Origin of the sequence: Microbacterium paludicola, assembly GCF_039529675.1 — a bacterium.
In the GTDB taxonomy this organism is placed as follows: domain Bacteria; phylum Actinomycetota; class Actinomycetes; order Actinomycetales; family Microbacteriaceae; genus Microbacterium; species Microbacterium paludicola.
Genome location: NZ_BAAANG010000003.1, coordinates 1 through 112162, shown reverse-complemented (window position 1 = coordinate 112162; position 112162 = coordinate 1). Strand labels below are relative to the sequence as shown.

Sequence of the window (112162 nt, the reverse complement as noted above, 5' to 3'; positions counted from 1 at the left end):
GGCGATCTCGCGGCGGAGCCCGAGGGCATCGAACGCTGCGTCTGACTGGGCTCGACCCGGTGTCGCGGCCGGGAAGTCGACGAAGGTCTCCTCCGCCAGCTCCTCGAGCCGCAGCCGCCGGCGCTCCGCGAGCGGATGGCCGCCGGGAACGACGACGATGTGACGGGCGCGCGCCAGCACCCGGGTCCGCACCCCCGTGTGCGACACCTCCTGCCGCAGGCCGAGAACGGCCACGTCGAGGGCGCCCGCGGCGATCTCGGCGATGAACGTGTCGCTCGAGCCCGCGTGCATCCGGATCCGGACCGCGGGATGGGTGCGATGGAACACTCCGAGGGCGGCCGGGATGTCGATCGCCGTGACGGTGGGGATGAGCCCGAGGGTCAGCTCACCGCGGATCTCACCCGTCGCGGCCGCAGCGTCGGTGACGGCGCGCGCTGCCGCATCCAGGCTCGCTCGCGCGGCCGCGACGAACGCCTCGCCGGCCGCCGTCACCTCGACCCTGCGGCTGTTGCGAGCGAACAGCGCGACGCCCAGCTCGCGCTCCAGGGCCTTGATCTGATGGCTGAGCGCCGACTGCACCACGTGGCATCGCTCGGCCGCCCGGGTGAAGCTGCGCTCCTCCGCCACCGCGACCGCGTACCTCATCTGCTGCAGCTCCATCCGTTCATGATGCCGCCTCATGGATGCGATGCCAACAATGCGTTGGACTCATGGTCGTCCCGCTCGACGATTGCTGCATGGCCACCACCGTCGCGAGTCCCATCCACACGTCGCCTTCGGGCGTCTCCGGTCGCACGGCGCTCACCGCGGTCGCTCCGATCGTCTGGGGCTCGACCTACATCGTCACCACGCACCTGCTGCCCGAGGGGCATCCGCTGTTCGCGGCACTGATGCGCTCACTGCCGGCCGGGATCGTCGCGATCCTGCTGGCTCGGCGGCTTCCCCGGGGAGCGTGGTGGTGGAAGAGCCTCGTACTCGGCACGCTCAACATCGGTGCGTTCTTCCCGCTGCTGTTCCTGGCCGCGCAGCACCTTCCCGGTGGGGTCGCCGCGACCCTCGGTGCCGCGCAGCCGCTCGTCGTGGCGTTCCTCGCGGTGGCGATCCTGCACGAGCGCCTGTCCCGGTGGCGCCTCGGCTGGGGCGTGGTCGGGATGACCGGGGTCGCGCTGGTCGTGCTCGGGCCCGACGCCGCGCTCGACCCGATCGGCCTGCTCGCAGGCATCGGCGGAGCGGTGTCCATGGGCGTCGGCGTCGCGCTCACCAAGAAGTGGGGGCGACCCGAGGGCGTCGGTGCGGTCGGGCTCGCCGGATGGCAGCTGACCGCGGGCGGGCTCGTCCTCCTCCTTCCCGCCCTGCTGATCGACGGCGTCCCGCCCGGGATCGACGGCCCCGCCGTGATCGGATACCTCTGGCTCGGCATCGTCGGCGCGCTCGTCGCCTACACGGTGTGGTTCGCCGGGATCGGGCGGCTCCCGGTGACGGCGACCGCGCTGTTGGGTCTGCTCTCGCCGCTCGTCGCGGCCCTCCTCGGGGCGACGATCGCGGGCGAGGCGCTCAGCGCCGTCCAGCTCCTCGGGTTCGCGCTCGCGCTGTGCGCGATGCTCGCCGGCCAGCTGTCCCCCGCGGCTCGCGGCGCGCGCCCGTCCCCCGCGGCGTCCGGGCCTGGTCAGGCGTAGGGCGCGACGTAATGCGCGTAGAGGGTGCTGCCGAGCTGGCGCTGCTCGACGAGACGGAGGTCGAGCCGCACATCGGCCGGCAGCGCCCGCAATCCGCCGCCGATCACCTTCGGGACGACGAAGAACCGGTAGTTGTGCACCATGCCGGCGCGGATCGCCGGCTCCGCGGTCGTGGGACCGAAGATCTCGACCTCGCCCGGCGCGTCGCGGACGATCCGCTCGAGCTCGTCCAGCCCCAGATCCGGCACGAGCCGCGCCCTCTCGGAGGCGACATCCGCCGGCGCGAGGGTCGAGGAGGCCACCACGAGGCCGATCCCTCGCCAGCGCCGGGCGAACTCGTGCTCATCGGCACCCCGGGAGTCGTCCTTGGGATCGATGTCCCAGTACTGCATAAGTCGGTACGTGCGTCGCCCCAGCACCTCCGTTGAGACCAGACCCATGCGCTCGACGTGGAACCGGAAGACGTCATCGCCCGGGCCCGACCAGTTGAAGTCCCCGTCGGCGTCCGCGACGTATCCGTCCAGCGAGACGGTGGCGGTGAAGCTCAGACTGCCCATGGCACATGGTCGTCCCGGCCGGTGGCCGCGCGCAACGGGTCGCGCGGAGAACCGGATCAGCGGGGCGCTCCGATCCGGACGTTCAGACCTGGGCGGGCCGGCTGTGCGCGAGGCGGAGGACGACGAGCTTCGGCAGCACGCTCATGAGCCGCCGGATGAAGCGATTGCGCCCGCCCGAGACGACGCTGATCGGCGGGTCCCTCCGCTGCAACGCGCGCAGCGTCACGGCGACGACCTCCTGCGGGGTCTGGAACCGCACGCCGCTGCCCTCGGTACCGGATCAGCGAGCTCGCGGAGCGGACAGCCACGATGTGGGCGCAGGGCGTGCTGGCGGATGTCGCGCGCGATACATCCTCCTGACGGCGTCGCTGCCAGGACGGGCGGGATCTGCCGCCCAACATGGCGCGGCGGGGTGCGTCGGCGGAAGATCACGGCATCCTACGCATTTCGCTCATCCGCACACGGCCGCGACGCTCCCGACTGCGCAGATCGCACGGCCTGAGGCACCGATCTGATACTCATGAAGGATGAGCACCACCCAAGCCGCCCCGGATATCGCCGCCCCCTCCGCCGATCGTGCCGCCCGCCTCGCCGTCACGGTCTTCCCGATCCTCGTGATCGTCGCGGGGGTCATCGGCTTCGTGCTGCCCGACGTGGTCGCGCCTCTCGGGCAGGCGGTGCCGTGGCTGCTCGGCGTGGTGATGTTCGGGATGGGCCTGACGCTCACGCTCCCCGACTTCACGCGCATCCTGAAGCGTCCGTGGATGGTGGCGATCGGCGTGGTGCTGCAGTACCTGATCATGCCGCTCACCGCGTGGCTGATCGCGCTCGCCCTCCAGCTGCCGGCCGAGCTCGCCGCGGGTGTGATCCTCGTCGGCTGCGCGCCGGGCGGCACTGCGTCGAACGTCGTGACGTACCTCTCACGCGGCGACACTGCGCTGTCGGTGACGGTGACGACGTGCTCGACGCTGCTCGCGCCCGTGCTCACGCCGCTGCTGACCCTGTGGCTCGCCGGCCAGTTCCTGGAGGTGCCGTTCGCATCGATGATGATGTCGATCCTGCAGACCGTGCTGCTGCCGGTCGTCGCGGGTCTGATCGTGCGGCTGCTGCTTCGCAGGTGGGTCGAGCGGGTGCAGCCGGCGCTGCCCTGGCTGTCGACCGTGGCGATCGCCCTGATCGTGGCCGCCGTGGTGGCGGGCAGCGCCGACAAGATCGTCGAGGCGGGCCTGCTCGTCTTCCTCGCGGTGTTCCTGCACAACGGCTTCGGCCTGCTGCTCGGCTACCTCGCCGCGTCGGGGATGCGGATGACGCAGCGCGAGCGCCGCGCCATCAGCATCGAGGTCGGCATGCAGAACTCAGGCCTCGCGGCATCGCTCGCCGCCGCCCACTTCTCGCCGCTCGCGGCCCTGCCCGCCGCGGTGTTCTCGGTCTGGCACAACCTGTCCGGGGCGATCTTCGCCCTCATCATGGGACGCCGCCCCGTCACGGACGAGTGACGGGAGGCGCTCCCGCGGTTCGACGCCGGTGAGCGGCCGATGCTGGCGCAGGACGTGTCAGCACGAGCGATAGACGTAGTCCGCGCTGCTCGGACCGAGGAGGTCCCTGTCTCGCAGGATCGTCAGCGGCGCGCGATCCGGCAGCCGGCAGACGTCCCCGAACGTCGCGGATCCTTCGTCGAGCGAATCCGGATACTCGATCTGCAGGACGTGATTGCCATACACGTCGGTGTACGCGCCGCACTCATCCCAGACACCGCACTCCTCGGTGACCGCGAAGTCGAACCCGAGCTCGTCGTGAGCGATCCGCGTGATCTCGGCGGCATTCTTCTGGGCGATGGCGAGCCCCGCGGCGTGCGCACGTTCCACATACGCCGTCGCGAGCGCATGCGCCCCGACCCGGTCGACGCGGTCGAAGCGCGTCCACGTGTCGAGGTTGTCGATCTCGACGGCGTCGAAGCCGTCCGCCGCGCAGCCATCGATCACGGGGCCGAGCACGTCGACGATGCCGTCCCGCTGGGCCGCGGTCGAGGGATCGAGGATGTACTCGTCGGGCCACTCGGGATCCACCAGGAGCCCGCCGGTCGCATCCCGCAGCAGCAGGTCGTCGCGTTCGAGCCAGAACGCGGCGTCACCGGGCTGCGTCTGGAAGCCGTTCACGTAGCAGACGTTGTAGGCGCCCTCGAGTGGCTCCGCCGTCGAGTCGCGTACGACCACGTCGATGTCCACGGGGCCGGCGCCGCGATCCACGCGTTCGTAGACCTCTCCGAGCTGATAGTCGAAGACGCCGTCGGTCGGCGGCAGCGTCGCCGCGCCGCTCGCGCCGGGCGGCTCAGTCGCGCCCGCCGCGCATGCGGCGAGCGCCGCCGCCGTCACCATGATCGCCGCGACGGACGCCGACTTCCTCACCGCGTCCTCGGGCAGCATCTCGACACCGACCCAGTCTCTCGCAGGCACCCGCGAGGGGCGCGCTGATCGCCGCGCGCCTACCCGGAGGTCCCGCGCTGCGCGGCGCGGTAGCTCGGCTCCCGCAGTCGGCGCACCCAGGGGTAGGTCGTGGATCCGGGGAGCGGATGCCGCACCGGATCGAAACGCAGCTCGGCCGAGTCCGCCTCGGCAGCGGGCCGGAGCAGGACGTCCGCAAAGGGGTGCCACTTCTCGGTCGGCGACGCGTGATAGAGCCGGATCCGCCACGGCTGCTCCTGGAGCGAGCGCCGCAGGCGCTCCAGGTCCGCGGGGAGCACCCGCGAGGGGACGCTCCGGCCGCAGATCAGCACGGGCCCCCGCGGCGAGCGGTACGGCAGGAGACTCCCGAACGTCGCGCCCGTCGCCGCGCGCCGCGGCACGAGTACGAACCGGGAGGGGAACCCGATGCCGGTCGACGCGAGCAGGACATCCGCGGTCCGCCCTTCGTCGGTGTGGAATCGCAAGGCGAGGCCGAGCACGTCCGGCAGTTTGTCGGGCAGCCCGACTCCCCGCGACAGCCGTGCGGTCACCTCGAGCGGCTCTGCCCGGGCCTCGTCGATCCAGGCGATGCCCGACGGCGACGCACCGGGCAGCCAGGTCGCCTGCCCCGTCAGCACCAGCCCGCGCGAATGGATGGGGCGCGGATGACGGACGCGCCGCAGCAGGGAGAAGAAGCCGCGCAGTACGGCTCCGACCACGTCCGCGAGTCCCGTGAGCATGCGGCCATTATCCCGGCCGAGCGATGCCGAGATAAGCCCGGGACCGGACACCAGACCGCGCGGTACGTGCCGGACGGCGCGGCACGGCACGAGACCGCAATCGCAGCACGAGACCTAGATCGTCGGATGCTGTCCCGCGCCGGAAATGCGGTCTCGCGGTCCCGGCGCGTTAGAGGGGACCTACGACCCCGTGGCCGCCCCTACTCCCTGCCCTCTTCGAGCGGGATGAGCATGGTTCGGAAGGGCCCTCCATCGGTGTGCAGCTCCCAGATCCGGTCGGCCACGTCATCGATGCCGTTGGGCAGCTGGAGACGGGGAATCGCTCCCGGGATCACGAGCTGCGTGACCCGGACACCCTCGTCCTCGAGGGCGTCGTGGAGCATCTCGCCGTACGCGCTCTCCGCCGGGAAGGCGACGGAGGTCCCGGCGAAGCCGGCCCGCGCCTTCACCGAGGTCCCGCCGTTGATCAGGATGATGCTGCCATCTCCCGCCTCCCGCATCGCCGGCAGCACCGCGCGGACGGAGTGGATCAGGCCGAGCGCGGAGAACTGCAGAGCCTCCAGTGCGAGTTCAGGGGTCAGCTCGAGGACAGGCTTCAGGTAGTCGCGAGACGGAAGCGGGCTGTACTGGAGGACCGAGATGGCGCCGAGGTCTGCTGCGGCACGACCGAGCGCGTCTTCGAGCTCGGCGGGCACACGCACGTCCGCTGAGTAGCCCTTGGCCGTCACGCCCGCCGAGGCCAGCTCCGCCGCCATGGCGTCGAGCTTCGATCGGTCGCGCGAGATCAGTGCGACCGAGAAGCCTTCGCGGCCGAAGCGACGCGCGACGGCCGCGCCGAGTCCCGGTCCGGCTCCGATGATGGCGATGACGGGCATGGCGAGCTCCTTCGGGCTGTGACGTTGCGGCGCTTCTACGGGCTTCACCCGGGGTGACGCGTTCAAGCGGAACTCCACCACGTTATGGCACCGAACAACCTCTGGATGCGGGTCTCGCTATCCGAGCGCCTCGATCGCGTCAGCCAGCTCCTCGACACCGCAACGCCCGTCGAGTTCGATGCTCGCGCCGCGACGGAGCCGTGGTTCCACCTCCGCCACATATCGGCGGATCTCCGTCTGCTGCTCAGCGGTGCGGCCATAGGGATTGTTCGTCCGCGTCGCCACGCGTTCGATGAGCACATTCACCGGCGCGCTGAGCAGCACCACATGATCGAAACGGTCATAGAACCGCCCCTGGTTCTCGACCGTTCCTGATACGACGAGGTCGTGATGTCGTTCTAGGAGTTCGCTCATACGGCGCTCGTCCCACAGTCCACCCGGCAGTTGCCAGCCGTCAAAGTCGGTGTCCACCGTGAGCAGTCCTCGACGTGCCAGCTCGGCGAGCAACGTCGACTTGCCGGCGCCCGACATGCCAGTGACAAGGATGCGCGTCATGCGCGCCAGCATAGGGATCGTCGCCACCGGCGACCGGCCGGCTACACGTTGAAGCGGAACTCCACCACGTCGCCGTCGGCCATGACGTAGTCCTTGCCCTCGATACGGACGCGACCGCGGGCCTTCGCCTCGGCCATCGAGCCGGCCTCATCCAGATCCGTGAACGCCACGACCTCGGCCTTGATGAAGCCGCGCTCGAAGTCCGAGTGGATGACGCCCGCGGCCTGCGGGGCGGTCCAGCCCTTGCGGATCGTCCAGGCGCGCGACTCCTTGGGGCCCGCCGTCAGGTAGGTCTGCAGGCCGAGGGTCTCGAAGCCGACGCGGGCGAGCTGATCCAGCCCCGACTCCTCCTGGCCGAGCGACTGCAGCAGCTCGAGGGCCTCTTCGGGGTCGAGGTCGATGAGCTCCGACTCGACCTTCGCGTCGAGGAACACGGCCTTGGCGGGGGCGACCAGCGCCGCAAGCTCGTCCATGCGCTCGGGCGAGGTCAGCACTCCCTCGTCGACGTTGAAGACGAACAGGGTGGGCTTGGCCGTCAGCAGACCGAGCTCGCGGATCGGCGACACGTCGAAGCCTGCCTGGAACAGCGTCTTGCCCGAGTCGAGCACGGCCTTCGCGTCCTGCGCGGCGGCGAGAACGGACGGATCCGCCTTCTTGCCCTTGACCTCCTTCTCGAGGCGCGGGACCGCCTTCTCAAGGGTCTGCAGATCGGCGAGGATCAGCTCGGTGTTGATCGTCTCCATGTCGGACGCCGGGTCGACCTTGCCGTCGACGTGCACCACGTCCGAGTCGGCGAAGCCGCGCACCACCTGCGCGATCGCGTCGGCCTCGCGGATGTTCGCGAGGAACTGGTTGCCCAGGCCCTCACCCTCGCTCGCGCCACGCACGATGCCGGCGATGTCGACGAACGACACGGGAGCCGGCAGGATCCGCGCCGACCCGAAGATCTCGGCGAGGCGGTTCAGCCGCGGGTCGGGCAGCTCCACCACGCCCACGTTCGGCTCGATCGTCGCGAACGGGTAGTTCGCCGCGAGAACCGTGTTCTTGGTCAGGGCGTTGAAGAGGGTCGACTTGCCGACGTTGGGAAGGCCGACGATTCCGATGGTAAGAGCCACGGGAGACCAGTCTACGCGGGCACCGTCCGCGGCCCGGACGGGCATCTTGAGGTTCCGTGGAGGTGCCTGGTGCGAACCTGGAGGGATGACCTCCCTCACCGAGAAGACCGCGTCTCCGTCCGCAGATCGGCGGTTCTTCGGTCACCCTCTCGGCCTGCTGACGCTCTTCACGACCGAGATGTGGGAGCGCTTCAGCTTCTACGGCATGCGCGCGATCCTGCTGCTGTTTCTCACGGCGGAGCTGTCGGAGGGCGGCCTGGCTCTCGACGAGACCACCGGCCAGGCTCTCGTCGCGATCTACGGCACGGGCGTGTATTTGCTCACGATCGTCGGCGGCTGGCTCGCCGACCGGATCATCGGCTCCCGCCGCGCAACGCTCTACGGCGGCATCGTGATCGCCGCCGGCCACGTGAGCCTCGCACTGCCGGGAGGCGCGTTCACGTACCTCGGCATGGTCCTCGTCGCCGTCGGCACCGGTCTGCTGAAGTCGAACGTGTCGACGATGGTCGGCGACCTCTACTCGCGTGAGGACCCGCGCAGGCAGTCGGCCTTCTCGATCTTCTACATGGGCATCAACCTCGGCTCGTTCTTCTCGCCGCTGATCATCGCCCCCGTCCGCATGGCCTTCGGCTTCCACGCCGGATTCCTCGTCGCCGCGATCGGCATGGCGCTCGCCGTCGCCTTCTTCATCGGCGGTCGCCGTCTGCTCTCCGCCGAGGGCGACGTGGTGCCGAACCCGATCCCCCGCGCCGAGGTGCCGAAGGTGATCCGGATGATCGCCCTGGTGCTCGCCGGCGTCGCGGTGCTCGCGGTGGTCGCCTCGCTGCTGCAGGGCGGCTGGGGAATGAACGCCATGATCGACACGCTCAGCTACGTCGGCCTGCTCGCGCCGGTCGTCGCGTTCGTGCTGATGTACCGCTCCCCCAAGGTCACCGCGCCCGAGCGCAGCCGCCTGCTCGCCTACATCCCGCTGTTCGTCGCGGCGATGCTGTTCTGGATGATCCTGGATCAGGCGGCCACCACGCTCACGACGTTCGCGGCCGACAAGACGGATCTGAGCATCCTCGGGGTGCAGATCGGCCCGGAGATGTTCCAGTCGATCAACCCGTTCGTGATCTTCGTGTTCGCGCCCGTGTTCGCGTGGATCTGGGTGAAGACGCACGATCGCCCCGCCGTCCCGTACAAGTTCGCGATCGGCCTTTCACTCGCCGCCGTGTCGTTCGTGGTCCTCGCGGGCGGCGCGTGGCTCGCGGGCGACGGCAAGGCGCCGGCCATCCTGCTCATCTGTGTCTACGTGATCCAGACTCTCGGCGAGCTGTTCCTCTCCCCCGTCGGCCTCGCGGCGACGACGCTGCTCGCGCCGAAGGCCTTCCGCGGCCAGGCGATGGGCCTCTGGTTCCTCGCCCCGGCGGCGGGGTCCGCCATCACTGCGCAGGTCGTGCAGGCGACGGAGGGCGTCTCGGATGTCGCGTACTTCGGCTGGACCGGCGTGATCGCGGCCGTCTTCGCGGTGGCACTGTTCGCCGTGAGCCCGTGGGTGCGCAAGCTCATCCACGAGGCCGACGAGGCGGAGGGCGTCCACACCTCCGGCGACTGACGCCCCTCGATCGGAGCCCCGGCGGCGCGCCTGCCGGGGCTCCGTCGTGTCGCCGCTCAGACTCGATCCGTGGCCCTGGACTTCACAGCGATCGACTTCGAGACGGCGAACGGATCCAGGGCGAGCGCCTGCCAGGTCGGGCTCACCAAGGTGCGCGACGGCAAGGTCGTCGAGACGGCCGGATGGCTCATCCGCCCGCCCGCCGGCCACGACGAGTTCCACGAGTGGAACACCCGGATCCACGGCATCCGCGAAGAGGATGTCGTCGACGCCCTCGGCTGGGATGAGCAGATCGAGGATCTGATCGGCTTCGCCGGCGACGACGTGCTCGTCGCCCACAACGCGAGCTTCGACATGGGCGTGCTGCGCACCGCCTGCGAGGTCACCCGCTACGACCTGCCCGCCTACCGCTACGCCTGCACGCTGCAGGTGGCGCGCAAGGTCTATCAGCTTCCCTCCTACCGCCTTCCCGTGGCCGCGGAGGCCGCCGGGTTCTCGGGCTTCGCCCATCACGACGCGGTGGCGGATGCCCTCGCGTGCGCGCACATCCTGATCGACGCGGCGCGCCGCTCGGGCGCCGAGGACGTGGACGGCCTCGCCGCGCTGATCGGCACCAGGATCGGACAGATCCAGCCCGCCGTGCTCGCGGCCTGAGGGCTGCGCGCGCGGCCTCCGGCCGGATGTCGGTGGCCCCGGTCATGCTGGAGCCATGGACGCACTCGCCCTTCTGCTCGTGATCGTCGCCCTCGCAGCGGGCGCGGCGATCGGCTGGTTCGCGCACGCGAGCCGCACGGGCCGCGACGCGGCCGAGGGTCGCGCGGCCCTCGCGGCGCGCGACGCCGAGGTGGCGGCGCTGCGCGAGTCGCTCGAGCGCGAGCAGGATCTGCGCCACGACGCCGTCGCGCACGCACAGCGGGAGCGCGCGGAGGCGGAGGAGCGCGCACGCCGCGAGAGCGCCGTGCTCACCGCCCTCTCCCCTGTGCGCGAGAGCCTTCAGCGCATGCAGCAGCGCGTCGACGAGATGGAGCGCGAGCGTCACAGCCAGTTCGGCACGATCGCCGAGCAGCTGCGGCGCGCGCAGGCCTCCGACGAGGCGCTGCGCACAACGACCGAGTCGCTCGCCGGCGCGCTGCGATCGACCACGGCACGCGGGGTGTGGGGCGAGGCGCAGCTGCGCCGCGTCGTCGAGTCGGCCGGCCTCGTCCGCCACGTCGACTTCGACACGCAGACCGTGCTGACCGGCGACGACGTCTCGGGGCGCCCCGACATGGTGGTGCGCCTGCCGGGCGACAAGGCGATCGCCATCGACGCGAAGGCGCCGCTCGACGCGTTCCTCGACGCGGCGGCGATTCCGGACTCCGCCGTGGGGGAAGACGCGCGCCGCCGCCGGCAGCTGCTCAAGCAGCATGTCAAGGCCGTGCGGGGGCACGTGGACGCCCTCGCCCGCAAGGCGTACTGGGCGGGCCTCACGTCGAGCCCCGAGTTCGTCGTGTGCTTCCTGCCGAGCGAGTCGATCCTGGCCGTCGCGCTCGACGAGGACCCGACGCTGCTCGAGTACGCGTTCTCCAAGCGGGTGGCCCTCGCCTCGCCCGTGAACCTCTGGGCGGTGCTCAAGACCGTCGCCTACGCCTGGACGCAGCAGGAGGTCTCCGACGAGGCCCGCACCCTGTTCACGCTCGGCAACCAGCTCTACGAGCGGCTCGGCACCCTCGCCCAGCACGCCGACGGTCTGCGCCGCGCGATCGAACGCACGGTCGACAGCTACAACAAGTTCGCCGGCTCACTCGAGTCGCGCGTGCTCGTCACGGCGCGGCAGTTCCCCGGCATCGACGAGACCAAGCTCGCCGCGATGCCCGAGCCCCGCCCGCTGCACGCATCGACGCGCCGGATGGCGGCACCCGAGCTCCTGGAAGCGCTGGGCAATGCGCCGCTGGACGAGCCCGCGCTGGACGAGCCCGTGACCGAATCGATCGCCCTGCGACTCGATCAGTCGCGGCTCGCGCCCGCGGAACCGCGGGCCACCGAGGAGAGCGAGCCGATCAGCCGGGGATGAAGCTCAGCAGCGCGGTGACCGCGCCCGAGAAGCCGACGAAGGCGCCGATGAACCACCAGACGCTGGGCTCCTGCCCGGGCGCGCGACGCACGCGCAGGAGAACATCGGGACGGCGAGCGGGGTCAGTGAACACCGGCTGCGCTGCGCCCTGATCGGCCACATGCTGAACCGGCGCGTGCTGAACTGACATACCTTCGCTCCCCCTGCTGTGTCCGAGATCCGCCGGGCCTATTCTCCCACTCCGAACCTCCGAAGTCGGTCACAGCTGAGTCACGCGTGGCGCGACACCCACCAGGCGGGAATCAGAGCCACTTCGACACGAGGTGATCGGACGAGATCCGGCGCATCGTCCCCGAGTGGCTGCGCAGCACGACGCTCTCCGTGTACACGTAGTCGCCCTGGCGGCGCACGCCCGCCACGAGCTGCCCGTCCGTGACACCCGTCGCGACGAAGAGCGTGTTGTTGCCGGCGACGAGGTCGTCGGCCTCGTAGACGTGGTCCATCTTCAGCCCCGCGTCGATGCCCTTCTGACGCTCCTCGTCGTCCCGGGGCCAGAGCCGGCCCTGGATGTGCCCACCGAGGGCCTTGATCGCGCACGCGGTCACGATCCCCTCGGGGCTGCCCCCCACGCCCACGCACATGTCGGTGCGCGCGTCGTGGCGCGCGGCGTTGATCCCGCCCGCGACGTCGCCGTCGCTCATCAGGCGGGTGCCGGCCCCGGCCTCGCGGATCTCCTGGATGAGCTTCTCGTGGCGCGGACGGTTCAGCACCGAGACGACCATCTCGTCGACCGGCTTTCCGAGCGCGTTGGCGAGCAGGCGGATGTTCTCGCCGATGGGCAGGCGGATGTCGACGACCCCGACGCCGGCGGGCCCGGTCACGAGCTTGTCCATGTAGAAGACGCTCGACGCATCGAGCATCGTGCCGCGATCCGACATCGCGATGACCGATAGGGCGTTCTGGCGCCCCGCCGCGGTGAGCGACGTGCCGTCGATCGGATCGACCGCGATGTCGTATGAGCGTCCGCGACCGGTGCCGACGTGCTCGCCGTTGTAGAGCATGGGCGCGTTGTCCTTCTCGCCCTCGCCGATCACGACCACGCCGTCGAAATCGACGGTGGACAGGAAGGCCCGCATGCCGTCGACGGCGGCGCCGTCCGCCGCCTCCTTCGCCCCACGGCCGATGAACGGCACGGCGCGGATCGCCGCCGCCTCCGTGGCGCGCACCAGCTCCAGCGCGATGTTCCGGTCGGGGTGGAGCGGGGCCATGTCCGTCGTCTGCATGCCCCGAGCGTATTGCGATCCGCGCCCGGATTTCCGGGACCGCGCACGGCAGGAATCCGCATTCTTGCCGATACCGCAAAGGGGCGCCCTCCGCGACCCCCGGCGACGGCATGAACGGCCGACTTTCCCTAGACTGGGCGGCGAATCATCGCCCACTTCCAAGGAGCACACATGGCCTTCGCCACCCCGGATCAGTACGCAGAGATGCTCGACCGCGCGAAGGCCGGCGGCTTCGCGTACCCCGCGTTCAACGTCTCGAGCTCGCAGACGATCAACGCGGTCCTGCAGGGTCTGCAGGAAGCCGGCAGCGACGGCATCCTCCAGGTCACGACCGGCGGCGCCGACTACTTCGCCGGCCACACGGTCAAGAACCGCGCCGTCGGTGCGATCGCGATGGCCGAGTACGTCAAGCGCGTCGCGGCCTCCTACGACATCACCGTCGCCGTGCACACCGACCACTGCCCGAAGGACGCGCTCGACAGCTTCCTGCTGCCGATCCTGGCGGCCTCCGAGGAGCAGGTGAAGGCCGGCGGCGCCCCGATCTTCCACTCGCACATGTGGGACGGCTCGGCCGTGCCGCTCGCCGAGAACATCGACATCGCCAAGGAGCTGCTCCCCCGCACCAAGAACATCGGCGCGATCCTCGAGATCGAGGTCGGCGTGGTCGGCGGCGAGGAGGACGGCGTCGTGCACGAGGGCTCGAACGAGGCCCTGTACACGACGGTCGGCGACGTCACCCAGGCCGTCGAGGCGCTCGGCCTCGGCGAGAACGGCCGCTACATCTCGGCCCTCACCTTCGGCAACGTCCACGGCGTCTACAAGCCGGGCGGCGTCAAGCTCCGCCCCGAGCTGCTCGGCGAGATCCAGGAGGGCATCGCCGCCAAGTTCGGCACCGGCGCGAAGCCGCTCGACCTCGTCTTCCACGGCGGCAGCGGTTCGACCGACGCGGAGATCGCGACCGCGGTGTCCAACGGCGTCATCAAGATGAACATCGACACCGACACGCAGTACGCCTTCACCCGTGCGGTCGCCGGGTACATGCTCTCGAACTACGAGGGCGTGCTGAAGGTCGACGGCGAGGTCGGCAACAAGAAGCAGTACGACCCGCGCGCCTGGGGCAAGGTCGCCGAGACGGCGATGGCCGCTCGCGTCGTCGAGGCAACCAAGCAGCTCGGCTCGGCGGGTCAGTCGCAGCGCTGACCCCCTCGCACGAACGCCCCGGAGCCTCGCGGCCCCGGGGCGTTCGTCGTCTGAGCGCGCGGATCAGCGCAGGGCGCCGATGCGGATCTCCGCTCCCGCGAGCCGCTCCAGCTGCGCCCAGACGGCATCCGCGACCCCGGGTGCCGGATCCGCGGTGCGCGCGAGCGGCGTTATCCGCGCGGGAAGGCCGCGCATCCCTTCGGCGGGACCGAAGTACTCACCCCCGGAGGCCCCGGGGTCGGTCAGAGCGCGCACACCCGACCACGCCGCCGCATCCTTTCCCTGCGCCCACGGCGTGAACGGGTTGCGCTGAGAGGGCGTCGTCGCGTCGCGGATCCCCGGTCGCTGCGGAGTGCGCGCGTCCACGCCCACGCCCGGATGCGCCACGAGCGACGCCACGGGCAGTCCGTTCGCGCGCAGCCGTCGGTCGAGCTCGTACGCGAAGATCTCGGTCGCCTTCTTCGCCTGCGTGTAGGCGAGCACGCCGACGCGCGACGGACGCGTCAGATCGTCGACCGAGACGTTCCAGCGGCGCACGAAGCCGGTCGAGGCGTGAACGATGCGGGAGTGCATGCCGCTCTCGCCGCCCGTCGCGACGAGACAATCCAGGATCCCCTCCACCAGCGCGACATTCGCGACCGCGTGCGTGCCCACGAGCAGTGGACGGCCGTCGGCGGTGAGCGCGCGACCGAACGCCATCGCGCCGCCGTTCAGGAAGACGCCATGCAGCGCGGGAAGCGCCGCGAGCGCCGAGGCGGCCGTCCGCACGGAATCGAGCGAGGCGAGGTCGATCACGACCGAGTCGAGCGCCGCGCTCGGCACGCGGCCGCGGATCGCCGCCTCGGCGACGGCCAGCTTGGCGGCGGAGCGCGATGCGAGCACGACGTGCGCGCCGGCCGCGGCCAGCTGCTCGGCCGCGAAGTAGCCGATGCCGGCGGTCGCGCCGGTCACGGCGAAGGTGCGCCCGGTCAGGTCGGGCAGGTGCTGAGGGTCCCAGGTCATCGTCTCTCCTCCGAGACCGAGCCCGACCCCGCTGCCGCCCTCGAGCGGCTGCTGTCGGCGGCGCTGGAGCTGCAGCTGGAGGAGGGCGGCCTGCAGAGCGTGCTGCTGTCGAACCAGGACGAAACCGATGAGGTGCGCGAGGCGAAGCGCGAGATCCTGACCACCTGGCAGGGCGTTCTCGCCCGCGCACGCGAGACCGGCGTCGTGCGGGCCGACATCGACGCGCCGCGCCTGCAGCGCCTCGTCTGCGGGGTCGAGCACGCAGCGCGGCTCGGACCCCGCGACGACCGCGACGTCCTGCTTGCCGTGCTGCTGCGGGGCATCCGCGCCTGACGCCCGCCGTTCCGCGGATGTTCCCCCGCCCTCGCCTGAGCGCGGTCAGCCGGCGGCGAGCTCCGCCTCGACAGCGGCGTAGAGCGCGCGGGACTCGACGAACCGGGCCTCGTCGTCCGCCTGGGACAGCACGACGGTGTAGACCCGCACCGTGCGGTCGCCGACGGCGACGTCCTTCGCCGACAGCAGGTTGCTGCCGTCGAGCGTTCCGGTCTTGATCCCGACGACGCCCGGATCCGCCAGCAGGTCGTTCGTGTTCTCCACGAGCCCCGCGCCCGGCAGCTCGACCTGCGCGGTCGCGACGATCTCGGCGATGACAGGATCGGCGAGCGCGAGCCGGCCCAGATCGATCAGGGCCGAGGGCGACGCGGTGTTCGCCGGATCGATGCCGGTCGGCTCGGTAACGGTGATCCCGGCGAGGTCGTGCGCGGCGAGGAACTCGGCGGCGGCGGCCGCGAACGCCGCATCATCGCCCCAGATGTCCTCGACGAGGATGTCGGCGTAGTTGCATGCAGATCCGAGCAGCATCCCCTGCAGCAGCTGGTGCTGCGTGAGCGTGCCGCCCGCGGGAACCGGCAGCGCCGACTCGTCGCGGGCGAGGTACTCCTCGTACGAGTTGTTCCACTTCTCGACGAAGAAGAACTCCGGGCCCGACTCGCCGACCGCGAGCGGCCGCGCATCCTGCACCATCAGCGCCGTGATCAGCTTGGTGATGCTCGCCATCGGCCGCGGGGCATCGGAGGGCGTCAGCACGTCCCCGTCCCCGTCCCCGATCGCGACCGCGGCGGCTCCCTCTCTCGGCCACGGGAGGTCGGCCGCCTCGAGTTCGGGAAGCGGCGCCTCCGAGGCCGCGGGCTCCTCGGCGACCGCCCTGGGCCCGTCGGGCGGACCGACGGCGGAGTTCGCGAAGGTCGTGATCCCGGCCCCGAGCCCGACGGCGAGCGCGACGAACAGCCCGAACCGCGCAAGGCGGAGACGACGGCGGCGACTCAAGGGACTCATCACCCTCAGTCTCACCCGTCCGGGCGCGTCTTCGGCGCCGACCCGCCCCGGATTCGTCCCTCAGCCGACCCTGATCCGCCCCCGATCGGGGCGGGACCCGTCAGCCGCCGATCTGATTCAGGATGGCGTCGCGCACCGCGGGATCCGCCAGCAGGGGCGTCGAGACCAGGATCGCCGCGAGCGTGTTGAACACGAATCCGCCGACGATGGGGATCCAGAACACGATCCAGCCGCGCTTGTGCGCGGCCCACGTCGCCCAGGCGGTGAGCGCCCAGCCGAGGCCGAGCGAGATCGCCGCGACGACCCCCCACACCCCGGTCGTGGTCATGGCGAAGTCATCGGGATCCAGACCGAGCGCCGGAAGCAGCGCCGCCGGATCCAGGATCGCGGGGATCGCGCTGAGGAGGCTCAGCAGGCCGTAGGCGAGCATGGCGATCGCGACGGCGCGGTCGACGATCCGGCCCGGCGTGCTCGGCGCCCGCTTGGCCGGCGCCGCGTCGGGCCAGCCTGACGGAGAAGCGGGTGCGGCTGCAGGCGCGGGCTCTGCGGGCGCCGGCGCGGGAAGCGGCTGGCGGATGCGCGCCGCCTGCTCCTCGGGCGTCGCGTACTCGCCGTACTGCGGGCGAGGCCGGTCGCCGAAGGGAAGGCCGGAGGTCGAGTCAGACACGGGTTGCTCCTGCTCGGTGCGATCGCGGAGGACGACGCCTCACGCGCGGCTCCGGCCGCCGAGCGCGCGCTCATCGCGGCGGCCCGTCGGGTCCTGGCGCAGCTCCTTGGGCAGCGAGAACATCAGGTCCTCCTCCGCGGTGCGCACCTCCTCGACGTCGCGGTAGCCCGCGCCCGACAAGTCGGCGAGGACCTCCTGCACGAGCACCTCGGGCACCGAGGCGCCGCTGGTGACGCCCACGGTCTCGACGCCGTCGAGCCACTCCTGGCGCACCTCGTCGGCGTAGTCGACGCGGTAGGCGGCCTTGGCGCCGTGCTCCAGCGCGACCTCGACGAGACGCACGCTGTTCGACGAGTTCGCCGAGCCCACCACGATCACCAGGTCCGCCTCGCGCGCGATCTTCTTGATTGCGACCTGACGGTTCTGGGTGGCGTAGCAGATGTCATCCGACGGCGGATCCTGCAGCTGCGGGAAGCGCTCCCGCAGGCGCCGCACCGTCTCCATGGTCTCGTCGACCGACAGCGTTGTCTGCGACAGCCACACGACCTTGTTCGGGTCGGCGACCTCGACGGTGTCGGCCTCCTCGGGCGAGTTCACGATGGTGACGTGGTCGGGCGCCTCTCCGGCGGTCCCCTCGACCTCCTCGTGCCCCGTGTGGCCGATCAGCAGGATCTGGAAGTCGTCGCGCGCGAAGCGGACCGCCTCGCGGTGCACCTTCGTCACCAGCGGGCACGTGGCGTCGATCGCCTGCAGGCCGCGATCGGATGCCGCGTTCACCACGGCGGGCGAGACGCCGTGCGCGCTGAAGACGACATGCGCGCCGGAGGGGACCTCGTCGACCTCCTCGACGAAGATCGCCCCCTTCGCCTCGAGCTCGGTGACGACGTGGATGTTGTGGACGATCTGCTTGCGCACGTACACGGGCGCGCCGTAGCGCTCGAGCGCCTTCTCGACCGCGACGACGGCGCGATCGACGCCCGCACAGTATCCACGGGGGGCTGCGAGCAGCACCCGCTTGTGTCCGGGCACGGGGATATCCTGAAGGGGCTCGCGACGAACCTGTGCACGACGTGCCGGGATGGCGGGCACGGGCAGCGAGATGGCGGTGGCGCTCACATCTCGATTCTACGGTCGGCCCCCTGTACGGGGCCCGAGCGGGCCCGGGACGCACGCCACGCGCGGAAGCCGGGGCGTCATGCGCCCGTACCGAGCGACCGAAGGGACCCGAAGTGACGTCGTTCCAGCCTGTGGCGGTGCCCGGCGAGGCGCCGCCGCCCGACAGCGTCGCACCACGCGACTCCACCCCCGACGCGCCGACCTCGATCGGCCGGCTGAACCAGACGATCAAGGGCTTCATCGAGCGGTGGGGCTCGGTCTGGGTCGAGGGCGAGATCACCTCGTGGAACGTGCGCGCCGGAGCGGTGTACGCGCGGCTGAAGGACGCGCAGGGAGACGCACAGATCTCCATCCGGATCTGGTCGAGCGCACGCAACCGGATGCCCGCCGACCTCAAGATCGGCGACCACGTCGTCGCCTGCGTGAAGGCCGACTTCTACCCCCGCGGCGGCGACTTCTCGTTCCAGGTGTCCGCGATGCGGCACGTCGGCCTCGGCGAGCAGCTCGAGCGCCTCGAGAAGCTGCGCGCCCAGCTGCGGGCCGAGGGCCTGTTCGACGCCGCGCGCAAGAAGCCGCTCCCCTTCCTGCCGCACTGCATCGGCCTCATCACGGGCGAGCGCAGCGACGCCGAGAAGGACGTCCACCGCAACGCCGAGCTGCGCTGGCCGCAGGTGCGCTTCCGCACCGAGTACGCGGCCGTGCAGGGCGACCGGTGCGTCCCCGAGACGCTGGCGGCCCTCAAGCGCCTCGACGCGGACCCCGAGGTCGACGTGATCGTGATCGCGCGCGGCGGGGGCGATCCGCAGACCCTGCTCGGCTTCAGCGACGAGCGCCTGCTGCGCGCGGTCGCGGCCGCCACGAAGCCGGTGGTCAGCGCGATCGGGCACGAGAACGACCATCCCCTGCTCGACGACGTCGCCGACCTCCGCGCGTCCACTCCCACCGACGCGGCGAAGCGCGTCGTGCCCGACGTCGGCGAGCAGCGCGCGATCGTCGCGCAGCTGCGCTCGCGGATGACGATGCGGCTCACCCAGCGGATCTCGCACGACATCGCGCAGCTCGAGCAGCTGCGCTCGCGACCCGCCCTGCGCTCTCCCGACCACCTCATCCGCACCCGCACGCAGGACGTCTGGCAGCTGGTCAGCCGAGGCCGCGACCTCGCTCAGCGCCGCGTCGAGCAGGGGCTGCTGCGCACCGCCGAGCTTCGCGCGTCGCTGCGCGCCCTGTCCCCTGCCGCCACGCTCGCGCGCGGCTACGCGATCGCGCACACCGACGGCAGCGTCATCCTGCGCGACGCGCAGCAGGCGCCCGCCGGCACCCCGATCGTCGTGACGCTCGATCGCGGATCCGTCGGCGCCACGTCGACCGGAGAGCTCCCGGAGGGCCCGACCACCGCGACCGGGACGTCGGATGCCGGAAAGTAGGATGGAGTACGTGACCTCGGACACCTCCCTCCCGGACGTCGCCACGCTCTCGTTCGAGCAGGCGCGCGACGAGCTCGTGCGCGTCGTCGGCGAGCTCGAGCAGGGAGCGCCGACCCTCGAGCAGTCGCTCGCCCTGTGGGAGCGCGGCGAGGCTCTCGCCGCCCGCTGCGATGAGTGGCTGCGGGGCGCCAAGCGCCGCCTCGAGGCCGCGCAGGCCGCGGGCGAGGCCGGAGACGACGCCTGATGGCCCGCGAGCCGCGCGTCGTCGCCGAGCTCGGCCGTCCGGAGACGCCCGAGGAGACCGCAGTCCGCAAGGCCGCGAACTCCAAGGCCTACCGCGAGAGCCAGAACTTCCGGAACCTCATCTTCGCGCTGCTGGTGACGCTCGCGATCGTCGTCGTCATCGTCCTGGTCGTCCCCCGCGGCGGCCCCGGCGAGCACCGCAGCGTCGACCCCGCCCCGGCGGCCGACGCCGCGAGCACCGCCTACGAGCGCACGGTGATCCTGCCGGACCTGCCCGCCCCCACGAAGGAGAACGGCTGGTTCGTCAACGAGGCGAAGGTCGTCCCCGGTGACACGCCGCGCTGGGAGGTGCTCTACGTCCCCGGCGACGAGAGCTTCCTGCGCTTCGTGCAGGGGTTCGACGCGGACGCGACCTGGGCCGCACAGCAGCTCGGCGGCACGGCACCCGCCGGCGAGGTCGTCGCGGGAGGCATCACCTGGCAGACGTACGAGGTCGATCCGACGCGCAACAAGAACGTGACGTACGCGCTCGGCACCCAGGCAGGCACCGACCACATCCTGCTGTACGGCACCTCGACCCCGAAGAAGACGGCGGAGATCGCCGAGATGATCGCGCCGCAGGTGCGCGCCCTGACCGAGGAGAGTGAATGACGCACGTGACCCCCGACGAGGCCTGGGAGAGCATGCTGGCCGGGAACGCGCGCTTCGTCGCGGGCGCCCCGGAGCACCCCCACCAGGACGTCGAGCGCCGCCACACGATCGCCGCCGCGCAGACGCCCCGGGCGGCGCTGTTCGGCTGCTCGGACTCGCGCCTGTCGGCCGAGATCATCTTCGACATGGGCCTCGGCGACCTGTTCGTCGTGCGCAACGCCGGCCAGGTCGCCGGCGACTCGATCGTCGGCAGCCTCGAGTACGCGGTCGAGGTGCTGAAGGTGCCGCTGATCGTCGTCCTCGGGCATGACGCGTGCGGAGCCGTCCGCGCGGCGATCGAGAGCACCCACGCGGATGCGCCGGTGCTGCCGCCGTCGATCTGGCGCCTGATCGCGCCGATCGTCCCCGCCGTGCGCCGCGTGCTCCGCGCGGGCGCGGCCGACGGAGTGACCCCCGAGACCGTCGACGCCGACCTCGTCGGCCGCGAGCACCTGCGGGACACGGTCACGGCGCTGCTGCAGCGCTCCGAGCTGATCAGCACCGCGGTCGCCGAGCGCCGCCTTGCCATCGTCGGCGCGAACTACCGCCTCGCCGAGGGCACCGTCGTGCCCGACGTCATCCTTGGCACCCAGCACAGCGACGCCGCCTGACGCGCAGCCCGAACCCCGAGCCCGATCCAAACCGGAGGAACGACGAAGTGACCGAGATCGAGTACCGCATCGAACACGACACAATGGGCGAGGTGCGCGTACCCGCGTCCGCGCTCTACCGCGCGCAGACCCAGCGCGCCGTGGAGAACTTCCCGATCTCGGGCAAGGGCCTCGAGTCGACGCAGATCGCCGCCCTCGCGCGCATCAAGAAGGCCGCGGCGCTCGCCAACAAGGAGCTCGGCACCCTCGACGGCGCGATCGCCGATGCCATCGCGGCGGCCGCGGACGAGGTCGTCACCGGCCAGCACGACGCGCACTTCCCGGTCGACACGTACCAGACCGGATCCGGCACGTCCTCGAACATGAACATGAACGAGGTGCTCGCCACCCTCGCCACGCAGAAGCTCGGCGCCGACGTGCACCCGAACGACCACGTCAACGCGTCGCAGTCGTCCAACGACGTCTTCCCGACCTCGGTTCACGTGGCCGTGACGCAGGCGCTGATCGAGGACCTCGTCCCCGCGCTCGACCACCTCGCCACGGCCTTCGAGGAGAAGGCCGTGCTGTGGAAGGACGCCGTCAAGTCGGGCCGCACCCACCTGATGGACGCCACGCCCGTCACGCTCGGCCAGGAGTTCGGCGGCTACGCCCGCCAGATGCGCCTCGGCATCGAGCGCATCGAGGCGGCGCTCCCCCGCGTCGCCGAGGTGCCGCTCGGCGGCACCGCCGTCGGCACCGGCATCAACACGCCGCTCGGCTTCCCGCAGAAGGTCATCGAGCTGCTCGCGGCCGAGACCGGCCTGCCGATCACCGAGGCGAAGGACCACTTCGAAGCTCAGGCGAACCGCGACGGCCTCGTCGAGGCGTCGGGTGCCCTGCGCACCATCGCGGTGTCGCTCACCAAGATCAACAACGACCTGCGCTGGATGGGATCGGGCCCGAACACCGGCCTCGGCGAGCTTCACATCCCCGACCTGCAGCCCGGCTCCTCGATCATGCCGGGCAAGGTCAACCCCGTCGTCCCGGAGGCCGTCCTCATGGTCGCCGCCCGCGTCATCGGCAACGACGCCACGGTCGCGTGGGCGGGTGCGTCGGGCTCGTTCGAGCTCAACGTCGCGATCCCCGTGATGGGCACGGCGCTGCTCGAGTCCATCCGCCTGCTCGCGAACGCCTCGCGCGTGCTCGCGGACAAGACCGTGACGGGCCTCGAGGCGAACCTCGAGCGCGCCGCGGCCTTCGCCGGCATGAGCCCGTCGATCGTGACGCCGCTGAACAAGCTGATCGGCTACGAGGCCGCCGCCAAGATCGCCAAGCACGCGGTCGCGAAGGGCATCACGGTGCGCGAGGCGGTCATCGACCTCGGCTACGTCGAGCGCGGCGAGCTCACCGAGGCGCAGCTCGACGAGAAGCTCGACCTGCTCTCGATGACGCACGCGGGCTGATCCGGTCCGGTCCTCGGAGGGGCGGCGGGCTTCGGCTCGCCGCCCCTCGTCGTCTCGGGCGATGGTCGAGCGGCTCAGCGCGACGGCCAGCCGAGCGCCGCGGCCAGCTGCTCCAGCGCCGGCAGCCCCACGGCGTCGTCGACGAGCGGGACCCGTGTGACCCGAGCGCCGAGGTCGAGGTCCGACAGCAGCTGCTCCTCGCGCGCGCGCCGGGAGGGCATGAGGTCGCCCGGTGACAGCCGGTTCGCCACGACGCCGATCAGGCCGATGCCCAGCTGCGTCAGCTGAACGGCCACCTCCCGGCTCTCCGCCACCGGCAGGGGCTCCGGCACGAGCACCAGCACGAACCCCGCACGCGCGGGGTCGGCCAGAAGATCCCGCATGAGCGCGAAGCGCTCCCGGCGACGCCGCAGCACGCGCCGCAGCTCCGCGTCGCGATCCGACGTGTCACGGATGCCGCCCAGCGCGCCGTACGCCACCGCGTAGCGCTCCGAGCGGTCGCGATTCGCGAGCAGCTGCTCGGTCCACACCGTCATCCGCTCGGGCATCGCGAGCAGGTGCAGCGTGTGGCCCGACGGAGCCGTGTCGAACAGCACCAGGTCGTACCGCTCCAGCCCCGTCTCCAGCGCCTCGGCGACCCGGTCGAGCACGGCCGATTCGTGGGTGCCCGGCGCGTGCCGAGCCGACTCGAGGTGGGCGCGCGCCGGCCGGTGCAGGCGCTCGGGCAGCAGCCGCGTCATGGACTCAGACACAGCCGCGAGGTGCGCGTCGACCGTGCGGGCTGGATCGATCTCGACGCCGTGCACCGCGCCCGCCCCCTGCGGGGACGACCACAGCGCGGTGATCTCGTCGCCCACCTCGCTCTGCCACAGGTGCCCGAGGTTGTGCGCCGGATCGGTCGACACCACAAGCACGCGCGCCCCCTCGCGCGCCCTCGCGAGCGCGATCGCCGAGGTGAGGGATGTCTTCCCCACGCCGCCCTTGCCGCCGACGAACACCGCCCGGCGCGCGGCGATGTCGTTCAGCAGCATGCGATGTGGTCCAGCGGACTGCGCGGGATCCCCGCGCGCTGATGCCACGCGTGGAAGTCCTCGTACACCGCGGGCAGCAACTCGGCCGAGTAGTACGCGGCGGGATCCGGCACGCCGAGCGACTCCGCGAGCACCACGAGCATAAAGTGGTCGTCCTCGTCGCGCCGGGCCCGGGCGAAGGTGCTGCGGTACGGGCCCTGGTAGTACTCCCTCAGCCCTTCCGCGAACGCGGCCCAGCGCGACGACACGGCGTCACCTCGCCACGGGAACGGGCTCGGTCAGGTGGTCGGTGAGATCGGCGTCATCGGCCTCCGGAGGCTCGGCCGCGGCGCGGCGCATGGCCATGATGCCTTCGACCGCGACCCAGACCGCCGCGACGATGATGATCACGTCGAGCACCAGCAGCAGCCAGTTGGTCTCGACACCGTCGTTCCAGAAGGCGCCGAGCTGCACGATCGCGGCCCAGAACGCGGCCACGAACACGATCGCGAGCGGGACCAGCGTGACGACCACGTTGCGACGCTTCCGGATCAGCATGATCGACACGATGATCAGCGTCAGCGACGCCAGCAGCTGGTTGGTTGTGCCGAACAGCGGCCAGATCGCGAGCCCGCCCGAGCCGCCCACACCCTGGCTGAACACGAGCCCGACGCTCACGACCAGCACCAGCAGCGTGCCCACGACGGTGTTCATGCGGACGCCGACGATCTCGCCCGCTTCCTGGAAGACGAACCGCAGCAGGCGCACGCCGGTGTCCATGGTCGTCGCGGCGAACAGCACGGCCATGGTGGCGAGCACGGTGGCCGACAGCGACGCCGGCAGGCCCAGGCCCAGCTCGATGATGTTGCCGCCGCCCTCGACGAACGCGTTCACGCCGCCCTCGTTGAACGCGCTGTAGATCTCGTTCCAGCGGGCGACGCTCTGGATGCCGGCTGTGGTGGCGATGATCGACCCGAGCGCGAGCATTCCCTCGCCCACGGCGCCGAAGTAGCCGACGAACCGCGCGTCGGGTTCCTTGTCCAGCTGCTTCGACGTGGTGCCGCTCGCGACGGCGCCGTGGAACCCGCTGATCGCGCCGCACGCGATCGTGACGAACAGCAGCGGCCAGATGTCGGGCGTGCCCTCGGGCACCGCGGTGTTGAAGGCGGGAGCGACGAAGTCGTTGCCGAAGAACAGACCGGCCGAGATGGTTCCCACGAACAGGATGGCCAGGCCGACGAACAGCTGAACGCCGTTGATGTAGTCGCGCGGCTGCAGAAGCAGCCACACGGGCAGCAGCGACGCGATGCCGGCGTAGACGAAGAGAGCGATGATCCAGAAGGTGGCGGGGCTCATCCCGAGGATCGGGTCGGGAAGCACGATCGGGAACGCGTCGCCCACGGCGATCAGCGCGTACAGCACGACGACGCCGACGATCGTCACGACCGTGAGGTTCCAGCGCAGCTTGTACACGGCAAGTCCGATGAGCACGGCGACGGGGATCGCGCCCCACGCCGGGATCACGGCGGACGGGCTGCCGATCAGGAGGTTCGTGATGACCACCGCGAACGCCGCGATCACCATAAGCAGCAGCAGCGCGATCACCAACAGGAAGACGTACGAGCCGCGTCGGCCGATGTAGCGCGCGGCGAGCGCTCCGATGGAGCGGCCCTTGTTGCGCTCGGAGGCCCACAGGGCGCCGAGGTCGTGCATGCCCGCGAAGAACACGGTGCCGATCGTGACCCACAGGAACGCGGGCAGCCAGCCCCAGATCACGGCGACGGCCGGACCGACGATGGGCGCGGCGCCCGCGACCGACGTGAAGTGGTGTCCCCACAGCACGAACTTGTTCGTGGGGACGTGGTCGACGCCGTCGTTCTTCTCGTGCGCGGGCGTGCGGAAGCCCGCGTCGAGGCGCAGCACGCTCCTGCCGAGGTACTTCGAGTAGATGAGGTAGCCGGCCGCGAAGATCGCGAGGCCGACCAGCAGCAGGATCACGGAACCCATGAGATGCCTTCCTGTCGTCATTGACAGCGCGGCGACAGCCGCAGCGTCGCGCCCGTGCCGTGGGCCGGCTCCCGGGTGCGACACACACATTACCGTGCACGCGGTGCGGCGAGCGCCACCGACGCGACCGGCGGATCGGACGGCCGCCGCGCGAGGGAGCGCCCGGGCCGCGTGGCCCGGGCGCTCCCTTCGAGGGTGGATCAGGCCAGCTCGCCGAACTCCAGCAGGTCGGTGACGAGCGCCGCGATCGCCGAGCGCTCCGACCGCGTCAGGGTGACGTGGCCGAACAGCCCGTGGCCCTTGAGGCTCTCGATCACGCTCGCGATGCCGTCGTGGCGGCCGACGCGCAGGTTGTCGCGCTGGGCGACGTCGTGCGTGAGGACGACCCGAGAGTTCTGCCCCATGCGGCTCAGCACCGTGAGCAGGACGTTGCGCTCGAGCGACTGCGCCTCGTCGACGATCACGAACGCGTCGTGCAGCGAGCGCCCGCGGATGTGCGTGAGCGGCAGCACCTCGAGGATGCCGCGCTGCACGACCTCGTCGAGCACGTTCGTCGAGACGACCGAGCCGAGCGTGTCGTACACCGCCTGGCCCCACGGGTTCATCTTCTCGGCCTGGTCGCCGGGAAGATAGCCGAGCTCCTGACCGCCGACGGCGAACAGCGGGCGGAAGACGATGATCTTCTTCTGCTGCTGCCGCTCGAGCACCGCCTCGAGGCCCGCGCACAGGGCGAGCGCCGACTTGCCGGTTCCCGCGCGTCCGCCGAGCGAGACGATGCCGACCTCCGGGTCGAGGAGAAGGTCGATGGCGATGCGCTGCTCGGCCGATCGGCCGTGAAGTCCGAACACGTCGCGGTCGCCGCGCACGAGACGCACCTCTGAGTCCCCCGACACCCGGCCCAGGGCGGAACCGCGCTCCGACTGGATGACGAGCCCGGTGTTGATGGGAAGCCCGCGGACGTCCTCGTGAGAGGCGACCTCGCTCTCATAGAGGTCGGCCATGTCGTCGCCCGAGAGATGCAGCGTCGCGATGCCCGTCCATCCGGAGTCGACTGCCTGCTCGGCGAGGTACTCCTCCGCGGCGATGCCGAGGGATGCGGCCTTCACGCGCATCGGCATGTCCTTGGAGATCACGGTGACCTCTTGGCCGTCCTGCGCCAGGTGCATCGCGACCGCCAGGATGCGGCTGTCGTTGTCGCCGAGCCGGATGCCGCTCGGCAGCACGGTCGCGTCGGTGTTGTTGAGCTCGACGCGCAGCGTGCCGCCGTCGCCGACCGGAACCGGGAAGTCGAGACGGCCGTGCTCCACGCGGAGCTCGTCGAGGTGGCGGAGCGCCTGCCTGGCGAAGTAGCCGAGTTCGGGATCGTGGCGCTTGCCCTCGAGCTCCGAGATCACCACGACCGGGATGACGACGGAGTGCTCGGCGAAGCGGAAGAACGCCCGCGGATCGCTCAGCAGCACCGACGTGTCGAGCACGTAGGTGCGCAGGCTCTGCGCGGATTCGTGTGAAGCGGCCTTGCGCCGTGCGGTGGTGCTGCGGCTGCTGGCCTGCTGAGACATCGTGTTGGTCACGCCCCACTCCCGACCCGGGAACCTTGCCCGGCTTCAACGAGTCGACCTGGGGGCCACGAGTCGCGATCCTTGATGGCCGACTCGAACGGGCGCCTTACCCGTTGCCCACACGGTACGTCCGCAACCGACCGAATTACAAGGGTGTCATTCGTTACGAACAGATGAACCGGATGCGCGACCGCGGCCGGCGCGTCAGGAACGCTGCTGGGCGAACGCCGCGCAGGCCTCTTCGAACAGGCCGAGCGTCTCGTCGTCGGTGCCGACGTGGGGCGCGACGCGCACGGTCCCCGCCCGTGCGGTCACCGCCACGCCACGGTTGGCGAGCTCGGCTCCGAGCGCCGCGGCGTTCTCGGGCTCGAGCGCGACGATGCCGGCGCGGCGGGTCGGGTCGAGCGGCGTCACCACGGGGATGTCGTGCCGCTGGGCGATCTCGATCACGCGCTCCGTGCGCTCGCTGAGCGCCGCTTCGACGGCGACGACGCCGACGGCCTCGATCTCGGCGAGCGCGACGGCCAGGGCTCCCGCACCGACCAGCGCGTCGGCACCGCTGACCGTGTAGGCCTGGGCGGAGGACGCCGGCATCGGCACCGCGTCCACGGTCATCCCGCCCTCGGCACCCCGGAAGCCGGACAGTACGGGCGCGATGCGCGCCCGGGCGCGGGCGCCGAACCAGGCGAAGCCGGTGCCCCGCCCCGCGCGCAGCCACTTATAGCCGTGGCCGCACACGACGTCGGCGGCCTGCCAGTCGGCGTCGACCACCCCGAAGCTCTGCACCGCGTCGACGATGAGCAGCCGGTCGGGCCCGATCGCCTCGCGCAGCGCGGGCAGATCGGCGCGGTAGCCGGTGCGGAAGTCGACGTGACTGACCACCAGCGCGACCGTCTCGTCGTCGACCGCCTCGGCGACGGCATCCGGGGTCACGAACCCGTGGGGCGCGCTCAGCCACTGCGGATGAACCAGCCCGAAGGCGTCGGCGGCGCGCGTGATGGCAGTGGGGATGCTCGGGAACTCGGCAGGCGAGGCGAGGATGCCGCCCGCGAGGCCGTACACCGCGTGCATGAGGCCATAGGTGGACGACGGCTGCAGGGTGACCTCGTCGTCCGCCGCGCCGAGCAGCCGCGCGAGCACCGCCCTCGCCTCACCCTCACGTTCGGCGACGTGCGCGATGCTGCTCGTGCGCCCCGTGCCGAGCAGCTCGAGGTCGGCGAGCGCGTCGTCGCGCACGGCGGGGCTGAGCGGGCCGAACGCCGCCCAGTTCAGGTAGCCGGGTTCGACAGCGAACGTGGCCCGGAAGTCGTCAATGGTACCGATCACACCGACATTCTGGCAGGCCCGCCTGACCGACCGCCGACGAGGCCCCGGTCAGCCGCCGAAACGGCGGTCGCGGGTCGCGTAGTCGCGGATCGCCCGCAGGAAGTCGACCTCGCGCAGGTCGGGACCGAGCGCCTCCACGAAGTAGAACTCGCTGTGCGCGCTCTGCCAGACGAGGAAATCGCTCAGCCGCTGCTCGCCGCTCGTGCGGATGACGAGATCCGGGTCCGGCTGCCCGCCCGTGTACAGGTGCTCGCCGATCGACTCGGGCGTCAGGTTCTCGGCGAGCTCCTCGAGGGTGCCGCCGCTCTCGCTGTGGCGCGCGATGATCCTTCGCACCGCGTCGACGATCTCGTGCCGCCCGCCGTACCCCACCGCGAGGTTGACGTGAAGGCCGGTGTGGGCGCGCGTGCGATCCTCGGCGTCGCGCAGCGCCGTCGCGAGGTTGTCGGGCAGCAGCTCGGCGCGCCCAGCATGCTGGACGCGCCAGTCGCCGCTGTCGGCGAGGTCTCCGGCGAGCCCCGCGATGATGTCGATGAGGTCCGCGAGCTCGGCCGAATCGCGCTTTCGCAGGTTGTCGTTCGAGAGCAGGTAGAGGGTCACGACCTTGACGCCGAGCTCGTCGCACCAGCCGAGGAACTCGATGATCTTCGCCGCGCCGGCGCGATAGCCGTGCGCGACCGAGTCGTACCCGAGCTGCCGCGCCCAGCGCCGGTTGCCGTCGATCACCATCGCGACGTGGTGCGGCACGTTCTCGGGAGAGATCTGGTGCCGCAGCCGCGAGCTGTACAGCCGGTACAGCGGCCCGCGGCCTTCGGCCTGCCTCATGGTTCGCACGTCAATACGCTACTCCGCGCCCAGCGCTCTCCCCTGCGGGCGGGGCCGGGCATGCCCGTGCCGCTCGCGGCATGCATCTCGCCGTACGCTCGGAGCATGACGCACGCGCCCGACGACGACCCGACCTCCGCAGACGGCGTGCCCCAGCTGCCCCTGTTCGACGCGGCCGAGCGCGACGCCCCGGTCGAGATCAAGCCGACGTGGCGCGGCTGGATCCACGCGGCCACCTTCCCCGTCGCGATCATCGCCGGAATCGTGCTGATCGTCCTCGCCGAGGGTGGCCCCGCGAAGTGGGCGTCCTCGGTGTTCATGGCGTCGTCGCTGCTGCTGTTCGGCAACTCGGCCGTCTATCACCGGTTCGACTGGAGCCCGCGCACGAAGCTCGTCCTCAAGCGGATCGACCACGCGAACATCCTGCTGCTGATCGCGGGGACCTACACGCCCATCGCCGTGCTCGCGCTGCCGCCGGAGAAGGGGATGCTGCTGCTCGTCCTCGTCTGGTTGGGCGCGGTGCTGGGGATCCTGTTCCGCGTGTTCTGGATCGGTGCGCCGCGCTGGCTGTACGTGGCGCTGTACCTGCTTCTCGGCTGGGCGGCGGTCATGTACCTGGGCGACCTGTTCGAGGCGAATCCGCCGATGATGGTCCTCGTGATCGTCGGCGGCCTGCTGTATTCGGGCGGCGCAGTCGTCTACGCCCTCAAGCGCCCGAACCCCTGGCCCGGGCATTTCGGCTTCCACGAGATCTTCCACGTGTGCACCGTCCTGGCGTTCCTGTGTCACTGGGCGGGCGCCCTGCTGATCGCCCTGGAACCGGCCTTCAACGGTCCCGCCTGATACCGCCGTTGCGGAATCTCCGGACGGATCAGAACGGCTGCAGCGGCTGCCGTCGCGGTGCCTCTGCCGTGGCCTTCCGCGCTTCGCCACCCGCAGCGTGGGTGCCATGATGCCCAGGCCTGCGAATCTCTGCAGACGCGTGTTCATCGCACCGCCCTGCCTGTCTGCCCGTACGCTGCTCCGCTATGCGCGGGGATCGGCGTCGTCGTCGACTTCCGCTGCGGAGTCCTCCTCGGCGTCTGCGGAACCGTCGCGACGGGCAGCCTCCTCCTCCGCATCCAGCGCCTCGTTCGCCTCCGCGCGGTAGCGCGTGCGGCGCACCCGGCGCAGCATGTCGGCGACAAGCAGGGCGACCAGCACGACGAGGATCGCGATCACCGTGAAGCCCCCGGGTCCGGGCGTCACCAGCTGCGGATCGACCGTCGGCGTGGGCGTCGGAAGGGGGGTCGCCGCGAGAGCGTACATGGGTGGCTCCTGTTCTAGCCTGGAACCACTAAGCCTACTTTCGCGCCGATGTGCTGCCTGACAGTGCCCGGGCCCTCACCGATGGAGATCCATGACCACCCAGGCGGAGCTCGACGACCGCTACGGCCGCACGGCGCGCCCGGTGCGCCGACGCCTGCTGTGGGGCGCCCTCATCGCCGTCGCGGCGCTCGGGATCGGCTGGCTCGGCTGGACCGCCGTGTCGACCTCGGTCGAGGCGGTCTCGGTCGACGGCCTCGGCTACGACGTGCGCGACGAGCACACCGTCGAGGTGTCGTTCCAGCTCACCGCCCCGGAGGGTCGCTCGGTCGCCTGCGCCGTGCAGGCGCTCGACAAGGAGTTCGGCGTCGTCGGCTGGAAGATCGTCCAGTACGAGGGCGACGGAGACCACCGGATGCGTCAGACCGAGACGGTCCCGACCGTCGCGGAGGCGACGACCGGTTTGGTCGAATCCTGCTGGGTCACGTAGTCTGAGCCACAGATCTCACTGACGCCCCGGCAATACGCCGGGGCGTCTTGCACTATCTCCGTCCATCGAAGGGAGCACATCGTGTCCAACGATGCCCAGGTCACTTTCCTCACGCAGGAGGCCTACGACCGTCTCGCCGCCGAGCTCGAGGAGCTCTCGACCACCGGCCGCGAGGAGATCGCCAAGCGCATCGAGATCGCCCGCGAGGAGGGCGACCTCAAGGAGAACGGCGGCTACCACGCCGCGAAGGACGAGCAGGGCAAGATCGAGATGCGCATCCGCAATCTCCAGGCCCTGCTGAAGGAAGCAGTCGTCGGCGAGGCGCCGGAATCGAACGGCACCGTCCAGCCCGGCACGGTCGTCACCGCGCTCGTCCTCGGCGACGAGGAGCGGTTCCTGCTCGGCAGCCGCGAGATCGCCGGCGGCACCGACCTCGACGTCTACAGCGAGCAGTCGCCGCTGGGCGCCGCGATCCTCGGCCTCAAGGAGGGCGACAAGACCTCCTACCAGGCGCCCAACGGCAAGGAGATCGCCGTGGAGATCGTCAAGGTCGAGACCTTCACGGGCTAGTTTTTCGGTCGTGCAGTGAGCGTGCGCGATGGCCCCGTTCCCCGAGGAGCGGGGCTTTCGCGTTTGCCCGGGGCGCTGCCCCCCTGCGAACGAAGTGAACGTGCAGCGAACGTTGTTTTCTTTTCGGTAGTGCAGTGAGCGTGCGCGACGCCCCTGCTCCCCGAGGAGCGGGGTTTCGCGTCGCCGCGGGCTCGACCCCTTGCGAACGAAGTGAGCGTGGAGCGAAGCGACTGCCGACCAACTCGTCAACGCGACCCCGTCAAGGGATGGAGCGCAAGCGACAGCCCGCGAACGAGAGCGCCCGCGCGGAGCGTGGGCGCGAGCGTTCGCGCACGCTCATTGCACTACCCCGCGAAGCGGAGAAAGAACACGGCACAGCCCCTCGAGCACTCGCCCTGACGAGACCTGCTAGTCGGGCAGCACCTCGGGGCGGAAGCCCGCGTCGCGGAGGATCTGGAGCGTGAGCTCGCGGTGCTCCTTGCCGCGGGTCTCGACCGAGATCTGCAGCACCACCTCGCTGATCTGCAGGCCCTGACCGTGACGCGTGTGAAGCACCTCGATGACGTTCGCACCGGCCTCGGCGAGCAGCTCCGACACGCGCGCGAGCTGTCCCGGGCGGTCGGGAAGCGGGATCCGGATGGACATGTAGCGTCCTGACGCCGACAGGCCGTGCGCCACGACGCGCTGCAGCAGCAGAGGGTCGATGTTGCCGCCCGACAGCACGGCGACGGTCGGACCGTCCGCGCGCACCTTGCCCGCGAGGATCGCCGCGACGCCCACCGCGCCGGCCGGCTCCACGACGACCTTCGCGCGCTCGAGCAGCACGAGCAGCGCCCGGGCGATGTCGTCATCCGTGACCGTCACGACCTCGTCCACCAGCTCGCGGATGACCGCGAACGGCACGTCGCCGGGACGGTCCACAAGGATGCCGTCCGCGATCGTCGGCTGGGTGGTGATCCGGACGGGCTCGCCGGCCTCGAGCGACGCCGGGTAGGGCGCGGCGTTCTCGGCCTGCACCCCGACGATGCGCACCTGGCGTCCCTCGGCCGCGGCGCGGGCCTTGGCCGCCGCCGCGATGCCGGCGATCAGTCCGCCGCCGCCGATCCCGACCAGGATGGTCGTCACATCCGGAGCGTCGTCCATGATCTCCAGGCCCAGCGTCCCCTGGCCGATCACGACGTCGCGGTGGTCGAAGGGGTGGATCAGCACGGCGCCCGTGCGCTCGGCGTGCTCCGCGGCGCGCTGCAGCGAGACCGCCACCGTCGCGCCCTCGAGCACGACCTCGGCACCGTAGCCGCGCGTGGCGAGCAGCTTCGGCACGGGAACGCCCAGCGGCATGTAGATCGTCGCGGGGATGCCCAGCTGCTGCGCGCCGAGCGCGACGCCCTGCGCGTGGTTTCCGGCCGAGGCGGCGACGACGCCGCGCGAGCGCTCCTCCTCGGTCAGCTGGGCGAGGCGGTACGTGGCGCCGCGCACCTTGAACGATCCCGTGCGCTGCAGGTTCTCGAGCTTGAGGTGCACCGGCGCACCGAGCACCTCGCTGAGGTGCAGCGAGTACTCCATCGGCGTGTGGTTGATGACGCCCTCGAGGCTGCGCGCGGCGGCCTCGATCTCGGCGAGGGTCGGCACGACGGGCAGCGCCTCGGTGGGCTTCGGTGTGGGATCGAGGGTGGTCACGACGCGGTTCCGTTCTTCTCGTCCGGCCTGCCGGCGGCCCCGCCGCCGTGCCTGACCGGTCCGATGGTCTTCGGGACGGTGTCCCAGATCAGGTTCTCTCCGTGGACGGGCGCGCCGGTGCGCCAGGACCCGCTGGACAGGGTCACCGCCACCACGTTGACGAACGCGGCGAGCGGCACGGCGAACAGCGCGCCGGGGATGCCGGCGATCATGGATCCGCCCGCGACCACCATCACGACCGCGAGCGGATGCACCTTCACGGCCGACCCCATGAGGATCGGCTGGAGGACGTGGCTCTCGATCTGCTGGACGGCGAGGACCACGATCAGCATCGCCAGGGCGATGAGGGGACCGTTGTAGACGAGCGCGATGAACACCGCGACGGCGCCGGTCACGATGGCGCCGACGAGCGGCACGAAGGAGCCGAGGAACACCATCACGGCGATCGGGATCGCGAGGGGAAGCTGAAGGAAGAAGGCGCCGAGTCCGATGCCGACCGCGTCGATCGTCGCGACGAGCAGCTGCGTGCGCGCGTAGTTGATCACCGTCTGCCAGCCGTTGCGGGCCGCCTGGTCGACCGCCATGCGGGCCTGGGCCGGGAAGAGGCGGACCGTCCAGCGCCAGATGCCTCCCGCATCGGCGAGGATGCAGATCAGCGCGAAGAAGGTCAGCAGCGCGCCGGCCGCGAAGTGCCCCACCGTGGAGCCGATGGCGAGCGCCCCGCTCCACAGCGTCGACGCCTGCTCCTCCAGAAGGGCGAAGCCCTGGTCGAGGTAGCCGTCGATCTCGGCCTCGGAGACGCCGACGCCGACGAGGAAGTCGCGCAGCCCCGCGATCGCCTCGACCACGCGGTCGCGGACATCGCCGAACTCGCGCGAGATCTGCCAGGCGACGAGCCACACGAGCGCCGCGACGATGGCGATCGTGCCGATCAGCGTGATCACGATGGCGGCCCAGCGCGGCACCCGGTGCCGCAGCAGCCACGACATCGCCGGCCAGACGAGCGCGGTGATCAGGATGGCGACGAGCAGCGGGATGACGAGGAGCTTGAACTGGATGACGAGCCAGACGAGCACGCCGATGGCCGCGGCGACCACCAGGAGCCGCCACGCGTAGGCGGTCGCGATCCGGAGGCCCGCCGGCACGGCGTCGGCCGGCCGCGCCGCCGAGGGAACGGCGGGTCGCGGGCGGAACACGTCCCAGATCCCGGCGCGGGGCTTCTCGTCGCTCATCTGGGTCAGTCTAGATCCGCCCTCCATGCCGGTCCGGAATATGTCCGACCCCCTCGGTAGCGTGAGCCGGGTGAAGCAGCACCTGTCCCTCGCCGAGGCCCGCCGCGTCGCTCTCGCGGCCCAGGGGTTCGCCCGCCCGCGACCCGAGGTCGTCGGCACCCGCCAGCTGAACGCGGCCATCGCGCGGATGGGCGTGCTGCAGATCGATTCCGTGAACGTGTTCGCCCGCTCGCACTATGTGCCGCCGTTCTCACGCCTCGGGGCGTACGACACGGCAGACCTCGATCGCCTCGTGCTGCGCCACGGCGCCGGCGGACGGCCGCGCAGCACCGGCTCCTACGTCGAGTACCTGGCGCACGAGGCGACGTTCCTGCCGGTCGAGGATTGGCCGCTCTGGCGGTTCCGGATGGACGACATGCGCGCGAGGTACGGCGGGCCCGGCAGCTGGTACGCCGAGAACGCCGCGACCGTCGAGTGGGTGCGCGCGGACCTGGCCGCGCGCGGGCCGCTGCGCCCCGCGCAGATCGAGTCGGATGCGCACCGCGGCAGGCGCGGCCCCTGGTGGGACTGGGATGTCGTCAAGCGCGCGCTCGAGCTGATGTGGCGCTTCGGCGAGGTCGCGATCGCCGGGAGGCGGGGTTTCGAGCGCCGCTACGGGCTCGCCGAGCAGGTCGTGCCAGGTCACCTCCTCGACGCCGAGGTGACACGCGAGGAGGCGATCCGGGAGCTCGTCCACCGCGCCGCCCGCGCCTCCGGGGTGGCGGCGGCCTCCGATCTCGCCGACTACCACCGCATTCGCGACCGTAAGGCGGTGCTCGGCGCGGTGCAGGACCTCGTCGACCAGGGCGAGCTCGCCCCCATCTCGGTCGAGGGCTGGAAGCGGGGTGATGCGGCGCTGCCGGCGTGGGCGCACCGCGAGGCGGCGCTCCCCCGCCGCATCGATGTGGCCACGGTCCTCACGCCGTTCGATCCGGTGGTGTGGTTCCGCGAGCGGGCGGAGCGACTGTTCGATTTCGACTATCGCATCGAGATCTACACGCCCGCGCACAAGCGGCGGTTCGGCTACTACTCCCTGCCTGTGCTCGTCGACGACCTCATCGTCGGCCGCGTCGATCTGAAGGCAGATCGCGCCGCCTCGACCCTCCGCGTGCAGTCGGCGTGGTGGGAGGCGGGTGTGCCCTCGACGGCGGCGGAACGCGTCGCCACCGCGCTCCGCGACGCGGCGGCGTGGCAGGGCCTCGACCGCATCACGATCTCCACCTGGGGCGACGCGACCGACGACCTGGCATTCGTGATGCCCGACGCGGGCCGGCACGAGCGCCCGACCCTCGATCCGGAGCCCGCGCCGGCGGCCGACGAGGCGCTCGACGTCGCCTGAGCCGCTCCGGTCTCACCGATCCGCCACGGGCGGAAAGGGGCTGACGGCCGCGGATCCGCGCGGCAGACTGCAGGCATGCGACTCCTCGTCCTCGGCGGCACCGTCTTCCTCTCGCGCTGTGTGGCCGACGAGGCGCTCTCGCGCGGACACGAGGTCACCGTCGTCAGCCGCGGGGCGAGCGGATCCCCTCCCGACGGCGCGCGGCACATCGTCGCGGACCGCGATGTGCCCCTTCCGGTGGCGCTGGCGGGGATGGACGTCGATGTCGCGGTGGACGTCTCGTCCCGCCCCTCGCGTGTACGGTCCGCGCTCGCGCAGCTGCGGGCGGCGCACTGGGTCTACGTGTCGTCGATCAGCGTCTACGCCGACGAGCGGACGCGCGGCGGCGGCCCGGGTTCCCTGCCGCTGCAGGAAGCGCTCGACGACGACAGCGAGGACCCTGCCGACTACGGACGCATGAAGGCAGGCTGCGAGCGACTGATCGCCGAGGGCGCCGCATCCCACGCCATCGTCCGCCCCGGGCTGATCGTCGGGCCGGGCGACCGCTCGGGACGCTTGACCTACTGGGTCGACCGGATGCGACGCGTCCGGGACGGTGACGTTGTGCTGGCACCGGGCGACGCTGCGGATCCGGTTCAGGTCATCGATGTGCGCGACCTCGCGGAGTGGATCGTCCTGCTCGCCGAGCGGAGGACGCGCGGGGTCTTCGACGCGATCGGAGACCCCCGCCCGATTACCGACCTGCTCGACGACGTCGCCGCGGGCTGCGGGGCGAGGCCCCGCTGGCGCTGGGCGACGGACGAGCAGCTCGAGGGCGTCGGCGTGACCCCCTGGATGGGGCCGCGTTCCCTGCCCCTCTGGGTGCCGCGTCCCGACTACGACGGGATGATGACCCACCTCGCCGCGCCGGCTCGGGAAGCCGGCCTGCTCACCCGGCCCATCGCCGACAGCGCCCGCGACACGCTCGCCTGGCTCGAAGTGACCCCGGATGCGGCGCGCACCGGCCTCACCCCCGATGAGGAGCGCGAGGTGCTCGACCGCCTCGGGTGAGAGGGCCTCGGCCCGAAGCAGGCGGAAACGCGAGACGGCCGCCCGCAGAATGCGGACGGCCGTCTCGGTGACGCCTGCGTCAGAACTGCACGCGCGGCGGCTCGGCGATGGCGGCGCCGTCGACGACCTCGAAGAACTCGCGCTCCGAGAAGCCCAGGTTGCGGGCGAAGAGGTTGTTGGGGAACACCTTGATCTTGGTGTTCAGCTCGCGAACGCCGCCGTTGTAGAACCGGCGCGACGCCTGGATCTTGTCCTCCGTGTCCACCAGCGAGTGCTGCAGCTGCAGGTAGTTCTGGCTCGCCTGGAGCTGGGGGTAGGACTCGGCCACCGCGAAGAGGTTCTTCAGCGCCTGCTGGATGTGCCCCTCCGCCACGCCCGCCTCGGCGGGACCGCGCGCCGTGAGCGTCTCGGCACGCGCGCGCGTGACGTTCTCGAAGACGGCCTTCTCGTGCGCCGCGTAGCCCTTGACGGCCTCGATGAGGTTCGGAATGAGGTCGGCCCGGCGCTTCAGCTGCACCGTGATGTCGCTCCACGCCTCGTCGACACGGACGTTCAGCTGGACGAGCGAGTTGTACGTGGCCCACAGGTAGATGCCCGCGATGACGATGATCGCCACCACGATGCCGATAGGAATCAGCCATTCCATTGAGGAACCCCCCTAGATGATGCCCCCATCCTAAACGCGACACCCGACACGCCGCGTCGCCCATGTGGTGGACGCGAAGGCCCCGCCGATGTCGCCGTTTACTCAGTTACCTGACGTAATAATGAAGTACGGTAACAGTATGACGCCGACGATCCTCGACCACCTGCTGCTTGTGAGCGAGCTGTTCCAGCGCGACATGGCGCGCGCCTTCGCGGGCACGACGCTGACCGCTTCGCGCGTCCGCGTGCTGTGGCTGCTGCAGCACCGCGGCCCCTCGACCCAGCGCGAGCTCGCTCAGGAGCTCGACGTGAGCGCAAGAAATGTGTCGGGCCTCGTCGACGCACTGGAGGCGAGCGGGCACGTTCTCCGCAGTCCGCACCCGACGGATCGGCGCGCGACCGTCGTCACCCTCACCGATGCGGCCGCCGAGCAGATGGCGGCGATGCAGAGCGACCACGCGCAGCTCTCGGTCACCCTGCTCGACGCGGTCGCGCCGCAGGATCGCGAACCGCTCGAGCGCGGCATCGTCGCGATCGCCGCGCGGCTTGCCGAGCTTGTCGAGGCCGCCGAGCGCGCGGGCGCCGAGGCCGCGCGATGACGACGGCGATCACCGCGGCCCGTCCTTCGTTCTGGGCGCGGGCCGGATCCTGGGCCCTTCGCGCGCTGCGGCTCGAGCTCGGGATCTACGCCGGCATCGGGCGGGCGATCGTGCGTCGACCGGCGATCCCGGCAGGGGCCGCCGGGTTCTCGTACCACCGGCCGATCCTGACCATCCTGGTCATCTTCATCGTGCTGTCCGCCGTGGAGATCCCGATCTTCGACCTGATCGTCCATCGTTGGCCGGTCGTGCGGATCGTGGTGCTCATCCTCGGGATCTGGGGGCTGACCTGGATGGTCGGCTACCTGTGCGCGATGCTTGTGCGCCCGCACGTCGTCGGCCCCGACGGCATCCGGGCGCGCAGCGGCATCGAGATCGACATCCCGCTGTCCTGGGCCGACATCGCCTCGGTGGAGATCGCCCGCCGGGTGGACGAGGAGAAGGCGCCGCGGATCACCGATGAGGACGGCAGGGCGACGCTCGCATTGCGCATCGGCAACGAGACGAACATCCTGATCCTCCTCGAACGCCCCACGACCGTGAGGCTGCCCGGCCTCGCACCGAAGGGCGGCGAGCACGCCGTCGAAGGAGTGCGCCTCTGGGCCGACGACCCGAAGGCCTTCCTGCGGGCCGTCGGCACGCACATCTGACTACGCGAGCAGTCGGACTCATCCGTCCCCCCGCTGGGATTCGAACCCAGACTGCGGCGAGTTTAAGTCGCCTGCCTCTGCCGGTTGGGCTACGGGGGGCCTGTCCACGCTACCGGCGCAGACGGCGAGAGCCGCCACTCCGAAGGGAGTGGCGGCTCTCGTGCACGCGGGGCTTACTTGGCAGCGGCCTCGACAGGGGCCTTCTCGGCCGGAGCCACAGGGGCCTCGGCGGCCGGCGGCTTCGGGCGCGAGGCGTAGGCCTCGAAGAATGCGCGCGGCTGCGTGACGGCCTTGAGCTGCACGGTGTCGCGGCCGAGCCAGAGGTTGTGCCACCAGCCCCACAGCACGCGCCACTTGCGCTCCCAGGTCGGCATGGCGAGGCCGTGGTAGCCGCGGTGCGCGACCCAGGCGAAGAAGCCCTTGATCGCGAACTTGCCCGACTGGAACACACCGTCGTACAGGCCGAGGCCGGCGACCGCGCCGAGGTTCTTGTGGAAGTAGTCCACCGGCTGCTCGCCGCGGAGCACGGCGACCAGGTTCTTCGCGAGGCGCTTCGCCTGGCGGACGGCGTGCTGCGCGTTCGGCACGCAGGTGCCGTCGGGAAGGCCACCGGTCTTGTCCGGGACGGCGGCGATGTCGCCGGCGGCCCAGGCGCCCTCGATCACGTTCTTGTCGGCGTCGACCACGCGCAGGTCGGCCTGCGTCGTGATGCGGCCACGGGGCTCGGTCGGCAGGTCGCCGCCGCGCGCCACGGTGGGGTTCGCCATGACACCGGCGGTCCAGACGATCAGGCCCGACGGGTACGACTCGCCGGTCGAGGTCTCGACGACGCCGTCCACCGCACTGGTGACCTGCGTCTCGAGGTGCACGTTCGCGCCGCGCTGGGCGAGGTCCTTCAGCACCCACTCGCTCGTCGGCAGCGACACCTCGGGCATGATGCGGCCCATCGCCTCGATGAGGTGGAACTGCGTCTCCTCGAAGGAGATCTCGGGGTACTTGCCGACGAGCGACGAGGCGAGCGAGCGCAGCTCGGCGAACGTCTCGATGCCGGCGAAGCCGCCGCCGACGACGACCGTCGTGAGCAGGCGCTGGCGCAGCGGGTCGCCGGCGGGCAGGGCCGACGCCTTCTCGAAGTTGGAGATGAGGGTGTCGCGGACGTAGACGGCCTCTTCGACCGACTTCAGGCCGACCGCGTTCTCGGCGATGCCGGGGATCGGGAACGTGCGCGAGACGGATCCGGCGGTCACGACGATGTGGTCGTACGTCATCTCGTACGGCTCGCCACCCTCGGGGCTGATCGTCGCGGTCTTGTTCGCGTGGTCGATCCCGGTCACCTTCGCCGTGATGAGCGTGGTGCGCTTCAGGTGACGGCGGTGGGAGACAACCGTGTGGCGGGCCTCGATCGAGCCCGCTGCGACCTCGGGAAGGAACGGCAGGTACGTCATGTACGGGAGCGGGTCGACCATGACGACCTCGGCCTCCCCACGACGCAGGTGCTTCTCGAGCTTCCACGCGGTGTAGAAGCCCGCGTATCCGCCGCCGACGATGAGAATCTTGGGCACGAGTGAAGAACTCCTTGAATCAGGGTTTGCCCGGCGACCGCCGCACACGGGCCGAGCGGACGCGTCGCACAGCCGCGATGACGCCCAGCACCACGAGGATACCAGCGCCGCTGAGCGCGGCGAGCGGCAGCGTCCCCGTGCGCAACTCCTCCTGCGAGGGCAGGAACGACGAGCCCGCCTCGGGGCGCCCCTCGGCCGGCGGAAGCGGCGGGATCTCGACCGGGGCCACCGTCGGCGTCGGCTGCTGCTCCGCGGGCTTGCGGCGGTTGACCTCGATCCACCGCTCGAGATCGCCCATCGGGTTGCGGGTGGCCGCGGGCACATCCGCGGTGACGGCGGCCTCCGCGTCGACAAGGCCGTACCCGTAGAGCGGATGCGGCACCTCGGTCACGCCTTTGGGCTTGCGCGCGGTCTGCACGATCCGGTTGATCACGTCGATCGCGCTGGCTTCGGGATGGGCGCTGCGCACGAGGGCAGCGACGCCGGTGACGATCGGCGCCGCGCCGCTGGTCCCCTTCCACTCCTTCAGCACACCGTCCGCGGAGATGCCCAGCAGCTTCTCACTCGGCGCCGAGACGCCGATCGTGATGCCCTGCGTGGAGGCCTCCACGCTCGGCTTGCCCTCGGGATCGACCCCGGCCACCGTCAGCACGCCGGGGATCGTGGCGGGGGCGCCGACCACGTTCGTGCCGCTGCCGCGGTTTCCCGCCGCGGCGACGATCACGACGTCGTGCTGCATCGCGTACAGGAACGCGTCGTCCCACGACTCGTCCCAGCTCTGGGCGTTGGTCGTCAGGGACAGATTGATGATGTCGGCGCCGTGGTCGACCGACCAGGTGATCGCCTCGGCGATCTGCTCCACGAACGGCACGGTCGCCGAGTCGCCGAAGCCGACCGACACTGACAGCAGCTTGGCCTTCGGCGCGACGCCGATCATCTTGTCGGCGTCTCCCCCGTTGCGCGCCGCCACCAGCGAGGCGACCCAGCTGCCGTGGTTCCGATTGACCACGTCGACGGGTGTTCGGCCATCCTGCGCGCCGACGCCCGACACGTCGGTGCCACCGGCGACGGCCCCCTTGAAGGCCTCGGGCCCGTCGACGATGCCGGTGTCGATCACGGCAACCGTGACACCCTCGCCCTGGCTCGTCTTCCAGGCGTCCTTGATGCCGTAGTCGTCGATCCAGTACTGCCGGTCGCGCTCCGACGGCTCCTTCGTGGGCGACGGCGACGGCGAGGGTGTCGCCGCGGACCGCGGCGTCGGCTCGGTGTCGGTCGGGGGAACACCGGCGGCCGCTCCCGTCAGCATCGCGCCCGCGAGGGCGAAGGCCGCGAGGGCGAAGGCCGCCAGTCGCGCGACGCGGATCATCCGGCCTTCCCCGGCTCGGCGCACTCGCAGCGCGCAGGCGCCCAGGCCGACCGCTCAAGCGCGGCGTCGCCGACGGGGTTGACTCCGGGGCCCGCCGCGAGGGCGTGGCCGGCGAGGGCGTGCAGGCACTTGACGCGGGTGGGCATCCCGCCCGCCGAGATGCCGGCGATCTCGGGCACGTCGCCGTACGCCGCGCGATCGGCGAGGTAGGCCTCGTGCGCGCGGACGTACTGCGCGGCGAACTCGGGCTCGTCGGCGAGGCGCGCGGCGAGCTCGGGCATCAGCTGCCCCGCCTCGAGCCGCGACATCTCCGCCGTCGCGGCGGGATGGGTCAGGTAGTAGAACGTCGGGAACGGCGTGCCGTCCGGCAGCCGCGGCGAGGTCGCGACGACCGTCGGATTGCCGCACACGCACCGGGCGGCGATGCCCACGACACCGCGTGCCTCGCGGCCGAGCTGCGCCGAGACGACCTCGATGTCGACCGGTCGGGCGGGTTCGAAGGCGTCAGTCGTCACCCGTCAAGGCTACCGGCGACCGCCGTGTGCTCCCTGAGCCGGATCAGCCCGCCGGCGTCTCCGCGGGCGCCGGATCCGGCACACCCACGGTGATCTCCACCGCGTTCCTGGCCGTCGCGGCGCCCATGACCGACCGCAGCAGCCCGCCGATCCAGTCCGACTTCCGCTCCTCGACCTCGGCGCTGACGGGTTCGGGATCCTGCGGGGTGTCGGTCTCCTCGAGGTCGTCGATCACGAGGAAGCGAACCTCTCCTGGCTTGACGTAGTACAGCCGCTCGCGCGCCCGGGTCGTGATGTACGCGGGGTCCTTCCAGCGGTCGCGCTCGCGTTCCAGCGCCGCGATCTCGTCCTTCGTGACCTGGACCGATTCCTGCAGCGCGGCGATCTTCTGCCGCTGCTCGACATACGTCGAGACGGTCGGCGCGAGCACGAGGACCGCCAGCACGACGAGGCCCAGCATGATCGCCGCGAAGCCGGAGAAGCGGATGCTCCCGAGCCACTCGCGCGCGTCGGTCCGGCGGCCGGCGGGCGTGGCCGCGCGCCGGGAGGAAGCCCCCCGAGACGCGGAAGAGGGAGCCGTCTTCCTGCTCACGGCTCCCCCTCTCGTCGAACGTCAGTGCATCACGCGGTCGCGCCCGTTCGTTCAGCTGACAGCTGTCAGCTGAACCGCGGGTAGGCGCTGCGGCCGGCGAAGACCGCGGCGGAGCCGAGCTCCTCCTCGATGCGCAGAAGCTGATTGTATTTCGCGACCCGGTCGCTGCGAGCAGGCGCGCCCGACTTGATCTGGCCCGCGTTCACGGCGACCGCGAGGTCGGCGATCGTGGTGTCCTCGGTCTCGCCCGAGCGGTGCGACATCATCACGGTGTAGCCCGAGTTCTGGGCCAGGGCAACGGCGTCGAGCGTCTCGGTGAGCGAGCCGATCTGGTTCACCTTGCACAGCAGCGAGTTCGCGACACCGCGCTGGATGCCATCGGCCAGACGCTGCGGGTTGGTGACGAACAGGTCGTCGCCGACGAGCTGCACCTTGGAGCCAACGCGGTCGGTGAGGGCCTTCCAGCCGTCCCAGTCGTCCTCGGCGAGGGCGTCCTCGATCGTGACGAGGGGGAAGTTGGCGAGCAGCTCCTCGTAGTACGAGGTGAGCTGGTCGCTCGACCACTCCTTGCCCTCGAAGCGGTAGACGCCGTTCTCGAAGAACTCGGTCGCCGCGACATCCAGGCCCACCGCGATGTCGGTGCCGGGCGTGTAGCCGGCCTTCTCGATCGCCTTGAGCAGGAAGTCGAGCGCCTCGCGGTTGCTCGGGAGGTCGGGGGCGAAGCCGCCCTCGTCGCCGAGGCCCGTGGCGTAGCCGCCGGCCTTCAGCTCGCTCTTGAGCACGTGGTACGTCTCGGTGCCCCAGCGCAGCGCCTCGCTGAACGACTCGGCGCCGAGCGGCACGAGGAAGAACTCCTGCATGTCCACACCGGTGTCGGCGTGGGCGCCGCCGTTGATGACGTTCAGGGCCGGAACGGGCAGGATGTGCGCGTTCGGGCCGCCGATGTAGCGGAACAGCGGCAGGTCGGCGCTGTCGGCGGCGGCCTTGGCGACCGCGAGGCTGACGCCGAGGATCGCGTTCGCGCCGGTGCGCTGCTTGTTGGGGGTGCCGTCGGCCTCGATCAGCGCGGCGTCGATCACGCGCTGGTCGCTGGCGTCCAGGCCCTCGATCGCCGGGCCGAGCTCGTCGATGACCGCGTCGACGGCCTTCTGGACGCCCTTGCCGGCGTAACGGCCCTTGTCGCCGTCGCGCAGCTCGTACGCCTCGAACGCGCCCGTGGACGCTCCCGACGGGACGGCGGCGCGCTGCACGATGCCGTCATCGAGGAGCACCTCCACCTCGACGGTCGGGTTGCCGCGCGAATCCAGGATCTCGCGCGCGCCTACAGCTTCGATCAGTGCCACGGAATGACTCCCTCTGAGTGGACGCTCTGTGTGCGGGGCCCGCACAGCCCCGCGGCCAGTCTATGACTCCGTCGCGACGCCCTCAGGACGGGGATACCGCCCCGGCCGCCTCAGCCGGTCACACCGCGCGGGTCACGCGGCCGCTCCAGCACGTCGCGGCGGAACTGCCCCGTCAGGGCGAGCACACCCACGACCACGGCGAGCACGAGCCACGACACCGCGCCGAGCGGTCCGACGAGCGCCGGATCGGGCCTTTCGCCCACCGCGACGAGCAGGGCGAGCAGCCCCGCCGCCGCGTTCAGCGCCCCGTGAGCCACGACCGCGGGCCAGACGCTGCCCGTGCGCAGCCGGCTCCAGCCCAGCAGCACGCCCCACGCCATGCAGCCGGCGACCATGAGCAGCACGCCGATCACATCGCCGCGCCCGAAGTTGTAGCCGAGCAGGATGATCGGCGCGTGCCACAGACCCCAGACCGCGCCGGTCACCAGCAGCGAAGGCCACACCCCCAGCGGTCGCAGCGCGGACAGCAGCCAGCCGCGCCAGCCGATCTCCTCGCCGAACGCGGGGATCGCGTTGATCAGCGCGCCCAGGGGGAGGGCGATCAGCTGCCCCACCACCACCGCCTGGATCGGCACGACCGACAGGTCGACGCCCGCCTGCTCGAGTGCGCCGGCGAAGCCCGAGAACCCGACCAGGTCGAGTCGCACGAGACCCAAGGCGGCCGACAGGAACACGGTCAGCGCGACGATCAGCGGCGGTACGAACACGGCTGCGACAAGGAAGCCGATCGTGCGCCCCGCGGGCCGCAGAGGCCACATGCCGAGGAAGCGCATCCCTCGACCCCGTCCTGGCACGCGGGCGATCAGGCATACGACCAGCGTCGCGATGCCCGGGGCGAACATCATCACCGGTAGAAGCACGCCGACAAGGGGCGAGGCGAGCCCGTCGCCGAGCCACAGCGGCAGCGCGACCAGCCAGGCAAGCGCCACCGCCGTGCCCACGAACAGCGCCACGGCCGGCCACGGCACGGCCCCCGCGCCATCGGCCCGCTGTGCGTGATCTGCGCGATCCACTACTCGTCCTTCCTCTCGTCGAATCCACGGAGCAGACCCGCGGCGGTGGCCGCGTCATCCACCGTGATGGTGAAGACCCTCCCGTCGCGGCGGGTGATGCGCAGCGCCTCGCCGCGGCGCGTGACGACGCCCGTGCCGGAGCCGAGCGCGACGCGCCAGCCCCACCCGCCGTACTCGGCGAACGGCTCGACGTGCACGACCTCGGCGCGCGCGATCTCACCGCGCGCTATGCGGACGCCCGGCCAGGCCATGGCAGAACGCACGTGGAGCCCTTCATCGTCCACCCGCACCCGGAACACGATGGTCGTGGCGACGGCGAGCATCACGAGCAGCGTGACGCCGACGGAGATGAGAGATCCTGCGCCCGGCGCCCCGATCCGTCCGGTCTCGGTGACGGCGGCGACGACCGCACTGCCGAGGGCGAAGACCAGAGCGAGGCCCAGCACCACGAGGCCGGCGCGCGACACGGTCGCGGTCTGCAGCCACACGGCCCGTTCTCCGGGCGCGACCGGCACCGCGGCGGGCGGCTCGGGCGTCTTGCCGGCTGCCGGCGCGTCTCGCACGATCAGCCATGCGGCGAGCGAGGCGACAACGGCGAGCAGCACGCTGATGCCGAGCAGTGGAAGGATCTCGGGGGAATCGCCCGCCCCCGCGAGACCCGCCTGCGCCGCGAGAGCGCCGGTCGACAGCGTGCCGAGGAACACAACGAGGAACCACACCATGGCGGCAGAGACGCGCAGGGGTCCGCGGCTCCCGTCAGGCCGCGCTCCGAGGGCGGCGGGAGCGGCGATCAGCAGCGGCAGGCCGGCTCCCAGCGCCATGCTCAGCGCGGGGAAGGTCCACGCGGGCCCGAACCCGTCGGGGCGGCCGTCCGCGCCCCAGTGGATCGCGACGACCTCCGGCACACCGGGGAGGATCGCCAGCTGCGCGATCGCGAAGATCGCCGACACGACGATGGGCGCCGCCAGCGCCACGATGCGGAACCGGCGGATGGCGCGGTCTCGCTCTTCGAGCACGGATGTCGCTGTCATTGTGTCCTCCTCTGCGAGGGCGGGCGGGGAGTCAGGTGGAGATGTCGCGCACCATCGCGACGAGGGCCTCGCGCGGCACGCCCTCGCGCTCGGCGCGCAGCACCAGCGCTTCGACCTGCGCCCGCAGCGCGGCAAGGGGTGACGCCGCGTCGGTGATGACCGCACCCCGTCCGCGACGCATGTCGATCAGACCCTCGTCGCGCAGCTGCTGGTACGCGTGCAGCACGGTGTGCAGGTTCACGCCGAGCGCGGCGGCGACCTCGCGGGCCGCCGGCAGGCGGTCACCCGGCCTCATCCGCCCCGCGGCGGCATCCGCCCGGATGGAGGACGCGAGCTGCGCGAACACCGGTTCATCGCGGGTCGGGTCGATCCGTGCGAGCATGCAGTTATTCTATCAGAACTGGAACACTTTGCGCCGTGGCCATCACGACATCGACGTGCCATCCTCGCCGCATATACTCCGGCGCATGAGTGCGCCGCCGACCCTCGCCCGCCGTCTCGGCCTCGCCGACGCCGTCGCCATCGGCCTGGGCGCCATGATCGGCGCGGGCGTGTTCTCCGCGTTCGCTCCCGCCGCGCAGGCTGCAGGCCCCTGGCTGCTGGCGGGCCTCGCGATCGCGGCCGTCGTGGCGTACTGCAACGCGACCGCCTCCGCGCAGCTCGCGGCGGTGCACACGATCGCGGGAGGCACCTACGCGTACGGGCGCGCCGAGCTCGGCGCCTGGTGGGGATTCTCCGCGGGCTGGTGCTTCGTCATCGGCAAGCTGGCAAGCTGCGCGGCGATGGCGATGACCTTCGCCGCCTATGCCGCACCGGCCGGATGGGAGCGCCCCGTGGCGATCGCGGCCGTGGCGGCGCTTGTGGGAGTGAACCTCCTCGGTGTGACCCGCACGGCCCTTGCCGCCAAGATCATCGTCGCGGTCTCCCTGCTGACGCTCGCCGTGGCGGTCGCCGCGGGGTTCACCGCTCCCGCAGCCGCCGGAGGGGCCTTCGCGGGCGAGCTGCCGAGCGGCGTGTGGGGGCTGCTGCAGTCGGCGGGGCTGCTGTTCTTCGCGTTCGCCGGGTACGCACGGATCGCCACGATGGGCGAGGAGGTGAGGGATCCGTCCCGCACGATCCCGCGGGCGATCACGATCGCCTTCCTGGTGGCCCTCGTCGTGTACGCCGCGGTCGGCGCGATGCTGCTGTGGACGCTCGGCGCCGCGGGCACCGCGGCGTCCACGGCTCCCCTGTCGGACGCGGTCGTCGCCGCGGGATGGGAGTGGGCCTCCCCCGTCGTGCGCGTGGGGGCCGCCGCCGCCTCACTCGGCGCCCTGCTGGCGCTGATCGCCGGCATCGGGCGGACGAGCCTCGCGATGGCGCGGGAGCATGACCTTCCGGCGTTCCTGTCGGCGATCCATCCGCGGTTCCACGTGCCGCACCGCGCCGAACTGGCGGTGGGCGTGGTCGTGATCGCCGTCGTCGCCTTCGCCGACCTGCGCGGCGCGATCGGGTTCTCGTCCTTCGGCGTGCTGCTGTACTACCTCGTCGCGAACCTCGCCGCCTACCGTCAGGGCGCGGCCGTCCGCCGCTACCCGCGCTGGCTGCAGGTCCTCGGCGCCGCCGGGTGCGTGCTGCTCGCCTTCACCCTGCCGTGGCCGAGCGTCGTCGCGGGTGCCGCGGTGCTCGCGATCGGCCTGATCGCGCGCGCGATCCGCCTCCATCACGAGCGCGCCCGGGCCGCCGACTGAGCCTGCGGCCGCGGGGCCGCCTCAGACCGAGAGGCTCTTGAGCTCCAGCGCGTCGCGGTCGACGCCCGCGCGCACCGTCGCGAACGCCGTGTAGCCGTCCGCCGTGGCGCGCTCGAGAAGGGCCTTCAGGTTCTTCGTGCGCTGTTCGAGGCGCACGCGCGAGCCCTCCGCGATCAGCCGCGCCTTGAGCGCCAGCAGCTCGGCGACCGGCACGTCCCGGTCGTGCACGAGCACGACGGCCGGCGCGGCATCCGCATCCTGCAGCGAGACGAGATCGGCGATCCGCTCGAAGCCGATCGAGAACCCGACGGCCGGGACGTCCTGCCCGAGGAAGCGTCCGATCATGCCGTCGTAGCGCCCGCCTCCGCCGAGCGAGTACGACACCGACGGGTGCGCGAGCTCGAAGATCGTGCCGGTGTAGTAGCCCATGCCACGCACGAGGAACGGGTCGAACTGCAGCGGGACGTCGCCCGCGGGGCGCGCCGCGGCGACCGACTCGCCGATGCCGACGAGATGCGCGACGACCTCATCGGACACGCCTTCGGGCAGCGTCTTGCGGATCTGCGCCTCGCCGTACGGCAGGAGCTCGCGTGTCTGGGGCCGGTTCAGGAAGGCGTCGAATGCGTCCACCGCGGTCGCGGTCGCGCCGCGCTCGCGCAGCTCGGCGGTCACGCCCGAGGGCCCGACCTTGTCGAGCTTGTCGATCGTGATCAGGACGCCGGGGCGCTCGTCGGGCGCGAAGCCGAACACATCGAGCATCGCGTCGAGCGCGCGGCGGTCGTTGATCCTGACCGTCGCACCCTCCAGGGACAGCGCATCGAGGGTGTCGAGGGAGGCGGCGATCAGCTCGGCCTCGGCGCGTGCGGAGGCGTCGCCGATGATATCGATGTCGCACTGCATGAACTGGCGGTAGCGACCCTTCTGCGGCCGCTCCGCGCGCCAGACCGGGGCGATCTGGATCGACCGGAACACCGTCGGCAGGGCGGCGCGGTTCGTCGCGTAGAAACGCGCCAAGGGGACGGTGAGGTCGTACCGCAGCCCGAGGTCGGTCAGGGCCGCCTGATCGTCCGCCGCCGCGTGGATCGCCTCGGCGTCGAGACCCCGGCGCAGGATGTTGAAGGCGAGCTTCTCGTTGTCGCCGCCGATGCCCGCGTGCAGGCGCGCGTACTCCTCCACGACGGGCGTCTCGATCTCGTCGAACCCGTGCGCGCGGTAGCGATCGCGGATGACGGCGAGCACGCGCTCGCGGCGAGCCTTGTCGGCGGGGAGGAAGTCGCGCATGCCGCGCGGCGCATTAACGGAAGCCATAGCGGCTCCATTCTCCCAGATCCGCGGCGAGCCCCGAGAATCCAAGCCCGCCCTGAGAATCCAGTCCCCCACGAATTCTCGGCGCGGAGATGGATTCTCGCGGCCAAGTGAGGTGTGAGGGCGGGGGCGATCAGCCCTCGGCGGCGCGGATCTCGTCCTCGAGCAGGCGCAGGCGCTCGCGCAGCGCGCGCTCTGCGTCCCAGCCGTTCGCGCGGGCCGCGGCGGTGAGGGTCAGCAGCAGGTCGCCGAGCTCCTCCTCCGACTCGGGCACCGCCCCCACCTCGGCGGCGTCGTGGACGGCGAGCGCGATGTCGGCGCCCACCCCGACCTGCCCGGCCTTGCCGAGCAGCTTCTGGGCGAGCGCGAGCGACGGCATCGACCGGGCGACGCCATCCAGCACGCTGGCGCGCTGACGCTTCTCGGCGGCCTTCGCCGCGTTCCACAGCTCGAGCACCCGCTCCGGCGTCTCGGCGGTCTCCCCGGCGAAGACGTGCGGATGCCGTCGCACCATCTTCTCCACCAGGGTCGCGGCGACGTCGTCCACGTCGAACGGGGCATCCGTCGCGCGGGAGGCGATCTCGGCATGGAACAGCACCTGCCACAGCAGGTCGCCGAGCTCCTCGCGCATGTCGGCCGCGTCGCCCGACTCGATCGCATCGATCAGCTCGTGGCTCTCCTCCACCAGGTAAGGCACGAGCGCGCGGTGGTCGATCTGCTGCGTCCACACGCAGCGGTCGCGCACCGCGCGCATCGTCTCGACGGCCTCTCGCAGCGGGTCGCGTTCCATTGGCCCATTCTCCGCCGGTTCGCGGACCATCCGGCTCACGAAGCGGCAGCGGTGAGGCGATAGTGGCGCGCCCGCAGCGACACGATCACAGCCGAGAGCACAAGCGCGATGAGAGACCCGCCGAGCACGCCGAGGATCGCCTGGTCGCGGATCGCATCGTTCTCCGTGTACGCGAGGTTCGCCAGCAGCAGAGACACCGTGAACCCGACACCGCCGAGCGTCCCCGCGGCGACGATGTCGAGGAACCTGACGCCCGGTGCCGTTCCGCGCGGCCGGATCCGCATGGCGAGCCAGCCGAACAGCGTGATGCCGATGATCTTGCCGAGCGGCAGCGCGACCACCACTGCCCAGAGCGCGGGCGACAGCTCGGTCGGCGAGACCTGCGGGATCACGACGAGGGCGGCAACGAAGGCGAACAGCGGCAGGATCGCGCCGTTGATCCACGGCTCGAGGACGTGCCTCGCGCGCATCCCCGGTCCCTGCTGCACGGCGAGGCCGAGCAGCACGCCGGCGATGGTGGCGTGCACCCCCGACAGCAGCACGAACGCCCAGGCGGCGACGGCCGTGACGATCATCAGCACCACCACCACGGTCTGCGCGCGGCGCGTGTCGGGATCGATCCGGCTGAGGACGGCGAACGCGACCACGAGCAGGGCGCCGATGCCGAGCATGCCGAGGTCGATACCGTGCGCGAAGACGACGGCGATGAAGATGATGCCGACGATGTCGTCGATGATCGCCAGCGCGAGCAGGAACACGCGAACGGGAGACGGCAGTCCCCGCCCGAAGACGGCGAGCACGCCAAGCGCGAACGCGATGTCGGTCGCGGTCGGGATCGGCCAGCCGTCGGCCGTGGCGGGGTCGTGACCGGCGATCGCCAGGAAGACGAGGATCGGCACGATCACGCCTCCGGCCGCGGCGATCGCGGGCTGCACCGCCTTGCGCACGCTCGAGAGCTCGCCGCTCGTGAGCTCGTACTGCAGCTCGACGGCGACGCCGAAGAAGAAGATCGCCAGCAGGCCGTCGGAGACCCAGTGCGCGAGAGACAGGTCGATCGGCGTCCCGGGGACAGCGAGATGCACGTGGCTCGCATCGATCACCGCCTCGCCGAACGGGAGGTTGGCGATGAGCAGGCCGATGGCCGCCGCCGTGAGCAGGAGGACGGCGGGGAAACGCTCGGAACGAAGCAGGTGCATGTGCGCCTTTCGGGATGGGGCAGCAGGTCAGACGGGTCGCTCACCCGCCGCCGACCAGACTTCCCGGCACTCCTTCTTCCACCCTACCGGCCGGGCCCGACCCGCCGCCCGGCCCGGGCCCGTCAGGCGACCAGGCTCGTTCGATCCGGATGCCGCTCGAGCCAGCCCTGCACGAAGGTGCACACCGGCACGATCTTCACGCCGCGCTCGCGGGCGTCGTCGAAGGCACGGGTCGCCAGGCGGCCCCCGATGCCGTGCCCGGCGTGCTCCTCCCACACGACCGTGTGCAGCAGCGTCCTGGTGCCCTCGCCGTCGTCGTAGGCGAGCACCCCCGCGAGGTCGCGCGCGCCCGTTTCCTCGTCGATCACGAACGCCTCGTAGCGGGTGCGCGCGACGTTCTCCGCGACGGCGATCTCCGGTTCCATGGGCCCATCCAACCGCGCGCAGCGGACGCGCTCAAGACGCGGCGTCCTCCACCGGCTTCGGGGCCGGCCAGAGCGCGTCGAGCAGCTGCCGCACCCAGGCGAGCAGGTCGGCGTCGCCGAGCGGCTCGCCGCCCGCGGTCGGCAGCGGCACGACCATCGCCTCGCCGCCCGAGAGCAGCTTGGCTCCCGGGTAGAGGCGCTGCAGCCGCACGCGCATCGACTCGGGGAGATTCGCCGGTGCGATGCGCAGGTTGCGCCCCATCGCGACGACGTCGGTGAGGCCTGCCTGCGCGGCGCGGCGCCGGAGGCGGGCGGCCGCGATCAGGCCGTCGACCTCGGGCGGGGGTGTGCCGTAGCGGTCGGTGAGCTCCTCGACCACCAGGTCGATCGCGTCGTCCTTCGCCGTCGCGGTCGCCGCGGCGGACAGCTTCTGGTACGCCTCGAGCCGCAGTCGCTCGGCGTCGATGAAGGACTCGGGCAGGCGCGCCTCGATGGGCAGCTCGAGCCGCAGCTCGACGGGGCCCTCGGTCTCGTCACCGCGGAAGGTCGCGACGGCCTCGCCGATCATCCGCAGGTAGAGGTCGAAGCCGACGCCCGCGATGTGACCGGCCTGCTCGGCGCCGAGCAGGTTGCCCGCGCCACGCAGCTCGAGGTCCTTCATCGCCACCTGGATGCCCGAGCCGAGGTCGTTGTGCACGGCGATCGTCTGCAGGCGGTCGGCGGCGGTCTCGCTCAGCGGCTTGTTCTCGTCGTACACGAAGTACGCGTAGGCGCGCTCGCGTCCGCGGCCGACGCGCCCGCGCAGCTGGTGGAGCTGCGCGAGGCCGTACTTGTCGGCGCGATCGATGATGATCGTGTTCGCGTTGGTGATGTCGATGCCGGTCTCGATGATCGTCGTGCAGACGAGCACGTCGAACTTGCGCTCCCAGAAGTCGTCGACGACCTGCTCGAGCTGGTGCTCGCCCATCTTCCCGTGCGCGATCGCGATGCGGGCATCCGGCACCAGCTCGGCGAGATGCGCGGCGACCGCGTTGATCGAGGTGACGCGGTTGTGGACGTAGAACACCTGCCCCTCGCGCAGCAGCTCGCGCCGGATCGCGGCGGAGATCTGCTTGTCGTTGCGCGGGCCGACGTACGACAGGATCGGATGCCGGTCCTCGGGCGGGGTCGCGAGCGTGGACATCTCGCGGATGCCGGTGACCGCCATCTCGAGCGTGCGCGGGATCGGCGTGGCCGACATCGCGAGGATGTCGACGTTGGTCTTGAGCTTCTTGAGCTGGTCCTTGTGCTCGACGCCGAAGCGCTGCTCCTCGTCGATGATCATCAGGCCAAGGTCCTTGAAGATCACCTGGTCGGTCAGGATGCGGTGCGTGCCGATCACCATGTCGACCGTGCCGTCGAGAAGGCCGTCGAGGGTCTTGCGTGCCTCGGTGGCGGTCTGGAAGCGCGAGAGCGGCTTGACCACGACCGGGAACCCGGCGAAGCGCTCCTGGAAGGTCTCGAGGTGCTGCTTCACAAGCAGCGTCGTCGGCACGAGCATCGCGACCTGCTTGCCGTCCTGGATCGCCTTGAACGCCGCGCGCACCGCGACCTCGGTCTTGCCGAAGCCCACGTCGCCGGACAGCAGGCGGTCCATCGGGATCGGGCGCTCCATGTCGCGCTTGACCTCGTCGATGGTCTGCAGCTGGTCGGGGGTCTCCGCGAACGGGAACGCCTCCTCCAGCTCGCGCTGCCACGGGGTGTCGGGCCCGAACGCGTGTCCCTTCGCCGCCATGCGCGCCGAGTACAGCTTCACCAGCTCGACGGCGATGTCGCGCACCGCACGGCGGGCCTTGCCCTTCGCCTGGGCCCAGTCGCTGCCGCCCATCTTCGACAGCGTGGGCGCCTCGCCGCCGACGTACTTCGACAGCAGGTCGAGCTGGTCGGTCGGCACGTACAGCTTGTCGCCCGGGTAGCCGCGCTTCGACGGCGCGTACTCGAGCACGAGGTAGTCGCGCTCGCTCTTGACCGCGTTGCGGCCACCGCTCGAGACCTGGCGCTTGGTCATCTCCACGAAGCGGCCGATTCCGTGCGTCGCGTGGACGACGTGGTCGCCGGGCTTGAGCTGCAGCGGATCCACGACGTTGCGCCGACGCGAGGCGAGCTTCTTCACGACGCGGGCGTCGCCGCCGATCGTGCGCCCGTAGAACTCGGTCTCGGTCAGCAGGGCGAGCTTCGCCTCGGCGACCTCGAAGCCGCGCTCGACGCTGGCCTGCGTCAGGATGGCGACGCCCGGTTCGGGGGCGTCGTCGAGCGACTCGACGATGCGCGCCGCGAGCCCGCGCTCCGCGAGCACGTCGCGCGCGCGCTCGACGAGGCCCGCGCCGCTCGCGGCCACGACGACGTGCCAGCCGTCCGCGAGTCGCGCTGCGATGTGCTCGACCGCACCGTCGACGTTGCCCGCGAACGACGGGACGGCGGAGCCGCGGATGCGGAACGCCGATCGGCCGTCCTCCGAGTAGACCTCGGGGGCCGTCTTCACCCCGTCGTCGGCGAGGGCGTCGAGCTCGGCCGCGATGTCGGCGGCGCCCGAGTCGAACGGGCTCAGCGTCCACCACACGCCGCGGCGGTCGCGGACGTCGTCGTGAAGGCGCGAGATCGGCAGGAAGTCGCCGGCGTCGAGGTTGATCGGCGCCCGCGCTCCGCTGGTGGCGGCGCTCCATGCCGCCTCGAGGAACTCGCGGTTCGTCTCCCCCAGGGTGATCGCGCGCGAGACAGCGCGCTCGGGGTCGACGAGCGCGACGGCCGCGCCCTCCGGCAGGTACTCGACGATGGACACCAGCGGGCCGGCGACGACGGGAGTGAGCGACTCCATGCCGTCGACGGGGATCCCCTGCCCCATCTTCTCGAGCATCTGCGCGATGCCGGGGAACTCGTGCTGGAGCTCGCGCGCGCGACCCCGCACGTCGTCCGTGAGCAGCAGCTCGCGGCTCGGGACAAGCTCGACATCCCGGATCTCCCCCGGCAGCGACCGCTGGTCGGCGACCGAGAACGCGCGGATCTGATCCACCTCGTCCCCGAAGAACTCCACCCGGTAGGGGTGATCGGCGATCGGCGGGAAGACATCCAGGATGCCGCCGCGCACGGCGAACTCGCCGCGGCGGGAGACCATGTCGACGCGGGCGTACGCGAGCTCGACGAGCCGGCGGACCACCTCATCCAGCTCGGCACCGCGCTCGCCCACCGCAAGCCGGATCGGGGCCGCGTCGCCCAGCCCCCGCGCGATCGGCTGGATCGCCGAGCGCACCGAGGTCGTGATCACGAGCGGGGCGGATCCATCCCACGTCGCGAGCCGGCGCAGGGTCGCCAGGCGGCGCCCCACGGTCTCGGGGCTCGGGCTGAGGCGCTCGTGCGGCAGCGTCTCCCACGACGGGAAGTCGCGCACCTCCGCCTCGGGCATGACGGCGCTCAGCGCCGCCGCGAGGCTCTCGGCCCGCCTGCCGGTCGCCGCGATCGCCAGCAGTACGGGCGGATGCCCCGCCCGCACTCGGCGCGCAAGCAGCGCGGCGAGGGCCGGGGCATCGAGCCCGTCGACGAGCGAGAGGTCGGCATCGACCGCGGATGCCGCAAGAGCGTCCCGGAACGATTCGGCGGTCTCGAGGGCGCGCAGAATCCCCTGAACAGTCACTTCTTTATTTTAGGTGGTGCATTGGGGAGCGGGATCGACCGCTGCGCGCCCGCGCAAGCGCGGACACTCCCGTTCGATGTGCTGTCGCTTCGCTCCATCGACGACGGACGTCGCGTTATGGAGATGGTCGGCAGTCGCTGCGCTCCACGCTCGCTTCGCTCGCTTCGCTCGCACCTGGGGCGCACATCACCGGGGCCGGGTGGCGCACATCCCCGTGCGGCGTGGGGCGGCATGGCACACGTCCCAGGGCCCACGTGGCGCACGTCCGTCCCAGGGCAACGTGCCCGCACATCCCTAGGATTGGCCCGTGAGCTCACCCCAGCAGCCGCCGATCCCGCCCGTCCCCCCGCCGCCCGCCCCGGGTGGCTGGCAGCAGCCCGCCGGGTACGGCGCCCCCGGGTACGGAGCGCCCGCCGCGCCGTATCAGCCGCCGCAGGACCCGCGCTACGCCCAGTACCTGCAGGCTCCGCCCGCGCCGAAGCCGTCGAGCGGTCTCGGCATGGTCGCGCTCATCCTGTCCCTCGTCGCGACGATCGGCGGGAGCATCCTGCTCGCCGTCGCGCTGTCCGCGATCGGCAACGGGCTCGGGGCGCGATTCGAGACGATCACCCCCGGCAGCGGGATGGAGGTCCTCACCCCGGTGCGCGACTGGGTGCTCGTCGCGGAGATCGCGGCATGGGGCGGCACCGCACTCGGCATCTGGGCGCTCGTGCAGGGAATCGTCGCGGTCGCCAAGCGTCGCGGCCGCGGCCCCGGGATCGCGGCGATCGTGATCGCCGCCCTCGGTCCGTTCATCGCGGTGGCGGCGGCATTCCTCGGCGCGGTCGCGGGCGTCGCCGGATCCGGCGCGGTCTGATCCGGGCGCCTACGCCTTCGGCGCGTGGTGCTTCTGCTGCGCGGCGAGGAGGCCTTCCTCGACGATCTGCTCGACCGCGTCGGCGGCATCCGAGATCAGGATGGGCAGCGTCTGGCGGTCCTGGGCGCTGAACGGGTCGAGCACCCAGTCGGCCGGGTCCTGGCGACCGGGCGGCCGGCCGATGCCGACCCGCACCCGCGCGAATTCGGGGGTGCCGAGAGCCTTGGCGACGTCGCGGACGCCGTTGTGTCCGCCGTGCCCGCCGCCGATCTTGAGGCGCACCGTGTCGAACGGGATGTCGAGCTCGTCGTGCACGACGATCACGCGCTCCGGTGCGGTGCCGTAGAACCGGGCGAGGTTCGCCACCGGCCCGCCGGAGACGTTCATGAACGAGTTCGGCTTGGCGATCACGAGCTTCGCGCCGCCCGGACGCAGCCATGTCTCGGCGACACGCGCGTTCGCTTTGTGCTGCTTGAACGGCTCGCGCCGCCGGCCGGCAAGCTCGTCCATCACCATCTGACCGACGTTGTGCCGGGTCGCCTCGTAACGAGGGCCGGGGTTGCCCAGCCCGACGATCAGCCACGTGTCTGCCATGGCGTCATCCTCTCAGTGCGCGCGGACATGCGAAGAGGGGACGCGATCTCTCGCGCCCCCTCTTCGACAGGTATCCGATTACTCGGCCGACTCGGCCTCGCCGGCCTCGGGGGCCTCAGCGGCGTCGCCCTCGGTCTCACCCTCGGCGTCCGACGTGGTGTCGAGCTGCGGCGTCGAGACGGCGACGACGAGCGTCTCCGGGTCGGCGACGAGCGTGGCGCCGGCGGGGAGCTCGACCTGACCGGCCGTGACGTGCGCGCCGTCCTCCAGACCCTCGACGTTCACGACGAGGTGCTCGGGGATGCTGATCGCCTCGACCTCGATCGACAGCGTGTTGGCTTCGAGGTTCGCGATCGTGCCGGCGAAGGTCTCGCCCTCGACCTGGACCGGGACGTCGACCGTGACCTTCTCGCCCTTGCGCAGGACGACGAGGTCGACGTGCTCGATGACCTGGCGCACCGGGTCGCGCTGCACGTCCTTGACGAGCGCCAGCTGCGTGGTGCCCTCGAACTTCAGCTCGACGATCGGGTTCGCGTAACGGACGAGCAGCAGCGTCTCGTGACCCGGCAGGGCCAGGTGCACGGGCTCGGTGCCGTGGCCGTACAGGACGGCGGGGATCTGGTGGGCGGCGCGCAGGCGGCGGGCGAAGCCCTTGCCGAACTGGGTGCGCACCTCGGCTGCGAGCGTCTTCTGCTCCGACATGGTGGTATCTCCTCGTGGACGCGCGAAACAGGATGATCCGCGCGATGGTCTGTGGGATGTCTCGACCCAGGCGTCCGGCAGTCACTGCGCAACGCATGGGGAGAGCCACGAGGCCCACCCGCGTCGATAACGGCTGAGCACGCGCGTACGCGGCTCGCCCTCGCCGAGGTCGTTTTCCATCGTACCCGACGAACGGTTACCGTTGTGACGTGATCGATCCCTCGCACCTCCTCGCCGGCATCATCGCGGCAATGTCCATCGTCGCCGCCGTCCTCATCGCCGGCGCGTTCTTCTCACTCGGGCGCTCGGGCTACCGCAAGGACTGATCCCCTCACCGTCACACACGGTCTCAAGTGAGGCCGGGGCGCACTAGCCTGGACGCGACGGGACCGCACGCGCGTCCCGCCCCAAACCCCAGTGATCGCCCCAGTGATCCGTGTGCAAGGAGATCGCGTGACCGACGCTTCCACCACATCCGCCGTCGCCAACATCGGGGTCGTGGGCCTCGCGGTGATGGGCTCGAACCTCGCCCGCAACCTGGCGAGCCGCGAGGGGAACACGGTCGCCGTGTTCAACCGCAGCCGTTCGAAGACCGACGAGCTCCTCGCGGAGCACCCCGAGGCCGAGTTCGTCCCGGCCTACTCGTACGAGGAGTTCGCGGCGTCGCTTGCGAAGCCGCGCACCGCGATCATCATGGTCAAGGCCGGCGCGGGCACCGACGCCGTCATCCAGGCCCTCACCGAGGTCTTCGAACCGGGCGACATCATCGTCGACGGCGGCAACGCGCTGTTCACCGACACCATCCGTCGCGAGAAGGCGGTGCGCGAGACCGGCATCAACTTCGTCGGCGCCGGCATCTCCGGCGGCGAGGAGGGCGCCCTCAACGGCCCCTCGATCATGCCCGGCGGCCCCGAGGAGTCGTGGGTCACGCTCGGCCCGATCCTGAAGTCGATCGCCGCCGTGGCCGAGGGCGAGCCCTGTGTCACGCACATCGGCACCGACGGCGCCGGCCACTTCGTCAAGATGGTGCACAACGGCATCGAGTACGCCGACATGCAGCTCATCGCCGAGGCGTACGACCTGATCCGCCGCGGCACGGGCAAGACGCCCGCCGAGATCGCCGATGTCTTCGCCGAGTGGAACACCGGCGAGCTCGAGTCGTACCTCATCGAGATCACGGCCGAGGTGCTGCGTCAGGACGACGCCGAGACCGGCAAGCCGCTCGTCGACGTCATCCTCGACCAGGCAGGCGCCAAGGGCACCGGCGCGTGGACCGTCCAGACGGCCCTCTCGCTCGGCGTGCCGGTGTCGGGCATCGCCGAGGCGACCTTCGCGCGCTCGCTGTCCTCGCACCCCGAGCAGCGCGAGGCCGCCTCCGCGCTTCCCGGTCCGGATGAGGTCTTCGAGGTCGCCGACGCCGACGCGTTCATCGAGGACGTGCGTCAGGCGCTGTTCGCCTCAAAGATCGTCGCCTACTCGCAGGGCTTCGACGAGATCCGCGCCGGTGCCGCCGAGTACGGCTGGAACATCGACCTCGGCGCCGTGTCGAAGATCTGGCGTGCCGGCTGCATCATCCGCGCGCAGTTCCTCAACCGCATCGCCGACGCCTACGCGGAGACCCCCGAGCTTCCGCTGCTGATGGCCGCCCCGTACTTCGCCGACGCGCTCACGCGCGGCCAGGCGGCGTGGCGCCGCGTGGTGATCGCCGCCACGCAGGCGGGCATCCCCTCGCCGGCGTTCTCGTCGTCGCTTGCGTACTACGACGGCATCCGCGCCGAGCGCCTGCCCGCCGCCCTCGTCCAGGGCCAGCGCGACTTCTTCGGCGCGCACACCTACAAGCGCATCGACAAGCCGGGCACGTTCCACACGCTGTGGTCGGGCGACCGCACCGAGATCGAGGCCGAGGACACCCACTGACGATCCTCGTCTGAGACGGACATCGAGGCCGCACCCGTCTTCGGGTGCGGCCTCGGATGTTCTCGAGGCTAGGAATGCGGTTCATGACCGGGCCGGGCGCGACGTATGGATCCGCTGTGAGGCGCCGGCCTCCGGGCGCGCTCTCGCCGCCTCTGTCTGGCGCTCAGGCCGGCAGCACGTTGTGGTTGCGGCGGAAGACGTTCTGCGGGTCCCACTCGCGCTTGACGGCCGCGAGGCGCGCCATCGTCACCCGCGGGTACATCCGCTCCGCCCAGCCCGGCTCGGTGGACGTCGTGAAGTTGCCGTAGACGCCACCGCCGAGCGACTCGATCTCGTTCCAGTCGCCGAGCGCGCGCGTCCGGGCGGCGGCATCGAGCATCCCCGGCACGTCGAACGCCCCGGCCATCGCGAACCAGGTCGCGTCGCGCGCGGGGAACGCCGACTTCTCCTGCGGGACGTCGCCGTACGCCCCACCCAGCGAGCGCAGGAAGAGCACCGATGCGGGGTTCGACTCGCGGAAGGCCACCAGCCGCTCGATCGCGGCGTCGTCGAGCACCCGGAGCAGGGTGTTGCCGCCGACGAAGCCGGGCATCGGCGTCTCGGGGTCGAACTCCGGCTGCTCGAGCAGCACGTCGGGATACGGGCGCACCCCCAGATCGCGCTCCACGACGCCCGGTACGGCGAGCAGGGGCGCGAGCGCCTCGCGCGCGCGGGTCTCGCCATCCCCCGCCCAGACCGCGCCGATCGAGGATCCGGGAGGAGCACTCGGATCCATCGGCGGGACGTCCATGTACGTCACCGTGAGCTCGCGCGGGGCGTCGGTCATGATGTCCCGCAGCGCCCGCAGCACCTGCCGCGCGTCTCCCTCGAAGCCGAGCTCCGCCGCGAAGACGGCGCGCAGCGGGTGCGCCTCGAAGTCGAACCTCGTCACGACGCCGAAGTTGCCGCCCCCGCCCCGCAGCGCCCACATCAACTCGGGATGCGTGGCGTCGGTCGCCTCGACGACGTCGCCCTCGGCCGTCACGAGCTGGACGCCGACGAGCTGATCGCACGCCAGCCCCCACGCACGCACCATAAGCCCGATGCCGCCGCCGAGCGTGAGGCCGCCCACGCCGACCGACGTCGTGTCGCCCGAGCTGATGCCGAGACCGTGCGATGCGAGCACCGCGGCGACCGCGCCCCAGTGCGCGCCGCCGCCGATGCTCACCCGCGTGCCCTCCACGGCGACGTCGGCGAGGGCGGCGAGATCGAGGGTGAGGCCGCCGGGCACGGAGCCCCAGGCGCTGTGCCCGCCGCTGCGGACAAGGACCTCGACCCCCTCGGCCGCGGCGTACCTGACGGCGGAGCGGACGTTGTCGACGGAGGCGGCCCGGATCACGAGGGCGGGTTCGCCGATCCCGGAGTGGAATCGGCGTGCGGCGTCCCAATCGGGATCGCCGGGACGGATCACGACGCCGCCGAGGGCGGCGTTGATGTCATCGTTGGCCATGGCACGAACGATAGGCCGGGCCACCGACATCGCGGCGCCCTGTGCGCGCGAGGCTCACATCCCACGCATAGTCGGCTCCATAGAAACCTCATAGGTTCTCGCCCACAATTGAGTCCATGAGCACGCACCACTCCCCTGCCCTGCTGCGTTCCGACGGCTCGCCCGTGCGGGTGCTCGTCGTCGACGACGAGCAGATGCTGACCGATCTGCTGTCGATGGCCCTGAAGATGGAGGGCTGGGAGGTGCGCACGGCCGAGAGCGGGTTCGAGGCGCTGCAGGCGGCGAAGGAGTTCCGCCCCGACGCCCTGGTGCTGGACATCATGATGCCCGACCTCGACGGGATGAGCGTGCTGCAGCGCCTGCGCCAGAGCGGCGACGACGTGCCCGTGCTGTTCCTCACCGCGAAGGACGCCGTGGCAGACCGCGTCGCGGGCCTCACGGCCGGCGGCGACGACTACGTCACGAAGCCGTTCAGCCTGGAGGAGGTCGTCGCGCGTCTGCGCGCGCTGATGCGCCGCTCGGGCACCGCGCACGCGGCCGACGACGAGCCGATCCTGCGCGTCGGCGATCTGAGCCTCAACGAGGACAGCCACGAGGTCGAGCGCGACGGCACCGAGATCGAGCTGACGGCCACCGAGTTCGAGCTGCTGCGCTTCCTGATGCGCAACGAGCGCAAGGTCGTGTCGAAGGCGCAGATCCTCGATCGCGTCTGGAGCTACGACTTCGGCGGCCGCTCGAGCGTCGTCGAGCTCTACATCTCGTACCTGCGCAAGAAGATCGACGCGGGCCGCGAGCCCCTCATCCACACCGTGCGCGGCGTCGGCTACATGATCAAGGCTCCGCAGTGAGCTCAGACGGCACGGGCGAGCGGGACGCACCGCAGGGCCGGCCTCCCCGGCACGCGGTGTCGCTTCAGGCGCGGCTGATGCTCACCGTGTTCGGCCTCGTGTCGCTGATCTTCATCGTCGTCGCCGCCATCACGAGCGTGATGCTGAACAGCTCGCTCGAGGACAGGCTCACCGAGCAGGTGCGCAACATGGTGGCCGAGTCGCAGGAGTGGCTCGCCCACTCGCCGGCGATCGATCCGGCCGGCTCGCTCGCCGAGGCCCAGATGCCGCCGGGCACGATCCTGGTGTTCGAGACGCGGGGCGGGGTCCGCAGCGGGGCGGTCGTCGACGCCCATCACACGATCCAGTCACTCTCCGAATCGCAGTTGCGCGGTCTCTCGCTCGGAGAACGCACGATGCCCGAGCAGGACCTTCCCGCGACCGTCGCGGCGGTGTCGACGCTCACTGTGCCCCGGCTCGGCGAGTTCCGGGTGCTCCACGGCGAGATCCTGGGCGGCTACGCGATCATGGGTCAGTCGACGACGGATGTGCGGTCGACGATCGGCCAGATGCTCACGATCATCACGTTCACCACGGCGGCTGGCCTGTTCGTCCTCGGTGCCGCGACGACGCTGGTGATCCGCCAGGGGCTCAAGCCGCTTCGCGCGGTCGCCGAGACCGCGCAGCGCGTGGCGCGGCAGCCCCTCGATCAGGGCGTCGTCTCGATCGAGGAGCGCGTTCCCGTCGAGCAGGCGGATCCGCGCACCGAGACCGGGCGGGTGGGCGCCGCGCTCAACACCCTTCTCGACCACGTGGACGCGTCCCTGCATGCGCGTCAGCGCAACGAGGAGCGGATGCGCCGGTTCGTCGCCGACGCGAGTCACGAGCTGCGCACTCCCCTCGCCTCGATCCGCGGGTACTCCGAGCTGTCGCTCCGGGATCCGTCGCTGACCGAGACGACCGGGCAGTCGCTCGAGCGCATCCAGGCGCAGTCGATCCGGATGACGGGCCTCGTGGAGGACCTGCTTCTGCTTGCCCGGCTCGACGAAGGGCAGGAGCTCGTCTACGGGGCGGTGGATCTCACCCAGCTCGTGCTCGAATCGGTCGCGGATCAGCGGGTGACGGGCCCCGACCACATCTGGCGCATGGACGTGGACGAGGATCCGGTGATCGTCGCGGGTGACGCCGCCCGCCTGAACCAGGTGATCCTGAACCTGCTCGCCAACGCCCGCACCCACACCCCGGCGGGAACCACCGTCACGGTGTCCGTCGGCCACGAGGGAACCGGCAGCGCGACCCGCGGCGTGGTGAAGGTGCACGACGACGGCCCCGGCATCGACCCTGCGCTGCAGGCCGAGCTGTTCACGCGCTTCGCCCGCGGCGACCGATCGCGCGCCCGTGCGACGGGCGGAACCGGCCTCGGCATGGCGATCGTGAAGGCGATCGTCGAGGCGCACCACGGCACGATCACCGTCAGGAGCGCCCCGGGCGACACGACCTTCGAGGTCAGCCTCCCGGCGAAGCCCCGCGACCCCGCCTGACCCGCGGCGCCAAGCGTCGGCTCAAGCCGCGAGTCGGGCCCCGTGCGAGCGAAGCGAGCGTGCCCCGGATGGGGCCCGCAGCGCGAAGCGCTGCCGGCGATGGAGCGAAGCGACAGCGCCCTCGTTCGCGAGTGTCCGGCGCGGAGCGTCGGCGCGAGCGTGCGAGACGCAAAAAACTAAGCAGCCCCGTCGAACATGCTCGTGACGGATCCGTCGTCGAAGACCTCCTTGATCGCGCGGCCAAGCAGCGGCGCGGCGGAGAGGACCGTGAGCTTATCGAAGCGGCGGGCCTCCTCGAGGGGGACGGTGTCGGTGACGACGACCTCGTCGATCGCGTCGTCCTGCAGGCGCTCGGCGGCGGGGTGGCTGAAGATCGCGTGGGTTGCGGCGACGATGACCTTGCGGGCGCCGTTCGCCTTCAGGGCCTGGGCGGCCTTCACGATCGTGCCGCCTGTGTCGATCATGTCGTCGACGAGCAGGCAGGTGCGGCCCTCGACCTCGCCGACGATGTCGTGGACGGTGACCTGGTTGGCGACCTTGGGATCGCGCCGCTTGTGGATGATCGCGAGCGGCGCGCCGAACTCGTCCGCCCAGGTGTCGGCGACGCGGACGCGGCCCATGTCGGGCGACACCACGGTCAGCGTCTCGCGGTCCTCGCCCTGCAGCGACTCCTCGAAGTAGCGCGCGAGGATCGGCTTGGCGAACAGGTGGTCGACGGGGCCGTCGAAGAAGCCCTGGATCTGCGCGGCGTGGAGGTCGACGCTCATGATGCGGTCGGCGCCGGCCGTCGCGATCAGGTCGGTGACGAGGCGGGCCGAGATCGGCTCGCGGCCGCGGCCCTTCTTGTCCTGGCGCGAGTACGGGTAGTACGGGGCGACGACGGTGATGCGCTTCGCCGACGCGCGCTTGAGCGCGTCGAGCATGATGAGCATCTCCATGAGCCACTCGTTGACGGGGCTGCCGAACGTCTGCACGAGGAAGACGTCTGCGCCGCGCATCGACGTCTCGAACCTCGCGTAGATCTCGCCGGATGCGAACGTGCGCCGCTCGGTCGGGGCGAGCTCGATGCCGAGCTGAGCGGCGATCGCGTGCGCGAGCTCCGGGTGCGAACCTCCCGAGACCACGACGAGGCGCTTCTTGGTCTTGGCGACGATCCCGGGCGCGATGCCCTTCTGCCGCTCGTCGTCAGTGGTCGTCCTGCTCTTGCGCGCCATCGGCCGCCTTCTCTGCGCTTCGGGCGCGCTCCGCGGCCTCGGCCGCTGCGGTGCCCGCTCGGTTCTTGTCCACCCACCCCTCGACGTTCCGCTGAGGGGCGACACTCAGGGCGAGAGCTCCGGCGGGGACGTCCTTGCGGATGACGGCCCCGGCGCCGGTCTTCGCACCGGCTCCAATCCTAACGGGCGCGACGAAGACGTTATGGGACCCGGTGTGCACCTCATCGCCGATCTCGGTGCGGTGCTTGGTGATGTCGTCGTAGTTGGCGGTGATCGCGCCGGCGCCGAGGTTGACGCCGCGGCCGATCGTGGTGTCGCCCACGTACGACAGGTGCGGCACCTTCGACCCCTCGCCGATCTGCGAGTTCTTCACCTCGACGTACGTGCCGACCTTGGCGCCCGCGGCGAGCTCGGCGCCCGCACGCAGATACGCGAAGGGTCCCACGGTGGCGCCCGCGCCGATCACTGCCAGGGTCGCGTCGGTCCGGCGGACGCTGGCACCCTCCCCCACCTCGCAGTCGAGCAGGGAGGTGTCGGGGCCGACCGTGGCCCCCTCGGCGATGGTGGTGGCGCCGAGGATGTGCGTGTTCGGGAGGATCGTCACGTCCTGCGCGAGCGTCGCGGTGTCGTCGATCCAGGTGGTCGCCGGATCCTGGACGGTCACGCCCTCGCGCTGCCAGCGGCGGACGATGCGCGCGTTCAGGATGGCCGCGGCCTCGGCGAGCTGCACGCGGTCGTTCACGCCGAGCGCGATGCGCGCATCGGCGGCGGCGCGCGCGGCGACCTGACGGCCACTCTCCCGCAGCAGGCGCACGACGTCGGTGAGGTAGACCTCGCCCTGCGCGTTGGCGGTGCCGACGCGGGCGAGGCTCTCGCGCAGGGATGCGGCGCGGAAGACGTAGACGCCGGCGTTGATCTCGGCGACCGCTGCCTCGTCGTCGCTCGCGTCCTTGTCCTCCACGATGCGGGCGACCGAGCCGTCGGCATCCCGGATCACGCGGCCGTAGCCGGTGGGGTCGTCGAGGGTGGCGCTCAGCAGCGTCGCCTCGACAGCGGCCGCGCGGTGCTCCTCGAGCAGGGATGCGAGGGTGTCGGTCTCGAGCAGCGGCACGTCGCCGCTGAGGACGAGGACGTCGCCGTCGAAGTCGGCGGGGAGGCCGTCGACCGCGAGCTGCACGGCCCGACCGGTGCCCGGGACCTCGTCCTGGTCGACGACCTCGACGCCGGGGATGTCCTCGAGCGCCTGCACGATCCGGTCGCGCTCGTGCCGCACGACGACGCGCACGACCGACGCGGGAAGCTGCTGCGCGGTGTGAAGCACGTGGCCGAGCAGGGTGCGTCCGCCGATCGGGTGCAGCACCTTCGGCAGCGCGGAGCGCATCCTGGTGCCCTGCCCGGCGGCGAGGATGATGATCGCGAGGTCCGTGTTGTCGCTCATGCTCCGCCACCAGGATTCGAACCTGGTCCTCACAGCTCCAAAGGCTGTCGTGCTGCCGTTACACCATGGCGGACCGCGGCCGACGTCGGATGACGGGGCCGCGGATCAAGTCTGCCACCCGCGGCTCGCGGGCTCGGGCGTGTCCGTGGGGGCCGACGGCACCTGCTCGGCGAGCGCCTCCGCGATCGGCGGACGTCGCCGGGGTGTGAGCAGCCAGACGACGCCCGCGGCGAGCGCCGCCGCGACGACCGCGAGCCACAGCGGTGTGCCGCCGCGATCCGCCTGCGCGACGGGCTCCACGCGCCAGGCGGCGACGAGGTCGCGGGCGACGTCGATGCTTCCCATCGCCGCTCCCGTGAAATCGGGACGATAGGTCGAGAACACCTCCTGCGCGCCGGTGGCGACGTCGACCCAGGCGAAGCGCGTGACGTTGTCGCCGCTGCCGTCGCCTCCCGCCACCAGGACCGTGCCGGCGTCGCGCCATCCGATCGCCGAGGAGTACTGCGGGTCGACGGGATGGCTGACGACCGTGGGCACGACTCCCGCGACGTCGACGACGTGCACCTCGCCGACGTCGGTCGCCGCGAACCGCGCGCCGTCCGGGGCCCACGCGTCCCCGTCGATGTACCACTGCCCGTCGCCGATCCCCTCCGCGAGGACGCTCCCATCCGCGTCGAGGAGCATCAGCCCGTTGCCGGTCCGCGCGACGATGCGCGAGCCGTCCGGCGAGAGCGCGGCGCTGTTGACGTCCCGCACCTGCTCGAGCGCGGTGATCTCCCCCGATGCGAGGTCGAGGATCGAGAGGCCGACGTGCAGGCGGAACTCGGCGTCGGTGTAGCGGCTGATCTCCTTGTCGTCGGTGAGCAGCAGCACCGTGTCCCCGGCGATGCTCGTCGGCATCGCGTGGCGGCCCTCGCCGATGTCGAATGACCGTTCGGATCCGTCGGCGAGCGTCACGGCCAGCACGTCGCCGCGGCCGCCCGGGCCCGCGACCAGGGCGAACGTTCCGTCGTCGGAGAGCAGTGACCGCGCCGGATCTCCCTGATCTGCGCGCGCGGACCGCCGCTCGGCCACCGACAGCCGGCGGTAGGTGCTGCCGTCGGCGCCGAGCGCGATCGCCTGCGGCAGGTCGAGGAACTCGACGCCGATGCCGTTCTGGTAGATCGCGCTCGCGGCCGGCACCTCGCCCGGCGCGAGGGCGGCGGTCCACCAGGAGTATGCCGACACCTCCGTGGGGAACAGCGGCTCCGCCGCCGGCTGCGGCCTGGTGCCCTCGGCAACCAGGGCGGGTACGGCGATCGCGGCGCACACCACGACGGCCGCCAGCAGCGCGGGCAACGGGCTGCGTCGTGTGCTCATGGGTCCTCCGTGCGCTCAGCGTAGGGGCCGCCCGGCGGCGATGGCAGGCGCGCAGGGTGAACGTCCCGTGTCCAGACCCCACGTGTCAATACACTGAGCGGATGGCATCCGAGACGGACGAGGTCGACCGCATCGTCGGCGCGTGGGCGCAGCAGCGCCCCGATCTCGACTTCTCGCCCATGGAGGTGCTCTCGCGCGTCGACCGGCTCTCACGTCACCTCGACCGCGCCCGGCGGGATGCCTTCCGTCGCACGGACATCGAGCCGTGGGAATGGGACGTGCTCTCTGCCCTGCGGCGCGCAGGCCATCCGTATCAGCTGAGCCCCAAGCAGCTGCTGCAGCAGACGCTGGTCTCGAGCGGCACGATGACGAACCGGATCGACCGCCTCGTCGGGCGACGCTTCGTGCATCGTGAGGCGGATCCGGACGACGGTCGCAGCGTGCTGGTGACCCTCACGGAGGACGGGCGCGTGCGCGTCGACGCCGCGATCACGCGCCTCATGGATGCCGAGGCCGAGCTGCTCGATCGCCTGTCGGGCTCCGAGCGCGAGCGCCTCGCGACGCTGCTGCGCCGTCTGAGCCTCGGGTTCGACACGGCTCCCGAGGCGTGAGCGGCGAACCCGCCTGGACCGGCGTCAGCCGATCTCCTCGGTGAGCTCGAACCAGCGCTCCTCGGCCGCGGCGATCTCGTCCTCCAGGGCGGCGATCGCCTCCATCTCGCGCGCGAGGCCGGCGTAGTCGGACTGGTCGTGGTCCGCCAGGGCGGCGCGGGCGGCTCCCGCCTGCTCGGTGAGCTTGGCGATCCTGCGCTCGAGCGCCGTGACCTCCTTCTGCGCGGCACGGAGTTCCGCTCCGCCCAGTCCGCTGGGCGTGGCGGCCGCGGACTCCGCGGGCTTCCCGGACGACGACTGCTCGAGCTGGCGCAGGCGCAGGTACTCGTCGACGCCGCCCGGCAGGTGGCGCAGGCGCCCGCCGAGGATCGCGTACTGCTGATCCGTGACGCGCTCGAGGAAGTACCGGTCGTGGCTGACGACGATCAGGGTTCCCGGCCACGAGTCGAGCAGGTCCTCCATCGCCGCGAGCATGTCGGTGTCGAGGTCGTTGGTCGGCTCATCCAGGATCAGCACGTTCGGCTGGTCGAGCAGGATGAGCAGCAGCTGCAGGCGACGCTTCTGCCCGCCCGAGAGGTCCTTGACGGGCGTCGACAGCTGGGCACTCGAGAAGCCCATGCGCTCGAGGAGCTGCCCGGGGCTGAGCTCGGCGGCCTGCGATCCCGAGCCGAAGGTGTACGTGGTGCGGAGGCGGCTGATGACGACGCGCACCGGTTCGGCGAGGTGCTCCTCGAGCTCGTCGAGGCGCTGCGTGAGGGTCGCGACCTTCACCGTCTTGCCGCGCTTGACGCGCCCCTCCGTCGGGTCGACGGTGCCGGCGATCAGGCTCAGCAGCGTCGACTTGCCCGCACCGTTCACGCCCAGGATGCCGGTGCGCTCGCCCGGGGCGAGGCGCCACTCGACGTCGCGCAGCACCTGCTTGTCGCCGTACGCGACCGAGACGTCCAGCAGGTCGACGACGTCCTTGCCCAGGCGCGAGACCGCGAGCGACTGCAGCTCGGTCTTGTCGCGGATCTCGGGGACGTCCTCGATCAGCTGGTTGGCGGCGTCGATCCGGAACTTCGGCTTCGACGTGCGGGCGGGGGCGCCGCGGCGCAGCCACGCGAGCTCCTTGCGGGCGAGGTTCTGGCGGCGCTGCTCGATCGCGGCCGCCTGCCGGTCTCGCTCGACGCGCTGCAGGATGTACGCCGCGTAACCGCCCTCGAAGGGCTCGACGATGCGGTCGTGGACCTCCCAGGTCGCGGTGCAGACCTCATCGAGGAACCAGCGGTCGTGGGTCACGGTCAGCAGGCCGCCGGCGTTCGGCGCCCACCGCTTCTTCAGGTGGTCGGCGAGCCATGCGATCGCCTCGACGTCGAGGTGGTTGGTGGGTTCGTCGAGGGCGAGGATGTCCCAGTCGCCGGCGAGCAGGGCCGCCAGGGCGACGCGGCGGCGCTGGCCGCCGGAGAGCGTGCCGAGCAGCGCGTCCCACGGGAGGTCGCCGAGCAGGCCGGCGATCACGTCGCGCACCTTGGGGTCGCCCGCCCAGACGTGCTCGGGGATGTCTCCCACGACCGCCTGGCCGATGGTGACGTCATCGGGCAGCGTGTCGGCCTGGTCGAGGACGCCGATCGTGACGCCGCCGCGCACCGTCACGCGCCCCGCGTCGGGCTCGCGTCGCCCGGCGAGCATCGCCAGCAGGCTCGACTTGCCGTCGCCGTTGCGGCCGACGATGCCGATCCGGTCGCCCTCGTTCACGCCCAGCGAGATGGAGTCGAAGACGACCTTGGTCGGGTACTCGAGGTGAAGGGCCTCGGCCCCCAGAAGATGCGCCATATCCCTTCCAGCGTATGGGGTCTCGGCTGGGCGGACGCCCCGCCCAGCGAGGCCTACGGCCGGCCGACGGCGAAACGGAAGGCGTTGGCGAAGCGGTAGCCGCCCGCTGAGGTGCGGAACGGGGCGGACGCCTCCCGCACGACGCGCGCGAACTCCTCGATCGTCGCGTCGTCCTCGCCGAACAGGATGCCGCGGACGAGCGCGCCGTCATCCGGCGCCTCCCACGTGACGTCGACGATTCCTGCCGCGACGACGTGGAGCCCGGCGTCGGTGAGCCAGGCCTCGAGTCCGCCGGGAAGCCGGTAGTCCGGGTCCTCGCCGGGTTCCTCGTCGTGGGCGGCGGCGAGGGCGTCCTCGACCGTCTCGATGTCGTTACGGGAGGTCTCCGCCCAGCTCGCGATGCCGATCGCGCCGCCCGGTGCGAGGACGCGTGCCGCCTCATGGAGGGCCGCCACGTGGTCTTCTGCGAACTGGAGCGAGTTGACCGCGAGCACGGCGTCGAAGGCGCCGTCGGGAAACGGCAGCGCCTCGAACCCGCCGAGGCGCACGTCCGCGCCGGGGGCGTGCTCGCGAGCGAGTTCCACCATCCGCGGCGCCGGATCCGCGCCCGCCACCACGAATCCCTCGGACGTGAGGTGCGCGAGCAGTTGGCCGCTGCCGCATCCGACGTCGAGCACGCGCGCGCCCGGCGCCACGGCGGCGCCGCTGAGGAGCGCCGGCCACACGGGCCGCGCGGATGCCGCCCAGTAGGTGCTCCAGTCGTCCGCCGCCGCCGACCAGATCTCCGCGATGTCGTCGCTCATGCCGCCACGCTACTGCGAGGTCGCGGGCTGTCGGTCGCCTCAGACCGCCTGTGGGACCGGTGCGGTGGTGGGTTCCGCTGCGGCAGGGGGCCGTCGGCAAACTTGGGGCCCGGTTCGCAGGCTCACCCCTAGTTTTCCGCCGCCCCCCCTGCCTCCGCTGGCCCGCGGGCGGTTCACCGTCCCCAGTCGTTGAGCGAGCGGAGCGAGTCGAAGTGTCGAAACGCCGCACCCCGCAAACGGCACCAACGCACTAACCCCGCTGATCAGAAGGGTGGTGGGTCGTCGCTGAGGTGCAGGTCGGGCATGAGGATCTCGGCTTCGGCTTCGAACCTGACCATCGGGGTCGGTTTGTAGGCGTAGACGCGTCCGAGCGGGCTGATGTATTCGGTGAGTCCGTCGGGTCCCTGCCGCATTCCCCATGGGGAGTGGTGCTTCAGGCGGTGGTGGGCTTCGCAGAGGTGGGCGGTGTTGGTCACCGCGGTGGGACCGCCCCTCGAGTAGGGGGTGGTGTGGTCGATGTCGCAGCGCCTGGCGGGTTGCCGGCATCCGGGGAACCGGCAGTGCTCGTCCCGCGCTACCAGGAACCGGCGTTGCGCGGCGGTGGGGGTGTAGGCGTCGACGGTGTCGAGGGCGCCGGTGTCCTTGTTCTCCCACAACCGCACCCACAAGGTCGCGTTGCCGGCCAGGCGACGGGCGGTGTCGGGGTCGATCGGCCCGTATCCAGTGAGGAACGCCGCCTCATCCCCGATCCCGGTGACCGTGTCGACGGGGATCGTCACCTGCACGGTGGCGCGGATCGCGTCCAGGCCGTCACCGGCGGTGGGGGTGCCCGTCAGGACGAGGTCGGTGAGCACGTCCGCACGGTGGTGATCCAAGGTGCGGGTGTCGCCGGTGCCGGCGGCGCGGGCGACGGCCTTGTTCTTCACCGCCATCTGCGTGACCCGGTCATGCATCGCATAGACCGTCACGGCGGGCCCGACGTATCGGAACTCTCCCATCCCGTTCTCCAGCGGGCTCACCCACGCCCCGCGCTGTGCCATCGCCTCCTCCTGCCGCACCGCCAGCGGCACCGGATCGATCCGCTCCGCCACGGACCGGACGAGAGACCGCAGCTGGCCCGCGGTCATCTGCTCGGCCCGGGGGACGACGATGCCCTCGTACTCCGCGCGGGAATCATCATCGAGGCGTTCTCCGGCGGCGACGATCGCCTTCGCGTGGGGCTCGCTGATCCGCCCGGCCTGCAATGCGGCGAAGGTGGTGGGGAACTCGACGACGAGGGTGAGGGCCTCGGCCATCCGGGTGCGGATCGTCCCATCCGGAATGCGGGTGGCGGCACCGAGTTCGGCGGCCATGGAGCGGGTGGCGAAGTCGTACTCCGACTCCGACCCACTCCGACGAGCCTGCGCCGCAGCGACCTCCGCCAACCCGACCAGCACCTGCGCCTGCTCGGCCCGCGCGCGGGCGATCTGCTGCTCCAACTCCACGTACTCATCCACCAGAACCGATGCGCGCGCGTTCTCCTCCGCCGTGGCGATCCACGGATCCGGGGCGAACGCTGGTGAGGTCATGAGGCAAGTCTGACAGGGGCCACCGACATTCCACCGTCGCGGAAACGCCTGATCCCCGGTGGTTTCGATTGTGGAGAAACGACCGGCTCGGGGAGGGCTGTGGACGAGGCAACAGGCCGTGGCACTCAGCCCCACGGGTGAGCCCGGGGCGGTTTCGACACTTCGACTCGCTTCGCTCGCTCAGTGCGGCGCTCGCTCCGCTCGCTCAACCCGTTTCGACTCGCTCCGCTCGCTCAACGACCGGGTGGTGCGAACCGCCCTCGGCGCAGCGGAGGCGAGGGGTTCGGCGGCGAAGTAGGGGTGAGCCTGCGAACCGGGCCCCAACTTCGCCGACGTACCCCCGCCGCAGCGGAACCCCCACGACAGCGTCCGCGAACAGCACAACCGTTTCGACTCGCTTCGCTCGCTCAACGACCGGCAGGCGCCTCGCCCCAGGGGCCTCGCCCGAGGGGCGAGAAGGGGACAGACTGCTGAGCATGCGCATCACGGGATCCCACGCCGTCGTCACAGGAGGGGCGTCCGGGCTCGGGCGCGCCACCGCCGCGCGGCTCGCGGCACGAGGAGCGCGCGTCTTCCTTCTCGACCTCCCCGGCTCCCGCGGCGAGGAGACCGCCGCCGAGATCGGCGACGCCGCCACCTTCGTCCCCTGCGATGTGACGCAGGTCGAGGATGTGCGCGCCGCCGTCGCCGCGGCATCGGCCGACGGCCCCTTGCGCATCGTCGTGAACTGCGCCGGCGTCGCCACGCCCGGCAAACTCCTCGGCCGCGATGGGCCCCTCCCCCTCGAGACCTTCCTGCGCGTCGTGACGATCAACCTGGGCGGCACCGTCAACGTCGCCGCGCAGGCCGCGGCCGCGATCGCGCAGACCGAACCCGTCGACGGCGAGCGCGGCGTGATCATCAACACCGCGTCGGTCGCGGCCTTCGAGGGCCAGATCGGCCAGATCGCGTACAGCGCGTCGAAGGCGGGCGTCGCGGGCTTCACCCTCCCAGCTGCCCGCGAACTCGCCTCCAGCCTCATCCGCGTCGTCACGATCGCCCCTGGGCTGTTCGAGACGCCGATGATGGCCGGCCTGCCGCCGCAGGCGCAGGAGTCGCTCGCCACCAAGACCCCGCATCCCGCACGCCTCGGCCGCCCGGACGAGTACGCCGCGCTCGCGGAGCACATCGTCGAGAACCCGATGCTGAACGGCGAGACGATCCGCCTCGACGGCGCGATCCGCCTCGAGCCGCGGTGAGCTCAGTCGTCGGATCCACGGCTCGGTCGTCGGGTCGACGGTGCGGATGACGTCGGCTGAGGCTCATGCGCATCACCCGCCCCACGCCTCCGACGACTGAGCGCGGCCTCCGACGACCGGCCGGCGTCAGAGCCGGATGTCCCCCGCCGCGGTGAGCTCGCGCCACGGCTCGGCCCGCACCGCCGACGGCAGCACGTCGGCCGCGACGAGCGGGTCGAGACCCAGGCCGGTGAGCTCGGCGATGTCGGCCACCGGCACCTGGAACGTGCGGAACGGACCGAGGTCGGGGACCTCCGCGGCGACCCCCTGCTCGATCTCGTCGACGTCGATCACGGGCGACTGATCGAGCACGAAGCCGGCGGCACGCAGCTCGCCGTATCGCACCCAGGCCGCGATCTTGAAGAAGCGCAGGGGAACCAGGATGCCCCGGTACGGCAGGTCGTCGGCACCGAGCACGGGCGCCGTGAAGACGGAGATGCGCTGGTCATGCGCATCCGCGTACTCGAGCACGTGATCCTCGAGACCGACCCACAGCTCCTCCGACTGGTTGAAGCCGGACGCCTGCGGCGCGGCGTTCGTGTAGTGGAACGTGTCGCTGTTCGCCTGCCGAGCATCCTCACCCCACACGGGGTCACGGCGTCGCACGAGGTGGCCGCGGTCGAGGTCGTTGCGCGAGTAGACCTCGGGCCCCGCCTGCCACTCAGCCGGGATCCGCTCATCCAGGCGCCAGTCGTCACCACGCGGCACGTCGACCAGCGCCGCCCCGTCGATGTTGACGGCGGTCAGCCGCGCGAGCCGGCGATCCCGATCGAGGATCACCGTGAAGTGCGTGTAGTCGAGCGGCACGGCCGTGCCCTGCGCCTCGGCGGGCACGGTGGGAAGCGGCAGGTCGGCATCCAGGAAGTCCGGCGAGTAGCCCATGCCCCGACCCTAGAAGCCACCTCCGACACGGGCGAGGGCCGCCGGATGAACTTCCGACGGCCCTCGCGTGACGGAACTCCGCGCGGGGAGGATCCGGGGACTTCTCAGTAGGACTGGACGATCTCGAGGAGGCTCGGGACGTTGGCGTAGGCCTCTTCCGCGTTCTCCTTCGTCACGATCACCGGGTCGAGCAGGTACGCCGGGACGACCTTCACGCCGTTGTCGTACTGCTCGGTGTCGTTGACGTCGACCTCCTCGCCCTTCTGGAGCTGACCGATCATCTTGATGGTCTGGTCGACGAGGAGCGCGGTGTCCTTGTTGATCGTGGAGTACTGCCTGTCCTCCATGATCCACTTCACCGACTCGACCTCGGAGTCCTGACCGGTGACGACCGGCTGCTTCTTGCCGGCCTGCTCGACCGAGGTCAGGATGGCGCGGGCGAGCGTGTCGTTGGGCGACAGCACGCCGTCGAGCTCCTTGTCGCTGTAGGTCGACGTCAGGATGCCGTCCATGCGCTCCTGCGCGTTCTCGGCGAGCCAGCCCTGCGTGGCGGTCTGACCGATCTCGGTCTGGCCCGAGCCCACGACGAGGGTGCCGTCGTCGATCTTCGGCTGCAGGACGTCCATCGCACCGTTGAAGAACACGGCCGAGTTGGCGTCGTCCGGCGAGCCCGAGAACAGCTCGATGTTGTACGGCGCCTCGTGACCGGCGTTCTTCTCGAGGCCCTCGAGCAGCGCCTCGCCCTGCAGCTGGCCGACCTTGAAGTTGTCGAACGCGACGTAGTAGTCGACGGCCTCGGTGTTCTCGATGAGGCGGTCGTAGGCGATCACGTACGCGCCGGCATCGCGAGCGGCCTCGACCTGCGTGGCGAGCTGCTTGCCGTCCTTGGCACCGATCACGATGACCTTGGCACCCGAGGTGACCATCGCCTGGATCTGGTTCGCCTGCTCGGCGACCGTGTTGCTGGCCGGTGCGTACTGCACGTCGGCCTGGAAGCCGGCGTCCTCGAGACCCTGCGTGAACAGGTCACCCGCGAGCACCCAGTTCTCGCTGGTCTTGTCGGGCAGCGCGACGCCGATGCGCGCGCCTTCCTCGAACCCGGCCGGGGCCTCGGACTCGCCGGGAGCCGCACCACCGGTGCCGCCGCGCTCCGAGGAGCAGCCCGTCAGGCCCAGCGCGAGCGCCGCGACCGCCGCCGTGGCGGTGAGAGCGATCTTCTTCATGTGATTCACAACTCTTTCTCTGTGCACAGTGCGTTCTGTGTGAGGGGAACGAGATCGCGACTCAGCTGCGAGTCGAGGTCTCCTTCTTCCGCGCCGCGGTCGTCGCGGCGGGAGTCTGGATGTCGCCGGAGAAGTCGGCGATCGCCTTGCGTCGGTTCATCAGGAACCCGATGACCGACGGCCGGCCCTGCTGCTTGTTCCAGACGTCGATGCCGACGGCGATCAGCAGCACGAGGCCCTTGATCATCTGCACCTGCGACTGGTCGACACCGAGCAGCGACAGACCGTTGTTGAGGAACGCCATCACGAGGCCACCGATGATCGAGCCGATCACGGTGCCGATGCCGCCCGAGACCGCCGCGCCGCCGATGAAGACCGAGGCGATCGCGTCGAGCTCCCAGCCGTTGCCGTCCTGCGGGCCCGAGGCGGTCGCGCGGGCGACGTAGATCATGCCGGCGACCGAGGCCAGGACCGACATGTTCATCATCACGAAGAAGTCGACCCAGCGGTCCTTGACGCCCGACAGTCGCGCGGCCTGACGGTTGCCGCCGACCGCGTAGATGTGGCGACCGAAGACGGTGCTGTTCGTGAGGAACGAGTAGATGATGACGAGGACGAGCAGGATGATGCCCGACACGGGGAAGCTGGTTCCCTCGCGGCCGGTGGCGAACATCCATCCTGCCCCGAGGATGACGGCCGCGAGCAGCACCATCTTCGTCACGCTGACCCACAGCGGGGCCTTCTCGGCGCCCATCTTGGTCTGCACGCGACGCAGGCGCAGCTCGTTGAACACGATCCACGCGACGCCGAGCAGAGCCAGGATCATCGTGGGCACGTTGAACGGAAGCGGGATGGCGATCTCCGGCAGGTAGCCGGCGCCGATGTAGACGAACTCACGCGGCACAGTGACGGACTGCGAGTCGCCGATCCACTGGTTCGCACCGCGGAAGAACAGCATGCCGGCGAGCGTCACGATGAACGCCGGCACCCCGACGTAGGCGACCCAGAAGCCCTGCCAGGCGCCGACGAGCACGCCCACGCCGAGGCCGAGGAGGATCGCGAGCGGCCAGGGGAGGTTCCAGTCGGCCATCGCCTTGGCGACGATGATGCCGGTGAACGCCGCGACCGATCCGACCGACAGGTCGATGTGGCCCATGATGATGACCATCACCATGCCGATCGCCAGGATCAGGATGTACGAGTACTGGTTGACGACGTTGATGAGGTTGCCGCTGGAGAGCGTCAGGCCCGTGCCGCGGAAGATCAGCGTCAGCACCTGGAACAGCAGGATGATGACGATCAGCGCGCCGAGGATGCCGAACTGGCGCGAGACGGACTGGCTGCCGCCGAACATCGTGCGGATGTCGCTGAAGCGGAAGCCGCGGTGCTCGGTCTGCGTGGTGCTGGTCATGCGATTGCTTTCTGGCTCAGGGAGGTCATGCTGCGCATGAGCGCCTCGGGGGTCGCGTCTGCGGCGTCGAGGCAGTCGGTGATCCGACCCTCGAAGACGGTGTAGATCCGGTCGCTGATGCCGAGCAGCTCGGGAAGCTCGCTCGAGATCACGATCACGCCCTTCCCCGCCGCGGCGAGATCGTTGATGATCTGGTAGATCTCGTACTTCGCGCCGACGTCGATGCCGCGGGTCGGCTCGTCGAGGATCAGCAGGTCGGGGTCGGTGAACATCCACTTCGCCAGCACGACCTTCTGCTGGTTTCCGCCGGAGAGCGTCGCGACGCCCGTGCCGACGCTGGGCGTCTTGATCCGCAGGGCCTTGCGGTAGTCCTCCGCGATGCGGTGCTCGAGCCGCTCGTCGACGACGCCGCGCTGGGAGATCTTGGAGAGCTTGGCCGAGACGGTCGAGCGCTTGATCGTGTCGAGCAGGTTCAGGCCGAGCACCTTGCGGTCCTCGCTGACGTAGGCGAGGCCGTGGCGGATCGCCGACGACACGTCGGGAAGCTCGATCTCCTGGCCGTCCTTGATGATCGTTCCCGACACGTACTCGCCGTACGAGCGGCCGAAGATGCTCATCGCCAGCTCCGTGCGACCGGCGCCCATCAGGCCCGCGATGCCGACGACCTCGCCGCGGCGGACGTTGAGGCTCGAGCCCTTCACGACGTAGCGCTCGGAGACCGTGGGGTGGCGCACGACCCAGTCGCGCACCTCGAAGAAGACCTCGCCGGGGTGCGACTCGCGGTCGGGGTACCGGCTCTCGAGCGAGCGGCCGACCATCCCGCGGATGATCCGGTCCTCGTTGATCTCGCCCTTGGTGATGTCGAGCGTCTCGACCTTGCGGCCGTCGCGGATGATCGTGATCTCGTCCGCGATCTGCTCGATCTCGTTGAGCTTGTGACTGATGATGATCGACGAGATGCCGCGGCCCTTGAGCCCCAGGATCAGGTCGAGCAGGTGCTGCGAGTCGTCCTCGTTGAGGGCGGCGGTCGGCTCGTCGAGGATCAGCAGCTTGACGTCCTTGTTGAGCGCCTTGGCGATCTCGACGAGCTGCTGCTTGCCGACGCCGAGCGCCTTCACCTGCGTGTCGGGGTCGTCGCGCAGACCGACGCGGGCGAGCAGCTCGGTCGCGCGCATCCGCGCGGTGCGCCAGTCGATCGCGAGACCCGAGCGCACCTCGTTGCCGAGGAAGATGTTCTCGGTGATCGACAGCTCGGGGATCAGCGCGAGCTCCTGGTGGATGATCACGATGCCCGCGGCCTCGCTGGCGCGGATGTCGCGGAAGCGCATCTCCTCGCCGCGCAGCAGGATGTCGCCGGTGTAGGTGCCGTACGGGTACACACCCGACAGCACCTTCATCAGGGTCGACTTGCCCGCGCCGTTCTCACCGCAGATCGCGTGGATCTCGCCCGACTGCACGGTGAGGCTCACGTGGGAGAGGGCCTTGACGCCGGGGAACTCCTTCGAGATGTCGCGCATCTCCAGGATGGGCGGCGACACCGCCGGGAAGGCTGCCGTATTGCTCACTTCGACCTCGCTGTCTGGGTCACACCTTCTCCTCGTTCATCGAGGAACCTCATTCGTCGAGGTTTTGTGACCGTTCACATCGGAGTACATCGTGCATCTCTCCGAGCCGCATGTCAAGCCGCGTCAGCTGCGCCAGGGGGCGGCGCTGGATGCGCGCCGCAGCAGCCGCGCCTCGAGAAGACCGAACGTCGGGGTCTTCTCGCCCCGGATGTCGGCGAGCAGCAGCTCGACCGCCCGCCGCCCGAGCTCGGGGAAGTCCTGGTGGACCGTCGTCAGCGGCGGCCAGACATGCGGCGCGACCGGGATGTCGTCGAAGCCGACGACGCTGACGTGCCCCGGGACGTCGAGACCGGCGTCGCGGAAGCCGTGCATCAGGCCGATCGCCATGAGGTCGTTCGCCGCGAACACGGCGGTGAAGTCGCCGCGGCGGGCGAGCTCGAGGCCCGCGAAATGGCCGAAGTCCGCCGTCCAGTCGCCGCGGATGGGGGCGATCGTCGGCAGGTCGGCGTCGCGAAGCGCGTCGAGATACCCGCGCATGCGCGACTCGGCCTCGATCCAGTCCTGCGGCCCCGCGAGGTGCACGATGTCGCGGTGGCCGAGCTCGATGAGGTGCGCCGTGGCGAGTCTCGCCCCCTCGACCTGATCGGCCGCGAGGCTCTCGCCCGTCGCGCCCGATGCGGTCTGCAGGCTCACGAACGGGACGTCGATCGCCATGCCGCGCAGTACATGGAACACGCGCACCTGGGGCGCGAGCACGACGATTCCGGCGATCTGCTCGCGCACGAGCTGGCGCACGGCCGCCCCGATCGCCTCGGGCGTCGTCGCGGGCAGGTTCACGGTCGTGACGGAGTACCCCTCGGAGCGCGCCGCCTCCTCGATGGTGGCGATGGACGACGCGGGGCCGAACTCGCCGATCGTCGCCGACATCACGCCGATGACGTTGGAGCGACTGGTGACGAGGGCGCGCGCGGCGAGGTTCGGCCGGTAGTCGAGCACCGAGATCGCGTCGAGCACGCGCTGCTTGGTCTCGGGCCGGATGCTCGGGTGATCGTTGAGCACACGCGACACCGTCTGGTGCGAGACGCCCGCGAGGCGCGCGACGTCGCGGATGCTCGGCATCCGCGTACGCTCCGACGCCTGTTCCACGAGTGCTCCCCTAGCTCGGTTGGCCCCGGCAGCTGCGCCCGGACCCGACCCGCTGCGCCTGACGCGCGGCGTGCGGATGTGCACGTTCACACCCGTCGGTTCATTATGCCGGGATCGCGGCGCGAGCGCACACGACCGCGTCGCCGGGCGAGGCGTCAGCGGAGCCAGTGAAGCGATCGGCCGTGCTGGTCGGCGAACGCGACCTGCTCGCCGTCGATGCCGAGCAGCAGCTGCGCCGGAGGGGCATCAGCGCTCATCCCGGGGATGACGCCGGATGCCTCCAGGCCGACCCAGCGGCAGCGCCCTTCCGCGACGCGCTCGCGCATGTCGGCGGCGAAGGCGCGGCGATCCTGCTCGTCGAGGTACATCAGCACAACGCTGTGGAACACAACGACCGCGGCGCGGCCATCCGTCTCCTCGTGGGCCTGCCGGATCAGCGCATCGAGGTCGGCCCGCAGGTCGCCCCGGACGACGGGCGGCGGATCCTGCCGGGCGAGCGTCACTCCCGCGCGCAGCCGCGCGAGGCGGTCGTGCTGCTCGGGCCACACGAGCGTCTCGAGCCAGCGCACCTGCTCGTCGTCGCGCACATCGATCGGATCGAGATCGAGCCCGCGCCGCCACAGCACCTGGGGACGTTCGAGGGGCAGCCGCGCCGGACCCGTGACCTCGGTCGCGAGCTCCGGCTCCCCCGGCGCGCCGAGGATGTGCTCGCCCATCGGCGTCCGCCAGCGGTACGCCCATCGGTCGGGAAGCAGACACAGTCCCGCCGACGCGCCGACCTCGATCAGGGCGAGCGGCCGCTGACCCGCGGCGAGCGCGAGCGCCGGCAGCAGCGCGCCGAGCCTGCCTGCCTCGTTCGTCTGCGTTGCGTGCGTGAGGATCGTCTCGCGGATCTCCGGGCCGTCGTCGCCGAGCAGCGCGTCGCGCAGGCCGTCATACGGGCCGGGCGCCGGCACACCGTGACGGCGCGCGGCGGCGAAGACGAGGTTCGGCTGCCGCTTCAGGGGCGGCAGCTCGTCGAGCCAGGCCATCACCCGATCGTCGTCCGCTGCGGCGAGCGCCCAGTCGGCGAAGGTCTCGGACGCGCCCGCCGCGTAGCGCGCGAAGTCGCGGTACGCGGCCCGGGTCTCCCCGAAGAGGTCCATCTCGGCTCAGTCGAGGCCGTTGTCCGCGAGCCACTCCGTGGCGATCTCGGCGGCCGAGCGCTGCTCGACGGTGTTCTGCACGTTCAGCGCCACGAGTCCCTCCGGCGTGAGCGCCGCGCTGACCGGGTCGATCACGTCCGCGATCTCGTCGGCGATGTCGCTGGACGCGATCGGCACCACATTCGAGGACAGGATGAGCCCCTCGGGATCGGCGAGCGGCACGAGGTCCTCGGTCTCGATCTGCGGGTCGGCCGTGTACACGTTCGCCACATCGATCGTCCCGGCGAGCAGATCCTCGACCGTGGTGTCACCCGTCGCCGAGAACTCGAGATCGACACCGTAGACCTCCTTGGCGCCCTTCGGCCCGTACGGCCGCTCCTCGAGCTCGGGCGGTCCGCCGAGCGTCAGCGGGCCCTCGACCTCGGCGAGGTCGCCGATGGTCTCGAGGCCGTGCTCCTCGGCGAATGCCGCAGTGACCGTGTAGGAGTCCTGATCCGTCGCCGTCGACTGCTCGAGCGCGGTCAGGTTCTCGGGCAGCGCCTCCGTCAGCGCGGCGTAGACGTCATCCGGCGTGCGCGCCTCGGTGTCCTCGTCGAGGAACTGCAGCAGGTTGCCGCTGTACTCGGGGAAGAGCTGGATCTCGCCGCTCTCGAGCGAGGGAAGGTACGCGTCGCGCTGGCCGATGCTGAACTTGCGCTCGACCTCGAAGCCCTTCGCCTCGAGCGCCTGCGCGTAGATCTCGGCGATGATCTCGTTCGAGGGATACGTCTGCGAGCCGACGACGATCGCGTCGCCGGAGGCCGGGGCGGATGCCTCTCCCGACGGCTCGGCGAGGGGATCGCTCGATCCGCACCCCGCGAGCGCCATCGTGAGCGCAAGTCCGATGGCGCCGCCGACCGCGCCCCGCTTCATCCCGTTCAATGCCATGACCCAGGTCCCTTCCCGTCGTCCTGCGCCGAGCCTACGCCGGGGCAGGGACACGGGGACCGGTCCGCGACAGAATGCGTGGACCGCCGCGCAGGTGCCGCGGCACCGCGGCCCGCTGCAGCAGGGCGAACACCCCGTCGAGCACGAGCGCCAGCGCCGCGACGGCGATCGCGCCCCCGAGCACCTGCTCGAAGCGGCGCAGCTGCAGTCCCTGGATGATGTCGTAGCCGAGGCCGCCGAGGTTGACGTAGGCCGCCAGGGTCACGGTGGCAACGACCTGCAGCACCGCGGATCGCAGACCGGCGACGAGCAGCGCGAGCCCGAGCGGCGCCTCGATGCGCCACAGGATCTGCCACTCGCTCATCCCCTGCGCCCTGCCCGCATCGATGATCCGCCGGTCGATCGCCTCGAGCCCCGAGTAGGCGCCCGCGAGGATCGGCGGGATCGCCAGCAGCACAAATGCGATGAGCGCCGCCTCCGGCTTGCGCGTCACGCCGAGCACGAGCACCAGCAGCAGGATCAGGCCGAAGGACGGGATCGCCCGCGCCGCTCCCGAGATCCCCACGGCGAGTTCGCGCCCGCGCCCGGTGTGGCCGATCGCCCAGCCGGCCGGGATCGCGACCGCCGCGGCGATGGCGACCGCGGCGAACGTGTACGCGAGGTGGGCGAGGAACGCCGCCGGCAGCGGATGCGAGCCCTCGAGCCTGTCGGGCGAGAACAGCCACGCAAGCGCCTCCAGCAGCAGGTTCACGCGTTCGCCCCCTTCGGCGCGACGACGCGCGCCCACGGAAGCAGCACACGGCCGGCGAGCACAAGCAGCAGATCGACGATCAGCGCGACGATCGCCACGGCGACGACCCCCGCGAGGATCTCCTCGACGATGCGGCGCTGGAAGCCGTTCGTGAACAGGTAGCCGAGGTTCGTCACCCCGATCAGGATGCCGACGGTCGCGAGCGCGATCGTGCTCACCGCCGCGACCCGCAGGCCCGCGAGGATCACGGGGCCCGCCAGCGGCAGCTCGACCCCCCAGAACCGCCGCACCGGCCCGTAGCCGACCGCCACCGCGGCCCGGCGCACGTCGCCGTCGACCGAGTCGAAGCCGTCGGCGACGGCGCGCACGAGAATGGCGACCGCGTAGATCGTCAGGGCGAGCATGAGATTCAGCTCGCTGAGCGCGCTGATCCCGAAGATCACGGGAAGAAGCGGCAGCAGCGCGAGCGAGGGAAGCGTGTAGAGCAGTCCCGTCACGGCGATCACCGGCCCCCGCAGCACGCGCCACCGGTGCGCCGCCCACCCCAGTGGCAGCGACAGCAGCAGGCCCCACAGGATCGGCAGCAGGCTCTGCCGCAGATGCTCGACCGTCAGCGACAGGATCAGCCCGACATTGTCGGCGATCCAGGTCATCCGTCGTCTCCGCCGCGCAGCACTCCCTGCACCCGGCCGTCGCGGTCGACGACGACGCTTCCCTGCGGGGTGCGGCGCACGTGGAGTTCGCGCCGTCCTCCCCCGACGAAGTCGGCGACGAAGTCGTCCGCGGGAGCCGTCAGGATCTCGGCCGGCGTCCCGCGCTGCACGATCCGCCCGCCGGTGGCCATAACGACCACCTCGTCGCCGAGCAGGAACGCCTCATCCACGTCGTGGGTGACGAACAGGATCGTCTTCCCCAGTTCGCGCTGAAGACGCAGCAGCTCCTGCTGCAGCTCGCGGCGGACGATCGGATCGACCGCGCCGAACGGCTCGTCCATCAGCAGGATGTTCGGATCGGCCGCGAGCGCCCGTGCGACTCCCACACGCTGCTGCTGCCCTCCGGACAGTTGAGAGGGGTATCTGCTCGCGAACCGCGGGTCGAGGCCCACGACCTCCATAAGCTCGAGGGCGCGCTCGCGTGCCTCGCGCCTGCCGACGCCGTTCAGCACGGGAACCGTGGCGATGTTGTCGATCACGCGGATGTGCGGCAGCAGGCCCGCCTGCTGCATGACGTAGCCGATCCGGCGACGCAGGGCGACCGGATCCCGGTCCTTCACGTCCTCGTCGTCGATCAGGACCGATCCGGACGTCGGGTCGACCATCCGGTTCACCATGCGCAGGAGGGTGGTCTTGCCGGATCCCGACGACCCGAGGAGCACGACGGTCCGGTGGGACGGCACCGTCAGGCTGACGTCATCGACCGCGACGATCTCTCCGCGCCCGTCGGCGTAGGTCTTCCGGACGGACCGGAACTCGATGCTCACGCTGCCCGCTCAGGGAAGGATGGTGACCTCGTCGCCGAAGGCGACGTAGCCCGAGAAGTCGACGCCGACCCGCTCGATCGCGCTGTGCAGCGGCGTCGGATAGCTCCAGGCGGCGTCGATCGACTCGTCGTGGACGTCGCCCTGGGAGTGCCGCAGCGTCCAGTACTGGCACTCGCCCTTCCAGGGGCACGTGTACGGCGTCGGGCTCGCGTGGAACATCGAGCGGTCGAGGGAGTCCGGCGGGAAGTACCGGTTGCCCTCGATCTCGACGATCCGATCGTCCGGGGTGTCGGCGACCACATGGTCGCGCCAGAGTGCGCGCATGCAGCGAGCGTAGCCCGGTCCGCCGACGTCCGGGCGGTTCGTGCGCGGATTGCTCAGGCCAGCTCGAGCGCCACCGTGACGTACGAATGCGCGGGAAGGTCCACCTCGAGTCCGCGCTCGCTCGGGCGCACCCCGTCGTGAGCGCGCGGTGCGACGTCCGACGGCCGGTCGGGCGTGTTGTGCGCCCCGAGCCCCTCCGCCCCGAGGATCCGCGCGGAGTGGCCGATCACCTGTCGGCCCCGCAGATCCAGGAGGACCGTGCGGCCGGATTCCGCGTCGAGATTCGACAGCGAGACGAGCGCCGTGTCGCCCGTGGTCGAGGCCGACGCCGACGCCGAGACGAGCGGCAGCTCCCGGCCTGCGGCCGTGAGCGTGGGGACGTCGCGCAGATGGACGGCGAGGGCGTCGGCGTCGTGGTGCTCGGTGTTCATCTCGAACACGTGGTACGTCGGCGTGAGCACAAGCGCGCCGCTGTCGGGGTCGGTCAGGATCATCGCCTGCAGCACGTTGACGGTCTGCGCGATGTTCGTCATCACCACGCGGTCGGCGTGGGAGTGGAACGCGTCGAAGTGCACCGAGGCGACGAGCGCATCGCGCAGGGTGTTCTGCTGGTACAGGAAGCCCGGGTTGGTGCCCGGTTCCACGTTCCACCACGTGCCCCACTCGTCGACGACGAGGCCGACCTTGCGGTGCGGGTCGTAGCGGTCCATGACGGTCGAGTGCCGCGTCAGCAGCTCGTGCATCCGGTGGGCGCGCGCGAGCGTCGTGTACCACTCGTCGACGGTGAACTCGGTGGCGCTGCCCTTGTCGGCCCAGTCGCCGCTCATCGTGTAGTAGTGAAGCGAGAGGGCCTGGAACGGCGCGACCGGGGCCGCCGGATCGGCCGCGAGATCGCCGAACGAGCGCATCAGCGTCTCGGTCCAGTGGTAGTCGGCGGTGTCGGCCCCCGCCGCGATCCGGTACAGCTCGTTGCCGCCGTGGTTCCGCGCGTACGTCGCGTACTGGCGGGCGAGCGCCGAGAAGGTCTCGACGCGCATGTGGCCGCCGCAACCCCAGGCCTCGTTGCCGAGGCCCCAGAACGGCACCTTCCACGGCTCATCCCGCCCGTTGGCGCGGCGCAGCGCGGCCATCGGCGAGTCGTCGCCGCGCGTGAGGTACTCCACCCACTCGGACATCTCCTGCACGGTTCCCGACCCGACGTTGCCCGAGATGTAGGGGTCGGCGCCGAGCAGCTCGCACAGGTCCATAAACTCGTGCGTGCCGAACGAGTTGTCCTCGACCACGTCTCCCCAGTGCGAATTGACCATCCGGGGCCGCTGATCGCGCGGGCCGATTCCGTCGCGCCAGTGGTAGTCGTCGGCGAAGCAGCCGCCCGGCCACCGCAGGTTCGGGATCCGGATCGCGCGCAGCGCGTCGACGACGTCTGACCGCAGGCCCCGCTCGTTGGGGATGTCCGAGTCCTCGCCGACCCAGAACCCGCCGTAGATGCAGCGCCCGAGGTGCTCGGCGAAGTGGCCGTACACGTGGCGCGAGATGGTGGGCCCGGGCAGGTCGAGGTCGATGATCGCGGTGGTCGTCGGCGTGCTCAAGGTCGCTCTTTCCTTCTGTGGATGCGGATTGTCGGTCACGGGGTGGGGAGCCACACGCGCATCGCCCCCGGCGCGCGGTTGCCCCAGGTGGCGAAGGGGATTGCGGTGACGTCGTGCTCGCCGCGCGCCGTCGCCGGCGGACCCGAGCGGTACAGGTCGTCGGGCGCGGCGGCCTCGGCGCACCGCAGGCGGAGCGTGCCGCCCTCGCCCTCGACGGGTGCGACCGGCAGCAGGACGAGGTCATCCACCTGGAGCGTCTCGGGAAGATCCGCCTGCTCCACGCAGTAGACGAGCGGGCCGCGCTCGACCGCCAGCGCGCCGCGGAGCGCATCCACGCGGTGATGGGCTCGGGTGAAGCGCGGCGTCAGGTCGAGCTCCAGGCGGTAGCGCGCGCCGGGCGCCAGCGGGACGGTCGCGTAGCCGTCCGCCTCGCGCGGGTGCGCGCCGTCCGCGGCCTCGAGCGACCAGGCGGACGACCAGCTCGGCACCCGCACGCGCAGCACGGCCCCGGTGGCGACGTCGCCCGCGACCTCGATGTCGACCCGGCCGTCGGCCGGATACTCCGTGCGCACCCTGACCGTGCCCGAGCCGAGCGGCGCCGGGAGGTCGATCTCGGCATCCGCGAGCTGATGGATCCAGAGCGCGCCGTCCGTCGCCGACGCGACGTACGCCCCGAGCTGCGCCACCGTCCGTGCGACATTCGGCGGGCAGCACGCGCACGAGTACCAGGACGTGCGCTGCCGCGGCGCGTTCTCCTCCGAGTGACGGTCGGGGCGCTGCTGCAGCGGGTTGGCGTAGAAGAATCGCGTTCCCGACGCGTCGACGGCCGCGGCGAGCGCGTTGTGCACCTCGCGCTCGATCGTCTCGGCGTAGCGCGCGGGCCCCGCGGCGCCGTCCGCGAGCAGCATCCGCCACGTCCAATGGATGTCCGCGACGGTCGCGCAGGTCTCGGCGTAGGCCCGCTCGGACGGCAGCTCGTAGTCGTCGCCGAACGCCTCGTCGCGGTGCCGCGCACCGAAGGCGCCGGTGAGGTACATCTTCCGCTCGTGCACGCTCGCCCACTGCGCGTCCATCGCCGCCCGGAGGCCGGGGTCGTCGGCCTCGAGCAGCACATCGGTCACGCCGGCGTTCAGGTACAGCTGGCGCACCGCGTGGCCGATGGCGGTCGTCGCCTCGCGCACGGGGACGTGGTCCTGGAAATACTGGGGGCCGAAGGCGCCGGCTGGGAGGATCCCCCGGCCTCGCAGATCGATCATCTTCGCCGCGAACGCCAGGTACCGCTCCTCCCCGGTGAACCGGGCGAGCTCGACGAGGGCCGTCTCGATCTCGGGGTGCCCGCAGATCGCATCCTGCCGTCCCGGGCCGAAGAGGTCGTCGAGCAGGTCGGCGAAACGGCGGGCGATGTCGAGGAGATCCGTGCGCCCGGACGCCCTCGCGAGGGCCACGGCCGCCTGGATCAGATGGCCGGCCACGTACATCTCGTGGGTCCACTCCTGCTCGGCGAACCGCTTCTCGGGATGCACCCCCTGGATCCAGGTGTGCACGTATCCATCCGGCTCCTGGACCCGGGCGACGAGCGCGATCACGTCGTCGAGCCACGCCTCGTGCCGCCGCTCGCCGCTGCGCGCGGTCTCCCACGCGACGGCCTCGATCGTCTTGTAGAGGTCGGAGTCGGCGAACACGAACCCGCGGTGGGCTGCGTCCGACTCCCCCACGATGCGGCGGAAGTTGTCGAGCACTCCCGAGGACTCCACCTGCGCGATGCAGTGAGGGATGGTCGCTTCCGCGTTCAGTCGCTGCCATCGCCCGAGGGCACCGCCGCGCAGACGCACGGCCGGCACGGCGAGGGGCCGGTGCCGGGTCGCCGCCATCGGGGCGGCGGGAGCGACGAGCTCGGACGCGACGGGGGCGTGCACGTGGATCTCCTTCGATCGACGGGAAAGCGTTATCCGCGACACGTTAGCGCAGCTGGCCGGATCAGCGCGTCGAACCGCGCACGACGAGTCGCACGGGCGTGGCGACGTGCTCGGCCGGCGCATCCGGATCGGCCAACCGACGGTGAAGCAGCCGCACCGCCTCGCGCGCGACGGTCTCGTGCCCGGGATCGACCGACGTCAGCCCCGGCGGCACGTACCTCGATACCTGGAGGTCGTCGAAGCCGGACACCCTCACATCGTCCGGCACGCGCAGCCCGGACTCGTGCAGCGCACCGAGGGCCGCGAGTGCGATGACGTCAGTGGCGGCGAAGACCGCGTCGAAGGGCAGGCCCGCCGCGATCACCTTCAGAAGGGTGCGCCGCGCGTCCTCGAAGGAGTAGTCGCCGATGGGGACGACGTACCGCTCGTCGATCGGCAGCCCCGCGTCGCGGTGGGCCTGCTCCCATCCCACACGCCGATCGGAGGTCATGGCATGCGCGTCCCCCGGCGTGCAGCCGAGGGCCAGGATCCGGCGGGAGCCGCGAGCGATCATGTGCGCGGTGGCCTCCTGGGCCCCGGCCTCATTCGCGAGTCGCACGTGGTCGAAGCGATCGGGCACATCGCGCTCACCCAGCAGCACGATCGGCGTGGAGCTGCGGATGCGATCGAGATCCTCGCGATCGAGCCCGACCGAGGACATCAGCACGCCGTCGTACAGCTGCAGTCGCGCGCGGCTGACCGAGGCCATCTCGAGCTCGGCGCTCGCCGTCGTGCGCTCGAGCACGAGGTGACGCCCGCCGGCTTCCACCTCCCGCGCGACGGCGTCGGCGAGCTCGCTGTAGTAGTCGTAGAAGCTCGGCACGATCAGGGCCACGGTGCCCGTGCGTCCGGCACGCAGGTTGCGCGCCGTCAGGTTCACCTCGTATCCGAGCGACTCCACGGCCGCGAGCACTCGCGCACGCGTCGGCGCACCCACCGGACGGCGGTCGTTAAGGACGTTCGACACGGTCATCGTCGACACGCCGGCCTCTCGCGCGACATCCGACATCGTCACCATGGCGATCCCTCCCCCTGCATCATGCCACCGCTCGCCGGTGCGCCGCGCTCCGTCGAGCGCATGGGCAGTGACCTGGACTATATCGATAAAAGTTTCCCTTGACGCAACCGATGACGGCACATAGTTTGACGTTAAAATCCGCACGGGACGAGGGCGAGAGGCATCCGCTCCCCGGCACCGCATGGCTCGGCCGACGACGTCCGGGCACAGTTCTCAAGGGAGAGACATGAAGCGTGAACTGACCGCGCGCCCGGCGCGCCGATTCGCCAGGGCCGCGACCGCACTGGCCGTCGCCGGGACCCTCTTCGCGGTCGCCGGATGCACCGCCGGCGGCTCGAGCGAGGAGCCGGCAGGCAGTGAGAACGACGCGGGCTCGATGAGCGGCTACGGCGTCGACAAGACGTTCACGGCCTCCGAGCCGCTCACCTTCTCGATGCTCTGGACCGACTGGCCGGAGACGCCGATCAAGGACTCATGGGAGGTCTTCGACGAGATCGCCGAACGCACAAACGTCTCGCTCGAGCTGACGAACATCCCGTTCAGCGACGCCCTGGAGAAGCGCAGCCTGCTGATCAGCGCCGGCGACGCGCCCCAGATCATCCCGCTCGTGTACACCGGCGAGGAGAGGCAGTTCGCCGCCACCGGCGCCGTCGTCGCACTCAGCGACTACGAGGACCACATGCCCCACTTCCAGAAGTACGTGGACGAGTGGGACCTGCGCGACATGATCGACAACCTCCGCCAGGCCGACGGCAAGTACTACATGATGCCGGGCCTGCAGGAGGTCTCCGTCCCGACGTTCACCCTCGTCGTCCGCACGGACATCATCGAGGAGGTGGGTGCCGAGGTCCCGGAGACCTGGGACGACCTGCGCACCGTCCTGGAGAAGATCAAGGCGAAATATCCGGACAGCACACCGCTCGCCGACGGCTTCGAGGGTCAGTCGATGCTCAACTACGCCGCCCACGCGTTCGGCACCGTCGCCGGCTGGGGCTTCGGCAACGGCACCTTCTTCAACGAGGAGAAGGGCGAGTTCGAGTACGCCGCGACCAACGAGGGATACAAGGTGATGGTCGAGTACTTCCACGGCCTCGTCGAGGACGGCCTGCTCGACACCGAGTCGTTCACGGCGGCGGTCGAGGGGAGCAGCACCGTGCTGGAGAAGTTCGCCGCCGGGCAGGTCTTCGCCGCCTCGGGCGCGAACGGCACCGTCCAGGAGTTCAACGCGGCCCTCGAGGCGGCCGGCGCCGAGGGCTACGAGGTCGTGCAGATCGCCCCGCCGGGCGGACCCGCCGGGCAGATCGTCGAGCCCCGCAACTTCTGGAACGGCTTCATGCTGACCGCCGAGGCCGAGGAGAGCCCGAACTTCATCGCCCTCCTGCAGTTCCTCGACTGGCTGTACTACAGCCCCGAGGCGCGCGACCTGCTGCGCTGGGGCGTCGAGGGAGAGACGTACACCAAGGGCGCGGACGGAAGCTACCAGCTCAACCCCGAGTACTCGCTCGACGCGTTCAACATCAACCCGGACGCCCCGACCGACATCCAGAAGGACCTCGGCTACTCGAACGACCCGCTGTCGGGTTCGACCGAGTCTCGCGCGCTGAAGGAGTCGTACAACGTGCCCGCGTTCGTCGACTACATCGACTCCGTGCTCACCAACCGCACGCCGCGCGATCCCTTCCCGCCCGCGCCTCTCGACGAGGCCGAGCTCGAGCAGGCGTCGCTGCTGTCGACGCCGCTGAAGGACACCGTCGACACCAACACGCTCAAGTTCATCCTCGGTGAGCGCCCGCTGTCCGAGTGGGACGCGTTCGTGAGCGAGCTGGAGGGCCAGAACCTGCAGGGCTACCTCGACCTGATCAACGGCGCCCACGAGCGCTACGCCGCGGAGAACGGCTGATCGGTCCGCTCCGGGTTCGGCGGGGTGCAAGTGCCCCGCCGAACCCGCCATCCGATCCGTTGCCATCCGATCCGTTGCCATCCGATCCGTTGAAGGTGCAGACATGGAACTGACGCACGCGGCGACGAGCGGCACGACCGCCGTCACCGATCCACCACCGCCCGCGCGTGACGGCGCCGCCGGCCGCCCGCCGCTGGCGCCGTCGCGACGCACCGGAGGGCGCGGGCGCCGGCCCGCGAGGATCCCGTGGCGCAAGACGCTGCGGCACGACGGCGTGCTCTACGCGATGGCGCTCGTGCCGATCATCTATCTGCTCGTCTTCCGGTACGTGCCGATGCTCGGCAACGTCATCGCGTTCCGCCGCTTCCGGCCCGGCGGGAACATCCTCGGCGAGGAGTGGGTCGGGCTTCGCTACGTGCAGATGTTCATCTCGGACGCCACGTTCTGGCACGTCTTCGCGAACACCGCGATCCTCGGGGCCCTGACGCTCGTCGTGTGCTTCCCGCTGCCGATCATCCTGGCGCTCATGCTGAACGAGGTCCGCAAGCGGACGTTCAAGAACATCGTGCAGTCGATCACCTACCTCCCCCACTTCCTGTCGATCGTCATCGTCGCGGGCGTCGTGATGCAGCTGCTGTCGCTGCAGGGAACGGTCAACCAGATCGTGGAGGCGATGGGCGGCGACGCGATCCCGTTCCTGCAGCGCCCCGAGTGGTTCCGGGTGATCTACGTCGGCTCGGAGGTCTGGCAGACCGTGGGCTGGGGGACGATCCTGTACCTCGCTGCCCTGACCACGGTCGACGACTCGCTGTACGAGGCGGCGCGGATCGACGGCGCCGGCCGGTGGCGCCAGACGTGGCACGTCACGCTTCCCGGCATCCGGCCGACGATGATCACCCTGCTGATCCTGAACATCGGGACGTTCCTCAACGTCGGCTTCGAGAAGGTGCTGCTTCTCTACGCGCCGCTCACGTACGAGACGGCCGACGTGATCTCGACGTACCTGTATCGCGTGGGTCTCGTCTCGAACAACCTCAGCTACGCGGCGGCGATCGGCCTCTTCCAGGCGTGCATCGGCCTCGTGATGGTCCTGTCCGCGAACTTCATCTCGCGGCGAGTGGTGGGAGCAAGCCTGTGGTGACCGAAGCGATCGTGACCGGCAAGGCCGTCGGCCCCCGCACCCGAGGCCCCCGCGACTCGACGGGCTACCGCGTGTTCACGTGGTTCAACGTCACGGCGCTGGTGGTCATCTGCCTCCTCACGCTGTACCCGTTCGTCACCCTGATCGCGCAGTCCTTCTCGAGCTCCGGCGCGATCAAGGCCGGGCTCGTCAACGCGCTGCCGGTCGGCTTCAACCTCGACACGTATCACGCGGTCACATCCGACGGCAGGTTCTGGGGCACCTACGGCAACACGGTGCTCTACACGGTCGTGGGAACCGTGCTGGCGATGGCGCTGACGACGACGTTCGCGTATGTGATCTCGCAGCAGCACCTGCGCGGACGCAACGTGCTCATCGGCATCGCGGTGTTCACGATGTTCTTCAACGGCGGGATCATCCCGAACTACGTGCTGATCTCATCCCTCGAGCTGAAGAACACGATGTGGGCCGTCGTGCTTCCGGGCGCGCTCTCGGTGTTCAACCTTCTTGTGATGAAGTCGTTCTTCGAGAACATGCCGCGCGAACTCGAGGAGGCCGCGCGGATCGACGGGCTCGGCTGGTGGGGGATCTTCACGCGCATCGTGATGCCGCTGTCGAAGGCGGTGCTCGCAACCATGACGCTGTTCTACTCGGTGAGCTACTGGAACGACTGGTTCTCGGCGTTCCTCTACCTCGACAAGAGCGAGCTGTTCCCGCTCTCGCTGCATCTCAGGAATCTGATCGCGGGGGCCTCGACCACAACCGCGGAGAGCGCCGCGGCCATCGGCTCGACGAGCGCGGCGATCTCGGCGAACGTCGAGGCCGTGACCATGGTGCTGGCGATCATCCCGATCCTGTGCGTGTACCCGTTCGTGCAGCGTCACTTCGTCTCGGGGGTGATGCTCGGATCCGTGAAGGGATGAGCCCGGCGACCCGATTCAGCCGACGACGCGCGCGCCCGGCACGGGCCCGTGCACGTGCAGCGCGGGGAACCCCGCGGTCTCGAGGTCGGTGAGCAGTTCGAGCGCGTGCTCGGCCGATCCGCACAGGAACGCCAGCGTCGGCCCCGAGCCGGAGACGATGCCCGCCAGCGCGCCGGCGGCCTCGCCGTGCTCGAGCACCGCCGCGAGGTCCGGCCGCAGCCTCAGCGTCGCGACCTGCAGATCGTTGCGGAGCGCGGCGGCGAGCATCGCGGCGTCTCCCGCCCGCAGGGCGTGAAGCACCTCGGGATCGACCGACGGGCGCTGCACGACGGGGCCGATGTCGACTTTGTGGCGCTCGCGGTGCGCGTCGAGCTCGCCGTACACCTTCGGCGTCGACACTCCCTCGTCGCTCGTGACCAGCACCCAGTCGAACCGCCCGCGCGCCAGGGCGGGGTTCAGCACGTCACCGCGACCGGTGCCGACCGCGGTGCCGCCCTTGAGCGCGAAGGGGACGTCGGCGCCGAGCCGCGCGGCGAGCCGGTGGAGCTCCTGGCCCGTCAGGCGCGTGTCCCACAGCGCGTCGCACGCCAGCAGCGCCGCGGCGGCATCCGCCGATCCGCCGCCCATGCCGCCTGCCACCGGCACCTGCTTGTAGACGTCGAGGTGCACGCCGCTCTCGTAGCCCGTCTCCTCGGCGAGCAGCATCGCCGCACGCAGGGCGAGGTTGCGCTCATCGGTGGGAACGCCGTCGAGGTCGACGGTGCCGCTGACGGTCATGCTGAAGCCCTCGGCGGCGGTCGCCACGACGTCCTCGTACAGCGACACCGCCTGGAAGGCCGTGGCGAGCTCGTGGTAGCCGTCGCCCTGCAGCGCGCCCACCTCGAGGTAGACGTTGATCTTCCCCGGCGCGCGCACGCGCACCGACGGGATCTCCTCGGCGAACGTCACTTCGTCTCGCTTCGCTCGCTCAGTACGGCGCACTTCGTCTCGCTTCGCTCGCTCAGTACGGCGCACTTCGTCCGGCGTCGCTCGCTCAGTACGGCGCACTTCGTCCGGCGTCGCTCGCTCAGTACGGCGCACTTCGTCCGGCGTCGCTCGCTCAGTACGGCGCTTGCGTCGAGGTCTCGCGGGGAGTGGCTCACGTTCCCCAGGCTATCCGGGGTTCCGGGACCGGATCCGCTCCGCCGTCACACGACCGCGCGGGCGATCCGGACGAAGTCGTCGATCGAGAGCTCCTCGCCGCGCGCGGTCGGCGCGACGCCGGCGCGCTCGAGCACCTCGGTGGCCCCCGCGGACGTCCCGCCGAGCACGCCGGCGAGGGCCTGCCGCAGCATCTTCCGTCGCTGCTGGAACGCGGCGTCCACGATCCGGAAGGTGAGGAGGCGCTCCTCCTCGGTGCCGCGGGGCTCCGGATCGCGCCGGAAGGCGACCAGCACGCTGTCGACGTTCGGGACCGGCCAGAACACCTGCCGCGAGACGGTGCCGGCGAGCCGCCACGGGCCGTACCAGGCGGCCTTCACGCTCGGCGCGCCGTAGACCTTGCTGCCGGGAGGCGCGGCGAGCCGCTCCCCCACCTCCGCCTGCACCATCACCACGCCGCGCTCGAGCCCCGGGAACGTCTCCATGAAGTGAAGAAGCACGGGCACCGAGACGTTGTACGGAAGGTTCGCCACGAGCACGGACGGATCGCCCGGAAGCTCGGTCACGCGCAGCGCGTCGGCGTCGACCACCGTGAGAGCGTCGTCCGGCACCCCGTGCTGCGCGGCGGTCTCGGGAAGGCGCTCGGCGAGCCGGTGGTCGATCTCGACCGCGGTGACCTTCGCGCCCGTCTCCAGGATCGCGAGGGTCAGCGACCCGAGACCCGGCCCGACCTCGACGACCCGGTCGTCCCGATCGACACCCGCGACCTGCACGATCTTGCGCACCGTGTTGGCGTCGACGACGAAGTTCTGCCCCAGCTTCTTCGTGGGCGTGACGTCGAGCGACGCGGCGAGCGAGCGGATCTCGGTGGCACCGAGCAGAGTGACCATTCGTCTATTGTCGCGGGTCGGTCAGAACTCGCCGTACACCTCGACGGTGTTGGCGGCGAGCTGGGCGCAGAGCTCGTCGACGTCGATGCCGAGTTCCGCCGCCATGAAGCGCACGGTGACCGGCACGAGGTACGGCGCGTTCGGGCGGCCGCGGTGCGGCACCGGCGTGAGGAAGGGCGCATCCGTCTCGACGAGGATGCGCTCTCGCGGCGTCACCGCGAGGGCGTCACGCAGGTTCTGCGCGTTCTTGAACGTGATGTTGCCGGCGAACGAGAGCCAGTAGCCGGCATCGGCCGCCTCGCGCGCCATGTCGGCATCGCCCGAGAAGCAGTGGAACACCGTCTTCTCCGGCGCGCCGACGCGGACGAGCGTGTCGAGCACGTCCCGGTGCGCGTCGCGATCGTGGATCTGCATCGCGATGCCGTGCTTCTTCGCCAGCGCGATGTGCGCCTCGAACGACCGGTGCTGTGCGGGCCGGCCAGACTCGTCCGTGCGGAAGTAGTCGAGCCCGGTCTCGCCGATCGCGCGCACGCGCGGGTGCGCGGCGAGTTCGTCCATCACGGCGATCGCCTCGTCGAGGCGGCCCGCCGCGTCGCACACCGGGGCGTCGTTCGGGTGGATCGCCACCGCCGCGAGCACGCGCGGGTGCGCCTCGGCCGCCGCGACCGCCCAGCGCGACGACTCGATGTCGCCGGATGCCTGCACAACGCCCGCGATCCCCACCTCGAGCGCGCGCTCGAGGTGCGCCGCGAGGTCGAGCGGCTCGTCGCCGTCCGTGATCTCGAGGTGGGCGTGGTTGTCGTACACCGGCACCGCGAGCGGCTCGGGCGCCGCCGGATAGCGGATGTCCTTGCGTCCGTCCTTGGCGCGCTCGCGGACGTAGGTCTCCGGGGTCTCCGGGGAGCTCACGTCAGTCGGCCTGCTCGATGCGAGGGAACAGCGGGGCGAGCGTCTGCGTGACGGCGCCTGCGGGAAGGATGCCCCACGCTCCCGCCTCGCGGATCGGCTGGCCGGCGAGCGCCCCGAGCGCGTCGTCCGCGCCGAGCGCCGTCCAGAGCTTCGCCGTCGACTGCGGCATCACGGGCGACAGCAGCACCGCGAGGGCGCGCAGGCCCTCCGCGCACGTGTACAGGACGGTCGCGAGACGCTCGCGCTGCGCCTCGTCCTTCGCCAGCGCCCACGGCTCGTTGTCGGTGATGTAGCCGTTCAGCTCGTCGACGATCGTCCAGATCGAGCGGATCGCCTCGTCGATCCGGAAGCGCTCGATCGCCTCGTCGGCGCGCGCGGCGGCATCCTGCACGGTCTTCTGGATCGCGAGGTCGACATCCGTGTACGCGCCCGGCTCGGGGACGGCACCGTCGAAGTACTTGCCGATCATCGCGATGGTGCGCGAGGCGAGGTTGCCGAAGCCGTTGGCGAGCTCGGCCTGGTAGCGGGCCGACAGGTCCTCCCACGAGAACGAGCCGTCCTGGCCGAAGGCGATCGCCGAGAGGAAGTAGAACCGGAAGGCATCGCTGCCGAACGTCTCGACGAGGGTCTCGGGCGCGATGCCCGTCGCCTTCGACTTCGACATCTTCTCGCCGCCGACAAGCAGCCAGCCGTGCGCGAAGACGCCCTTGGGGACATCCAGACCCGCGGCCATGAGCATCGCGGGCCAGATCACCGCGTGGAAGCGCAGGATGTCCTTGCCGACGACGTGGTAGCCGGGCCAGCGGCGCGCGAAGGTGTCCTCGTCGGCGCCGTAGCCGACACCCGTGGCGTAGTTCAGCAGCGCATCGATCCACACGTACAGGACGTGCGAGGTGTCCCATGGGATCGGGATTCCCCAGTCGAACGCCGAGCGCGAGATCGACAGGTCCTTGAGGCCCTGCTGCACGAAGGCGACGACCTCGTTGCGTGCAGACTCGGGCTGCACGAACTCGGGCTGATCGCGGTACAGCGCGAGCAGGCGATCCTGGAACTCGCTGAGCTTGAAGAAGTAGTTCTTCTCGTGCAGCAGCTCGAGCGGCTTCGAGTGGATGACGCAGACCTTGAGGCCCTCGAACGGGCCGGTGCCGTCGACGATCTCGCTCTCGGGCTTGAACTCCTCGCAGCCGACGCAGTACAGCGCCTCGTACTCGCCCGCGTAGACGTAGCCGCGGTCGTAGATCGACTGCCAGAACTTCTGCGTCCGGGTCTCGTGGCGCTCCTGCGTGGTGCGGATGAAGTCGTCGTTGGCGACATCCAGGGTCTTCAGCAGCGGGAACCACGCCTCGGTCACGAGCTTGTCGACCCACTCCTGCGGGGTCACGCCGTTCGCCGCCGCGGCGCGCATCATCTTCTGGCCGTGCTCGTCGGTGCCGGTGAGCATCCACGCGTCGTCGCCCGCCTGGCGGTGCCAGCGCGCGAGGGTGTCCACCGCCACCGTCGTGTACCCGTGGCCGATGTGGGGAACATCGCTCGGGTAGTAGATCGGCGTGGTGATGTAGAACGAACGGCCGGAAGTCACCCGTTCATCCTAGTTTGGGCGTGACGTCGCGTTACGCGCGGGCGCTGTGAGCTCAGCGGTCCAGCGGCAGCGACGGGGCGAGCTCGCGCAGGCGCAGGTTCGCGGGCTGCAGCGCGCCGTACAGCTGGTCGAACACCGGCAGCAGGGTCGCGTACACGGCGGAGTCGGCCGGGCGCGGGGCGATCCGATGGGCGACCGGGACGATGTCGGCCGCGACGTCGATCGACTCGATCAGTCCCAGCGCCTCCATGCCGAGCAGGGCGGCGCCGAAGCCCGACCCCTCCTGCTCGTCGAGCAGCCCGATCGGCATCGCGAAGGCGTCGGCGATCACCTGCTGCCAGAGCGGATGCTTCATCACCCCGCCGGTGGCGCGGATCTCGTTGATCTCCAGCCCCGCGGCGCGCATCGACTGCAGCACGAGCGACAGCTGCAGCGCGACGCCCTCGACCGCGGCACGGACGAGGTGCTCGCGGCGATGCGCGCGCGTGAGGCCAACGTAGGCGCCGCGGGCGGTGCTCCCCCAGTGCGGCGCGCGCTCGCTCAGCAGGTACGGAAGCATCAGCAGCCCGCCCGCGCCGGCGGGGACGGTCGTGGCCGCGTCGAGCAGGTCGGACGCCGAGCCCGCCTCGTCGTCGCCCGCGATCTCGGCGCGCACCCAGTCGAGCACCACGCCGCCGTTGTTTATGGCGCCGCCGATGACCCAGCGGTCCTCGGTCAGCGCGTAGCAGAACACCCCGCCGCGGGGATCGACCGCGGGCTTGTCGACGCCCACGCGCAGGGCGCCGCTGGTGCCGATCGAGCACGCCGCGACGCCCGGGCGCACGGCCCCGACGCCGAGGTTGGCGAGCGGGCCGTCGCCCGCGCCGACGACGACGGGCGTCGACAGCGGAAGGCCGGTCGCGGCGCCCGCCTCCTCCGTCAGCCCGTCGAGCACGGTGGTCGTGGCGACGAGCTCGGGAAGCTGCTCCTGACGGATCCCGGCGAGGCCGAGCGCCTCCTCGTCCCACGCGAGGCGGTGGATGTCCATCAGCCCCGACGCCGAGGCGAGCGAGTGGTCGACGACGAGCGCGCCGCACAGGTGCAGCAGCACCCAGTCCTTGATCCCGACCCAGAAGGCGGCGTTCTGCCGGATCCGGGGCTCCTGCTCGCGGAACCAGATCAGCTTCGTCAGGGGCGACATCGGGTGGATCGGGGTTCCCGTCCGGCGGTGAAGCGCGAGGCCGCCGGCGGAGGCCCGCACGCGCGCCGCCTGGTCGGCGGCCCGGGTGTCGGCCCACGTCACCACCGGGGTGAGGGGACGCAGCTCGTCGTCGAGGGCGAGCAGGCTGTGCATCGCCGACGAGAACGACAGCCCCGCGATCCGCTCGACGCCGATCTCGGCGACCACCGCGCGAAGGCCCTCGTACACGGCGCCGAGGATCAGGTCGGGATCCTGCACCGCGTGCCCCGGGTGCGGCTCCTCAAGCGGGTAGCCGTGCGAGGCGGACGCGAGCTGACGGCCATCCGGCGTGTACGCGACCGTCTTCGTCGCGGTGGTGCCCATGTCGACGCCGATGACCACATCGCGTGCTGTCGTCATCTCGCGCACACCTTCCCGTCCGGCCTCAGCGCCATCGTGCCTCATGCGGCATCGCCTGTCATCGCGACGACGACCTTGCCCGAGCGGCGGGAGTCGCGCGCGAGCGCGAACGCCTCCTCCGCCCGGTCGACGGGCAGCACGTGCGTGACGACCTGCTCGATCTCGGGCCGGCGGTCGAGCAGGACGACCGCCTCGTCGATCTCCTCGCGGAAGCGGAACGTGCCGCGCAGGTCGACCTCCTTGGAGATGAAGGGCGCGAGGTTCACCGGGCGCGGCGCGTCGGGCACCATCCCGACCTGCACGACGACGCCGCGGCGGCGGACGGCGGCACCCGCCGCGCCGATCGCGACGGCGACGCCCGAGCACTCGAGCACGACGTCGAACGCCGAGGGCGGCAGCTCGTCCTCGCCGATGCGCACGACGGCATCCGCGCCCAGCGCGGTCGCGCGCTCGAGCGGCTCGGGAAGCACGTCGCTCACCGTCACGTGGGATGCGCCCCGCGCCTGCGCGGCGACCAGGGCCAGCAGGCCGATCGGGCCCGCACCCGAGACGAGCACGCGCGCGCCGGACAGGTCGCCCGCGCGATTGGCGGCGTGCAGCGCGACCGCGAGCGGCTCGGCGAGCACGGCGCGCCGCACGGGCAGCGACGCCGGCAGCGGGCGCACCATGTCGGCGCGCACCACGAGGTACTCCGACATCGCGCCCTGCGTGTGCGGCCACGTCGACGCGCTGCCGAGGTACGAGCCGCCGGGCCACAGGTGAGGCTCGTCCTCGATCCCGCGCTCGGGCGTCCCGAATCGCGCCGGGTGCACGGTGACGGGGGTGCCCGCCTCGAGCGCCCCGCTCGGGTCGAGGTCGACCCGGCCCGCGAGCTCGTGGCCGGGCGTCAGCGGCTCGCGCACCTCGTACTCGCCGTTGGCTCCCTCGAAGAAGTAGTGGAGGTCGGATCCGCACACGCCGACCACGTCGACGCGCAGCCGCACCTCGCCCTCGCCGGGCTCGGGCATCGGCGCCTCACGCACCGCCATCGTCTCCTTGGCGTCGATGTACACCGCGCGCATCGCGGTCCCCTTCCTGCTCATGCGGATGACCGCGCTCAGACGACCGCGGTCATCCCGCCGTCGACGAAGATGTTCTGCCCCGAGACGAAACCCGACGCGTCGGAGGCGAGGTAGAGCAGAGTCCCCCACAGCTCGCGGAAGTCACCCCAGCGCTGCGCCGGTGTGCGGTTCACGAGCCAGGAGGTGAACTGCTCGTCCTCCACCAGCGCGCGGTTCATCTCGGTGGCGAAGTAGCCGGGCGAGAGGGCGTTGACCTGCACGCCGAAGCGCGCGAGATCCGCCGCCATGCCCTGCGTCAGGAGCGCCACGCCGCCCTTGCTCGCCGAGTACGGGGCGATGGTCTGTCGCGCGAGCTTCGACTGCACCGAGGCGATGTTGATCACCTTGCCCGAGCCGCGCTCGGCCATGCCGGGCGTCACGAACCGCGACACGTAGAACACGCTCGACAGGTTGCTCGCGATCACGGCGTCCCAGTCGTCGACCGGGAACTCGGTGAACGGCGCCCGCCGCTGCACGCCCGCGTTGTTGACGAGGATGTCCGGCACGCCGTGCTCGGCGATCAGCGCGCCGACCGCCGTCTCGACGGCCGACGCGTCGGTCACGTCGAAGCGCACGGCGGCCGGTCGCGTGCCGGTCGACCGCTCGATCGCGTCCCCGGCCGCGGCGAGCGCCTGCGCGTCGCGGCCGTGGAGCACAACCCTCGCGCCCGCCTCCGCGAGCGCGAGGGCGAGCGACAGGCCGAGCCCGCGCGACGATCCGGTGACGAGAGCGAGACGCCCCGAGACGTCGAAGAGATCGGTGCCCGTCATGCGCTCAGAAGATCAGGTAGATCGCGAGCACGAGGACGAACGCGACGACCGACTCGATCGCCTGCTGGACCGTCCACGTCTTGAGCGTGGTCTTCACATCCATGTCCATCAGGCGCCCGACGAGCCAGAAGCCCGAGTCGTTCACGTGGCTCGCGAACACGGATCCGGCCGCGGCCGCGAGCGTGATCGCCGCGGTGTCGATGACGCTGAAGCCCGCCGACGTGACGGCCGGAGCGAGCAGGCCCGCGGTGGTGACGAGCGCCACGGTCGCCGAGCCCTGCGCCACGCGCAGCACGACCGCGATGACGTAGGCGGCGAAGATGAGCGGCATCCCCCAGGAGTCGAGCGTCTCGGACAGCGCGTCGCCGATTCCCGACGCGCGCAGCACGCCGCCGAACATGCCGCCGGCGCCCGTGATCAGGATCACGGAGGCCACCGTGCCGAGCGTTCCCTCGACGAGCTTCTCGAGCGCGGATCCGTTCTCGCCGCGGAACTTGCCGAGCACGAGCAGCGCGACGAGAGCCGTGATGAGCAGCGCGACCGGCGACGTGCCGATGAGCATAAGCGCCTGCACCCAGGTCTCGTCACGGTCGACGATGCGGGCGGAGCCGAGGGCGTTCAGGCCCGTGTTGAGGAAGATCAGCAGCAGCGGCAGCACCAGGATCGCGACCACCGTGCCGAACTTCGGCGGGTTCGTGGGCTGGTCGTCGTCCTTCACGCCGAACAGCGCGGGCACGATCATCGGGTAGCGCTTGTTGACGAACTTCGCCCACAGGTAGCCCGAGACGTACCAGACGGGGAACGCGAGCACGAGGCCGAGCAGCAGCACGACGCCGAGGTCCGCCTCGAAGAACTCGGAGGCCGAGACGGGGCCGGGGTGCGGGGGAAGCAGCACGTGCATCACCGAGAACGCCGCGGCGCCGCTGAAGCCGTACAGCAGCAGGTTCTTGCCGCCGATGCGGCGCGCGACCGCGAAGATGATCGGCAGCATCACGATCAGGCCCGCGTCGAAGAAGATCGGGAAGCCGAGGATCAGCGACGTCAGACCGAGCGCGAACGCCGCCCGCTTCTCGCCGAAGACCGACACCATCTTCTCGGCGACGACCTTCGCGCCGCCGCTGGACTCGATGAGGCGCCCGAGGATCGCGCCGAGGCCGATCAGCAGGGCGACCGAGCCGAGCGTCGAGCCGAAGCCCGCGACGAGCACGTCGTTGACGAGCACGCCCATCGGCAGGCCGGTCGCGATCGCCGTGAGCAGCGAGACGACGATCAGCACCAGGAACGCGTGCAGGCGCACCTTGATGACCAGGAACAGGATCAGCGCGACGGCCGCCGCGGCGATGCCGAGCAGCGGGCCCGCGCCGAGCGTCTGGGTCCAATCTTCCATGGGGGTTTCTCCGTTGAAATCGGGGATGCCGCGGCGGCGCGCGCATCCGAGGAAGGCCTCGTCCGAACGTGATCGGTGCGGACGTGCGACAAAGGTACTACTTTTCCGCTCGGTAAGGTATCACCATTCAGACCTCGCAAAGGAGCGTGATGGCCGGCGGAACTCACCGCGACGTGCTCGGGGAGCTCGGGCGACGCATCGCCACGGGCATGATCCGTCCGGGCTCCGTCCTCACGCTCGCCGGGATCGAGCAGGATCTCGGCGCGTCACGCACCGTCGTGCGCGAGGCGGTGCGCGTGCTCGAGAGCATCGGGATGGTCGAGTCGCGGCGCCGGGTCGGCATCACGGTGCGACCGCGCGAGCACTGGGACGCCTTCGATCCGCAGCTGATCCAGTGGAACCTCGACGGCCCCTTCCGGCAGCAGCAGCTCGAGGCGCTCGCCGAGCTGCGCGTCGCGACCGAGCCGATGGCGGCGCGTCTCGCGGCCCGCCGCGCGACGCCGACCCAGCGCGCCGAGCTGCGGCGCCTCGCCGAGCGCCTCGTCGAGCTCGGCGAGCGCGGCGAGGGCGCATCCGACCCGTATCTGGAGGCCGACGTCGCGTTCCACGCGCTGCTGCTGGCGGCATCCGGGAACCCGCTGCTCGCCGTGCTCGAACGACCCGTGCACGCGGTGCTCGAGGGGCGCACCCGGCTGGGGCTGACCCCCGCGGTGCCCGCCGAGGGGACGCTCGAGGAGCACATGCGCGTCGCGCTCGCCGTCGCCGAGGGCGACGCGGACGCCGCCGAGCGCCACTCCCGCGCGCATATGCACACCGTGTGGGATGAGATGTCCTCGGACTGAGGTTCCCGCTTGTCCGGGGCGCCGGGTTCGCCGGAGATGCCGTGTTCTCCGGATCGCATCGCGCCCGCGGATCCGGAGAAGGCGATATCTCCGGAGAACCCGTCAGGCGCGGGCGGCGAGCGCGGCCTGGTAGAGGTCGCGCGAGGAGTGTCCCGTGTGCGCCGCGACCTCGGCGGCCGCGTCCTTGAGCCGCGTGCCGGAGGCGACCATCGCCTGCACCTGTGCAAGGGCGTCCTCGGGCGAGACGTCGCCCGCGACCGCGCCGGCGACGACGATCACCAGCTCGCCGCGCACTCCCTCCTCGGCCCACGCGGTCAGCTCGGCGAGGGTGCCCCGCGCGACCTCCTCGTGAAGCTTCGTGAGCTCACGGCACACCGCCGCGCGGCGATCCTGCCCGAACGCCGACGCCATGTCGCCGAGGGTCTGCGCCACGCGGGTCGGCGCCTCGAAGAACACCATCGTGCGCGGCTCGGCGGCGAGCGCCGTCAGGGCGCGGCGCCGCTCCCCCGGCTTGCGCGCGACGAACCCCTCGAACGTGAAGCGGTCGGTCGGCAGACCCGCGACGGCGAGCGCGGTCAGCACGGCGCTCGGACCCGGGATCGCCGTGACCGTCACGCCGGCCTCCGCCGCGGCCGAGACGAGGCCGTATCCCGGATCGCTCACGGTCGGCATCCCCGCATCCGTCAGGACGACGAGATCCTGCTCCCTGGCCAGCTCGACGAGCTCGGCGGCCTTCTGTCGCTCGTTGTGGTCGTGCATCGCGATCAGCCGCGGCCGGTTCGCGATGCCGAGCCCGGCGAACAGCCGCTGCGCGGTGCGCGTGTCCTCGGCCGCCACGACCGGCGCCTCCTCGAGCACCTCGATGAGCCGGCGGGACGCATCCCCGAGGTTGCCGATGGGCGTCGCGGCGAGGATGATCACCGCTTCAGGGTAGTCCGGCGTCCCTGCGCGACGCCCTGGGGCCGCCTCGCGGGAGCGGGCCCGGCCGCGCCCTAGGCTGTTGCGGGTGAGGATCGCGCCCCGCACCGCCGGCTGGCTGACGCCGCTCGCGCTGACGGTCGTCGCGGCGGCCCTCCGCTTCATCGGGCTCTCCCACCCGCACGAGCTGGTGTTCGACGAGACCTACTACGTCAAGGACGCCTGGACGCTGCTTCACCTCGGCTACGAGGGCACGTGGCCGGACGACGCGAACGCGCTCTTCACCGGCGGCGACACCGCCGCCTTCCTGACCGACCCGTCATACGTCGTCCATCCGCCGCTCGGCAAGTGGCTCATCGCCGTCGGCATGCTGCTGTTCGGCGCGGAGAGCGGGTTCGGATGGCGGTTCTCCGCCGCTGTCGCCGGCACCCTGCTCGTCCCCCTCGTGTACGCGATCGCGCGACGCCTCTCCGGCTCGGTCGTGATCGGCGCGGTCGCGGGCGGTCTGCTGGCCGTCGACGGCCTGGCGATCTCGCTCAGCCGCGTGAGCCTCCTCGACGGGTTCCTCGCGTTCTTCGTGACGCTCGCCTTCTGGTTCCTGATCCTCGACCGCGAACGGATGACGAGGCGCCTGGAGGCCTGGCAGGCGGATCCGCACCCCGGCTACACCGGCCCCGTGGTGTGGGATCGCCCGTGGGTGCTCGCCGCGGGCGCGGCGCTCGGCGCCGCGACGGCCGTGAAGTGGTCGGGGCTCTACGTGCTCGCCGGCGTCGGCCTGTTCCTCGTCGTCTCCGACGCGCTGATGCGCAGGCGCGCGGGAGTGAAGGAGTGGTACGCCGCCGCGCTCGTGCGCCAGGGGCCCGTCGCGTTCCTGCAGCTGGTGCCGGTCGCGGCGGTCGTCTACGTGGTGTCGTGGACGGGCTGGCTCGTCACGACCGGCGGCTACGACCGCGGATCGGATCCCAACCCGCTCATCGCGCTGTGGAACTACCACCAGTCGATGTACGGCTTCCACGTCGGCCTGAGCGCGAGCCATCCGTACGCGAGCCCCGCCTGGCAGTGGCCGCTGCTGCTGCGCCCCACGGCGATGTGGCTCGCGCGGCCCGAGGCCGGCACCGCCCAGTGCGCCTGGAGCGACGACTGCATCGGCGTGATCGGCAGCCATCCGAACCCGATCACCTGGTACGGCGCGTGGGTCGCGGTCATCCTGCTCGTTGCGCTGCTCGTCCGGCGCCGCGCGGGGGCATCCGCGTTCGGGTTCGCCCTCGTGCTGACGGGACTCGCGGTCACGTACGTGCCGTGGCTGCTCTACCCCGCGCGCACGATCTTCCAGTTCTACACGGTGGCGATGCTGCCGTTCCTGGTCATCGCTCTCGCGCTGGCGCTCGGCCGGCTGACGCTGCAGCGGGATCCGGTGACGCTGCCCGACCCGAGCCCTGCCGAGCTCGCCTACGCCCGGCGCGCCGCCGCCCGCGAGACGCGCGCGTGGCGCGTGTTCGCGATCTCGTTCGTGGCGATCGCGGTGCTCGCCGGCGTCTACTTCCTGCCGCTGTCCACCGGCTTCCTCACCCCGTACGGGTTCTGGCTGATGCACATGTGGCTGCCCGGCTGGATCTGACTCAGGACGTGAGTCGCGGGGCGCGCGTGAGGAGAGACCCCACGCGCGCCCCCGCCAGGGTCAGTTGACCTCGTTCGGGTGCCCGCCCACGCGGCCCGAGCCGTCGAGCGGGTCGAGCGCGTCGATCGCGGCGACCTCGGCGTCGGTGAGCTCGAAGTCGAACACGTCGAAGTTCTCGGCCATGCGCTCGGGGCGCACCGACTTCGGGAACACGATGAAGCCCCGCTCGAGGTGCCAGCGGATCACGACCTGCGCGGGCGTCTTGCCGTGCGCGGCCGCCGCGTCGGCGACGGCCTTCTCGCCGAAGAGGTCGTACTTGCCCTGGCCGAGCGGACCCCACGACTCGATGAACATCCCGTGGTCGGCGGCCCACTGCGTGATCTCGCGCTGCTGGTACGCGGGGTGCAGCTCGATCTGGTTCACCGCCGGGGTCACGCCGGTGTCGCCGACGATGCGCTCGAGGTGCTCGACGAGGTGGTTCGACACGCCGATGCTCTTCGCGAGCCCCGCGTCGCGGATCTCGATGAGCTTCTGCCACGCGTTCAGGTAGTTGTCGTTCGCGGGCGCGGGCCAGTGTGTGAGGTAGAGGTCGACGTGGTCGAGGCCGAGCTTCTCCAGGCTCTCGGAGATCGCCGCCTTCGGCTCATCGCCGGCCTGGCGGTCGTTCCACAGCTTGGTCGTGATGAAGAGCTCGTCGCGCGGGATGCCGCTCTTCGCGATCGCGGCGCCCACGCCCTCCTCGTTGCGGTAGATCGCCGCGGTGTCGATGTGGCGGTAGCCGGCCTCAAGGGCCTCACTGACGGCCTTCTCGGCCTCGGCCGGCGGCACGAGGAAGACGCCGAAGCCGAGCTGCGGGATCTCGAAACCGGAATTGAGCGTGATGGTGGGTACGGTCATGCCTTCGACCCTAGGAGCGGGAGGGGGTCTGTGGCTCGGGATTCCGGGATCGAGGTGGCGGCGATAGGATCCGGCAACGCTTCCGACGGTCCCGTTCGGAGGGCGTCCTCTCGTCTGTCCACAGCTCGTCACACACCGGAAGCATCGGTGAAGTATCGTGCACCGCCAGACCGCATTCACACGTCGCTGAAGGGGCTGCATGTCGATTCGGGTTCTGAGCCTCTACGAGGGGTTCTTCGCAGGCGGCGCACGCATCCTGCACACCAACGTCGTCCGCGCGCTCCACGCGTCGGGTCAGCGTCATTCGGTGCTGAGCATCGCGAGCTCGGCGAAGCGCGAGGGGACCATCCAGAGGATGGAATCCGACGCCCGGTACCAGACGCTCACGGCGAGCGGCGTGCCTGTCCGCACCCTGGGACGGACGGCCGGCGCGAGCGCCCCCTCCCCCGAGTCGTACACCGACGAGGAGCTCGCGATCGCGGCGGCGGCGGTGGCCGACGTCGACGTCATCCTGTCGCTGAAGGAGCAGCCGGTCGGCCTGCTGCGCGCCCTGCGCGACCGCGGGCTGATGCCGGACGTGCCCGTGATCGTCTGCCTTCACCGCTCGGATCCCCGGCACTCCGGCGCGGCCCTCGACCACCTCGTCGACGCCGCCCGCGACGGGCTCGTCACCGACGTCGTCTCGTGCGCCGCGTCCACCGAGACGGCCTACCGGCGCGCCGGCGTTCATCCCGAGCGCAGCGTCGTCATCCCGAACGGGATCGACCTCGATGTCTTCCGTCCCGGCACGCAGGACGAGATCTCGGACACCAAGCGGAAGCTGGGGATCCCGGACGATGCCCCGGTGGTCGTGTACGCGGCGCGCTTCGATCCGATGAAGGACCCCTCGCTCTTCCTGCGTGCGGTCGCCGAGCACGAGCGCGAGGACGAGCGCACACACTACGTGATGTGCGGCGCCGGGATGACACGCGAGAACGCGGCGTTCGCCGAGCTGCTCGAGGAGAGCGGCGTCGCCGGCACGCACCGCGTGCACGCGCTCGGCATCCGCGACGACATGCCCGCGCTCTACCGGATCGCCGACATCGTGGCGCTCACCAGCTCGTTCGGCGAGGCCTCGCCGCTGTGCCTTCTCGAGGGGATGGCGAGCGGGGCCGTCCCCGTGACGACCGACGTCGGGGACGCCGCGGTCGAGGTCGACGGCGTCGGGCGCGTCACGACGCACCTCCCGGCGGATGTCGCCGGGCACTGGCGGGATGTCATCGACGAGCCCGTCCCCCACCGCGACGGCATCGACGCGCTGCGAGACCGGATCGGCGCGCACCGGATGATCGACGACTACCGCGACGCGATCGCCACCGCATACGCCGCGCGCATGACGCCGGCCCGCGCGGGGGCCGGCGCCGACGCCCCGCGGCGCTGACCGGAACGACACACCCCCGGCGCCCGACCAGGCGCCCGCGGCCCGCCCTGGCGCGCCGCGCTGAGGCGCGCCCGGCGACATAGACTGGAGGGCTATGCCCGAGCCCCGCATCTCCTACCCGCCCGAGCTGCCCGTCAGCGGTGCGCGGGACGAGATCGCGCGCGCCATCCGGGATCACCAGGTCGTGATCGTCGCGGGCGCGACCGGATCCGGGAAGACCACCCAGCTGCCGAAGATCGCGCTCGAGCTCGGCCGCGAGCGCATCGCGCACACGCAGCCGCGCCGCCTCGCCGCCCGCACGATCGCCGAGCGCGTCGCCGAGGAGCTCGACGTGCCGCTCGGCGGGCTCGTCGGCTACAAGGTGCGCTTCACCGACAAGGTCTCCGACGCGACCCGGATCGCGCTGATGACCGACGGCATCCTGCTCAACGAGATCCACCGCGATCGGACGCTGTCGCGCTACGACACGATCATCGTCGACGAGGCGCACGAGCGCTCCCTCAACGTCGACTTCCTGCTCGGCTACCTCAAGCAGCTGCTCCCCCAGCGTCCCGACCTCAAGGTGATCATCACCTCGGCGACAATCGACCCGCAGTCGTTCGCGAAGCACTTCGCCGCGCAGGACGGCACCCCGGCGCCGATCATCGAGGTGTCGGGGCGCACGTTCCCGGTCGAGATCCGGTACCGGCCGCTGGTGTCCGACGTCGCGGCGGAGGACGCACCGGCGGAGCCCGAGACGGTCGCCTACGACGCCGAGGACGAGGTGTCCGCGATCGTCGCGGCGCTGCGCGAACTCGATCGGGAGGCGCCGGGCGACGTGCTCGTGTTCCTGCCGGGAGAGGCGGAGATCCGCGACGCGGCGGATGCGGTGCGCGGCGCGTTCCGGGATCAGCGCGCGCCCACCGAGGTGCTGCCGCTGTACGGCCGGCTGAGCGCGGCCGAGCAGCACCGTGTGTTCGAGCGCTCGACGCTGGCGGGCGTGAAGCGCCGCGTGGTGCTCGCGACGAACGTCGCCGAGACGTCCCTGACCGTTCCCGGCATCAAGTACGTCATCGACACCGGCACTGCCCGCATCTCGCGCTACAGCAACCGCGCGAAGGTCCAGCGACTGCCGATCGAGGCGATCTCGCAGGCCTCCGCTCAGCAGCGCTCGGGTCGCGCCGGTCGCACGAGCGCCGGCATCGCGATCCGCCTCTATGGCGAGGACGACTTCGCCCGACGTCCCGAGTTCACCGAGCCGGAGATCCTGCGCACCTCGCTCGCATCGGTGATCCTGCAGGCGCTCGCCCTCGACTTCGGCGACATCCAGCGCTTCCCGTTCCTCACGCCGCCGGATTCGCGCGGCGTCAAGGCGGCGACCGACCTGCTCATCGAGCTCGGCGCGGTTGTGCTGACGCGCGACGGCGCGCCTCGCCTGACCCGCATCGGCCGCGACATCGCGAGCCTGCCGATCGACCCGCGCTTCGCGCGCATGCTGATCGAGGCGCACCGCAACGGCACCGTGGCCGAGGTGCTCGCCATCGTGTCGGGCCTGTCGATCCAGGATGTGCGCGAGCGACCGGAGGACCAGAGGGAGCAGGCGGATCAGGCGCACGCGCGATTCGCGGACCCGACGAGCGACTTCCTGACGCTGCTGAACCTCTGGAACCACCTGCAGGAGAAGCAGCGCGAGCTCGGGTCGAGCGCGTTCCGGCGCCTGTGCCGCGCGGAGTTCCTGAACTACGTGCGCGTGCGCGAGTGGTTCGACGTCCACCGCCAACTCCGCGGATTGGCCTCGGGCCTCGGTGGCGGCAAGCGCGGTGCCCGCACGGACTCCCCTCGTTCGTTGAGCGAGCGCGCCAGCGCGAGTCGAAACGGCGCAACATCACCGGATGCTCGACCCGCAGGCGGTCAGGACCGTTTCGACTCGCTGCGCTCGCTCAACGAACAGGGTGATGGGGGCGCCAGGGGCGATCTCATCCACCAGGCCCTCCTCGCGGGCCTGCTGTCGCAGATCGGCATCCTCGACGAGCGCGAGAAGGCGAAGGATGCCCGCGGCCCCCGCGGCGCCGAGTACCGGGGCGCCCGCGGCATCCGGTTCTCGATGTTCCCGGGGTCCGTGCTGCGCAAGCGGCGGCCGAAGGCGGTGATGGCGGCCGAGCTGGTGGAGACCTCGCGGCTGTTCGCGCGCACGGCGGCGCAGATCGATCCGGCGTGGGCCGAGTCGCTCGCGGGCGACCTCGCCAAGCGCCAGGTCTCCGAGCCGCACTGGTCGAAGGACGCCGGTGCCGCGGTCGCGTACGAGAAGGTGACGCTGTACGGCGTCGAGATCGTCCCGCGTCGGCGCATCCAGTTCGCCCGCGTGGATCGCGCGGCGGCCCGCGAGCTGTTCGTGCGGCACGCGCTCGTCGAGGGCGAGTGGGATCCGTCCCGCCTCCCGCAGAACGTGACCGCCTTCCTGCGGCAGAACCACGAGCTGCGGCGCCGACTCGAGAAGCTCGAGGAGCGGGAGCGGCGCCGCGACATCCTGGCGGGCGACGAGGCGGTCTTCGCGTTCTACGACGCGCGCATCCCCGCCGAGGTGTTCGACGTCCGCTCGTTCGAGACGTGGTGGCGTGACGCGCTGTCGCGCACGCCCAAGCTGCTGACGATGCGCGAGGCCGACCTGGTCGAGGGTCAGGCGACCTCCGATGCGCGTGAGTTCCCGACGCGCTGGACGCAGGGCGATCAGACGCTGAACCTTGCGTACCGGTTCGAGCCGGGAGCGCCGGATGACGGCGTCACGGTGGTCGTGCCGCTCGCCCTGCTCGCCTCGCTGGAGCCGGTCGGGTTCGACTGGCAGGTGCCGGGGATGCGGTCCGAGCTCGTCACCGCGCTGCTGCGGGCGCTGCCGAAGGCGATCCGCCGTCACGTCGTTCCCGCCGCCGATTGGGCCGAGAAGCTGTCCGCCGAGCTGGAGGGACAGGGGCCGGAGGACCACGCCGGTCGCCCGCCGCAGTCGCTGCGCGAGGCGCTCGCGAAGCGCATCCAGCGCGTGGCGAACCAGCCGGTGACGGCCGCCGACTTCGAGCTCGAGCGCGTGCCGGGGCATCTCACGATGTCGTTCCGCGCGGTGGACGAGCGCGGCCGCGCCCTCGGGGCGGATCGCGACCTGCGCACCCTGCAGGATCGCCTCGCCGGCCGCGCACGGCAGAGCGTCGCGCGGTCGCTCGATCGCGAGGCGCGTCGCACCGGTCCCGCGGAGGTCGCGGGCGCGCGTCCGGTGCTGGAGCGCACGGGGCTGACGGACTGGGACCTCGGCGATCTGCCCGAGGTCGTCGACACCAAGGTGGCGGGCGGCGTCGTGCGCGGGTACCCCGCCCTCGTGGACGAAGGGTCAACCGTCGCGCTGCGCGTGGAGGCCACGCCCGAGCGGGCAGCGGCCGACACGCGCCGCGGCGTGCGCCGGCTCCTCCTGCTGCAGGTGCCGTCGCCCGTGTCGTACGTGCAGGAGCATCTCACCGCGAACGAGAAGCTCGCTCTGGCGGCCTCGCCGTATCCGTCGGCGAAGGCGCTGATCGAGGACTGCCGCGCCGCGGTCGCCGACGCGGTGCTCGACCGATCGGGCTCGCTCCCCCGCACGCGCGCCGCATTCGACGCCCTGAAGCAGGAGGTGACCCGCGGATCCGTCGACGACGTGTTCGCGTGCGTCTCGCTCGTCGCGCGCATCCTCACCGCCGCGCGCGAGGTCGAGCGCGGGCTGAAGAAGTCGAACTCGATGGCGCTGCTCGGACCGCTCGGCGACATCCGCGGCCAGCTCGCGGGGCTCATCCATCCCGGGTTCGTCTCGGCCACCGGCCTCGCTCGGCTTCAGCACCTGCCGCGCTACCTGGAGGGCATCCGGCTGCGCCTCGAGGCGCTTCCCGACAATCCCGGCCGCGACCGCGCCTGGATGACCGAGCTCGAGCGCGCGACGGCCGCGTACGCGGAGGCGGGCGGCACGATCCCCCTCCCGCAGGATGCCCCCGAGCACCTCGTGCGCGCCCGCTGGCTGCTGGAGGAGCTGCGCGTGGGCCTGTTCGCCCAGCGCCTCGGCACGGCCGAGCAGGTCTCGGTCCAGCGCCTGCAGAAGGCCCTGCGCCCCTAGGGCATGTCTGACAATTGCCGGGTCCAGGCGATGACGGCGTTGAGGATGACAGCGGCCCGGTAGGTGATCGCGAGTTT

The 112162-nt window shown here is 71.1% G+C and carries 103 protein-coding genes and 2 tRNA genes (1 of these 105 cut by a window edge); 33 read left to right on the top strand and 72 right to left on the bottom strand.

What is annotated here, in order from left to right:
- Nucleotides 1–660, bottom strand: the 5' portion of a protein-coding gene (locus tag ABD161_RS03300) for a LysR family transcriptional regulator (RefSeq protein ID WP_343999653.1). It extends 201 nt beyond the left edge of the window; only the first 660 of its 861 coding nucleotides appear in the window; the start codon lies at nucleotides 658–660; its stop codon lies off the left edge, out of view.
- A 77-nt stretch (nucleotides 661–737) separates the two neighbouring features.
- Here ABD161_RS03300 and ABD161_RS03295 point away from each other — a divergent pair, with 77 nt between their 5' ends.
- On the top strand, nucleotides 738–1676 hold the full coding sequence (locus ABD161_RS03295) for an EamA family transporter (protein ID WP_343999651.1): 939 nt from the start codon (nucleotides 738–740) through the stop codon (nucleotides 1674–1676).
- On the opposite strand, the gene ABD161_RS03290 is transcribed toward ABD161_RS03295, so the two are convergent.
- Complete coding sequence (locus ABD161_RS03290) at nucleotides 1667–2233, bottom strand: dihydrofolate reductase family protein (protein WP_343999649.1); 567 nt, start codon at nucleotides 2231–2233, stop codon at nucleotides 1667–1669. The genes ABD161_RS03295 and ABD161_RS03290 overlap by 10 nt on opposite strands.
- A gap of 82 nt (nucleotides 2234–2315) precedes the next feature.
- Nucleotides 2316–2492, bottom strand: a complete 177-nt coding sequence (locus tag ABD161_RS03285; RefSeq protein WP_343999647.1) for a hypothetical protein — start codon at nucleotides 2490–2492, stop codon at nucleotides 2316–2318.
- Nucleotides 2493–2760: 268 nt separating this feature from the next.
- Here ABD161_RS03285 and ABD161_RS03280 point away from each other — a divergent pair, with 268 nt between their 5' ends.
- The gene (locus ABD161_RS03280; RefSeq protein ID WP_343999645.1) at nucleotides 2761–3729 is read left to right on the top strand and encodes a bile acid:sodium symporter family protein; all 969 of its coding nucleotides are present in this window, start codon (nucleotides 2761–2763) and stop codon (nucleotides 3727–3729) included.
- Between the two features lie 57 nt (nucleotides 3730–3786).
- Here the strand turns inward: ABD161_RS03280 and ABD161_RS03275 are convergent, their stop codons facing one another.
- From ABD161_RS03275 to ychF, 5 genes are all read right to left on the bottom strand, one after another.
- Nucleotides 3787–4656 carry an endo alpha-1,4 polygalactosaminidase gene (locus ABD161_RS03275; protein ID WP_343999643.1) on the bottom strand — a complete coding sequence of 290 codons (870 nt, stop codon included), beginning with the start codon at nucleotides 4654–4656 and terminating at the stop codon, nucleotides 3787–3789.
- 59 nt (nucleotides 4657–4715) lie between these two features.
- Nucleotides 4716–5414, bottom strand: a complete 699-nt coding sequence (locus ABD161_RS03270; protein WP_343999642.1) for a catalase family protein — start codon at nucleotides 5412–5414, stop codon at nucleotides 4716–4718.
- A gap of 200 nt (nucleotides 5415–5614) precedes the next feature.
- Nucleotides 5615–6289 carry an SDR family NAD(P)-dependent oxidoreductase gene (locus tag ABD161_RS03265; RefSeq protein ID WP_343999640.1) on the bottom strand — a complete coding sequence of 225 codons (675 nt, stop codon included), beginning with the start codon at nucleotides 6287–6289 and terminating at the stop codon, nucleotides 5615–5617.
- A gap of 117 nt (nucleotides 6290–6406) precedes the next feature.
- Entirely contained in the window at nucleotides 6407–6844 is a 438-nt protein-coding gene (locus ABD161_RS03260; RefSeq protein WP_343999638.1) for an AAA family ATPase, read from the bottom strand.
- 41 nt (nucleotides 6845–6885) lie between these two features.
- On the bottom strand, nucleotides 6886–7959 hold the full coding sequence (gene ychF, locus ABD161_RS03255) for a redox-regulated ATPase YchF (protein ID WP_343999636.1): 1074 nt from the start codon (nucleotides 7957–7959) through the stop codon (nucleotides 6886–6888).
- Between the two features lie 85 nt (nucleotides 7960–8044).
- Here ychF and ABD161_RS03250 point away from each other — a divergent pair, with 85 nt between their 5' ends.
- The 3 genes from ABD161_RS03250 (at nucleotide 8045) to ABD161_RS03240 (ending at nucleotide 11609) form a co-directional block, all read left to right on the top strand.
- Nucleotides 8045–9556: a peptide MFS transporter gene (locus ABD161_RS03250; protein ID WP_343999634.1), complete on the top strand. Its 1512-nt coding sequence runs from the start codon at nucleotides 8045–8047 to the stop codon at nucleotides 9554–9556.
- Between the two features lie 69 nt (nucleotides 9557–9625).
- Nucleotides 9626–10210, top strand: a complete 585-nt coding sequence (locus ABD161_RS03245) for a 3'-5' exonuclease (RefSeq protein WP_135113711.1) — start codon at nucleotides 9626–9628, stop codon at nucleotides 10208–10210.
- A gap of 55 nt (nucleotides 10211–10265) precedes the next feature.
- On the top strand, nucleotides 10266–11609 hold the full coding sequence (locus tag ABD161_RS03240) for a DNA recombination protein RmuC (RefSeq protein ID WP_343999631.1): 1344 nt from the start codon (nucleotides 10266–10268) through the stop codon (nucleotides 11607–11609).
- Here ABD161_RS03240 and ABD161_RS03235 read toward each other — a convergent pair.
- Both ABD161_RS03235 and glpX read right to left on the bottom strand, forming a co-directional pair.
- Nucleotides 11596–11799: a UDP-N-acetylmuramyl pentapeptide phosphotransferase gene (locus ABD161_RS03235; RefSeq protein WP_228066663.1), complete on the bottom strand. Its 204-nt coding sequence runs from the start codon at nucleotides 11797–11799 to the stop codon at nucleotides 11596–11598. The two genes, ABD161_RS03240 and ABD161_RS03235, sit on opposite strands and share 14 nt — an antisense overlap.
- Before the next feature lie 112 nt (nucleotides 11800–11911).
- Nucleotides 11912–12892, bottom strand: coding sequence for a class II fructose-bisphosphatase (gene glpX / locus ABD161_RS03230; RefSeq protein ID WP_135113713.1), 981 nt, complete (start codon nucleotides 12890–12892; stop codon nucleotides 11912–11914).
- Between the two features lie 171 nt (nucleotides 12893–13063).
- On the opposite strand from glpX, the gene fbaA reads away from it, so the two are divergent.
- Complete coding sequence (gene fbaA, locus ABD161_RS03225; protein WP_135113714.1) at nucleotides 13064–14092, top strand: class II fructose-bisphosphate aldolase; 1029 nt, start codon at nucleotides 13064–13066, stop codon at nucleotides 14090–14092.
- A gap of 63 nt (nucleotides 14093–14155) precedes the next feature.
- Here the strand turns inward: fbaA and ABD161_RS03220 are convergent, their stop codons facing one another.
- A complete protein-coding gene (locus ABD161_RS03220; RefSeq protein WP_343999627.1) occupies nucleotides 14156–15094 on the bottom strand; it encodes an SDR family NAD(P)-dependent oxidoreductase in 939 nt (312 codons plus the stop codon).
- On the opposite strand from ABD161_RS03220, the gene ABD161_RS03215 reads away from it, so the two are divergent.
- Nucleotides 15074–15427 (top strand): SbtR family transcriptional regulator, encoded by a 354-nt coding sequence (locus ABD161_RS03215; RefSeq protein WP_343999625.1) that lies wholly within the window; start codon nucleotides 15074–15076, stop codon nucleotides 15425–15427. The two genes, ABD161_RS03220 and ABD161_RS03215, sit on opposite strands and share 21 nt — an antisense overlap.
- A gap of 45 nt (nucleotides 15428–15472) precedes the next feature.
- On the opposite strand, the gene ABD161_RS03210 is transcribed toward ABD161_RS03215, so the two are convergent.
- The 3 genes from ABD161_RS03210 to ABD161_RS03200 form a co-directional block, all read right to left on the bottom strand.
- Nucleotides 15473–16429: a D-alanyl-D-alanine carboxypeptidase family protein gene (locus tag ABD161_RS03210; protein ID WP_343999623.1), complete on the bottom strand. Its 957-nt coding sequence runs from the start codon at nucleotides 16427–16429 to the stop codon at nucleotides 15473–15475.
- 100 nt (nucleotides 16430–16529) lie between these two features.
- The gene (locus ABD161_RS03205; protein ID WP_343999621.1) at nucleotides 16530–17096 is read right to left on the bottom strand and encodes a DUF6264 family protein; all 567 of its coding nucleotides are present in this window, start codon (nucleotides 17094–17096) and stop codon (nucleotides 16530–16532) included.
- Nucleotides 17097–17135: 39 nt separating this feature from the next.
- Nucleotides 17136–18185 (bottom strand): 4-hydroxy-3-methylbut-2-enyl diphosphate reductase, encoded by a 1050-nt coding sequence (locus ABD161_RS03200; protein ID WP_425560779.1) that lies wholly within the window; start codon nucleotides 18183–18185, stop codon nucleotides 17136–17138.
- 140 nt (nucleotides 18186–18325) lie between these two features.
- On the opposite strand from ABD161_RS03200, the gene xseA reads away from it, so the two are divergent.
- The 5 genes from xseA to ABD161_RS03175 are packed head-to-tail and all read left to right on the top strand — an operon-like array spanning nucleotide 18326 to nucleotide 22622.
- Complete coding sequence (xseA, locus tag ABD161_RS03195) at nucleotides 18326–19636, top strand: exodeoxyribonuclease VII large subunit (RefSeq protein WP_343999619.1); 1311 nt, start codon at nucleotides 18326–18328, stop codon at nucleotides 19634–19636.
- A gap of 1 nt (nucleotide 19637) precedes the next feature.
- Nucleotides 19638–19880 carry an exodeoxyribonuclease VII small subunit gene (locus ABD161_RS03190; RefSeq protein ID WP_343999617.1) on the top strand — a complete coding sequence of 81 codons (243 nt, stop codon included), beginning with the start codon at nucleotides 19638–19640 and terminating at the stop codon, nucleotides 19878–19880.
- A complete protein-coding gene (locus ABD161_RS03185; protein WP_135113721.1) occupies nucleotides 19880–20530 on the top strand; it encodes a DUF4245 family protein in 651 nt (216 codons plus the stop codon). The genes ABD161_RS03190 and ABD161_RS03185 overlap by 1 nt, the downstream gene beginning before the upstream one ends.
- The gene (locus tag ABD161_RS03180; RefSeq protein ID WP_343999615.1) at nucleotides 20527–21180 is read left to right on the top strand and encodes a carbonic anhydrase; all 654 of its coding nucleotides are present in this window, start codon (nucleotides 20527–20529) and stop codon (nucleotides 21178–21180) included. Before ABD161_RS03185 ends, ABD161_RS03180 begins: the two co-directional genes overlap by 4 nt.
- Before the next feature lie 47 nt (nucleotides 21181–21227).
- Complete coding sequence (locus ABD161_RS03175) at nucleotides 21228–22622, top strand: class II fumarate hydratase (protein ID WP_343999613.1); 1395 nt, start codon at nucleotides 21228–21230, stop codon at nucleotides 22620–22622.
- Between the two features lie 74 nt (nucleotides 22623–22696).
- On the opposite strand, the gene ABD161_RS03170 is transcribed toward ABD161_RS03175, so the two are convergent.
- The 6 genes from ABD161_RS03170 to ABD161_RS03145 form a co-directional block, all read right to left on the bottom strand.
- The gene (locus ABD161_RS03170) at nucleotides 22697–23653 is read right to left on the bottom strand and encodes an ArsA family ATPase (RefSeq protein ID WP_343999611.1); all 957 of its coding nucleotides are present in this window, start codon (nucleotides 23651–23653) and stop codon (nucleotides 22697–22699) included.
- Nucleotides 23644–23901: a cory-CC-star protein gene (locus tag ABD161_RS03165; protein ID WP_343999609.1), complete on the bottom strand. Its 258-nt coding sequence runs from the start codon at nucleotides 23899–23901 to the stop codon at nucleotides 23644–23646. The genes ABD161_RS03170 and ABD161_RS03165 overlap by 10 nt, the downstream gene beginning before the upstream one ends.
- A gap of 4 nt (nucleotides 23902–23905) precedes the next feature.
- Nucleotides 23906–25639 carry a carbon starvation CstA family protein gene (locus ABD161_RS03160; RefSeq protein WP_343999607.1) on the bottom strand — a complete coding sequence of 578 codons (1734 nt, stop codon included), beginning with the start codon at nucleotides 25637–25639 and terminating at the stop codon, nucleotides 23906–23908.
- Between the two features lie 200 nt (nucleotides 25640–25839).
- Entirely contained in the window at nucleotides 25840–27198 is a 1359-nt protein-coding gene (phoH2, locus tag ABD161_RS03155) for an RNA 5'-3' helicase PhoH2 (protein ID WP_228066677.1), read from the bottom strand.
- 204 nt (nucleotides 27199–27402) lie between these two features.
- The gene (locus ABD161_RS03150; protein ID WP_343999604.1) at nucleotides 27403–28524 is read right to left on the bottom strand and encodes an aminotransferase class V-fold PLP-dependent enzyme; all 1122 of its coding nucleotides are present in this window, start codon (nucleotides 28522–28524) and stop codon (nucleotides 27403–27405) included.
- A gap of 48 nt (nucleotides 28525–28572) precedes the next feature.
- Nucleotides 28573–29349 carry an isoprenyl transferase gene (locus tag ABD161_RS03145; protein WP_344000088.1) on the bottom strand — a complete coding sequence of 259 codons (777 nt, stop codon included), beginning with the start codon at nucleotides 29347–29349 and terminating at the stop codon, nucleotides 28573–28575.
- 105 nt (nucleotides 29350–29454) lie between these two features.
- Between ABD161_RS03145 and trhA the strand changes: the two genes are divergently transcribed.
- Nucleotides 29455–30192 carry a PAQR family membrane homeostasis protein TrhA gene (gene trhA, locus ABD161_RS03140; protein ID WP_343999602.1) on the top strand — a complete coding sequence of 246 codons (738 nt, stop codon included), beginning with the start codon at nucleotides 29455–29457 and terminating at the stop codon, nucleotides 30190–30192.
- Between the two features lie 183 nt (nucleotides 30193–30375).
- Here the strand turns inward: trhA and ABD161_RS03135 are convergent, their stop codons facing one another.
- Complete coding sequence (locus tag ABD161_RS03135) at nucleotides 30376–30657, bottom strand: hypothetical protein (protein ID WP_343999600.1); 282 nt, start codon at nucleotides 30655–30657, stop codon at nucleotides 30376–30378.
- Nucleotides 30658–30748: 91 nt separating this feature from the next.
- On the opposite strand from ABD161_RS03135, the gene ABD161_RS03130 reads away from it, so the two are divergent.
- On the top strand, nucleotides 30749–31144 hold the full coding sequence (locus ABD161_RS03130) for a DUF4307 domain-containing protein (protein ID WP_343999598.1): 396 nt from the start codon (nucleotides 30749–30751) through the stop codon (nucleotides 31142–31144).
- 81 nt (nucleotides 31145–31225) lie between these two features.
- Entirely contained in the window at nucleotides 31226–31714 is a 489-nt protein-coding gene (gene greA / locus ABD161_RS03125; RefSeq protein ID WP_135113733.1) for a transcription elongation factor GreA, read from the top strand.
- Nucleotides 31715–32122: 408 nt separating this feature from the next.
- On the opposite strand, the gene ilvA is transcribed toward greA, so the two are convergent.
- Nucleotides 32123–33352 (bottom strand): threonine ammonia-lyase, encoded by a 1230-nt coding sequence (ilvA, locus tag ABD161_RS03120; RefSeq protein WP_344000086.1) that lies wholly within the window; start codon nucleotides 33350–33352, stop codon nucleotides 32123–32125.
- Nucleotides 33353–33387: 35 nt separating this feature from the next.
- The gene (locus tag ABD161_RS03115) at nucleotides 33388–34623 is read right to left on the bottom strand and encodes an AI-2E family transporter (protein WP_343999597.1); all 1236 of its coding nucleotides are present in this window, start codon (nucleotides 34621–34623) and stop codon (nucleotides 33388–33390) included.
- Nucleotides 34624–34693: 70 nt separating this feature from the next.
- On the opposite strand from ABD161_RS03115, the gene ABD161_RS03110 reads away from it, so the two are divergent.
- Together ABD161_RS03110 and ABD161_RS03105 are read left to right on the top strand one after the other, a co-directional pair.
- Nucleotides 34694–36001 (top strand): winged helix-turn-helix domain-containing protein, encoded by a 1308-nt coding sequence (locus ABD161_RS03110; RefSeq protein ID WP_343999596.1) that lies wholly within the window; start codon nucleotides 34694–34696, stop codon nucleotides 35999–36001.
- A gap of 75 nt (nucleotides 36002–36076) precedes the next feature.
- Nucleotides 36077–37051 (top strand): NAD-dependent epimerase/dehydratase family protein, encoded by a 975-nt coding sequence (locus ABD161_RS03105; protein ID WP_343999595.1) that lies wholly within the window; start codon nucleotides 36077–36079, stop codon nucleotides 37049–37051.
- A gap of 79 nt (nucleotides 37052–37130) precedes the next feature.
- On the opposite strand, the gene ABD161_RS03100 is transcribed toward ABD161_RS03105, so the two are convergent.
- Nucleotides 37131–37697, bottom strand: coding sequence for a LemA family protein (locus ABD161_RS03100; protein WP_343999594.1), 567 nt, complete (start codon nucleotides 37695–37697; stop codon nucleotides 37131–37133).
- Nucleotides 37698–37836: 139 nt separating this feature from the next.
- Between ABD161_RS03100 and ABD161_RS03095 the strand changes: the two genes are divergently transcribed.
- Both ABD161_RS03095 and ABD161_RS03090 read left to right on the top strand, forming a co-directional pair.
- A complete protein-coding gene (locus ABD161_RS03095; protein ID WP_343999593.1) occupies nucleotides 37837–38295 on the top strand; it encodes a MarR family winged helix-turn-helix transcriptional regulator in 459 nt (152 codons plus the stop codon).
- Nucleotides 38292–38945 carry a hypothetical protein gene (locus ABD161_RS03090; protein WP_343999592.1) on the top strand — a complete coding sequence of 218 codons (654 nt, stop codon included), beginning with the start codon at nucleotides 38292–38294 and terminating at the stop codon, nucleotides 38943–38945. Before ABD161_RS03095 ends, ABD161_RS03090 begins: the two co-directional genes overlap by 4 nt.
- A gap of 25 nt (nucleotides 38946–38970) precedes the next feature.
- Here the strand turns inward: ABD161_RS03090 and ABD161_RS03085 are convergent.
- The 9 genes from ABD161_RS03085 to ABD161_RS03045 form a co-directional block, all read right to left on the bottom strand.
- Nucleotides 38971–39044 (bottom strand) — tRNA-Leu (locus ABD161_RS03085).
- A 74-nt stretch (nucleotides 39045–39118) separates the two neighbouring features.
- Nucleotides 39119–40507 carry an NAD(P)/FAD-dependent oxidoreductase gene (locus ABD161_RS03080; RefSeq protein ID WP_343999590.1) on the bottom strand — a complete coding sequence of 463 codons (1389 nt, stop codon included), beginning with the start codon at nucleotides 40505–40507 and terminating at the stop codon, nucleotides 39119–39121.
- Between the two features lie 19 nt (nucleotides 40508–40526).
- Complete coding sequence (locus ABD161_RS03075; RefSeq protein WP_343999587.1) at nucleotides 40527–41873, bottom strand: S8 family serine peptidase; 1347 nt, start codon at nucleotides 41871–41873, stop codon at nucleotides 40527–40529.
- Nucleotides 41870–42388, bottom strand: coding sequence for a DUF501 domain-containing protein (locus ABD161_RS03070; protein WP_343999585.1), 519 nt, complete (start codon nucleotides 42386–42388; stop codon nucleotides 41870–41872). Before ABD161_RS03070 ends, ABD161_RS03075 begins: the two co-directional genes overlap by 4 nt.
- Nucleotides 42389–42431: 43 nt before the next feature.
- On the bottom strand, nucleotides 42432–42980 hold the full coding sequence (locus ABD161_RS03065) for an FtsB family cell division protein (protein WP_343999583.1): 549 nt from the start codon (nucleotides 42978–42980) through the stop codon (nucleotides 42432–42434).
- Nucleotides 42981–43045: 65 nt separating this feature from the next.
- Nucleotides 43046–44323, bottom strand: a complete 1278-nt coding sequence (eno, locus tag ABD161_RS03060) for a phosphopyruvate hydratase (protein ID WP_135113741.1) — start codon at nucleotides 44321–44323, stop codon at nucleotides 43046–43048.
- A 110-nt stretch (nucleotides 44324–44433) separates the two neighbouring features.
- Nucleotides 44434–45396 (bottom strand): CPBP family intramembrane glutamic endopeptidase, encoded by a 963-nt coding sequence (locus tag ABD161_RS03055; protein WP_343999580.1) that lies wholly within the window; start codon nucleotides 45394–45396, stop codon nucleotides 44434–44436.
- Nucleotides 45396–46427 carry a DUF1648 domain-containing protein gene (locus tag ABD161_RS03050; RefSeq protein WP_343999578.1) on the bottom strand — a complete coding sequence of 344 codons (1032 nt, stop codon included), beginning with the start codon at nucleotides 46425–46427 and terminating at the stop codon, nucleotides 45396–45398. The genes ABD161_RS03055 and ABD161_RS03050 overlap by 1 nt, the downstream gene beginning before the upstream one ends.
- 31 nt (nucleotides 46428–46458) lie before the next feature.
- A complete protein-coding gene (locus ABD161_RS03045; RefSeq protein WP_343999576.1) occupies nucleotides 46459–46809 on the bottom strand; it encodes a GntR family transcriptional regulator in 351 nt (116 codons plus the stop codon).
- 85 nt (nucleotides 46810–46894) lie between these two features.
- On the opposite strand from ABD161_RS03045, the gene ABD161_RS03040 reads away from it, so the two are divergent.
- Nucleotides 46895–48157 carry an APC family permease gene (locus ABD161_RS03040; RefSeq protein ID WP_343999574.1) on the top strand — a complete coding sequence of 421 codons (1263 nt, stop codon included), beginning with the start codon at nucleotides 46895–46897 and terminating at the stop codon, nucleotides 48155–48157.
- Nucleotides 48158–48178: 21 nt separating this feature from the next.
- On the opposite strand, the gene hisS is transcribed toward ABD161_RS03040, so the two are convergent.
- The 5 genes from hisS to mfd form a co-directional block, all read right to left on the bottom strand.
- Nucleotides 48179–49438, bottom strand: coding sequence for a histidine--tRNA ligase (hisS, locus tag ABD161_RS03035; RefSeq protein ID WP_425560778.1), 1260 nt, complete (start codon nucleotides 49436–49438; stop codon nucleotides 48179–48181).
- A 157-nt stretch (nucleotides 49439–49595) separates the two neighbouring features.
- Nucleotides 49596–50252, bottom strand: coding sequence for a nucleoside triphosphate pyrophosphohydrolase (locus ABD161_RS03030; RefSeq protein ID WP_343999570.1), 657 nt, complete (start codon nucleotides 50250–50252; stop codon nucleotides 49596–49598).
- 35 nt (nucleotides 50253–50287) lie between these two features.
- Entirely contained in the window at nucleotides 50288–51448 is a 1161-nt protein-coding gene (nhaA, locus tag ABD161_RS03025) for a Na+/H+ antiporter NhaA (protein WP_343999568.1), read from the bottom strand.
- A 122-nt stretch (nucleotides 51449–51570) separates the two neighbouring features.
- Entirely contained in the window at nucleotides 51571–51873 is a 303-nt protein-coding gene (locus tag ABD161_RS03020; RefSeq protein WP_343999566.1) for a GNAT family N-acetyltransferase, read from the bottom strand.
- Nucleotides 51874–51904: 31 nt separating this feature from the next.
- The gene (mfd, locus tag ABD161_RS03015) at nucleotides 51905–55540 is read right to left on the bottom strand and encodes a transcription-repair coupling factor (RefSeq protein WP_343999564.1); all 3636 of its coding nucleotides are present in this window, start codon (nucleotides 55538–55540) and stop codon (nucleotides 51905–51907) included.
- Between the two features lie 307 nt (nucleotides 55541–55847).
- Between mfd and ABD161_RS03010 the strand changes: the two genes are divergently transcribed.
- Complete coding sequence (locus ABD161_RS03010) at nucleotides 55848–56396, top strand: hypothetical protein (protein ID WP_343999562.1); 549 nt, start codon at nucleotides 55848–55850, stop codon at nucleotides 56394–56396.
- A gap of 9 nt (nucleotides 56397–56405) precedes the next feature.
- On the opposite strand, the gene pth is transcribed toward ABD161_RS03010, so the two are convergent.
- Both pth and ABD161_RS03000 read right to left on the bottom strand, forming a co-directional pair.
- Nucleotides 56406–56990 carry an aminoacyl-tRNA hydrolase gene (gene pth, locus ABD161_RS03005; protein ID WP_343999560.1) on the bottom strand — a complete coding sequence of 195 codons (585 nt, stop codon included), beginning with the start codon at nucleotides 56988–56990 and terminating at the stop codon, nucleotides 56406–56408.
- A gap of 78 nt (nucleotides 56991–57068) precedes the next feature.
- A complete protein-coding gene (locus tag ABD161_RS03000) occupies nucleotides 57069–57692 on the bottom strand; it encodes a 50S ribosomal protein L25/general stress protein Ctc (RefSeq protein ID WP_343999557.1) in 624 nt (207 codons plus the stop codon).
- Nucleotides 57693–58205: 513 nt separating this feature from the next.
- Here ABD161_RS03000 and gndA point away from each other — a divergent pair.
- Nucleotides 58206–59609: an NADP-dependent phosphogluconate dehydrogenase gene (gndA, locus tag ABD161_RS02995; RefSeq protein WP_425560777.1), complete on the top strand. Its 1404-nt coding sequence runs from the start codon at nucleotides 58206–58208 to the stop codon at nucleotides 59607–59609.
- A gap of 163 nt (nucleotides 59610–59772) precedes the next feature.
- Here the strand turns inward: gndA and ABD161_RS02990 are convergent, their stop codons facing one another.
- The gene (locus ABD161_RS02990; RefSeq protein WP_343999554.1) at nucleotides 59773–61098 is read right to left on the bottom strand and encodes an FAD-binding oxidoreductase; all 1326 of its coding nucleotides are present in this window, start codon (nucleotides 61096–61098) and stop codon (nucleotides 59773–59775) included.
- 116 nt (nucleotides 61099–61214) lie between these two features.
- Here ABD161_RS02990 and ABD161_RS02985 point away from each other — a divergent pair, with 116 nt between their 5' ends.
- The gene (locus ABD161_RS02985; RefSeq protein ID WP_343999552.1) at nucleotides 61215–61946 is read left to right on the top strand and encodes a response regulator transcription factor; all 732 of its coding nucleotides are present in this window, start codon (nucleotides 61215–61217) and stop codon (nucleotides 61944–61946) included.
- Between the two features lie 77 nt (nucleotides 61947–62023).
- Nucleotides 62024–63466: a sensor histidine kinase gene (locus ABD161_RS02980; protein WP_425560776.1), complete on the top strand. Its 1443-nt coding sequence runs from the start codon at nucleotides 62024–62026 to the stop codon at nucleotides 63464–63466.
- Nucleotides 63467–63642: 176 nt separating this feature from the next.
- Here ABD161_RS02980 and ABD161_RS02975 read toward each other — a convergent pair whose 3' ends face one another.
- The 4 genes from ABD161_RS02975 to ABD161_RS02960 all read right to left on the bottom strand — a co-directional run bounded on the left by ABD161_RS02975 (nucleotide 63643) and on the right by ABD161_RS02960 (nucleotide 67477).
- Nucleotides 63643–64680 carry a ribose-phosphate diphosphokinase gene (locus ABD161_RS02975; protein ID WP_343999547.1) on the bottom strand — a complete coding sequence of 346 codons (1038 nt, stop codon included), beginning with the start codon at nucleotides 64678–64680 and terminating at the stop codon, nucleotides 63643–63645.
- Nucleotides 64652–66118, bottom strand: a complete 1467-nt coding sequence (gene glmU, locus ABD161_RS02970; protein WP_343999545.1) for a bifunctional UDP-N-acetylglucosamine diphosphorylase/glucosamine-1-phosphate N-acetyltransferase GlmU — start codon at nucleotides 66116–66118, stop codon at nucleotides 64652–64654. Before glmU ends, ABD161_RS02975 begins: the two co-directional genes overlap by 29 nt.
- A 1-nt stretch (nucleotide 66119) precedes the next feature.
- Nucleotides 66120–66191: transfer RNA gene (locus ABD161_RS02965), tRNA-Gln, on the bottom strand.
- Between the two features lie 32 nt (nucleotides 66192–66223).
- A complete protein-coding gene (locus ABD161_RS02960) occupies nucleotides 66224–67477 on the bottom strand; it encodes a TolB-like translocation protein (protein WP_343999542.1) in 1254 nt (417 codons plus the stop codon).
- A 101-nt stretch (nucleotides 67478–67578) separates the two neighbouring features.
- Here ABD161_RS02960 and ABD161_RS02955 point away from each other — a divergent pair, with 101 nt between their 5' ends.
- Nucleotides 67579–68088 carry a MarR family winged helix-turn-helix transcriptional regulator gene (locus ABD161_RS02955; RefSeq protein ID WP_343999540.1) on the top strand — a complete coding sequence of 170 codons (510 nt, stop codon included), beginning with the start codon at nucleotides 67579–67581 and terminating at the stop codon, nucleotides 68086–68088.
- Between the two features lie 24 nt (nucleotides 68089–68112).
- Here ABD161_RS02955 and ABD161_RS02950 read toward each other — a convergent pair whose 3' ends face one another.
- From ABD161_RS02950 to ABD161_RS02940, 3 genes are all read right to left on the bottom strand, one after another.
- Nucleotides 68113–69903: an ABC-F family ATP-binding cassette domain-containing protein gene (locus tag ABD161_RS02950; protein WP_343999538.1), complete on the bottom strand. Its 1791-nt coding sequence runs from the start codon at nucleotides 69901–69903 to the stop codon at nucleotides 68113–68115.
- Nucleotides 69904–69956: 53 nt separating this feature from the next.
- On the bottom strand, nucleotides 69957–70706 hold the full coding sequence (locus tag ABD161_RS02945) for a class I SAM-dependent methyltransferase (protein ID WP_343999536.1): 750 nt from the start codon (nucleotides 70704–70706) through the stop codon (nucleotides 69957–69959).
- Between the two features lie 263 nt (nucleotides 70707–70969).
- Nucleotides 70970–72274, bottom strand: a complete 1305-nt coding sequence (locus ABD161_RS02940; protein ID WP_343999535.1) for an HNH endonuclease signature motif containing protein — start codon at nucleotides 72272–72274, stop codon at nucleotides 70970–70972.
- Nucleotides 72275–72750: 476 nt separating this feature from the next.
- Between ABD161_RS02940 and ABD161_RS02935 the strand changes: the two genes are divergently transcribed.
- On the top strand, nucleotides 72751–73512 hold the full coding sequence (locus ABD161_RS02935) for an SDR family NAD(P)-dependent oxidoreductase (protein WP_343999533.1): 762 nt from the start codon (nucleotides 72751–72753) through the stop codon (nucleotides 73510–73512).
- A 126-nt stretch (nucleotides 73513–73638) separates the two neighbouring features.
- Here ABD161_RS02935 and ABD161_RS02930 read toward each other — a convergent pair whose 3' ends face one another.
- The 14 genes from ABD161_RS02930 to ABD161_RS02865 form a co-directional block, all read right to left on the bottom strand.
- Nucleotides 73639–74433: a DNA/RNA non-specific endonuclease gene (locus ABD161_RS02930; protein ID WP_343999531.1), complete on the bottom strand. Its 795-nt coding sequence runs from the start codon at nucleotides 74431–74433 to the stop codon at nucleotides 73639–73641.
- 104 nt (nucleotides 74434–74537) lie between these two features.
- Nucleotides 74538–75656 carry a substrate-binding domain-containing protein gene (locus ABD161_RS02925; RefSeq protein ID WP_343999529.1) on the bottom strand — a complete coding sequence of 373 codons (1119 nt, stop codon included), beginning with the start codon at nucleotides 75654–75656 and terminating at the stop codon, nucleotides 74538–74540.
- A gap of 61 nt (nucleotides 75657–75717) precedes the next feature.
- Nucleotides 75718–77067 carry a multiple monosaccharide ABC transporter permease gene (gene mmsB / locus ABD161_RS02920; RefSeq protein WP_343999527.1) on the bottom strand — a complete coding sequence of 450 codons (1350 nt, stop codon included), beginning with the start codon at nucleotides 77065–77067 and terminating at the stop codon, nucleotides 75718–75720.
- Entirely contained in the window at nucleotides 77064–78584 is a 1521-nt protein-coding gene (gene mmsA, locus ABD161_RS02915; RefSeq protein ID WP_344000084.1) for a multiple monosaccharide ABC transporter ATP-binding protein, read from the bottom strand. Before mmsA ends, mmsB begins: the two co-directional genes overlap by 4 nt.
- Nucleotides 78585–78755: 171 nt before the next feature.
- A complete protein-coding gene (locus ABD161_RS02910) occupies nucleotides 78756–79751 on the bottom strand; it encodes a LacI family DNA-binding transcriptional regulator (RefSeq protein WP_343999525.1) in 996 nt (331 codons plus the stop codon).
- A 182-nt stretch (nucleotides 79752–79933) separates the two neighbouring features.
- Nucleotides 79934–80923, bottom strand: coding sequence for a DUF2332 domain-containing protein (locus ABD161_RS02905; RefSeq protein ID WP_343999523.1), 990 nt, complete (start codon nucleotides 80921–80923; stop codon nucleotides 79934–79936).
- A 6-nt stretch (nucleotides 80924–80929) separates the two neighbouring features.
- Complete coding sequence (locus ABD161_RS02900) at nucleotides 80930–81850, bottom strand: ABC transporter substrate-binding protein (RefSeq protein ID WP_343999521.1); 921 nt, start codon at nucleotides 81848–81850, stop codon at nucleotides 80930–80932.
- Between the two features lie 34 nt (nucleotides 81851–81884).
- A complete protein-coding gene (locus ABD161_RS02895) occupies nucleotides 81885–82601 on the bottom strand; it encodes an ABC transporter permease (RefSeq protein WP_343999519.1) in 717 nt (238 codons plus the stop codon).
- Nucleotides 82598–83254, bottom strand: coding sequence for an ABC transporter permease (locus ABD161_RS02890; protein ID WP_343999517.1), 657 nt, complete (start codon nucleotides 83252–83254; stop codon nucleotides 82598–82600). The genes ABD161_RS02895 and ABD161_RS02890 overlap by 4 nt, the downstream gene beginning before the upstream one ends.
- On the bottom strand, nucleotides 83251–84081 hold the full coding sequence (locus ABD161_RS02885) for an ABC transporter ATP-binding protein (protein WP_343999516.1): 831 nt from the start codon (nucleotides 84079–84081) through the stop codon (nucleotides 83251–83253). Before ABD161_RS02885 ends, ABD161_RS02890 begins: the two co-directional genes overlap by 4 nt.
- 9 nt (nucleotides 84082–84090) lie before the next feature.
- Nucleotides 84091–84405 (bottom strand): DUF427 domain-containing protein, encoded by a 315-nt coding sequence (locus ABD161_RS02880; RefSeq protein WP_135112477.1) that lies wholly within the window; start codon nucleotides 84403–84405, stop codon nucleotides 84091–84093.
- A gap of 53 nt (nucleotides 84406–84458) precedes the next feature.
- A complete protein-coding gene (locus ABD161_RS02875) occupies nucleotides 84459–85994 on the bottom strand; it encodes an alpha-N-arabinofuranosidase (protein ID WP_343999515.1) in 1536 nt (511 codons plus the stop codon).
- Nucleotides 85995–86029: 35 nt separating this feature from the next.
- Nucleotides 86030–87910 carry a glycoside hydrolase family 127 protein gene (locus tag ABD161_RS02870; RefSeq protein WP_343999513.1) on the bottom strand — a complete coding sequence of 627 codons (1881 nt, stop codon included), beginning with the start codon at nucleotides 87908–87910 and terminating at the stop codon, nucleotides 86030–86032.
- Nucleotides 87911–87971: 61 nt separating this feature from the next.
- Nucleotides 87972–88958, bottom strand: coding sequence for a LacI family DNA-binding transcriptional regulator (locus ABD161_RS02865; protein WP_344000082.1), 987 nt, complete (start codon nucleotides 88956–88958; stop codon nucleotides 87972–87974).
- A 235-nt stretch (nucleotides 88959–89193) separates the two neighbouring features.
- On the opposite strand from ABD161_RS02865, the gene ABD161_RS02860 reads away from it, so the two are divergent.
- The 3 genes from ABD161_RS02860 (at nucleotide 89194) to ABD161_RS02850 (ending at nucleotide 92931) form a co-directional block, all read left to right on the top strand.
- Entirely contained in the window at nucleotides 89194–90867 is a 1674-nt protein-coding gene (locus tag ABD161_RS02860) for an ABC transporter substrate-binding protein (RefSeq protein WP_343999512.1), read from the top strand.
- A 103-nt stretch (nucleotides 90868–90970) separates the two neighbouring features.
- On the top strand, nucleotides 90971–92008 hold the full coding sequence (locus tag ABD161_RS02855) for an ABC transporter permease (protein ID WP_343999510.1): 1038 nt from the start codon (nucleotides 90971–90973) through the stop codon (nucleotides 92006–92008).
- Nucleotides 92005–92931 carry a carbohydrate ABC transporter permease gene (locus tag ABD161_RS02850; protein ID WP_406916863.1) on the top strand — a complete coding sequence of 309 codons (927 nt, stop codon included), beginning with the start codon at nucleotides 92005–92007 and terminating at the stop codon, nucleotides 92929–92931. The genes ABD161_RS02855 and ABD161_RS02850 overlap by 4 nt, the downstream gene beginning before the upstream one ends.
- 15 nt (nucleotides 92932–92946) lie before the next feature.
- On the opposite strand, the gene ABD161_RS02845 is transcribed toward ABD161_RS02850, so the two are convergent.
- From ABD161_RS02845 to ABD161_RS02810, 8 genes are all read right to left on the bottom strand, one after another.
- Nucleotides 92947–93879, bottom strand: coding sequence for a 4-(cytidine 5'-diphospho)-2-C-methyl-D-erythritol kinase (locus ABD161_RS02845; RefSeq protein ID WP_343999507.1), 933 nt, complete (start codon nucleotides 93877–93879; stop codon nucleotides 92947–92949).
- Between the two features lie 239 nt (nucleotides 93880–94118).
- A complete protein-coding gene (rsmA, locus tag ABD161_RS02840; RefSeq protein WP_343999505.1) occupies nucleotides 94119–94961 on the bottom strand; it encodes a 16S rRNA (adenine(1518)-N(6)/adenine(1519)-N(6))-dimethyltransferase RsmA in 843 nt (280 codons plus the stop codon).
- Nucleotides 94962–94982: 21 nt separating this feature from the next.
- Nucleotides 94983–95870, bottom strand: a complete 888-nt coding sequence (locus ABD161_RS02835) for a TatD family hydrolase (RefSeq protein WP_343999503.1) — start codon at nucleotides 95868–95870, stop codon at nucleotides 94983–94985.
- Between the two features lies 1 nt (nucleotide 95871).
- Nucleotides 95872–97449, bottom strand: coding sequence for a methionine--tRNA ligase (gene metG / locus ABD161_RS02830; protein WP_343999502.1), 1578 nt, complete (start codon nucleotides 97447–97449; stop codon nucleotides 95872–95874).
- A gap of 52 nt (nucleotides 97450–97501) precedes the next feature.
- Nucleotides 97502–99028 (bottom strand): gluconokinase, encoded by a 1527-nt coding sequence (locus tag ABD161_RS02825; RefSeq protein WP_343999501.1) that lies wholly within the window; start codon nucleotides 99026–99028, stop codon nucleotides 97502–97504.
- Nucleotides 99029–99069: 41 nt separating this feature from the next.
- Nucleotides 99070–100089 carry a zinc-binding dehydrogenase gene (locus ABD161_RS02820; protein ID WP_343999499.1) on the bottom strand — a complete coding sequence of 340 codons (1020 nt, stop codon included), beginning with the start codon at nucleotides 100087–100089 and terminating at the stop codon, nucleotides 99070–99072.
- Nucleotides 100090–100124: 35 nt separating this feature from the next.
- Nucleotides 100125–100898 (bottom strand): SDR family oxidoreductase, encoded by a 774-nt coding sequence (locus ABD161_RS02815; RefSeq protein WP_343999497.1) that lies wholly within the window; start codon nucleotides 100896–100898, stop codon nucleotides 100125–100127.
- Between the two features lie 4 nt (nucleotides 100899–100902).
- A complete protein-coding gene (locus ABD161_RS02810; RefSeq protein WP_343999495.1) occupies nucleotides 100903–102285 on the bottom strand; it encodes a GntP family permease in 1383 nt (460 codons plus the stop codon).
- Nucleotides 102286–102434: 149 nt separating this feature from the next.
- Here ABD161_RS02810 and ABD161_RS02805 point away from each other — a divergent pair, with 149 nt between their 5' ends.
- On the top strand, nucleotides 102435–103127 hold the full coding sequence (locus ABD161_RS02805; protein ID WP_135112503.1) for a FadR/GntR family transcriptional regulator: 693 nt from the start codon (nucleotides 102435–102437) through the stop codon (nucleotides 103125–103127).
- Between the two features lie 102 nt (nucleotides 103128–103229).
- Here ABD161_RS02805 and rsmI read toward each other — a convergent pair whose 3' ends face one another.
- On the bottom strand, nucleotides 103230–104048 hold the full coding sequence (rsmI, locus tag ABD161_RS02800) for a 16S rRNA (cytidine(1402)-2'-O)-methyltransferase (RefSeq protein ID WP_343999491.1): 819 nt from the start codon (nucleotides 104046–104048) through the stop codon (nucleotides 103230–103232).
- Nucleotides 104049–104133: 85 nt separating this feature from the next.
- Here rsmI and ABD161_RS02795 point away from each other — a divergent pair, with 85 nt between their 5' ends.
- Nucleotides 104134–105663, top strand: coding sequence for a dolichyl-phosphate-mannose--protein mannosyltransferase (locus tag ABD161_RS02795; protein ID WP_343999489.1), 1530 nt, complete (start codon nucleotides 104134–104136; stop codon nucleotides 105661–105663).
- A 60-nt stretch (nucleotides 105664–105723) separates the two neighbouring features.
- Here ABD161_RS02795 and ABD161_RS02790 read toward each other — a convergent pair whose 3' ends face one another.
- Nucleotides 105724–106560, bottom strand: a complete 837-nt coding sequence (locus tag ABD161_RS02790; protein ID WP_343999487.1) for an aldo/keto reductase — start codon at nucleotides 106558–106560, stop codon at nucleotides 105724–105726.
- Nucleotides 106561–106759: 199 nt separating this feature from the next.
- On the opposite strand from ABD161_RS02790, the gene ABD161_RS02785 reads away from it, so the two are divergent.
- Together ABD161_RS02785 and hrpA are read left to right on the top strand one after the other, a co-directional pair.
- Nucleotides 106760–107980, top strand: a complete 1221-nt coding sequence (locus ABD161_RS02785; RefSeq protein ID WP_343999485.1) for a glycosyltransferase — start codon at nucleotides 106760–106762, stop codon at nucleotides 107978–107980.
- Between the two features lie 94 nt (nucleotides 107981–108074).
- On the top strand, nucleotides 108075–112085 hold the full coding sequence (hrpA, locus tag ABD161_RS02780) for an ATP-dependent RNA helicase HrpA (protein WP_425560761.1): 4011 nt from the start codon (nucleotides 108075–108077) through the stop codon (nucleotides 112083–112085).
- The last annotated feature ends 77 nt before the right edge of the window (nucleotides 112086–112162 follow it).

What these genes read in the sequence shown, in the direction of transcription:
- ABD161_RS03220 (WP_343999627.1), bottom strand. Translation starts at nt 15,094, where the DNA reads ATGACCTGGGACCCTCAGCACCTGCCCGACCTGACCGGGCGCACCTTC.
- pth (WP_343999560.1), bottom strand. Translation starts at nt 56,990, where the DNA reads ATGGCAGACACGTGGCTGATCGTCGGGCTGGGCAACCCCGGCCCTCGT.
- ABD161_RS03240 (WP_343999631.1), top strand. Translation starts at nt 10,266, where the DNA reads ATGGACGCACTCGCCCTTCTGCTCGTGATCGTCGCCCTCGCAGCGGGC.
- ABD161_RS03040 (WP_343999574.1), top strand. Translation starts at nt 46,895, where the DNA reads ATGAGTGCGCCGCCGACCCTCGCCCGCCGTCTCGGCCTCGCCGACGCC.
- ABD161_RS02930 (WP_343999531.1), bottom strand. Translation starts at nt 74,433, where the DNA reads ATGGGCTACTCGCCGGACTTCCTGGATGCCGACCTGCCGCTTCCCACC.
- ABD161_RS02945 (WP_343999536.1), bottom strand. Translation starts at nt 70,706, where the DNA reads ATGAGCGACGACATCGCGGAGATCTGGTCGGCGGCGGCGGACGACTGG.
- ABD161_RS03115 (WP_343999597.1), bottom strand. Translation starts at nt 34,623, where the DNA reads ATGAGCGACGAGAAGCCCCGCGCCGGGATCTGGGACGTGTTCCGCCCG.
- hrpA (WP_425560761.1), top strand. Translation starts at nt 108,075, where the DNA reads ATGCCCGAGCCCCGCATCTCCTACCCGCCCGAGCTGCCCGTCAGCGGT.
- ABD161_RS03250 (WP_343999634.1), top strand. Translation starts at nt 8,045, where the DNA reads ATGACCTCCCTCACCGAGAAGACCGCGTCTCCGTCCGCAGATCGGCGG.
- ABD161_RS03030 (WP_343999570.1), bottom strand. Translation starts at nt 50,252, where the DNA reads ATGGAACGCGACCCGCTGCGAGAGGCCGTCGAGACGATGCGCGCGGTG.
- ABD161_RS02985 (WP_343999552.1), top strand. Translation starts at nt 61,215, where the DNA reads ATGAGCACGCACCACTCCCCTGCCCTGCTGCGTTCCGACGGCTCGCCC.
- ABD161_RS02880 (WP_135112477.1), bottom strand. Translation starts at nt 84,405, where the DNA reads ATGCGCGCACTCTGGCGCGACCATGTGGTCGCCGACACCCCGGACGAT.
- fbaA (WP_135113714.1), top strand. Translation starts at nt 13,064, where the DNA reads ATGGCCTTCGCCACCCCGGATCAGTACGCAGAGATGCTCGACCGCGCG.
- rsmA (WP_343999505.1), bottom strand. Translation starts at nt 94,961, where the DNA reads ATGGTCACTCTGCTCGGTGCCACCGAGATCCGCTCGCTCGCCGCGTCG.
- ABD161_RS02925 (WP_343999529.1), bottom strand. Translation starts at nt 75,656, where the DNA reads ATGAAGAAGATCGCTCTCACCGCCACGGCGGCGGTCGCGGCGCTCGCG.
- ABD161_RS02900 (WP_343999521.1), bottom strand. Translation starts at nt 81,850, where the DNA reads ATGGCATTGAACGGGATGAAGCGGGGCGCGGTCGGCGGCGCCATCGGA.
- ABD161_RS03290 (WP_343999649.1), bottom strand. Translation starts at nt 2,233, where the DNA reads ATGGGCAGTCTGAGCTTCACCGCCACCGTCTCGCTGGACGGATACGTC.
- ABD161_RS03090 (WP_343999592.1), top strand. Translation starts at nt 38,292, where the DNA reads ATGACGACGGCGATCACCGCGGCCCGTCCTTCGTTCTGGGCGCGGGCC.
- ABD161_RS03105 (WP_343999595.1), top strand. Translation starts at nt 36,077, where the DNA reads ATGCGACTCCTCGTCCTCGGCGGCACCGTCTTCCTCTCGCGCTGTGTG.
- ABD161_RS02980 (WP_425560776.1), top strand. Translation starts at nt 62,024, where the DNA reads ATGCTCACCGTGTTCGGCCTCGTGTCGCTGATCTTCATCGTCGTCGCC.
- ABD161_RS02905 (WP_343999523.1), bottom strand. Translation starts at nt 80,923, where the DNA reads ATGGACCTCTTCGGGGAGACCCGGGCCGCGTACCGCGACTTCGCGCGC.
- ABD161_RS02820 (WP_343999499.1), bottom strand. Translation starts at nt 100,089, where the DNA reads ATGCGCGCGGTGTACATCGACGCCAAGGAGACGATGGCGGTGCGTGAG.
- ABD161_RS03270 (WP_343999642.1), bottom strand. Translation starts at nt 5,414, where the DNA reads ATGCTCACGGGACTCGCGGACGTGGTCGGAGCCGTACTGCGCGGCTTC.
- ABD161_RS02950 (WP_343999538.1), bottom strand. Translation starts at nt 69,903, where the DNA reads ATGGCGCATCTTCTGGGGGCCGAGGCCCTTCACCTCGAGTACCCGACC.
- ABD161_RS02805 (WP_135112503.1), top strand. Translation starts at nt 102,435, where the DNA reads ATGGCCGGCGGAACTCACCGCGACGTGCTCGGGGAGCTCGGGCGACGC.
- glmU (WP_343999545.1), bottom strand. Translation starts at nt 66,118, where the DNA reads ATGAGCGACAACACGGACCTCGCGATCATCATCCTCGCCGCCGGGCAG.
- gndA (WP_425560777.1), top strand. Translation starts at nt 58,206, where the DNA reads ATGGGCTCGAACCTCGCCCGCAACCTGGCGAGCCGCGAGGGGAACACG.
- mmsA (WP_344000084.1), bottom strand. Translation starts at nt 78,584, where the DNA reads ATGCGCGACATCTCGAAGGAGTTCCCCGGCGTCAAGGCCCTCTCCCAC.
- ABD161_RS03100 (WP_343999594.1), bottom strand. Translation starts at nt 37,697, where the DNA reads ATGGAATGGCTGATTCCTATCGGCATCGTGGTGGCGATCATCGTCATC.
- ABD161_RS03130 (WP_343999598.1), top strand. Translation starts at nt 30,749, where the DNA reads ATGACCACCCAGGCGGAGCTCGACGACCGCTACGGCCGCACGGCGCGC.
- ABD161_RS02855 (WP_343999510.1), top strand. Translation starts at nt 90,971, where the DNA reads ATGGAACTGACGCACGCGGCGACGAGCGGCACGACCGCCGTCACCGAT.
- ABD161_RS02955 (WP_343999540.1), top strand. Translation starts at nt 67,579, where the DNA reads ATGGCATCCGAGACGGACGAGGTCGACCGCATCGTCGGCGCGTGGGCG.
- ABD161_RS03000 (WP_343999557.1), bottom strand. Translation starts at nt 57,692, where the DNA reads ATGTCGGAGCAGAAGACGCTCGCAGCCGAGGTGCGCACCCAGTTCGGC.
- ABD161_RS02815 (WP_343999497.1), bottom strand. Translation starts at nt 100,898, where the DNA reads ATGACGGGCACCGATCTCTTCGACGTCTCGGGGCGTCTCGCTCTCGTC.
- ABD161_RS02910 (WP_343999525.1), bottom strand. Translation starts at nt 79,751, where the DNA reads ATGCCGAGCATCCGCGACGTCGCGCGCCTCGCGGGCGTCTCGCACCAG.
- ABD161_RS02860 (WP_343999512.1), top strand. Translation starts at nt 89,194, where the DNA reads ATGAAGCGTGAACTGACCGCGCGCCCGGCGCGCCGATTCGCCAGGGCC.
- ABD161_RS03295 (WP_343999651.1), top strand. Translation starts at nt 738, where the DNA reads ATGGCCACCACCGTCGCGAGTCCCATCCACACGTCGCCTTCGGGCGTC.
- ABD161_RS02890 (WP_343999517.1), bottom strand. Translation starts at nt 83,254, where the DNA reads ATGACCTGGATCGCCGACAATGTCGGGCTGATCCTGTCGCTGACGGTC.
- glpX (WP_135113713.1), bottom strand. Translation starts at nt 12,892, where the DNA reads ATGCAGACGACGGACATGGCCCCGCTCCACCCCGACCGGAACATCGCG.
- ABD161_RS03190 (WP_343999617.1), top strand. Translation starts at nt 19,638, where the DNA reads ATGGAGTACGTGACCTCGGACACCTCCCTCCCGGACGTCGCCACGCTC.
- ABD161_RS02865 (WP_344000082.1), bottom strand. Translation starts at nt 88,958, where the DNA reads ATGTCGGATGTCGCGCGAGAGGCCGGCGTGTCGACGATGACCGTGTCG.
- ABD161_RS02785 (WP_343999485.1), top strand. Translation starts at nt 106,760, where the DNA reads ATGTCGATTCGGGTTCTGAGCCTCTACGAGGGGTTCTTCGCAGGCGGC.
- ABD161_RS02825 (WP_343999501.1), bottom strand. Translation starts at nt 99,028, where the DNA reads ATGACGACAGCACGCGATGTGGTCATCGGCGTCGACATGGGCACCACC.
- phoH2 (WP_228066677.1), bottom strand. Translation starts at nt 27,198, where the DNA reads ATGTCTCAGCAGGCCAGCAGCCGCAGCACCACCGCACGGCGCAAGGCC.
- ABD161_RS02935 (WP_343999533.1), top strand. Translation starts at nt 72,751, where the DNA reads ATGCGCATCACGGGATCCCACGCCGTCGTCACAGGAGGGGCGTCCGGG.
- ABD161_RS03235 (WP_228066663.1), bottom strand. Translation starts at nt 11,799, where the DNA reads ATGTCAGTTCAGCACGCGCCGGTTCAGCATGTGGCCGATCAGGGCGCA.
- ABD161_RS03045 (WP_343999576.1), bottom strand. Translation starts at nt 46,809, where the DNA reads ATGCTCGCACGGATCGACCCGACCCGCGATGAACCGGTGTTCGCGCAG.
- hisS (WP_425560778.1), bottom strand. Translation starts at nt 49,438, where the DNA reads ATGCGCGACTTCCTCCCCGCCGACAAGGCTCGCCGCGAGCGCGTGCTC.
- ABD161_RS02790 (WP_343999487.1), bottom strand. Translation starts at nt 106,560, where the DNA reads ATGACCGTACCCACCATCACGCTCAATTCCGGTTTCGAGATCCCGCAG.
- ABD161_RS03275 (WP_343999643.1), bottom strand. Translation starts at nt 4,656, where the DNA reads ATGCTGCCCGAGGACGCGGTGAGGAAGTCGGCGTCCGTCGCGGCGATC.
- mmsB (WP_343999527.1), bottom strand. Translation starts at nt 77,067, where the DNA reads ATGACCAGCACCACGCAGACCGAGCACCGCGGCTTCCGCTTCAGCGAC.
- ABD161_RS03160 (WP_343999607.1), bottom strand. Translation starts at nt 25,639, where the DNA reads ATGGGTTCCGTGATCCTGCTGCTGGTCGGCCTCGCGATCTTCGCGGCC.
- ABD161_RS02975 (WP_343999547.1), bottom strand. Translation starts at nt 64,680, where the DNA reads ATGGCGCGCAAGAGCAGGACGACCACTGACGACGAGCGGCAGAAGGGC.
- ABD161_RS03260 (WP_343999638.1), bottom strand. Translation starts at nt 6,844, where the DNA reads ATGACGCGCATCCTTGTCACTGGCATGTCGGGCGCCGGCAAGTCGACG.
- ABD161_RS02960 (WP_343999542.1), bottom strand. Translation starts at nt 67,477, where the DNA reads ATGAGCACACGACGCAGCCCGTTGCCCGCGCTGCTGGCGGCCGTCGTG.
- ABD161_RS03020 (WP_343999566.1), bottom strand. Translation starts at nt 51,873, where the DNA reads ATGGAACCGGAGATCGCCGTCGCGGAGAACGTCGCGCGCACCCGCTAC.
- ABD161_RS02990 (WP_343999554.1), bottom strand. Translation starts at nt 61,098, where the DNA reads ATGGCCAACGATGACATCAACGCCGCCCTCGGCGGCGTCGTGATCCGT.
- ABD161_RS03095 (WP_343999593.1), top strand. Translation starts at nt 37,837, where the DNA reads ATGACGCCGACGATCCTCGACCACCTGCTGCTTGTGAGCGAGCTGTTC.
- ABD161_RS02940 (WP_343999535.1), bottom strand. Translation starts at nt 72,274, where the DNA reads ATGACCTCACCAGCGTTCGCCCCGGATCCGTGGATCGCCACGGCGGAG.
- trhA (WP_343999602.1), top strand. Translation starts at nt 29,455, where the DNA reads ATGACGCACGCGCCCGACGACGACCCGACCTCCGCAGACGGCGTGCCC.
- ABD161_RS03180 (WP_343999615.1), top strand. Translation starts at nt 20,527, where the DNA reads ATGACGCACGTGACCCCCGACGAGGCCTGGGAGAGCATGCTGGCCGGG.
- ABD161_RS03265 (WP_343999640.1), bottom strand. Translation starts at nt 6,289, where the DNA reads ATGCCCGTCATCGCCATCATCGGAGCCGGACCGGGACTCGGCGCGGCC.
- ABD161_RS03075 (WP_343999587.1), bottom strand. Translation starts at nt 41,873, where the DNA reads ATGATCCGCGTCGCGCGACTGGCGGCCTTCGCCCTCGCGGCCTTCGCC.
- ABD161_RS03280 (WP_343999645.1), top strand. Translation starts at nt 2,761, where the DNA reads ATGAGCACCACCCAAGCCGCCCCGGATATCGCCGCCCCCTCCGCCGAT.
- ABD161_RS03170 (WP_343999611.1), bottom strand. Translation starts at nt 23,653, where the DNA reads ATGCTGCTGAACGACATCGCCGCGCGCCGGGCGGTGTTCGTCGGCGGC.
- ABD161_RS03145 (WP_344000088.1), bottom strand. Translation starts at nt 29,349, where the DNA reads ATGAGGCAGGCCGAAGGCCGCGGGCCGCTGTACCGGCTGTACAGCTCG.
- nhaA (WP_343999568.1), bottom strand. Translation starts at nt 51,448, where the DNA reads ATGCACCTGCTTCGTTCCGAGCGTTTCCCCGCCGTCCTCCTGCTCACG.
- ABD161_RS02810 (WP_343999495.1), bottom strand. Translation starts at nt 102,285, where the DNA reads ATGGAAGATTGGACCCAGACGCTCGGCGCGGGCCCGCTGCTCGGCATC.
- ABD161_RS03185 (WP_135113721.1), top strand. Translation starts at nt 19,880, where the DNA reads ATGGCCCGCGAGCCGCGCGTCGTCGCCGAGCTCGGCCGTCCGGAGACG.
- ABD161_RS03050 (WP_343999578.1), bottom strand. Translation starts at nt 46,427, where the DNA reads ATGACAGCGACATCCGTGCTCGAAGAGCGAGACCGCGCCATCCGCCGG.
- ABD161_RS03135 (WP_343999600.1), bottom strand. Translation starts at nt 30,657, where the DNA reads ATGTACGCTCTCGCGGCGACCCCCCTTCCGACGCCCACGCCGACGGTC.
- ABD161_RS03210 (WP_343999623.1), bottom strand. Translation starts at nt 16,429, where the DNA reads ATGAGTCCCTTGAGTCGCCGCCGTCGTCTCCGCCTTGCGCGGTTCGGG.